The sequence below is a fragment of the Sphingomonas qilianensis genome, from assembly GCF_039614825.1.
In the GTDB taxonomy this organism is placed as follows: domain Bacteria; phylum Pseudomonadota; class Alphaproteobacteria; order Sphingomonadales; family Sphingomonadaceae; genus Sphingomonas; species Sphingomonas qilianensis.
The window spans coordinates 1-113,751 of record NZ_JBDIMF010000003.1 but is presented as its reverse complement, the minus strand read 5'-3'; the positions used below and the strand labels follow the sequence as shown (position 1 = coordinate 113,751).

General features: G+C 64.1%; 104 protein-coding genes, 2 tRNA genes, 2 pseudogenes and 1 riboswitch (1 of these 109 only partly in view). Of the genes and pseudogenes, 46 read left to right on the top strand and 62 right to left on the bottom strand.

What is annotated here, in order from left to right; all coding sequences use genetic code 11:
• The 5 genes in view from ABC969_RS09320 to ABC969_RS09300 are tightly spaced (at most 35 nt apart) and all read right to left on the bottom strand, a layout consistent with a single transcriptional unit that may run on beyond the window.
• Window positions 1-289, bottom strand: partial view of a glutathione S-transferase gene (locus ABC969_RS09320; RefSeq protein ID WP_345864416.1) — the 5' portion only. 332 nt of this gene lie to the left of the window's left edge; 289 of the gene's 621 nt are visible here — the first part of the coding sequence; its start codon is at window positions 287-289; its stop codon lies off the left edge, out of view.
• Window positions 289-642, bottom strand: a complete 354-nt coding sequence (locus ABC969_RS09315; protein WP_345864628.1) for a ribonuclease H family protein — start codon at window positions 640-642, stop codon at window positions 289-291. The genes ABC969_RS09320 and ABC969_RS09315 overlap by 1 nt, the downstream gene beginning before the upstream one ends.
• Window positions 643-674: 32 nt before the next feature.
• Window positions 675-1,235 (bottom strand): DUF1190 domain-containing protein, encoded by a 561-nt coding sequence (locus tag ABC969_RS09310; RefSeq protein ID WP_345864415.1) that lies wholly within the window; start codon window positions 1,233-1,235, stop codon window positions 675-677.
• Between the two features lie 13 nt (window positions 1,236-1,248).
• Complete coding sequence (locus tag ABC969_RS09305) at window positions 1,249-1,662, bottom strand: DUF350 domain-containing protein (protein WP_345864414.1); 414 nt, start codon at window positions 1,660-1,662, stop codon at window positions 1,249-1,251.
• 35 nt (window positions 1,663-1,697) lie between these two features.
• A complete protein-coding gene (locus ABC969_RS09300) occupies window positions 1,698-2,336 on the bottom strand; it encodes a DUF2491 family protein (protein ID WP_345864413.1) in 639 nt (212 codons plus the stop codon).
• 114 nt (window positions 2,337-2,450) lie between these two features.
• Between ABC969_RS09300 and ABC969_RS09295 the strand changes: the two genes are divergently transcribed.
• The 3 genes from ABC969_RS09295 to ABC969_RS09285 are packed head-to-tail and all read left to right on the top strand — an operon-like array spanning window position 2,451 to window position 4,807.
• Window positions 2,451-2,891 (top strand): YjfI family protein, encoded by a 441-nt coding sequence (locus ABC969_RS09295; RefSeq protein WP_345864412.1) that lies wholly within the window; start codon window positions 2,451-2,453, stop codon window positions 2,889-2,891.
• 26 nt (window positions 2,892-2,917) lie between these two features.
• Window positions 2,918-3,640, top strand: coding sequence for a PspA/IM30 family protein (locus ABC969_RS09290; RefSeq protein ID WP_345864411.1), 723 nt, complete (start codon window positions 2,918-2,920; stop codon window positions 3,638-3,640).
• 3 nt (window positions 3,641-3,643) lie between these two features.
• Entirely contained in the window at window positions 3,644-4,807 is a 1,164-nt protein-coding gene (locus tag ABC969_RS09285; RefSeq protein ID WP_345864410.1) for a glutathionylspermidine synthase family protein, read from the top strand.
• Window positions 4,808-4,810: 3 nt separating this feature from the next.
• Here ABC969_RS09285 and ABC969_RS09280 read toward each other — a convergent pair whose 3' ends face one another.
• From ABC969_RS09280 to ABC969_RS09215, 14 genes are all read right to left on the bottom strand, one after another.
• Window positions 4,811-5,491 (bottom strand): carbonic anhydrase, encoded by a 681-nt coding sequence (locus tag ABC969_RS09280; protein ID WP_345864409.1) that lies wholly within the window; start codon window positions 5,489-5,491, stop codon window positions 4,811-4,813.
• Window positions 5,488-7,062, bottom strand: coding sequence for a SulP family inorganic anion transporter (locus ABC969_RS09275; RefSeq protein WP_345864408.1), 1,575 nt, complete (start codon window positions 7,060-7,062; stop codon window positions 5,488-5,490). Before ABC969_RS09275 ends, ABC969_RS09280 begins: the two co-directional genes overlap by 4 nt.
• A 175-nt stretch (window positions 7,063-7,237) precedes the next feature.
• A complete protein-coding gene (locus tag ABC969_RS09270) occupies window positions 7,238-8,185 on the bottom strand; it encodes a DUF808 domain-containing protein (RefSeq protein ID WP_345864407.1) in 948 nt (315 codons plus the stop codon).
• A 100-nt stretch (window positions 8,186-8,285) separates the two neighbouring features.
• Complete coding sequence (locus tag ABC969_RS09265; RefSeq protein WP_345864626.1) at window positions 8,286-8,822, bottom strand: histidine phosphatase family protein; 537 nt, start codon at window positions 8,820-8,822, stop codon at window positions 8,286-8,288.
• Between the two features lie 5 nt (window positions 8,823-8,827).
• Window positions 8,828-9,601: an adenosylcobinamide-GDP ribazoletransferase gene (cobS, locus tag ABC969_RS09260; protein ID WP_345864406.1), complete on the bottom strand. Its 774-nt coding sequence runs from the start codon at window positions 9,599-9,601 to the stop codon at window positions 8,828-8,830.
• The gene (cobT, locus tag ABC969_RS09255; RefSeq protein ID WP_345864405.1) at window positions 9,601-10,620 is read right to left on the bottom strand and encodes a nicotinate-nucleotide--dimethylbenzimidazole phosphoribosyltransferase; all 1,020 of its coding nucleotides are present in this window, start codon (window positions 10,618-10,620) and stop codon (window positions 9,601-9,603) included. The genes cobS and cobT overlap by 1 nt, the downstream gene beginning before the upstream one ends.
• The gene (locus ABC969_RS09250; RefSeq protein ID WP_345864404.1) at window positions 10,617-12,077 is read right to left on the bottom strand and encodes a cobyric acid synthase; all 1,461 of its coding nucleotides are present in this window, start codon (window positions 12,075-12,077) and stop codon (window positions 10,617-10,619) included. Before ABC969_RS09250 ends, cobT begins: the two co-directional genes overlap by 4 nt.
• The gene (gene cbiB / locus ABC969_RS09245) at window positions 12,065-12,973 is read right to left on the bottom strand and encodes an adenosylcobinamide-phosphate synthase CbiB (RefSeq protein ID WP_345864403.1); all 909 of its coding nucleotides are present in this window, start codon (window positions 12,971-12,973) and stop codon (window positions 12,065-12,067) included. The genes ABC969_RS09250 and cbiB overlap by 13 nt, the downstream gene beginning before the upstream one ends.
• Window positions 12,970-13,740, bottom strand: coding sequence for an ABC transporter ATP-binding protein (locus tag ABC969_RS09240; RefSeq protein ID WP_345864402.1), 771 nt, complete (start codon window positions 13,738-13,740; stop codon window positions 12,970-12,972). Before ABC969_RS09240 ends, cbiB begins: the two co-directional genes overlap by 4 nt.
• On the bottom strand, window positions 13,737-14,699 hold the full coding sequence (locus tag ABC969_RS09235) for a FecCD family ABC transporter permease (RefSeq protein WP_345864401.1): 963 nt from the start codon (window positions 14,697-14,699) through the stop codon (window positions 13,737-13,739). The genes ABC969_RS09240 and ABC969_RS09235 overlap by 4 nt, the downstream gene beginning before the upstream one ends.
• Entirely contained in the window at window positions 14,696-15,502 is an 807-nt protein-coding gene (locus ABC969_RS09230) for an ABC transporter substrate-binding protein (RefSeq protein WP_345864400.1), read from the bottom strand. Before ABC969_RS09230 ends, ABC969_RS09235 begins: the two co-directional genes overlap by 4 nt.
• 101 nt (window positions 15,503-15,603) lie before the next feature.
• Entirely contained in the window at window positions 15,604-16,227 is a 624-nt protein-coding gene (cobO, locus tag ABC969_RS09225; RefSeq protein WP_345864399.1) for a cob(I)yrinic acid a,c-diamide adenosyltransferase, read from the bottom strand.
• On the bottom strand, window positions 16,224-17,369 hold the full coding sequence (locus ABC969_RS09220) for an aminotransferase class I/II-fold pyridoxal phosphate-dependent enzyme (RefSeq protein WP_345864398.1): 1,146 nt from the start codon (window positions 17,367-17,369) through the stop codon (window positions 16,224-16,226). Before ABC969_RS09220 ends, cobO begins: the two co-directional genes overlap by 4 nt.
• A complete protein-coding gene (locus ABC969_RS09215) occupies window positions 17,369-19,306 on the bottom strand; it encodes a TonB-dependent receptor plug domain-containing protein (RefSeq protein ID WP_345864397.1) in 1,938 nt (645 codons plus the stop codon). The genes ABC969_RS09220 and ABC969_RS09215 overlap by 1 nt, the downstream gene beginning before the upstream one ends.
• 132 nt (window positions 19,307-19,438) lie before the next feature.
• A riboswitch (cobalamin riboswitch) is annotated at window positions 19,439-19,641 on the bottom strand.
• A 25-nt stretch (window positions 19,642-19,666) separates the two neighbouring features.
• Here ABC969_RS09215 and cobU point away from each other — a divergent pair.
• The 5 genes from cobU (at window position 19,667) to ABC969_RS09190 (ending at window position 24,141) form a co-directional block, all read left to right on the top strand.
• Complete coding sequence (gene cobU, locus ABC969_RS09210; protein ID WP_345864396.1) at window positions 19,667-20,191, top strand: bifunctional adenosylcobinamide kinase/adenosylcobinamide-phosphate guanylyltransferase; 525 nt, start codon at window positions 19,667-19,669, stop codon at window positions 20,189-20,191.
• Between the two features lie 108 nt (window positions 20,192-20,299).
• On the top strand, window positions 20,300-21,436 hold the full coding sequence (locus tag ABC969_RS09205) for a thiolase family protein (protein WP_345864395.1): 1,137 nt from the start codon (window positions 20,300-20,302) through the stop codon (window positions 21,434-21,436).
• Window positions 21,436-23,763, top strand: coding sequence for a 3-hydroxyacyl-CoA dehydrogenase/enoyl-CoA hydratase family protein (locus ABC969_RS09200; protein WP_345864394.1), 2,328 nt, complete (start codon window positions 21,436-21,438; stop codon window positions 23,761-23,763). The genes ABC969_RS09205 and ABC969_RS09200 overlap by 1 nt, the downstream gene beginning before the upstream one ends.
• A 53-nt stretch (window positions 23,764-23,816) precedes the next feature.
• Window positions 23,817-24,011 carry a hypothetical protein gene (locus ABC969_RS09195; RefSeq protein WP_345864393.1) on the top strand — a complete coding sequence of 65 codons (195 nt, stop codon included), beginning with the start codon at window positions 23,817-23,819 and terminating at the stop codon, window positions 24,009-24,011.
• A 53-nt stretch (window positions 24,012-24,064) separates the two neighbouring features.
• Window positions 24,065-24,141 (top strand) — tRNA-Ile (locus tag ABC969_RS09190).
• Window positions 24,142-24,227: 86 nt separating this feature from the next.
• Here the strand turns inward: ABC969_RS09190 and ABC969_RS09185 are convergent.
• On the bottom strand, window positions 24,228-26,075 hold the full coding sequence (locus ABC969_RS09185) for a sensor histidine kinase (RefSeq protein ID WP_345864392.1): 1,848 nt from the start codon (window positions 26,073-26,075) through the stop codon (window positions 24,228-24,230).
• 190 nt (window positions 26,076-26,265) lie between these two features.
• Here ABC969_RS09185 and ABC969_RS09180 point away from each other — a divergent pair, with 190 nt between their 5' ends.
• Entirely contained in the window at window positions 26,266-26,733 is a 468-nt protein-coding gene (locus tag ABC969_RS09180; protein WP_345864391.1) for an Lrp/AsnC family transcriptional regulator, read from the top strand.
• A gap of 449 nt (window positions 26,734-27,182) precedes the next feature.
• On the opposite strand, the gene ABC969_RS09175 is transcribed toward ABC969_RS09180, so the two are convergent.
• Window positions 27,183-28,475 (bottom strand): hypothetical protein, encoded by a 1,293-nt coding sequence (locus ABC969_RS09175; RefSeq protein ID WP_345864390.1) that lies wholly within the window; start codon window positions 28,473-28,475, stop codon window positions 27,183-27,185.
• 160 nt (window positions 28,476-28,635) lie between these two features.
• Between ABC969_RS09175 and yaaA the strand changes: the two genes are divergently transcribed.
• From yaaA to ABC969_RS09155, 4 genes are all read left to right on the top strand, one after another.
• Window positions 28,636-29,391: a peroxide stress protein YaaA gene (gene yaaA / locus ABC969_RS09170; RefSeq protein WP_345864389.1), complete on the top strand. Its 756-nt coding sequence runs from the start codon at window positions 28,636-28,638 to the stop codon at window positions 29,389-29,391.
• The gene (locus ABC969_RS09165; protein ID WP_345864388.1) at window positions 29,388-30,086 is read left to right on the top strand and encodes an SDR family NAD(P)-dependent oxidoreductase; all 699 of its coding nucleotides are present in this window, start codon (window positions 29,388-29,390) and stop codon (window positions 30,084-30,086) included. The genes yaaA and ABC969_RS09165 overlap by 4 nt, the downstream gene beginning before the upstream one ends.
• 238 nt (window positions 30,087-30,324) lie before the next feature.
• Complete coding sequence (gene gyrA, locus ABC969_RS09160; RefSeq protein WP_345864387.1) at window positions 30,325-33,081, top strand: DNA gyrase subunit A; 2,757 nt, start codon at window positions 30,325-30,327, stop codon at window positions 33,079-33,081.
• The gene (locus tag ABC969_RS09155) at window positions 33,078-33,431 is read left to right on the top strand and encodes a DUF952 domain-containing protein (protein ID WP_345864386.1); all 354 of its coding nucleotides are present in this window, start codon (window positions 33,078-33,080) and stop codon (window positions 33,429-33,431) included. The genes gyrA and ABC969_RS09155 overlap by 4 nt, the downstream gene beginning before the upstream one ends.
• A 59-nt stretch (window positions 33,432-33,490) precedes the next feature.
• On the opposite strand, the gene ABC969_RS09150 is transcribed toward ABC969_RS09155, so the two are convergent.
• Window positions 33,491-33,922, bottom strand: coding sequence for a DUF488 domain-containing protein (locus ABC969_RS09150; RefSeq protein ID WP_345864385.1), 432 nt, complete (start codon window positions 33,920-33,922; stop codon window positions 33,491-33,493).
• Between the two features lie 96 nt (window positions 33,923-34,018).
• Here ABC969_RS09150 and trmFO point away from each other — a divergent pair, with 96 nt between their 5' ends.
• Window positions 34,019-35,347 (top strand): methylenetetrahydrofolate--tRNA-(uracil(54)-C(5))-methyltransferase (FADH(2)-oxidizing) TrmFO, encoded by a 1,329-nt coding sequence (trmFO, locus tag ABC969_RS09145; RefSeq protein ID WP_345864384.1) that lies wholly within the window; start codon window positions 34,019-34,021, stop codon window positions 35,345-35,347.
• A 10-nt stretch (window positions 35,348-35,357) separates the two neighbouring features.
• On the opposite strand, the gene ABC969_RS09140 is transcribed toward trmFO, so the two are convergent.
• Entirely contained in the window at window positions 35,358-35,831 is a 474-nt protein-coding gene (locus ABC969_RS09140; protein ID WP_345864383.1) for an EF-hand domain-containing protein, read from the bottom strand.
• 63 nt (window positions 35,832-35,894) lie between these two features.
• The gene (locus tag ABC969_RS09135) at window positions 35,895-36,554 is read right to left on the bottom strand and encodes a squalene/phytoene synthase family protein (protein ID WP_345864382.1); all 660 of its coding nucleotides are present in this window, start codon (window positions 36,552-36,554) and stop codon (window positions 35,895-35,897) included.
• A 33-nt stretch (window positions 36,555-36,587) separates the two neighbouring features.
• Between ABC969_RS09135 and ABC969_RS09130 the strand changes: the two genes are divergently transcribed.
• From ABC969_RS09130 to ABC969_RS09120, 3 genes are read left to right on the top strand one after another with little or no spacing between them, the layout of a single operon-like run.
• A complete protein-coding gene (locus tag ABC969_RS09130; RefSeq protein ID WP_345864381.1) occupies window positions 36,588-38,444 on the top strand; it encodes a TadE/TadG family type IV pilus assembly protein in 1,857 nt (618 codons plus the stop codon).
• Complete coding sequence (locus ABC969_RS09125) at window positions 38,441-39,037, top strand: TadE/TadG family type IV pilus assembly protein (RefSeq protein WP_345864380.1); 597 nt, start codon at window positions 38,441-38,443, stop codon at window positions 39,035-39,037. The genes ABC969_RS09130 and ABC969_RS09125 overlap by 4 nt, the downstream gene beginning before the upstream one ends.
• Entirely contained in the window at window positions 39,034-39,687 is a 654-nt protein-coding gene (locus ABC969_RS09120) for a TadE/TadG family type IV pilus assembly protein (protein ID WP_345864379.1), read from the top strand. The genes ABC969_RS09125 and ABC969_RS09120 overlap by 4 nt, the downstream gene beginning before the upstream one ends.
• Window positions 39,688-39,860: 173 nt before the next feature.
• Here ABC969_RS09120 and ABC969_RS09115 read toward each other — a convergent pair whose 3' ends face one another.
• A complete protein-coding gene (locus tag ABC969_RS09115) occupies window positions 39,861-41,291 on the bottom strand; it encodes a pyruvate dehydrogenase complex E1 component subunit beta (protein ID WP_345864378.1) in 1,431 nt (476 codons plus the stop codon).
• Window positions 41,291-42,355, bottom strand: coding sequence for a pyruvate dehydrogenase (acetyl-transferring) E1 component subunit alpha (gene pdhA / locus ABC969_RS09110; RefSeq protein ID WP_380807755.1), 1,065 nt, complete (start codon window positions 42,353-42,355; stop codon window positions 41,291-41,293). The genes ABC969_RS09115 and pdhA overlap by 1 nt, the downstream gene beginning before the upstream one ends.
• Window positions 42,356-42,501: 146 nt before the next feature.
• On the opposite strand from pdhA, the gene ABC969_RS09105 reads away from it, so the two are divergent.
• The 3 genes from ABC969_RS09105 (at window position 42,502) to ABC969_RS09095 (ending at window position 46,214) form a co-directional block, all read left to right on the top strand.
• On the top strand, window positions 42,502-43,812 hold the full coding sequence (locus ABC969_RS09105; protein ID WP_345864377.1) for an MFS transporter: 1,311 nt from the start codon (window positions 42,502-42,504) through the stop codon (window positions 43,810-43,812).
• Window positions 43,809-44,729, top strand: a complete 921-nt coding sequence (cysK, locus tag ABC969_RS09100) for a cysteine synthase A (RefSeq protein WP_345864376.1) — start codon at window positions 43,809-43,811, stop codon at window positions 44,727-44,729. Before ABC969_RS09105 ends, cysK begins: the two co-directional genes overlap by 4 nt.
• 132 nt (window positions 44,730-44,861) lie before the next feature.
• Window positions 44,862-46,214 carry a cell wall hydrolase gene (locus ABC969_RS09095; RefSeq protein WP_345864375.1) on the top strand — a complete coding sequence of 451 codons (1,353 nt, stop codon included), beginning with the start codon at window positions 44,862-44,864 and terminating at the stop codon, window positions 46,212-46,214.
• 29 nt (window positions 46,215-46,243) lie between these two features.
• Here the strand turns inward: ABC969_RS09095 and ABC969_RS09090 are convergent, their stop codons facing one another.
• From ABC969_RS09090 to ABC969_RS09075, 4 genes are read right to left on the bottom strand one after another with little or no spacing between them, the layout of a single operon-like run.
• Window positions 46,244-48,280: a S9 family peptidase gene (locus tag ABC969_RS09090; protein ID WP_345864374.1), complete on the bottom strand. Its 2,037-nt coding sequence runs from the start codon at window positions 48,278-48,280 to the stop codon at window positions 46,244-46,246.
• Between the two features lie 51 nt (window positions 48,281-48,331).
• Window positions 48,332-48,808 (bottom strand): DUF2497 domain-containing protein, encoded by a 477-nt coding sequence (locus tag ABC969_RS09085; RefSeq protein ID WP_345864373.1) that lies wholly within the window; start codon window positions 48,806-48,808, stop codon window positions 48,332-48,334.
• A 26-nt stretch (window positions 48,809-48,834) separates the two neighbouring features.
• Complete coding sequence (locus tag ABC969_RS09080) at window positions 48,835-50,343, bottom strand: TolC family outer membrane protein (protein WP_345864372.1); 1,509 nt, start codon at window positions 50,341-50,343, stop codon at window positions 48,835-48,837.
• Between the two features lie 9 nt (window positions 50,344-50,352).
• Window positions 50,353-51,015 carry a protein-L-isoaspartate O-methyltransferase family protein gene (locus tag ABC969_RS09075; RefSeq protein WP_345864371.1) on the bottom strand — a complete coding sequence of 221 codons (663 nt, stop codon included), beginning with the start codon at window positions 51,013-51,015 and terminating at the stop codon, window positions 50,353-50,355.
• Window positions 51,016-51,195: 180 nt separating this feature from the next.
• On the opposite strand from ABC969_RS09075, the gene ABC969_RS09070 reads away from it, so the two are divergent.
• Window positions 51,196-51,269: transfer RNA gene (locus tag ABC969_RS09070), tRNA-Cys, on the top strand.
• Between the two features lie 17 nt (window positions 51,270-51,286).
• On the opposite strand, the gene ABC969_RS09065 is transcribed toward ABC969_RS09070, so the two are convergent.
• Window positions 51,287-51,970, bottom strand: coding sequence for a tyrosine-type recombinase/integrase (locus ABC969_RS09065; protein WP_345864370.1), 684 nt, complete (start codon window positions 51,968-51,970; stop codon window positions 51,287-51,289).
• Window positions 51,971-52,397: 427 nt separating this feature from the next.
• Here ABC969_RS09065 and ABC969_RS09060 point away from each other — a divergent pair, with 427 nt between their 5' ends.
• A complete protein-coding gene (locus ABC969_RS09060; RefSeq protein ID WP_345864369.1) occupies window positions 52,398-55,364 on the top strand; it encodes a glycosyl hydrolase 115 family protein in 2,967 nt (988 codons plus the stop codon).
• A 239-nt stretch (window positions 55,365-55,603) separates the two neighbouring features.
• On the opposite strand, the gene ABC969_RS09055 is transcribed toward ABC969_RS09060, so the two are convergent.
• Window positions 55,604-57,286 (bottom strand): DUF5597 domain-containing protein, encoded by a 1,683-nt coding sequence (locus ABC969_RS09055; protein ID WP_345864368.1) that lies wholly within the window; start codon window positions 57,284-57,286, stop codon window positions 55,604-55,606.
• Between the two features lie 1,347 nt (window positions 57,287-58,633).
• On the opposite strand from ABC969_RS09055, the gene ABC969_RS09050 reads away from it, so the two are divergent.
• Window positions 58,634-59,881, top strand: a complete 1,248-nt coding sequence (locus ABC969_RS09050) for a YihY/virulence factor BrkB family protein (RefSeq protein ID WP_345864367.1) — start codon at window positions 58,634-58,636, stop codon at window positions 59,879-59,881.
• A 55-nt stretch (window positions 59,882-59,936) separates the two neighbouring features.
• Here ABC969_RS09050 and ABC969_RS09045 read toward each other — a convergent pair whose 3' ends face one another.
• Window positions 59,937-61,835 carry a putative bifunctional diguanylate cyclase/phosphodiesterase gene (locus ABC969_RS09045; RefSeq protein WP_345864366.1) on the bottom strand — a complete coding sequence of 633 codons (1,899 nt, stop codon included), beginning with the start codon at window positions 61,833-61,835 and terminating at the stop codon, window positions 59,937-59,939.
• Between the two features lie 349 nt (window positions 61,836-62,184).
• Between ABC969_RS09045 and ABC969_RS09040 the strand changes: the two genes are divergently transcribed.
• The 3 genes from ABC969_RS09040 to ABC969_RS09030 are packed head-to-tail and all read left to right on the top strand — an operon-like array spanning window position 62,185 to window position 64,110.
• Window positions 62,185-62,802, top strand: coding sequence for a GAF domain-containing protein (locus ABC969_RS09040; protein WP_345864365.1), 618 nt, complete (start codon window positions 62,185-62,187; stop codon window positions 62,800-62,802).
• Window positions 62,781-63,722, top strand: a complete 942-nt coding sequence (locus ABC969_RS09035) for a sensor histidine kinase (RefSeq protein ID WP_345864364.1) — start codon at window positions 62,781-62,783, stop codon at window positions 63,720-63,722. The genes ABC969_RS09040 and ABC969_RS09035 overlap by 22 nt, the downstream gene beginning before the upstream one ends.
• 40 nt (window positions 63,723-63,762) lie before the next feature.
• Window positions 63,763-64,110, top strand: a complete 348-nt coding sequence (locus ABC969_RS09030; protein WP_345864363.1) for a response regulator — start codon at window positions 63,763-63,765, stop codon at window positions 64,108-64,110.
• Window positions 64,111-64,115: 5 nt separating this feature from the next.
• On the opposite strand, the gene ABC969_RS09025 is transcribed toward ABC969_RS09030, so the two are convergent.
• The 6 genes from ABC969_RS09025 to ABC969_RS09000 all read right to left on the bottom strand — a co-directional run bounded on the left by ABC969_RS09025 (window position 64,116) and on the right by ABC969_RS09000 (window position 69,329).
• Window positions 64,116-64,238, bottom strand: a complete 123-nt coding sequence (locus ABC969_RS09025) for a hypothetical protein (protein ID WP_345864362.1) — start codon at window positions 64,236-64,238, stop codon at window positions 64,116-64,118.
• 114 nt (window positions 64,239-64,352) lie between these two features.
• Window positions 64,353-64,553, bottom strand: a complete 201-nt coding sequence (locus ABC969_RS09020) for a hypothetical protein (RefSeq protein WP_345864361.1) — start codon at window positions 64,551-64,553, stop codon at window positions 64,353-64,355.
• 542 nt (window positions 64,554-65,095) lie between these two features.
• Window positions 65,096-65,416, bottom strand: coding sequence for a hypothetical protein (locus tag ABC969_RS09015; RefSeq protein ID WP_345864360.1), 321 nt, complete (start codon window positions 65,414-65,416; stop codon window positions 65,096-65,098).
• 24 nt (window positions 65,417-65,440) lie between these two features.
• Entirely contained in the window at window positions 65,441-66,733 is a 1,293-nt protein-coding gene (locus ABC969_RS09010; protein ID WP_345864623.1) for a M16 family metallopeptidase, read from the bottom strand.
• 827 nt (window positions 66,734-67,560) lie between these two features.
• Window positions 67,561-68,616 carry a HAMP domain-containing sensor histidine kinase gene (locus tag ABC969_RS09005; protein ID WP_345864359.1) on the bottom strand — a complete coding sequence of 352 codons (1,056 nt, stop codon included), beginning with the start codon at window positions 68,614-68,616 and terminating at the stop codon, window positions 67,561-67,563.
• Window positions 68,613-69,329 carry a response regulator gene (locus tag ABC969_RS09000; protein WP_345864358.1) on the bottom strand — a complete coding sequence of 239 codons (717 nt, stop codon included), beginning with the start codon at window positions 69,327-69,329 and terminating at the stop codon, window positions 68,613-68,615. Before ABC969_RS09000 ends, ABC969_RS09005 begins: the two co-directional genes overlap by 4 nt.
• A gap of 120 nt (window positions 69,330-69,449) precedes the next feature.
• Between ABC969_RS09000 and ABC969_RS08995 the strand changes: the two genes are divergently transcribed.
• The 7 genes and pseudogenes from ABC969_RS08995 to ABC969_RS08970 all read left to right on the top strand — a co-directional run bounded on the left by ABC969_RS08995 (window position 69,450) and on the right by ABC969_RS08970 (window position 77,339).
• Window positions 69,450-70,877: an efflux transporter outer membrane subunit gene (locus tag ABC969_RS08995; protein ID WP_345864357.1), complete on the top strand. Its 1,428-nt coding sequence runs from the start codon at window positions 69,450-69,452 to the stop codon at window positions 70,875-70,877.
• The gene (locus ABC969_RS08990) at window positions 70,874-71,953 is read left to right on the top strand and encodes an efflux RND transporter periplasmic adaptor subunit (protein ID WP_345864356.1); all 1,080 of its coding nucleotides are present in this window, start codon (window positions 70,874-70,876) and stop codon (window positions 71,951-71,953) included. Before ABC969_RS08995 ends, ABC969_RS08990 begins: the two co-directional genes overlap by 4 nt.
• Window positions 71,950-75,021, top strand: a complete 3,072-nt coding sequence (locus ABC969_RS08985; protein ID WP_345864355.1) for an efflux RND transporter permease subunit — start codon at window positions 71,950-71,952, stop codon at window positions 75,019-75,021. Before ABC969_RS08990 ends, ABC969_RS08985 begins: the two co-directional genes overlap by 4 nt.
• A 421-nt stretch (window positions 75,022-75,442) precedes the next feature.
• On the top strand, window positions 75,443-75,805 hold the full coding sequence (locus ABC969_RS08980) for a LysR family transcriptional regulator (RefSeq protein ID WP_345864354.1): 363 nt from the start codon (window positions 75,443-75,445) through the stop codon (window positions 75,803-75,805).
• Between the two features lie 152 nt (window positions 75,806-75,957).
• Window positions 75,958-76,350 (top strand): annotated as a pseudogene (locus ABC969_RS08975) (LysR substrate-binding domain-containing protein); the annotation flags it as partial.
• Between the two features lie 100 nt (window positions 76,351-76,450).
• Window positions 76,451-76,813 carry an SDR family NAD(P)-dependent oxidoreductase gene (locus ABC969_RS16485; protein WP_380807768.1) on the top strand — a complete coding sequence of 121 codons (363 nt, stop codon included), beginning with the start codon at window positions 76,451-76,453 and terminating at the stop codon, window positions 76,811-76,813.
• Window positions 76,695-77,339, top strand: coding sequence for an NAD-dependent epimerase/dehydratase family protein (locus tag ABC969_RS08970; RefSeq protein WP_345864353.1), 645 nt, complete (start codon window positions 76,695-76,697; stop codon window positions 77,337-77,339). Before ABC969_RS16485 ends, ABC969_RS08970 begins: the two co-directional genes overlap by 119 nt.
• A gap of 136 nt (window positions 77,340-77,475) precedes the next feature.
• On the opposite strand, the gene ABC969_RS08965 is transcribed toward ABC969_RS08970, so the two are convergent.
• Window positions 77,476-78,201 carry an SDR family oxidoreductase gene (locus ABC969_RS08965; RefSeq protein ID WP_345864352.1) on the bottom strand — a complete coding sequence of 242 codons (726 nt, stop codon included), beginning with the start codon at window positions 78,199-78,201 and terminating at the stop codon, window positions 77,476-77,478.
• Window positions 78,202-78,353: 152 nt separating this feature from the next.
• Between ABC969_RS08965 and ABC969_RS08960 the strand changes: the two genes are divergently transcribed.
• Window positions 78,354-79,250, top strand: coding sequence for an AraC family transcriptional regulator (locus ABC969_RS08960; protein WP_345864351.1), 897 nt, complete (start codon window positions 78,354-78,356; stop codon window positions 79,248-79,250).
• 205 nt (window positions 79,251-79,455) lie between these two features.
• On the opposite strand, the gene ABC969_RS08955 is transcribed toward ABC969_RS08960, so the two are convergent.
• The 8 genes and pseudogenes from ABC969_RS08955 to ABC969_RS08920 all read right to left on the bottom strand — a co-directional run bounded on the left by ABC969_RS08955 (window position 79,456) and on the right by ABC969_RS08920 (window position 90,585).
• On the bottom strand, window positions 79,456-81,153 hold the full coding sequence (locus ABC969_RS08955; RefSeq protein WP_345864350.1) for a hypothetical protein: 1,698 nt from the start codon (window positions 81,151-81,153) through the stop codon (window positions 79,456-79,458).
• 143 nt (window positions 81,154-81,296) lie between these two features.
• Window positions 81,297-82,304 (bottom strand): PEPxxWA-CTERM sorting domain-containing protein, encoded by a 1,008-nt coding sequence (locus ABC969_RS08950; protein ID WP_345864349.1) that lies wholly within the window; start codon window positions 82,302-82,304, stop codon window positions 81,297-81,299.
• Window positions 82,305-82,473: 169 nt separating this feature from the next.
• Complete coding sequence (locus ABC969_RS08945) at window positions 82,474-84,399, bottom strand: tetratricopeptide repeat protein (RefSeq protein ID WP_345864348.1); 1,926 nt, start codon at window positions 84,397-84,399, stop codon at window positions 82,474-82,476.
• Window positions 84,386-84,907 (bottom strand): FxDxF family PEP-CTERM protein, encoded by a 522-nt coding sequence (locus ABC969_RS08940; RefSeq protein WP_345864347.1) that lies wholly within the window; start codon window positions 84,905-84,907, stop codon window positions 84,386-84,388. Before ABC969_RS08940 ends, ABC969_RS08945 begins: the two co-directional genes overlap by 14 nt.
• A 601-nt stretch (window positions 84,908-85,508) precedes the next feature.
• Window positions 85,509-86,420, bottom strand: a pseudogene (locus ABC969_RS08935) (IS3 family transposase); the annotation flags it as partial.
• Between the two features lie 320 nt (window positions 86,421-86,740).
• Window positions 86,741-88,930, bottom strand: a complete 2,190-nt coding sequence (locus tag ABC969_RS08930; RefSeq protein WP_345864346.1) for a beta-L-arabinofuranosidase domain-containing protein — start codon at window positions 88,928-88,930, stop codon at window positions 86,741-86,743.
• A gap of 264 nt (window positions 88,931-89,194) precedes the next feature.
• A complete protein-coding gene (locus tag ABC969_RS08925; RefSeq protein WP_345864345.1) occupies window positions 89,195-89,785 on the bottom strand; it encodes a hypothetical protein in 591 nt (196 codons plus the stop codon).
• Window positions 89,740-90,585, bottom strand: a complete 846-nt coding sequence (locus tag ABC969_RS08920) for an SMODS domain-containing nucleotidyltransferase (RefSeq protein ID WP_345864344.1) — start codon at window positions 90,583-90,585, stop codon at window positions 89,740-89,742. Before ABC969_RS08920 ends, ABC969_RS08925 begins: the two co-directional genes overlap by 46 nt.
• Before the next feature lie 155 nt (window positions 90,586-90,740).
• On the opposite strand from ABC969_RS08920, the gene ABC969_RS08915 reads away from it, so the two are divergent.
• A complete protein-coding gene (locus ABC969_RS08915; protein ID WP_345864343.1) occupies window positions 90,741-91,649 on the top strand; it encodes a helix-turn-helix transcriptional regulator in 909 nt (302 codons plus the stop codon).
• Window positions 91,650-92,306: 657 nt separating this feature from the next.
• On the opposite strand, the gene ABC969_RS08910 is transcribed toward ABC969_RS08915, so the two are convergent.
• Window positions 92,307-92,726 (bottom strand): (deoxy)nucleoside triphosphate pyrophosphohydrolase, encoded by a 420-nt coding sequence (locus ABC969_RS08910; RefSeq protein ID WP_345864342.1) that lies wholly within the window; start codon window positions 92,724-92,726, stop codon window positions 92,307-92,309.
• 330 nt (window positions 92,727-93,056) lie between these two features.
• Here ABC969_RS08910 and ABC969_RS08905 point away from each other — a divergent pair, with 330 nt between their 5' ends.
• Complete coding sequence (locus ABC969_RS08905) at window positions 93,057-93,224, top strand: Flp family type IVb pilin (RefSeq protein WP_345864341.1); 168 nt, start codon at window positions 93,057-93,059, stop codon at window positions 93,222-93,224.
• A gap of 65 nt (window positions 93,225-93,289) precedes the next feature.
• On the opposite strand, the gene ABC969_RS08900 is transcribed toward ABC969_RS08905, so the two are convergent.
• From ABC969_RS08900 to ABC969_RS08885, 4 genes are read right to left on the bottom strand one after another with little or no spacing between them, the layout of a single operon-like run.
• Window positions 93,290-94,237 carry an acetyl-CoA carboxylase carboxyltransferase subunit alpha gene (locus tag ABC969_RS08900; RefSeq protein ID WP_345864340.1) on the bottom strand — a complete coding sequence of 316 codons (948 nt, stop codon included), beginning with the start codon at window positions 94,235-94,237 and terminating at the stop codon, window positions 93,290-93,292.
• Window positions 94,238-94,247: 10 nt separating this feature from the next.
• The gene (locus ABC969_RS08895; RefSeq protein ID WP_380808128.1) at window positions 94,248-95,135 is read right to left on the bottom strand and encodes a tyrosine-type recombinase/integrase; all 888 of its coding nucleotides are present in this window, start codon (window positions 95,133-95,135) and stop codon (window positions 94,248-94,250) included.
• A gap of 41 nt (window positions 95,136-95,176) precedes the next feature.
• On the bottom strand, window positions 95,177-97,012 hold the full coding sequence (locus tag ABC969_RS08890; protein WP_345864338.1) for a hypothetical protein: 1,836 nt from the start codon (window positions 97,010-97,012) through the stop codon (window positions 95,177-95,179).
• Window positions 96,993-97,130, bottom strand: coding sequence for a hypothetical protein (locus tag ABC969_RS08885; RefSeq protein ID WP_345864337.1), 138 nt, complete (start codon window positions 97,128-97,130; stop codon window positions 96,993-96,995). The genes ABC969_RS08890 and ABC969_RS08885 overlap by 20 nt, the downstream gene beginning before the upstream one ends.
• Before the next feature lie 83 nt (window positions 97,131-97,213).
• Here ABC969_RS08885 and ABC969_RS08880 point away from each other — a divergent pair, with 83 nt between their 5' ends.
• The 4 genes from ABC969_RS08880 (at window position 97,214) to ABC969_RS08865 (ending at window position 99,289) form a co-directional block, all read left to right on the top strand.
• On the top strand, window positions 97,214-97,789 hold the full coding sequence (locus ABC969_RS08880) for a shikimate kinase (protein ID WP_380807778.1): 576 nt from the start codon (window positions 97,214-97,216) through the stop codon (window positions 97,787-97,789).
• Window positions 97,786-98,886, top strand: coding sequence for a 3-dehydroquinate synthase (gene aroB, locus ABC969_RS08875; RefSeq protein WP_345864335.1), 1,101 nt, complete (start codon window positions 97,786-97,788; stop codon window positions 98,884-98,886). The genes ABC969_RS08880 and aroB overlap by 4 nt, the downstream gene beginning before the upstream one ends.
• Window positions 98,886-99,035 carry a DUF2256 domain-containing protein gene (locus ABC969_RS08870; RefSeq protein WP_345864334.1) on the top strand — a complete coding sequence of 50 codons (150 nt, stop codon included), beginning with the start codon at window positions 98,886-98,888 and terminating at the stop codon, window positions 99,033-99,035. The genes aroB and ABC969_RS08870 overlap by 1 nt, the downstream gene beginning before the upstream one ends.
• A gap of 71 nt (window positions 99,036-99,106) precedes the next feature.
• Window positions 99,107-99,289, top strand: coding sequence for a hypothetical protein (locus ABC969_RS08865; protein ID WP_345864333.1), 183 nt, complete (start codon window positions 99,107-99,109; stop codon window positions 99,287-99,289).
• 42 nt (window positions 99,290-99,331) lie between these two features.
• Here the strand turns inward: ABC969_RS08865 and ABC969_RS08860 are convergent, their stop codons facing one another.
• The 5 genes from ABC969_RS08860 to radA form a co-directional block, all read right to left on the bottom strand.
• The gene (locus ABC969_RS08860; protein ID WP_345864332.1) at window positions 99,332-99,664 is read right to left on the bottom strand and encodes a DUF423 domain-containing protein; all 333 of its coding nucleotides are present in this window, start codon (window positions 99,662-99,664) and stop codon (window positions 99,332-99,334) included.
• Window positions 99,661-101,424, bottom strand: a complete 1,764-nt coding sequence (locus ABC969_RS08855) for a cation:proton antiporter domain-containing protein (protein WP_345864331.1) — start codon at window positions 101,422-101,424, stop codon at window positions 99,661-99,663. The genes ABC969_RS08860 and ABC969_RS08855 overlap by 4 nt, the downstream gene beginning before the upstream one ends.
• Window positions 101,424-101,891 carry an iron-sulfur cluster assembly scaffold protein gene (locus ABC969_RS08850; protein WP_345864330.1) on the bottom strand — a complete coding sequence of 156 codons (468 nt, stop codon included), beginning with the start codon at window positions 101,889-101,891 and terminating at the stop codon, window positions 101,424-101,426. Before ABC969_RS08850 ends, ABC969_RS08855 begins: the two co-directional genes overlap by 1 nt.
• On the bottom strand, window positions 101,888-102,445 hold the full coding sequence (locus ABC969_RS08845; protein WP_345864329.1) for a CvpA family protein: 558 nt from the start codon (window positions 102,443-102,445) through the stop codon (window positions 101,888-101,890). Before ABC969_RS08845 ends, ABC969_RS08850 begins: the two co-directional genes overlap by 4 nt.
• Window positions 102,446-102,507: 62 nt before the next feature.
• Window positions 102,508-103,884 (bottom strand): DNA repair protein RadA, encoded by a 1,377-nt coding sequence (radA, locus tag ABC969_RS08840; protein ID WP_345864328.1) that lies wholly within the window; start codon window positions 103,882-103,884, stop codon window positions 102,508-102,510.
• 241 nt (window positions 103,885-104,125) lie between these two features.
• On the opposite strand from radA, the gene ABC969_RS08835 reads away from it, so the two are divergent.
• Window positions 104,126-105,274 (top strand): glycosyltransferase family 4 protein, encoded by a 1,149-nt coding sequence (locus ABC969_RS08835; protein ID WP_345864621.1) that lies wholly within the window; start codon window positions 104,126-104,128, stop codon window positions 105,272-105,274.
• A gap of 154 nt (window positions 105,275-105,428) precedes the next feature.
• Here the strand turns inward: ABC969_RS08835 and ABC969_RS08830 are convergent, their stop codons facing one another.
• Window positions 105,429-106,043, bottom strand: coding sequence for a PadR family transcriptional regulator (locus tag ABC969_RS08830; protein WP_345864619.1), 615 nt, complete (start codon window positions 106,041-106,043; stop codon window positions 105,429-105,431).
• A gap of 262 nt (window positions 106,044-106,305) precedes the next feature.
• Between ABC969_RS08830 and ABC969_RS08825 the strand changes: the two genes are divergently transcribed.
• Window positions 106,306-107,607, top strand: a complete 1,302-nt coding sequence (locus ABC969_RS08825; RefSeq protein ID WP_345864327.1) for a replication-associated recombination protein A — start codon at window positions 106,306-106,308, stop codon at window positions 107,605-107,607.
• On the opposite strand, the gene ABC969_RS08820 is transcribed toward ABC969_RS08825, so the two are convergent.
• Window positions 107,604-107,963, bottom strand: coding sequence for an antibiotic biosynthesis monooxygenase family protein (locus ABC969_RS08820; RefSeq protein WP_345864326.1), 360 nt, complete (start codon window positions 107,961-107,963; stop codon window positions 107,604-107,606). The two genes, ABC969_RS08825 and ABC969_RS08820, sit on opposite strands and share 4 nt — an antisense overlap.
• Complete coding sequence (locus ABC969_RS08815; RefSeq protein WP_345864325.1) at window positions 107,960-108,289, bottom strand: NIPSNAP family protein; 330 nt, start codon at window positions 108,287-108,289, stop codon at window positions 107,960-107,962. The genes ABC969_RS08820 and ABC969_RS08815 overlap by 4 nt, the downstream gene beginning before the upstream one ends.
• A 137-nt stretch (window positions 108,290-108,426) precedes the next feature.
• Between ABC969_RS08815 and ABC969_RS08810 the strand changes: the two genes are divergently transcribed.
• Window positions 108,427-109,149, top strand: coding sequence for an ArsR/SmtB family transcription factor (locus tag ABC969_RS08810; RefSeq protein WP_345864324.1), 723 nt, complete (start codon window positions 108,427-108,429; stop codon window positions 109,147-109,149).
• A 550-nt stretch (window positions 109,150-109,699) separates the two neighbouring features.
• Here the strand turns inward: ABC969_RS08810 and ABC969_RS08805 are convergent.
• Window positions 109,700-110,239: a hypothetical protein gene (locus ABC969_RS08805; RefSeq protein ID WP_345864323.1), complete on the bottom strand. Its 540-nt coding sequence runs from the start codon at window positions 110,237-110,239 to the stop codon at window positions 109,700-109,702.
• 201 nt (window positions 110,240-110,440) lie between these two features.
• Here ABC969_RS08805 and ABC969_RS08800 point away from each other — a divergent pair, with 201 nt between their 5' ends.
• The 3 genes from ABC969_RS08800 to ABC969_RS08790 all read left to right on the top strand — a co-directional run bounded on the left by ABC969_RS08800 (window position 110,441) and on the right by ABC969_RS08790 (window position 113,665).
• Window positions 110,441-111,376 (top strand): D-2-hydroxyacid dehydrogenase, encoded by a 936-nt coding sequence (locus ABC969_RS08800; protein WP_345864322.1) that lies wholly within the window; start codon window positions 110,441-110,443, stop codon window positions 111,374-111,376.
• Window positions 111,377-111,472: 96 nt separating this feature from the next.
• Window positions 111,473-111,964 carry a hypothetical protein gene (locus ABC969_RS08795; protein WP_345864321.1) on the top strand — a complete coding sequence of 164 codons (492 nt, stop codon included), beginning with the start codon at window positions 111,473-111,475 and terminating at the stop codon, window positions 111,962-111,964.
• A gap of 333 nt (window positions 111,965-112,297) precedes the next feature.
• Window positions 112,298-113,665 carry a class II 3-deoxy-7-phosphoheptulonate synthase gene (locus ABC969_RS08790; RefSeq protein WP_345864617.1) on the top strand — a complete coding sequence of 456 codons (1,368 nt, stop codon included), beginning with the start codon at window positions 112,298-112,300 and terminating at the stop codon, window positions 113,663-113,665.
• Window positions 113,666-113,751: the final 86 nt, after the last annotated feature.

Sequence of the window (113,751 nt, the reverse complement as noted above, 5' to 3'; positions counted from 1 at the left end):
TGAACGCGCCATCGTTCACCGCGATCAGCGCGGCATCATCGCCACCCAGCCAATCCTCCGGATCGCCCTGCCCCAGCGCCCACAGCATGATGTCGAGGCTCTGCTCGATCACCCGCCCGTCATCCAGCATCAACACCGGCACGGTGCCCTTGGGCGACACCGCCAGCAGCTCCGCCGGCTTGTCGCGCAACACCACTTCGCGCAATTCGACGGCCACGCCGCTCACCAGCAGCGCCATCCGCGCGCGCATCGCATAGGGGCAGCGCCGGAAGCTGTAGAGCACCGCCATCAGCGGCGCCGCAAGCCCTCCAGCGCGATGCCGGCCAGGTTTTGCGTGCGCTTGATATAGCGCACATGGCTGCCCGCGGGCAGCAACGCGCGGAAACGCTCGAGATAGTCCAGTGCCGCGCCGCGGCACGCACCCTTGCCGATCGCCTGGTTGACCACCGTCGCGGCATCGCCGAGCAACACGCACGGTTCGCCCATGTCCGCCGCCACCGTCGCCGCCTCGATCAGCGCCAGCCATTCGGCATCGAAGCTCGATCCGTAGCCGAGATCATCGCGCAGGTAGGATTTGCCCCGCGCCACCACGGCGACCTCCATGGTGCCCGGATTGGGGCGGCAACCGCCGTCGAAAAACACTTTGAGCAAGAAGAATACCTAAAAAGCGACGATCAGCCGCCGAAACCACGGCTGCCGAAGCCGCCACCAAAACCGGAACGCGAGATCACCGCGCTGCGCGATTGCACGCGTGCCGGCGCGCGCGCCGCCGGATTGAACGCACTCGATCCAACCTGCGTGCGCCCGGTGACGTAATCGCGGTTGATCCGGCTGCCCGCGCCGCCGAAATAATTGCCGTCGCGATCGCGGTACATCGGCGCGCCGCGATAGCCGCCACCGCCGTTCAGCATCTGCCCGATGACGAAGCCGGTGAGCAAAGGCGTGAAGAAGCTGCCACTCCCGCCATTGCCCCGCGCGCATTGCGCCGCGCCGAACTGCGCCTCGCAGGCCTGCTGCGTGTCATAGCGTGGCGCGTTCTGCGCATTGGCCTTTTGCGCCTGGGCATAGGCCGTCTCGCACTGATCCGCCGGGATTTTGCCCGCCGTGCGGCATTCGGCCACGCTGGTATAGCTCAGCGCATCGACCGGCTGGTCGGCCGGGCCGTCGCATGCGCTGAGCGACAGGCCGGTGCCGGCCATCAATGTGGTCAGGACGATGGATTGCGATCGCTTCATCGAAATTGTCCTATCAGGCGCTCATGCAGGCGGCGTTGAGCAGGCCGACGCCGAGCGAGATGCTGGCCATATAGATCGCCGCGGCCAGTTCGCCACGCACGATCCGATCGCTGAAATCGCGCATCACCACCATGCGAACGATGGTAAAGGCGACGATCTGGATCACCCCCGCCAGCAACGCCCAGACGGCGAATTCGAGCAGGCTGACGGTATGTTCGAGCGCCGAGGCAAGCGGCAGGATATAGCCGAGCAACGCCGCCCCCAGTGTGATCGCCGCGGCGACATTGCCCTCGCGGATCAGCGTGCGCTCGTTATAGGGCGTTGCCGCCTGGTAGATGACCTTGAAGGCGATCGTGAACAGCCCCGCCGCGACGAAGGCGAGCAGAAACGCCGTGGCGCTTTCCCAAAAACTATAGCTGTCGATCATCATCATCCCCTTAACCCGCCGTCACGCCAAACGCATCACGCTTTGAATTCGCCCAATTCCAGCGCCATGCCTAGCATGATTTCGAACGAGACCTCGCCCGCTTCGCTTTCCTGGTCGATCGCCAGCAGCAATTCCGCCCCGTCGCCCTCGATATCGCGGCCGAACAGCATGCAGGTCTGGAAGATGCGGCGATCGACGATGCCGTCACGATCGTCATGCAGCTCTTCCCAGAACGTCACTGGCGGCTGCTTCTCCGCCTCGGCGCCAAACCAGGCACGGCTATATTCCGGCAACCCTTCGTCCGTGAAGGTCCGCGCCGACAGGCGATCGCGCCATTTCGGCCGCTCGAACGGCCCGGTCGGATACTTGCTTTCCCACGGCGCGAACAAGGTCACGTCGGTCACATCCTGGCCGGCGCGATCGTTGGTCACTGCCTGAAACATCACGTCGTCATCGGTATAGAAACGGTGGATGAACCCGCCATCGTCCAGCGCGACGAGGCCTTGGGCCACGATCTGCAACGTGTCCGAATCGAATGGGAACAGCAGCGCCCCGCCGAAGCGCCGCCACGCCAGTGGATCGAGCACCACGGTGCGGCCGATCGTCACGTTGCGGATCGCGGACAGACCGGGCTCGCTGGCGAGCGGCTTGCGCCCGAACAGGCGATCGAACATGCAAAAACCCTTCGTACGCTGCTTGGCCGTCCGTTTAGAACAATCGGGCGAGCACCGCTAGCGCCGCATGACGGAAGCCTTATGTAAGCCACAGGAATTTGGGAGAGCCGACCTATGACTGACACCGTCTGGACCGTCCGCACGCTGAAAGCCGCGCTTGATGAGAGCGCCCCCGTCCGCGATGGCGAAATCGGGCTGCGCATCGTCGAGGGTGCCGATCCGGTCTTGCTCGTCACGATGCACCAGCACGGCGATCTCGAGGCGTTCGTTAACGTCAGCGAGGAACAGATCGCTGCCTCTGTATTGCTGTGGCCGTGCGACGAACAACCCGATCGCGCGGCGTTCAACGAATTCCTGCTCAAGGCGCAAAAGCTCGTGCCGCTATCCAATTTTGGCATCGGCACCGTGGATGGTCGCGATTTCTACGAATTGTTCGGCGAACTGGCGACCAATTCGCCGCTGCACACGATCATCACCGAACTGCGCGCGCTGGCCGACAACGCCATCGACGCGGCGACCGAATTGCGGGACAATTTCACCGCACCCGCCGCCTGACCCCCTTCCCGCTGGAGTACTTTTAAATGGCTATCTGGAGCAAACTGTTCACGCTCGGCCGCGCCGGCGCGAACGAAGCGGCCACCGCAGTGGTCGATCGCAACGCGCTGCGCATCCTCGATCAGGAAATCCGCGATGCCGACAAGGCACAGGGCAAAGCGCGCGACGATCTTGCCGGTCTGGTCGCGCGCCGCCGCATCCTTGAAACCGAGGTCGAGAGCTATCGTGCGCAGGCCGCGAAATACGAATCGTCCGCGCGCATGGCGATGGACAAGGGCGATATGGATCTCGCCCGCCAGGTCGCGCAGCGCGTCGCTGATCTCGAACAGGATATCGCCATGAAGGCGCCGCAGATCGAGGACATGCGCGCCGCCGAGGACAATATCCACAAGGCCGTCGCCGCCACCGATCGCAAGATCGAGCAGCTTCGCCGTGAGGTCGAGGTCGTCAAGGTCAACGAATCGGTGCAGCAGGCCCAGTCCACCGTTGCGGCGGCGGGCGCCGGCTCGTCGCTCGGCTCGGCGGCGGAAAGCCTCGCGCGCATCCGCGAGCGCCAGGCGATCCGCGGCGAGAAGATCCGCGCCGCCGGCGAGCTTGAGGATCGCCGCACCGGCGCCGATCTCGACGAGAAACTGCGTCTCGCCGGGATCACGCCGGGCCATAGCTCGGCCGACGACGTGCTTGCCCGCCTCGCCCCGCCCAAGCCGACGCTGCAGATCGAGCAGCGCGACGACACGCGCGACGCCTGAGCCGTGCGCCGCCTCACGCTCCCGCCGCGCGCCGATTGGCGCGCCAAGGCCGATGCCATCGGCTTCGTCTATCATGACACCGATGGCACGGCCTATTGGGACGAGAGCGCGGCCTATGCCTTCACGCTGAAGGAGATTGACGACGATCTGGAGCCCGCCGCTGCCGAATTGCACGCCATGTGCCTCGATCTGGTCGAAGAGGTGGTGCGCGACGCGGCCTTGCTGACCAAGCTGGCGATCCCAACCGAGCAGCACGATTTCGTCGCCGCCAGCTGGCGCACGAAACAGCCATCGCTCTATGGCCGCTTTGATTTCGCTTATGACGGCCAGGGCCCGGCCAAGCTCTACGAATATAATGCCGACACGCCGACGTCGGTATTCGAATGCGCGACATTCCAGTGGCTCTGGCTGGAGGAATTGATCGCCAGCGGCGCGCTGCCCGCCGGGGTCGATCAGTTCAACAGCCTGTTCGATAAGCTCCGCGATCGCTTCAAGGCGATCTTCCCGACCGGCGGCTTCGTCCATTTCGCTGCTGACGGCAGCGCGATCGAGGATCGCCAGACGGTGCGCTTTTTCGAGGATCTCGCGGCGCAGGCCGGGATCGAGCCCAAATATGTCGAGATGAAGGACATTGGGCTCAATGCCGGCGGCCGGTTTGTCGACGCGGAGGATTTCGAGCTACAGGCGGCGTTCAAACTCTATCCATGGGAGATCATGTTCCGCGAGCCTTATGCCGCCAATCTCGCCAAGGCTGGCGTGCGCTGGATCGAACCGGCTTGGAAATCGGTGCTGTCCAACAAGGGGCTTTTGCCGCTGCTGTGGGCGCGGCACGCGGGCCACCCGAATCTGCTTCCCGCCTTCTTCGATGATGATCCTGCCGCCGCGTCGCTCGGCGCCAGCTACGTGCGTAAGCCGCTGTTCTCGCGCGAAGGCGCCAATGTCGCGGTCACGCAGGACGGGGTCACCGCGACCTTGCTGGACGAGGGCTATGGCGCGGAAGGCTTTATCCGCCAGGCCTTTCACCCCGCGCCGCTGTTCGATGGTCGCCACGCCGTGATCGGCGCGTGGATCGTCGGGGACGAACCGGCCGGGATCGGCCTGCGCGAGGATGACGCGTTGGTTACGCGCAACCTCGCGCGGTTCGTGCCGCATTATATCGAGGACTAGGCCTTAGTCGGCGGCGGCGGCGGGCGCGGCCTGGCGTTCGTCCTCGGTCAGCAGCACGCGTTTGGGATGCGGCACGGCCTCCAGCACGGTGTCGCGGTCGATCTCCATCAACGGTTTGATGCGCCCGTCGCGAATATCGTACACCCAGCCGTGCAGCCACAATTCCTGCGTGCCGGCAAATGCCGTCTGCACCGCTTCGGTACGTGCGAGATTGACCAGCTGATCGCGCACGTTGAATTCGACGAAGCGGTTGGCCTTGGCTTCGGGGGTGGGCTGGTTGCCCAGCTCTTCCCAGTGATCGCTGGCCACGTCACGCGCCGTCTGCAGCCACGTATCGACCGACCCGGTCGTGCCACCGTCGAGCGCGGCCTTGACCCCGCCGCAGCCATAATGGCCGCAAACGATAACGTGCTTCACACCCAGCACGGTCACGGCATATTGCAGCACCGACATCAGGTTGAGATCGTCGTGATTGACGAGATTGGCGATGTTGCGATGGATGAACATGCCGCCCGGCGGCGTCATGGTCATCTGCTCTGGGCTGACGCGGCTGTCGGAACAACCGATCCACAGGAATTCCGGCTTCTGGCCATGCATCTGGCGCTCGAAAAAGTCGGACTTTTCTTCCGTCAGTTCGAGCGCCCAGGCACGGTTGGCGAGCAGCAATTGCTTGTAATTCTTCATGCGAAACGAATTCCCGTAACCGGTGCGTTGATCAGTGGCGCGCTGCGCTCGGCGACGTCGCCGCGCACGGTCACGTCGATGCCGCGATACTGGGCGCCCTTGATGAACGCGTTGATGAGATCGACATTGTCGAGATCGACATAGTTGGTCGACGACAGATCGATCAGCAGGTGCGCATTGTCGGGCACCTTGGCCAGCTCCTTCTGCAGCTCATACTTGTGGATGAAATACAGGTTGCGCCGCGCCCGGATCAGGCAGTTGTCATCATCGCACACGAAGGTGATGGCGGAGCGGAAGTTGCGCGCGATCACGAACACGAAGCCGACGACGAGGCCGATGACGATGCCGATCAGCAGATCGGTGAACAGGATCGCGCCGATCGTCACGACGAACGGTACGAACTGCGTCCAGCCCTGCTTGAAGCGCTCGGTGAACAGCTTGGGCTTGGTCAGCTTGTAGCCGGTGGCGATCAGCACCGCGGCCAGCGCGGCAAGCGGGATGAGGTTGAGCAGGAACGGGATCAGCGCGACGCTGAGCAGCAACCACGTGCCGTGCAGGATCGTCGATGCCTTGCTCTGCGCGCCGGCGTCGACATTGGCCGACGACCGCACGATCACCGAGGTGATCGGCAGGCCACCGATCAGGCCGGAGACGATATTGCCGCCGCCCTGCGCCATCATTTCCCAATTCTTGGGGGTGGTGCGGCGTTGCGGATCGAGCTCGTCGACCGCCTTCACACTGAGCAGCGATTCAAGGCTGGCCACGATCGCCAGCGTGATCGCGGTGGTCCACACCGCGCCCGAGCCGATCTGCGAAAAATCCGGAGTCGAGAAGAACGAGGTGAATTCGCCGAAGCTGTTGGCGATCGGCACCTGCACGAGATGCGACGTGCCCAATTGCCAGCGCGGCATGAGCAGCCCGAGCAGCGCGTTGCCACCAACGCCGATCAGCACCACGACGAGCGGCCCCGGCACGAAGCGCAACGGGCCATTCTTGGGTCGTGCCTTGTCCCACCAGAACAGGAACGCCAGGCTGGCCGCCGCGATCAGGATCGCCCCGGCAGACAGATGCTGGCGGATCGCGGTGGTGATCGCCGAGAACGTATTGCTGCCATCGGCTTGCATGAATTCGAAGCTGCCCTCGAAATCGCCGTCGTATCCCAGCGCGTGCGGCACCTGCTTGAGGATCAGGATCAGCCCGATCGCCGCCAGCATGCCGGTGATCACCGATGAGGGTACGAATTCGGCGGCAATCCCGGACCGCGTGGCGGCCAGCGCAACCTGGATCACGCCCCCCAGCATCACCGCCAGCAAGAATGCTTCAAACGACGGCAGCCGCTCGATCGCGGTGAACACGATCACCGTCAGGCCGGCCGCGGGACCGGCCACCGACAATGGCGATTTAGACAGGGCACCGACGACGATGCCGCCAACAATGCCGGCGATCACGCCCGAGAATAACGGCGCACCGGAGGCCAGCGCGACGCCGAGGCACAATGGCAAGGCAACCAGCGCGACGACGATCGACGACGGAAAGTCGGCGCGCAGGGTTTTGAATAACGGTAACGACAAAGGGACCTCGAGACGGTTCCGCGACCTGAATTGGCCGACTTACTCCCATCTTAGACGAGCCTTATGGGGGGCTGTTCCGCTTATTGCGGCGCAGCAATGAAACGTTACACCAGCGTCACGTCATCGCAGCACAGCGCTTCTGCCGGCAACAAACACGCGGTTTATTGCTCTCCGCTCAATGCGCCTTCTTGCCGAACAGGCCAAGGATGCGCGGCACGATCAGCGCCAGCACACCCCCGGCGACCAGCCCGACCAGCGCCGAGGCGATGGCGAAGCCCAGCCAGGCGCCCAGCCCCGGCGCGAACGGCATCAGCCCGGCGATCACATTCTGCACGACATGCGCCGCATGCGGGATCGCTTCCAGATGGAATTCCTCCAACCCGTGGACCAGGATGCCGCCGCCGACCCAGAGCATCGCCACGGTGCCGATCTTGGCGATCGCGCCCAGCACGATCGGCATCGCGCCGACCAGCCCCCGGCCGAGCGAGCGCACCCCGCCCTCCCTTTTGGCCAAATGCAGCCCGATATCGTCCATCTTCACCAGCAACCCGACCACGCCGTACACACCGGCGGTGATCAGCAACGACACGGCGATCAGCGCCGCGGCTTGCGTGCCGATCGATTTGTCGGCCACCTCGGCCAGCGAAATGGCCATGATCTCGCCCGACAGGATCAGATCGGTGCGGATCGCGCCGCTGACCTGACGATCTTCGAGATCCTCCACCGTCTCGCCTTCGGCCAGCACGGCATCGTCGCTATGCGCATGCCCCATCACCGCCGACAGGATCTTTTCCGCGCCCTCGAACGAGAGGTAAAGGCCACCCAGCATCAGGATCGGCGTGATCGCCCAGGGCAGGAAGGCGGCGAGCAACAGCGCGGCCGGGAGCAGGAACAGCAGCTTGTTGCGCAGCGATCCCTTGGCGATCTTCCAGATGATCGGCAGCTCGCGCGCCGGCGACAGGCCGGCAATGTATTTCGGCGTCACCGCGGCATCGTCGACGACCACGCCGATCGCCTTCGATGATGCCTTCATCGAGGCGGCGGCGACATCGTCGGCCGAGGCGGCAGCGAGCCGCGCAATCGCCGCAACGTCGTCGAGCAGCGCAATAAGGCCGGTAGCCATGAAAGAATTCCCCGTTAGTCTAATGGGCGCCGTGCCGCCCGATCGCGACAGCCCGATCGGGGCACCGCCCGATTGGAACAACCGATAGTCCGTGGCGCGCTCAACGCGCAATGCGGACAATCTCTCCACAGGCCGGCACGAAGTCGATCATCCGCTCGAGCGCCGCGCCCGCGCGCCAGCAGCGCAGCGCCGCGATCGGCCCGCCATGCGCCACCACCAGCAAGGTGCCGCGCGACGGCAGCCGCTGCCACGCCGCCTGCGCGCGCGCCGACAGCGCCTCCCCGGTCTCGCCGCCGCCGGGCCGGAAGCCGATCGGGTCGGTCATCATCCGGTCCATCAAATCCCCCGTTTCGCGCCAGATCGCCTGCCAGCGCCGCCCCTCCCAGCTGCCGAAATCACGCTCCAGCCACCCGCCATCCTCCTGTACCGGGGCACCGGTACGCGCGCCGATCATCGCCGCCAGCCGCCGCGTGCGCAGTGCGCCCGAATGCACGATCGCCTCGAGCCGCTGCTCGCCCAGTTGCGCGGCCAGATCTGCTGCCATCGCCGCGCCCGCCCGGCTCCAGCCCATGTCCGAGCGCCCATAGCAGCGCCCTGCCCACGCCTTGGCCACCGGCGGGTGCCGCACGAGCAGCACGTCGCTCAACCCGCCGCCACCGCCAGCAGTAGTATTATTTGCCCGGCATAGGCCGCGAAGCCAAGGCAATCCCCGGTGCTGCCGCCGATCCGCCGCCGCAAAAACGCGGCTAGCCACAGCAGAAAGACCGCCCCTGCAAGCGCGGTGCCGACCATTGCCCAGGGCCGCAGCCAGGCGATCGGCACGATCCCGGGCAACGCGAGCAGCAGCGCCGGGATCACCGTGCCGCGCCGGGCGCCGGCCATGCGCACCGCCATCCCCGCGCCGCTCGCCACCGGCGGCACCAGCGCGGCGAGCATCACCGCGCATAACCGCCCGAACGTCGCCGCGCTTACGATCGCGACGATCGCCAGTGCCGGTGGTAGCGCCGTCATCGCCGCCAGCCGCAGCAGGACCAGCAGCCCCAGCCCCAGCGCGCCATAACTGCCGATGCGGCTGTCGCGCATGATCCGCCGGGCCTCGTCGCCCTGCGCGGTGCCGCCGAACGCATCGCAGAAATCCGCCACCGCATCCTCGTGGAACGCGCCGGTCAGCAGCGCTTCCACCACCAGCGCCAGCACGGCGGCGACCAGCACCGGCCACACCATCCCCGCCGCCACGAACACCCCCGCCGTGACCAGCCCGATGAGCGATCCGACCAGCGGCAGCCACGCCATCGCGCGCGCCAGGCCGTCGCCGGCCTGCGCCGCGCTCAGCCGCGCCAGCGGCGGCACCGGCAACCGCGTGAGGAACTGCAGCGCGAGCAGGGGCGGCGCCCAAAGGGGTGCGCGATCGCTCATCAATCGGGCCGTGTCGCGCCGATCGCGTCGAGCCGCGCGACATCGTTGAGCAGCGCCGCCGCGGCATCGAGCAGCGGCAGCGCCACCAGCGCGCCGCTTCCCTCGCCCAGCCGCATGCCCCAATCGAGCAATGGCTCCAGCCCCAGCGCGGCGAGCGCCGCGGCATGCCCCGGCTCGGCCGAGCGATGCCCGGCGATCATTCCCCGCGCGCTGCCCGGCGCCAGCCGCTCGGCGATCAGCGCGGCGGCGGTGGCGACATAGCCATCGAGCAGCAACGTCGCGCCGCGCGCCGCGCCCTGCGCAAAGAAGCCCGCCATCGCCGCAATCTCATAGCCGCACACCGCGGCGATCGCGCCGCGCGCGTCAGGCTCGAGCTGTGGCATGGCGCGCGCCACGGCCGCGCGCACGATCCGCGTCTTCAGCGCGACCACGTCATCGTCCGCCCCGGCCCCGCGCCCCACCGCCGCCGCCGGATCAAGCCCGGTCAGCAGCGCGGTCAGGCAGGCGGCGGGCGTCGTGTTGCCGATGCCCATCTCGCCCGCGATCAGCAGCGCCGCGCCCGCGTCGATCGCGCGATCGGCTTCCGAGGCGCCGACCTTCCACGCCGCATCGAATTGCGCCACACGCATCGCCGCGCCCTCGGCCAGGCTCGCCGTGCCATCGCCCACCCGCGCATCGCGGAAGAATGCCGGCGCGTCGCTCAACCGCGCCCCGGCCACCCCGACATCCACCAGCCGCAGCGGGCAATCGTTCGCCGCCGCCAGCGCATTGCTCGTCGCGCGCCCGGCCAGGATCGTGCCTATCATCATCCCGGTCACCGCCGCGGGCCAGGCCGATACGCCATCCGCCACGCAGCCATGATCCCCGGCGAACAACACGATCTGTCGTGGCGTGGTGCGCGGATCGATCCGGTCCTGCGTCTGCGCCAGCCGCACGGCGATGTCCTCCAGCCGCCCCAGGCTGCCGCGCGGCTTGGCCAGCGCATCCAGATGCGCGCGTATCGTCAGTTGGTCGATCATGCTGTTTCCCCGGCAATGGCCATGATGGCGTCGATATCGAGCACCTGTTCGAGCGTGGCGGCGATCGCGTCGAGCGTGGCATCGATATCGTCGCGCCGGTCGAGCCCGTCCGATGACGCACCCAATGGCGCGATCACCGCCGCGCGCGCTTCGGCTTTATCGAACAGCCCGTGGACGTAGCAGCCGGCAATCTGACCATCGCGCGCCCGCGCGCCATCCGCGCCGCCATCGGCGAAGCGCAGCATCGGCGGCACGCCGGCATCGATCGTCGTCACCCCGGCGTGAATCTCATAGCCGCCAAAGCGCGCGCCGGTTTCGGCGATATGCCCCTCGACCGGGCGCGTAATCTTGTCCGCGGCGATCACCGTGTCGATCGGCAGCAGCCCCAAGCCCGCCACCGTCCCCGCAATGCCCTCGATCCCGGTCGGATCGGCGATCGTCCGCCCCAGCATCTGGTATCCGCCGCAAATCCCCAGCACGCGCCCGCCGCGCCGCACGTGCGCGGCCAGATCCCCGTCCCAGCCCTGCGCGCGCAGAAAGGCGAGATCGGCGATCGTCGCCTTGGTCCCCGGCAACACGATCAGCGCGGCATCACCGGGCAGCGGCTGGCCCGGCGGGATCATCTGCAGCCGCACGCCGGGCTCTTGCGCCAGCGCATCGAAATCGTCGAAATTGGCGATCCGGCTGAGCATCGGCACCGCGATCAGCGGCCCCGCCCCGCCCGCCGTATCGCGCCCCAGCGCCACCGCGTCCTCCGCCGGCAGGCGCACCGCATCGGCGAGCCACGGCACCACGCCGATGCTGCGCCAGCCGGTGCGCTCGGCGATCGCCACCAGCCCGTCATCGAACAGCGCCGGATCGCCGCGAAACTTGTTGACGATAAAGCCGCGGATCATCGCCGCGTCGGCGGGATCGATCACTGCCTGCGTGCCCACCAGGGATGCGATCACCCCGCCACGATCGATATCGCCGATCAGGATCACCGGCACCTGCGCCGCGCGCGCGAACCCCATATTGGCAATGTCGCTGCGTCGCAGGTTGATCTCCGCCGGCGATCCCGCCCCCTCGATCACCACCATATCCGCTTGGGCCGATAGTCGCTGATACGCGTCCAGCACGTCGCCCAGCAGATCGGGCTTGCGCCGCCAGTAATCCCCCGCCGCCATCGTGCCGCGCGCTCGCCCGCTGACCACCAGTTGCGCGGTACGATCGCTTTGCGGCTTGAGCAGCACCGGGTTCATATCGACATGCGGTTCCACGCGGCAGGCCATCGCCTGCAACGCCTGCGCGCGCCCGATCTCGCCGCCATCGGCGGTCACCGCGGCATTGTTCGACATGTTCTGCGGCTTGAACGGCCGCACGACCAGCCCGCGATTGGCGAACACGCGGCACAATCCGGCGACCAGCACCGATTTGCCGACGTCCGATCCCGTGCCCTGCAGCATCACAGCAGCCATGCGAACATCCCCACCAGCAGCCACAACAGCAGGCATGCCACGCGATACACGCCGAGCGCGCGGGCGAGATCGGCGGCATCGGGCGGCGCGCCCCGGCCCAGCACGGCGCGATGGGCCGGTTCGCCGTCATACCGCACCACCCCGCCCAGCTGCCGGTCCAGCACGCCCGCCATCGCGGCTTCGGGCCAGCCGCCATTCGGCGAGGCGTGCCCCGGTGCATCGCGCGCCATCGTTCGCCACCCGCCGCGACCGGCCAGGCAGAGTAGCGCGCCGGACAAGCGCGCGGGCAGCCAATTCACCACATCGTCGGCGCGCGCCGCCGCCCAGCCGAAATAGGCCAGTCGTTCGGTGCGGTGCCCGATCATCGAATCCGCGGTGTTGATCGCCTTGGCCGCGAACAACCCCGGTAGCCCGGCGAGCAGGAACCAGAAGGCCGGCGCCACCACGCCGTCGCAGAAGCTCTCCGCCAGGCTCTCGATCGCCGCGGTGGCGACCCCGGCCTCATCGAGCTCCGCGGTATCGCGCCCGACGATCATGCCGACCGCGCCGCGCGCCGCCGGCAGATCCCCCGCCGCCAGCGGTCGCAGCACGGCGGCGACATGATCATGCAGGCTGCGTTGTGCCAGCCCCGTCGTGCCGATCACGATCACCGCCAGCACGCCCCAGCCGTGGCCCGCCACGCGCTCGATCGCGCCGCCGATGCCCACCGCCAGCGCCACCAGCACCAGCAACAGCGCGATGCCCGCCATTCGTTGCCGCGTTGCACCGCCGCGGTTCCACCGCCGCTCCGCCGCGTCGATCAGCGCGCCGGCCGCCATCACCGGGTGCCAGCGCCACGGATAGCCGAACGCGGCTTCCACGATCAGCATCGGCAGCAGCAACGCGGCATGGCTCACCGCCCGACCGGCAGGATGAAGCGATGCCCCGCGGGCGTGCGTCCGATCTCGACCTCGACGCCGTACGCCTCGGCGATCAGCGGTGCGGTCAGCACGTCCGCCGCCGCACCCGCCGCCACTACGCGCCCGCCACGCAGCAGCACCACATCGTCCGCCACGCGCGCCGCGAGATGCAGGTCGTGCAGCACCAGGATCACGCCGCTGCCCTGCGCCGCCACGTCGCGCAGCCGCGCCAGCACGTCGAGCTGGTGCGCCGGATCGAGGCTCGCCAGCGGTTCGTCGGCCAGCAGCCAATCGGGCTCCCCCGCCAGCACGCGCGCAAGCAGCGCGCGGCTGCGTTCGCCGCCCGACAGCCGCTCCACGCCGCGCGCCGCCAGCGCGGTCATGTCGGTCGCCGCCAGCGCGCGCGCCACGGCGGCGCGATCCGCGTCGGTCGTGCTCCAGCGCCCGCTGTGCGGCAGCCGCCCCAGCCCCACCAGGGTCGCCACGTCGATATCCCAATGCACGTCGGCGGCCTGCGGCAGCAGCCCGATCGCCCGCGCCCGCGCGCGCCGCTCGAGCGTCTGCACATCCGCGCCATCCAGCGTCGCGGCACCCCGCTCCGGCACGCGCAGTGCCGCGAGGCAGGCGAGCAGGCTGCTTTTCCCCGCGCCATTGGCGCCAAGCAACGTCGTCACGCGCCCCGGGCGAAACGCGAAGCTGACATCGTCGAGCACGATATTGCCGCCCAGCGTCAGCGCGATGCGATCGGCGGCGAGCACGCTCATGCCAGTTTCCGCCGCATGCGCAGCAACAGATAGAGGAAAAACGGCCCGCCCAGCATCGACATGGCGATGCCCAGCCGCAATTCGCTCACCGTCGGCGCGAGCCGCACCAGGCTGTCCGCCAGCGTCAGCAACAGCGCGCCGCCCAGCGCCGAGGGCAGCAGGATCGCCGACGGCCGGTTGCCTGCCAAAGGGCGGACCAGATGCGGAACCATCAGCCCGACAAACCCGATCACCCCCGCCGACGCCACCGCCGCGCCCACGGTCAGCGCAATCCCCGCGATCACCGCCCACTGCAGCCGTCGCGGATCGACTCCCATCGAGCGCGCCGCCTGCTCGCCCAGGGTCAGCGCATCGAGCGACCGGCCCGTGGTTGCCAAGATCACGCTCCCCACAAAGATCAGCGGCAACGCCACCGTTACGTCATCCCAGCTGCGATCGGTCAGCGCCCCCAGCAGCCAGGTGACGATCTGCGACGAGACGAACGGCGTCGGCGCCAGGCTGATGGCGAGCGAGGTGAGCGATCCGGCGATGCTGGTCAGGATCATCCCCGCGAGCGTGAACAGGATCAGGCTGCCCGAACGCCCGGCGATCAGCGCTAGCAGCGCCATCGTGCCCGCCGCGCCGGCCAGCGCGAACGCCGGCAACAACCAGATTTGCGCGGCATATCCGAAATAGAGCGCCAGCACCGCGCCGAAAGCCGCCCCCGACGAAACGCCGAACAGCCCGGGATCGGCCAGCGGGTTGCGCAGATAACCCTGCATCACCGCCCCCGCCAGGCCCAGCGCCGCGCCGACCAGCAGCCCCAGCACGGTGCGCGGCATGCGCAGCTCGACGATGATGATCGAGCGCGGGTCGGCCGCGCTCCACGCATCCAGCGGCACCCACACCTTGCCGGCCGCGACCGACAAGCACGCCGCCAGCAGCAGCGCGACGAGCAGCCCGGCATTCAACCGCGTCATGAACCGAATTCCCCCCGCACCTGCTTCAAGCGCGCCATCGCCGCGATGATCGTCGGCCCGCCGCAATTCATCAGCCGCGCCGGATAGGGCGCGAGCGTGATGCGCCTGCCCAGCCGCCTGACCGCGGGATGCGAGGTCAGCCGATCCTCGCCGACCTCCGCCGCGCTGATCGAGAGCAATACGCGCGGCGGATTGGCGATGAGATATTCGAGCGGCAGCACGTCCCACTTCTTGAGCCCGTAGACCGCGCTCATGTTGCGGAAACCGGCGCGGCGCAGCAGATCGTCGGAGAGCGTGCCCGCCCCCGGCACCAGCCCGCCCGATTGCCAGATCAGCGCGGGCAGCGGCGTCGCGCTCGATGGCCGCGCCGCCGCCTCGATCCGCCCGGCCAGCGCGGCGCCGCGATCGGCATGCCCCGCCAGCGTCGCCATCGCGCGCACCTGCGCAGCGCTTTCGGCAACCGAATCGGGCACCGGATATTGCACCAGCGCGATATGCATGCGCTTGAGCGCCGCGATCGTCGCCGGTTCGACATGCGGCCCGGTGATCACCACATCGGGCGCCAGCGCGACGACTTCTTCCGCCGTGCCCGAGGTCGCGCGAAAGCGTCGCGCCTGCGCCAGCGGGATCGAGCTGCTGCGCGCATCCTGCGAATAATGGCTGATCCCGGCGATCTGCGCAGGATCGGCGATCTGCATCAGCACCGCATCGATGCACGGGTTGAGCGACACGATGCGGGGGGCCCGCGGGGGCGCGGCGGAGACGAGCAGGGGAGCGAGCGCCGCCCAAAAAAGCTGTGTCACCCCGGACTTGGTCCGGGGTCCACTGAGCCGCAAAGATAGCCGCGGCAAGTTATGCGGCCCGGTGGACCCCGGAACAATTCCAGGGTGACGGTTGCGGGATCTCAAAATTCCACGCCCTTCTGCGCCGCGAAGCCGGCATGATACGGATGCTTCACCTCGCCGAAATCGGTCACCAGATCGGCAATCTCAAGCAATTCCGGCTTCGCCCCGCGCCCGGTGATGCAGATATGCTTGGTCAGCGGGCGTTCCTTGAGGAACGCGACGATCTCGGCGATCGGCAGCGTATCGTCGCGCAGCACGATGTTGAGTTCGTCGAGGATCACGAAATCGATTGCCGGATCGAGGATCATCTCCTTCGATCGCTCCCAGGCGGCGCGCGCCGCGGCGATATCCTGTGCGCGGTCCTGCGTGTCCCAGGTAAAGCCCTGCCCCATCACTTCGAACGTCGCGAGATCGGGATAGGCCTCGAAGAAATTGCGCTCCCCCGTCTCCCACTTGCCCTTCACATATTGCAGGATCGCCACCTTCATGCCCCAGCCGATGCTGCGGATCGCCATGCCGAAGGCGGAGGAGGATTTGCCCTTGCCGTTGCCGGTGTGGACGATCAGCAGCCCGCGCTCCAGCGTGCGCCGCGCCTGCATCTTGGCCCGCGCCTCGGCCATGCGCTTCATCCGCGCATTGTGCCGCGCATAATCGTCGCCGGCATCCTGGGGCGTATCGGTCATCGGGCAAAATCCTTGAGAGCGGTGGCAAGACGGTGCAGCGCTGCGGCGCCGCGCGGCAGGCCGAGGCGCAGCCGATCGGGTTGGTCGGCAAACGGGCGGGTGAGGATAGCATGCCGCGCCAGATGCGTGAAAAGTGCGCCTGCGCGCGCGCAGCCGATCAGGCGGAACAGCGGCGCGCGGCCGAGGATCGGCAGCCCGGCATCGCGCAGCAGGTCGTCCAGCAACGCGCCCGCCGTGCCGATCCGCGCGTGCTGCGTCTGGCGCCACGCGGTGTGGCGATAGGCGGCAGTGCCGATCGCCACCGCCGCGCTGGAGACGGGCCAGTCGCCGAGCAGCGCGCGCAACCGCGCTGCCACGCCGTCGCCCGCCACCACGAAGCCCAGCCGCACGCCCGGCAACCCGTAGAATTTGCCAAACGAGCGCAGGACGATGAGCCTGTCGCTGGCATGCGGCGCGAGGCCGGGGGCCGGATCGGCATAGGCTTCGTCAACGATAACGGTAGTGTCTACAGACAGCGCGCAGAGCGTTGCCGGATCGGTCACGCGGCCGTCCGGGTTGGCGGGGCTGGCGAGCACAAGCAGGTCGTAGGTCGCCCCGTCGCCTCCGGCGGAAAGCGCGGAGCCCTTGCCTACGTCGTCCCCCCGGACTTGGTCCGGGGTCCACCGCCCCGCACGATCAAGTGCCTGCGAGTTTGCGGCACGGTGGACCACGGACCAAGTCCGGGGGGACGGTGTGGGTGGTGGTAAGCCACCCTCGCCCGACAGGGGAAGCAAGGAAATCCCGACCGCATCCGGCCATGCCGCGCGGTGCCCGCCATAGCCCGGCACCGCCACCGCCGGCCGCTGCGCCTTCAGCACCAGCGCCAGCAAGCGCAGCGCCAGATCGGTCCCCGGCACCGCCACGACCTCTGCACCGGAGACGCCAAACGCCTGGCCCGCCGCCGCCTCCAGCGCGGCAATCTCGCCGGGCTCGGGCAACCGCGCCCAGCCCATGTCCAGATCGCCGACCGGCCACGCCCAGGGCGCGATTCCGGTCGACAGATCGATCCAGTCGCCCCCGTGCCGGTCGCCCTCGCCAAACACCGCGCGCGCGTCAGCCACGCGGCCGCCATGCGTGCAGAACGTGGCGAGGGCGTCGTCCATCAATAGGTCAACCGGATGCCACCGAACGCCGCACGGCCCGGCTGCCCATAATTATAGATCGTCTGATAGCGCACGTCGAAGGCGTTCTCGATCCGGCCATAGAGCTCGACACGCGCTCCGATGGGCAGCGCCGCACGCACGTCGGTCAGCACATAGCCATCGAGCCGCCGCGCGTTCGAGGCGTTGTCGAAACTATCGCCCACCGCGGTGATCGTGGCCCCCGTCTTGAGCCCGAACGGCCAGCGGTAATCGGCATTCACCGTCACGCTGTCGCCTGGCCGACGCGCCAGATCGCGCCCGTAATTGGCGGTGCCGCGCGACCGATCGGTGGCATCGACATAGGTGTAGCTCGCGCTGAACGACAATGGCTCGACCGGCTTCAACAACAGCGCGAGTTCCAGTCCCTGCGCGCGAGCACGCGCGACATTGTCGTACGTGCCATCGGGGCGACCGGCGCAGATGCCCGTCGTCGCCGTGGCCGGGCATGACACGAACGTGATCAGATCGCGCGTGTCGCGGTGGAACCACGTCGCGCTCGCCTCGATCGCGCCGCCCAGCGCCTTTTGCGTCACGCCGGCATCCCAGCCATGCGAGCGCTCCGGGGTCAGCCCCGCATTGCCGTATTCGCTCTGCAACTGATACAAGGTCGGCGCCTTGAAGCCTTCGGAATAGCTCGCGCGGAACGCGGTCGATCCGCCATTGGGCGAATAGACGCCGCTGCCCGAGAACGTTGTTTCGCCGCCGAACACATTGTGATCGTCATGCCGCACGCCGCCGGTCGCGGTCAGCCCGGTGATCGGCGTCACCGCCAACTGCCCATAGACGCTGAACAGCCGCGCGCGGCCCTTGGTCGCGGCGCCGCCATAGCTCGAACTCGAAAAGCGCGACACTTCGCGCTCCGCGCCGAACGTCGCGAACACCGCCTGGCTCAGATCGACCACGCCCTGATATTCCAGTCGGTTGTTGCGCCCGATGCCGCGGAACGTCTCGGTCGGCGTGCCATCGGGATCGATGTTGCGGCGATCGGTATCGGTGTGGGCAAAGCCGATGCGGTTACGGAACTTGCCGTCAAACAGCGCCGCGTTCAGCCCGGCATAACCGGTCCACTGCTCGCTCTCGCCATATTCGCGGGTATCGCCGAAGCTATAGGTCGGGGCCGGATAGCCATCGATGTCGGTGCGGCCGTTGGTGTAGAAACCACGCAGATCGATCGAGATATTTTGCGTCAACGCGATTCCGAGACTGCCGTTCGCGCCATAATTGCGGAACCCGTCCTTCTCCCTGCCCAGCGCGAAAGCCGAGATGCCGTCGGTGGTGTAATAGCCGCCGCCGACGCTGGCTGAAACCGGACCGACCTTGCCCGAGACATTGGCAAAGCCCTGCCCGGTGCCAAACGAACCGCCTTCGGCGCGCGCATTCACCGCAAGCTGCTCGGTCGGCTGGCGCGTGATCAGATTGACCACGCCGCCGATCGCCTGGCTGCCCCACAGCACCGATTGCGCGCCGCGCAGCACTTCGATGCGCGCGATATTGCCGATCAGCAGGCTGCCGAAATTGAACCCGCCGCCCGGCGACGAGGGATCGTTGAGCTTGATGCCGTCGATCAGCGCCACGGTCTGGTCGCTGTCCGCGCCGCGGATGTTGACCGAAGTGGTGGTGCCGACGCCGCCATTGCGCGTCACGGTGACGCCCGGCGTCTGGCGCAGCAGATCGGAGACGACCACCGCCTGGCGATCGGTGATCGTCTGCGTATCCAGCACGGTGACCGATTGGCCGACCGTATCGGCCGGGCGCGCATCGCGATTGGCGGTGACGATAATGTCGCTGCCCGCTTGCGCCGCTTGCGTCAGCCCGCCGGTGGATTGCGCAGTCTGGGCAAAAGCGGGGGTGGCGGCCGCAATGCACGGCAGCAGGATAAGAGATGCATAATTCTTCACATGGTTTCCCCTTGGCAGTAACCAGGGACGCACGTGATGACTCGCCACGGAAAACAGCTTTCCATCGCGCACGACCCCAACGACGTCGTCACGCGAGGAAAACCTCGATCGCCCGGAACACCCCGTCCGCACGAAGGACAACCGCGACAGGCAGGTCTCCTGGCTCCCGGTTCATCGCCTTGCCCGGCCTTCCCGGATCCCAGGGGATCCAGTGGCGCACGAGGAGCAAGGCTCACCGGTCACAGTTGCGGGGACAGCCCCGGATGACGAACAGATGCTCGCTTCCGGGTTCCCTTTTCATTCCATCTCTGGAAACCTGACGCAACCGCGCCCATAAGGCCCGCCGACGGCGAGGGCAAGATGGCGACGACAACGATGTTTCTGGGGGGCGCGCGCTCGGGCAAGAGCCGGCTCGCCCAAGCGGCGGCGGAGGCCTGCCCTGGGCCGCTGATCTATCTCGCCACCGCGCAGCCGTTTGACGCCGAAATGGCCACGCGCATCGCGCATCACCGCGCCGATCGCGGGCCACGCTGGGCCACTGTCGAATGTCCGCTCGCCTTGCCCGAGGCAATCGGCGCGGTGACCGAGGGCGCAATCCTGATCGATTGCCTCACGCTGTGGCTCTCCAACCTGATGCTTGGGGAGCACGATATCGCCGCGCGCAGCGCCGATCTGATCGGCGCGCTGGACCGCGCCACGCTGCCGCTCTTTGTCGTCTCGAACGAAGTCGGGCTGGGCATCGTCCCCGAATATCCGCTCGGCCGCGCGTTTCGCGATGCCGCCGGGCGGCTCAATCAGGCCGTCGCGGCGCAGGCGCACCGGGTGTTTTTCGTCGCCGCCGGCATGGTCCTGCCGCTGCAGCACTTTTCAAACGCGCCGCTCTAACCGGCGACGCGCATATTGCGCACTGCTTCCCCTTGACGTAAACGTGAACCAACCCACCTTGGTCTGCCCAGACCGCCCGGTGCGCCGGGTGCCCAAATGGAGATTCTCGTGACCGATGTCGTGATCGCCGGCTATGCCCGCTCGCCGTTCCACCTCGCAGGCAAGGGCGACCTCGCCCGCGTCCGCCCTGACGATCTCGCCGCGCAGACGATTCGCGGGCTGCTCGACAAGACCGGCGTCAATCCGGCCGAGATCGAGGACATCATCCTCGGCTGCGCCTTCCCCGAGGGCGAGCAGGGCCTCAACGTCGCGCGCATGATCGGGCTGCTAGCGGACCTGCCGCTGTCGGTTGGCGGCATGACGGTAAACCGCTTCTGCGGCTCGTCGATGAGCGCGATCCACATCGCGGTCGGCCAGATCAACATCGGCGCGGGCGACGCGTTCATCTGCGCCGGTCTCGAATCGATGAGCCGCGTCCCGATGGGCGGCTATAACCCCCTCCCCAACCCCGATCTCTTCAAGATGAACGCCGGCGCCTATATGGGCATGGGCGAGACCGCCGAGAACGTCGCGCGGGATTACCAGATCACGCGCGCCGAGCAGGATGCGTTCGCGGTCAAGAGCCAGGACAAGGCCGCCGCCGCGCGCGCCGATGGCCGCCTGTCCGACGAGATCGTGACGATCCAGACCAAGGCCGGCCCGGTCAGCCAGGACGGCACGATCCGCGCCGGCACCACCACCGAAGCGCTCGCCGGGCTCAAGCCCGCGTTCAGCGCCGATGGTTCGGTCACCGCCGGCACCTCGTCGCCGCTCACCGATGGCGCCTCCGCCGTCCTCGTCACCTCGGAAGAGTTCGCGACCAAGCACGGCCTGACCATCCTCGCCCGAATCAAGTCGGTCGCGGTCTCGGGCAACGAACCGTCGACGATGGGCCTCGGCCCGATCTACGCCTCGCAAAAGGCGCTGGAGCGCGCCGGGATCACCGTCGCCGATCTCGATGTGGTCGAGATCAACGAGGCGTTCGCGAGCCAGGCGATCGCCTGCATCCGCGACCTCGGTCTCAAGGACGAGACGATCAACCTCGATGGCGGCGCGATCGCGCTCGGTCACCCGCTCGGCGCGACCGGCGCGCGCATCGTCGGCAAGGCGGCGGCGCTCTTGGCCCGCGAGGGCGGCCGCTACGCGCTCGCCACCCAGTGCATCGGCGGCGGTCAGGGCATCGCAACGGTGCTGGAGCGCGCATAATGGTCGATGCTGTGAAAAAGGTCTGCGTCATCGGCGCGGGCGTGATGGGTGCGGGCATCGCGGCGCAGGTCGCCAATGCCGGCATCCCCGTGCTGCTGCTCGATATCGTGCCACGCGATTTGCCCGAAGGCGGCGACCGTGATGCGGTCGCCAAGGGCGCGGTCGCCAAGATGCTCAAGACTGATCCCGCGCCGTTCATGTCGAAACGCGCGGCCAAGCTGGTCGAGACGGGCAACATCGACGATCATCTGGGTCGCGTCGCCGAGTGCGACTGGATCGTCGAGGCGATCGTCGAGCGGCTCGATATCAAACAGTCGCTCTATGCCAAGCTCGAAACGCTCAAGCGCCCCGGCACGGCGGTGTCGTCCAACACCTCGACGATCCCGCTCGGCCATCTGGTCGAAGGCCGCACCGATCAGTTCAAGGCCGATTTCCTGATCACGCACTTCTTCAACCCGCCGCGCTACATGCGGCTGGTCGAGATCGTGCGCGGCGTGGCAACCGACGTCACGGTGGCCGAAAAGGTCGAGAATTTCGTTGATCGCTTCATGGGCAAGCGCATCGTCCGCGCGAAGGACACGCCGGGCTTCATCGCCAACCGCATCGGCACCTATTGGCTGGCGGTCGCGATCAACGCGGCGATGGACCGGGGGCTCACCGTCGAGGAAGCCGACCAGATCGGCGGCCGCCCTATGGGCGTGCCCAAGACCGGCATCTTCGGGCTCGTCGATCTCGTCGGCGTCGATCTGATGCCGCTGCTGTCGAAAAGCCTGTCGTCGACGCTCCCCGCCGGTGATCCCTATTTCGATACCGTGCGGCCGATGCCGCTGGTCGACAAGATGATCGCCGAGGGCTTTACCGGCCGCAAGGGCAAGGGCGGCTTCTACCGCTTCGACAAGGCGACGCGGACCAAGCTGTCGCTCGATCTCGCCACCGGCGATTATCGCGCTGAGCAGAAGCCCGCCGATCTCCCCGGCAAGACCGCCAAGGACCTCGCTGCGCTCATCGCCGAGCCCGGCAAGATCGGCACCTATGCCTGGACGATCCTCGGCAGCGTGCTTTCCTACGCCGCGATGCTCGTCGGCGAGGCGGCGGACGATGTGGTCGCGATCGATGACGCGATGAAGCTCGGTTATAATTGGAAGTTCGGCCCGTTCGAGCTGATCGACAGCATCGGCCCCGGCAGGCTCGCCGAGCGCCTCGCCGCCGAAGGCCGCGACGTGCCCGCGATCCTGACGCTCGCGGGCGATCGCCCGTTCTACCGCGTCGAAAACGGCAAGCGCCAGTATCTCACCAGCGCCGGCGATTATGTCGATGTGCCGCGGGGCGAGGGCGTCGAACTACTCGAGGATATCAAGCTGCGCACGCAGCCGATCCTGACCAACGCGTCGGCCTCGCTGTGGGATGTGGGTGACGGCGTCGCTGCGCTCGAATTCCACACCAAGATGAACGCGCTGGACGATCAGGTCATCGCGCTGATCGAGGAAGCGATCCCGGTCGTGCAGGAGCGCTTCAAGGCGCTGGTCGTCTATAACGAAGCCAGCAACTTCTCGGCCGGTGCCAATCTCGGGGCCGCGATGTTCGCGGTCGGCGCCAAGCTGTGGGACATGGTCGAGGCCAGCGTCGCCAAGGGGCAGCAGGCCTATAAGGCGCTCAAATACGCGCCCTTCCCCGTGGTCAGCGCGCCGGCGGGCCTGGCGCTCGGCGGCGGCTGTGAGATCCTGCTCCATTCGGACGCCATCCAGGCGCATGCCGAAACCTATGCCGGTCTGGTCGAATGCGGCGTCGGCCTCGTTCCCGGCTGGGGCGGCAATGGCGAGATGATGGATCGCTGGACCAGATCGGGCGCGCTGCCCAACGGCCCGATGCCGGTGCTGAGCCAGGTGTTCCAGATGATCTCCACCGCGCAGGTCGCCAAATCGGCCGCCGAAGCGCGCGAGATGATGATCCTGCGCAAGAACGACGGCATCACCATGAACCGCGATCGCCTGCTCGCCGATGCCAAGGCCAAGGCGCTGGCGCTGGTCGATGGCTATGCCGCTCCCGAAAAGCCCAGCTTCCGCCTGGCCGGGGCCAGCGGCCGCACCGGGCTGACGATGGCGGTGGCCGATTTCCGCAAGAAGGGCATGGCCACCGACTATGACGTGGTCGTGTCCGATCGCCTGGCGGTGGTACTCACCGGCGGTGAGGCCGATCTGGTCGATACGGTAACCGAGCAGGAAATGCTCGATCTCGAGCGCGCCGCGTTCATGGACAGCGTCAAGGATGAGCGCACGCAAGCGCGCATCGTGGCGATGCTGACCACGGGCAAGCCGCTGCGCAACTAGTCAGGGGCGGTGCCGGTCCGCCGGCACCGCGCCCGTCCCCCACGGAACAGCCGATGCGCACCATTTCCCACGACGTCGCCGTCCGCCTCTATCATCTCGGCGACGACGGCACCGCAGCGACCCTGATTTACGGCACGCTGGCCGAAGCGCTCGCGCTCGCGGCACAACAGACAGATGACGTACAGGATGGCCTGTTCCTGCAGACCAGCAACGATGTCGTCGCCTATCTCGATTACGTCGATGGTTGATGCGCTTGCCGCGTTGACCCGGGCGGCGGCGTTCCGCTAACGCAACCCGGCGTGGGCCTGTAGCTCAACTGGTTAGAGCTGGCCGCTCATAACGGCTAGGTTGCGGGTTCAAGTCCTGCCGGGCCCACCACCGCGCCGGGGCGCCGCCTCGCGAAGCCGGCGGGGCAGCGCGCAGCGGCACGTGATAGCAAGCGCGGGCGACAGACGCACCCTCGCTCAATTGGCCGATGCGTGGTCCATCGCGCCGCGCGTGGCAGCGGGCAGCATCAGGGTCAGATGGCGCGCATCGATGGTCAGCGCCCCATCCAGCTCACGCGCGAGATTGCGCGCCAGCCGCAACGCGAAGCCCGTGCCGAGCAACGGCGCGCCCTCCGCATCCGCCGCGGCCTCGGCATCGATGCTCAGAATGGCGTCGGTGCCGAACGACGCCAATGCGCGCGGCCGATCGAATATCAGCGAAACCATCGCGTCCGCGCCGAGCGATGCCACCACGCCGATCTGCTCGCCCGCCCCGCCGGACGCCACCAGCGTCGCCATCAATCGCCCGATCAACCGCTCCACGGCGCGTTCATCCCCGGCAATAGCCAGCCCCTTAGCCCCCGCATCGACGCGCACCGATGTCCCGCGCAGCGTGGTCAGCGGCGCCAGATCGCCCGCCACGCGCGCCAGCAACGGCGCCAGCGCCACCTGCTCGGCGCGCAACTCCAGCGCGTGCGATTCGAGCCGGGCAGCAAGATCGATATCGTCGATCGCGGTGAGCAATCCGGCCGCCTGTGCGCGGATCGTCGCCGCCTGCTCACGGTACGAATGCGGCACCGGCCCGAGCAATTGCATCTCGATCATTTCGGCAAACCCGGCGATCGCGTTGGTCGGGGTGCGCAATTCGTGCACCAGCTGGCGCAAGGCATCGGCGCTTGCTCCGTGCAGCGGATGCGCCGGTGCCGCGCTCTCGTCGATGCGCGGTCGCCGCGCAGTGCCACGATAGCCGGTAAACCGCCCGCTCTCAGCGTCGAATACCGGCGTGCCGGTGATGCGCCACTCGCCTGCGGCATTTGATGTGCCGCCGACCACCAGCCGCGCGCCGCTGAAGTCCGCGCGGCGGCGGAACGCGCCGCCGGCAATGCCATCGACCCGCGCTGCGCCGGGCATATCGGCCAGCTCGATCGACAGCCCGATCAACGGCGCACGCGCCGCCCCTTCGATCCAGCGCATTACGCCCCGCGCATCGGTTTCGAACAAAAATGTCTGCGCAAGCGGGCCGGCCAGATCGGAGGACGCCGGCTGGTCCGCTGGCAGGCCGATCGGCGGCCCTGTCGTCTCGAGCCGGCGCTGATAGGCGTCGATTCGCGCGACCAGCTCGGCAATCTGGAACGGGCCTTCGGCCACGCCCTCCGCTATCTCCGGGGCGGGGGCGGCGGGGGCGGGGGCCGGCGCATCGGTATGCCGCAACGCTTCCGCCACCACCGGTAGCCCGCGCGTGATCGATCCTACCGATAGAAACGGGCTCGCGGCACTGGGGGTATCTGCGGCCGCCGCGGGCCCCACCGCCGCCGCGCGGTCCGGGGCAGGCGCCGGCACGGCCTGATGCCCGCGGGTCGATCCGTCGCCGTGCGGCTCCGGTGCCGCGACCGCGTCAGACGCCGCCAGAATGAAATCGTCCGATCCGAAGGCGGCCAGCGCGCGACGCACCGCAGGATCGAGATCGCGCCGATGCCGCAGGATCGATCGCCCCGTCGGCGTCAGGCCCGGCAGCACCGCCAGCCATTCCGCACTGGTTAGCATGGCCACCCGCAGCACCGGCGCCGCGATCGCCAGTTCCTCATCGAAAAACAACCGCGCCAGCGCGGCGGGCGGCCGCGTAAAGGCCAGCGCGCGCGCCGTCGCCGCGCGCACCGATTGCGGCACCAGCGGGCGCAGCGCGGCCAGCCGCGCCATCGCCACGTCATCAGGAGCCACGCGCCCGCGCCCGATCAGGTCGACCAGTTGCCGCCAGGCCGACTGCGCACCGAACGGCGACGACATTTCTGCCGCAAGCACCGTGTCGAGACTGTCGTCAAACCGCACATCGTTTCCTTAAGGTCGCGCGCCGCGTTGCGGCTCTGCGTCGCCTGGATACCTAACCGTGCAAGCCCGCCACTGGAAGCGCCTGATTTCGGCCCGTCGCATTGTGGGACAATTGCGTTCCCTCGCAATATTATTATGCTTAGAGGGACCGCGCCAGTCGTAAATGGGCGCGGCGCAGGAGCACGAAGTAATGGCCTTTGATCACATCGACCGACAGATTCTCTCCTTGCTGCAGGTCGATGGGCGGATGACCAATGTCGATCTTGCGGAGCGTGTCGGCCTCACCGCTCCGCCCTGCCTCCGCCGCGTCCGCGCGCTGGAAGACGCCGGCGCGATTCGCGGCTATCATGCCGAACTCGACGCCGCGATTCTCGGCTATCCGATCACCGTCTTCGCCATGGTCTCGCTGCGCAGCCAGGCCGAGCATGATCTGCATGCGTTCGAGGAGCATGTGCACGGCATTCCCGAAATCCGCGAATGCCATATGCTCAACGGCGAGATCGATTTCATCCTCAAGATCGTCGCGGCGGATCTGAAAAGCTTCCAGGATATCCTCACCACGCATCTCACGCCCGCCCCCAACGTCGCCAGCGTCAAGACCTCGCTGACCATTCGCACAGCCAAGGCCGTGCCGGGAATTCCAGTGCGCACCGAGTAAGCTTGCAATGTTGGATTTCCTCTGAAATCATCGTGGCGGTCTTTGAAATCGTCAGCTAGATCAGCGCATGGCCGCCCGACTGCTCGGCGCGGCGCCAGTTATAGCGACGTGTCCTAAGGCAATCGCCGCGCTTCGCTGTCGCAGGCGTATTGCCTCGTGCCGAATGTAGCACGCCACTGTCGCGTCGCCGTCGCTGCGGCGAGGCTTTGGTGGTGCACTGATGGTGCGTCGCAGAGCGGTGCCGTGGCGTCGTCGTCGCGTCACCGGCGCATAAAGCGCGTTACCGGGTCAACATTGTCAACATTCGCCGATCGCCGGCGGCATTAGTCGAGTCGCCACGTCCGACCGCGATTAACCTTCGGGCAGGTCCCAACGCATCTCAGCGCAGACAGCCCAAAAAAAAGGGCGGCATCGCTGCCGCCCTTCTTCGCTTGCCTTGAAGGGGTCGTTTACCCAGCGGCGGGGGTCGGCGCGCCCGGCGCATCCGCCCACACGTTCCACAGCGTGGCGATCTGGCCGCGCAGCCCGGTCGTCACCTGCGCGAACGCCGCCTTGGCCGAAGCCTTGTCGCCGGTCTGCAGATAAGCGATGCCGAGATGCGTGTTGATCTCGTCCTTGTTGAGCTTGGCGCCGCCCTTGCTCAGCGCGAGCTTGTACATCTCGACGGCCTTGGCCGCGTTGCCCGTGCCGAGCGCGTAATCGCCCACGCCATTGGCTTCCAGGCCATCCGCCGCGGCCATTGCGCGCTTTTCCTGCACGGCCAGCGAGCCCTCGCGGGCCAGCTGCGTGTTGGCCTCGCCCAACGTCATCTTGGCCGACGAATTTGCCGCGGCAATCTTGCCCGATGCGGTGCCTTCGGCAAGCACGGCCTTGGCTTCGGCGGCATTGGCGGTCTGCACCGCGAGATCGGCATATTCGATATATTCACGCTCACCGGCCAGCGACTTGGTCGCGCGCAGCAGGCGGAACAGATCGATGCGCTCGCGCTTGGTGATCTGCTTGTCGTTCTCGCCCTGGAAGCCGAACACGTAGATCGCCGTGTGCCAGTTGGGCTGCGTGTTGTAGGCATACAGCCATTCACGCGTCCACCGCATCGTGCCCGCGGTATCGCGCGACTTCTGTAGCGCGACGATGGCATATTTGTAGAGATCCTCGTCGACCGGCTTGCCCGCGGCCTTGTCGGCGGCGATCTGCTTCTCGATCCCGGCCACCCCGCCGGCCACGTCGCCTGCCTGGATCTTGGTGCGCGCGATCTGCAATTCCATGTTCGGCGCGGTGAAGCCGGACTGCGTGGCGCGATCGAAGAAGGCCAGCGCCTGCGGATATTGCTTGGCGTTATAGGCGATGTTGGCGCGCATATAGGCGTAACGGCCGACTTCGGTGGCGGGCGTCTTGGGGTTGGCGATCAGCGCGTCGAGCGGGCCGGCCAGCACGGCGGGGTTGCCGGTGTTGCCGATCTTGTTCGCTTCCAGCTGCAGGCGGAAGGCCTGCGCCAGATAGCGCTCGTCATCGGTCTTGGCGCCGCTTTCCATCAGCGCGACATTGGTCTCCGCGGTGGCGAAGTCCTTGGCGGTCAGCGCGGCGGTCGCGGCGGCGCTCGCCACGCGGATCGGCTCGCTGACGACCAGGCCACCCTTGCCCTCGTCCTTCTTCTTGGCGGCGGCGGCGGGCGCGACAATGGCGACGCTGCTGGTGCCGGCGATCAGCATGGCGGTCAGCGCGGCTTTGGCAAATGTCTTCACGAACGAACTCTCCTCTTGGCGGTGCGGGGCACCGTTGTCGTCTTGCCTGCTGTAACCTGCGCCCGGAACGGGTCAAGCGAAGCGGCATATCGGGCAGCGAATGCCACCCTGCCCCTGAACAACGATTGAATGCGCGGGTGGCTCCCGCTACCCGATGGGCATGATCGCCATCCTCTCCCCCGCCAAGACGCTGGATTACGACAGCCCGCTGCCATCGCTCAAACCCACCGCCCCGCGCTTCGACGCCGAAGCGATCAGGCTGGCCGCCGCCGCGGCCAATCTCAGCCAGAAAAAGCTGTCCGAATTGATGCACATCTCGCCCGCTTTGGCCAAGCTCAATGCCGATCGCTTCGATGGCTTTGTCGATCAGCCCGAGCGTCCGGCGCTGTTCGCCTTTGCCGGCGACGTCTATACCGGGTTCGAGGCCAAGACGCTCGATGCGCCGGGCGTGGATTTCGCGCAGGATCATGTCCGTATGCTCTCCGGCCTGTACGGCCTGCTCCGCCCGCTGGATAAGATGCGCCCCTATCGTCTGGAAATGGGCACGCGCTGGGCGCCGCGGCGCAAGAGCCTGTACGATTTCTGGGGCGACCGCATCGCCGATCTGCTCGCTAAGGATGTCGCCGCGGAAGGCTCGGGCGTCATCCTCAATCTCGCCAGCCAGGAATATTGGCGCGCGGTCGATGGTCGCTTGCCCAAGGATGTCCGGGTGATCGAAATAGAATTTCGCGAACCCGGCCCCAAGGGCCCGCGCTTCGTCAGCTTCAATGCCAAGCGCGCGCGCGGCATGGTGGCGCGCTATCTGTGCGAGCACCGCATCACCGATACCGAAGCGATGAAGGGCTTCGACACCGACGGGTATCGCTTCGACGCCGACGAAAGCGACGACACGCGCTGGCGGTTCCTGCGGCCATGAGCGGTTCGGCCGTCATCATCGGCGCCTCGGGCGGCATCGGCGCCGCGCTCGAGGAAGCGCTGGCCGACGAAGGCGCGTTCGACACGGTCCACGGCTTCGCCCGCTCGCGCAGCGGCGACCAGCATCTCGATCTCGAAGACGAAGCCAGCATCGCCAGCGCTGCGGCCGTGGTGGCGAAAGGCCCAGCCCCCCGCCTGATCATCGTCGCCACCGGCTTGCTGCAAGAGGATGGCCACGGCCCGGAAAAATCGATGCGCGAGTTCGACCCCGCCTGGCTCGCCCGCAATTTCACCATCAACACGATCGGCCCCGCGCTGGTCGCCAAGCATTTCCTGCCGTTGATGACGAAGGGCCAGCGCGGCGTGTTCGCTGCGCTCTCGGCGCGCGTCGGCAGTATCACCGATAACAAGCTCGGCGGCTGGTATGGCTACCGCGCCTCCAAGGCCGCGCTCAACATGATGCTGCGCACGCTGGCGATCGAGGAACGCCGCCGCAACGAGCGCAGCATCGTCGTCGGCCTGCACCCGGGCACGGTCGACACCGCGCTGTCCAAGCCGTTCCAGGGCAACGTCCAGCCCGGCCACCTGTTCGATCCCGGCCGCGCCGCGGTGCAGCTGCTCGACGTGATCGACGGATTGAAGGTCCCCGACAGCGGCAAGGTCTTCGCCTGGGATGGCACGGAAGTCCCGGCGTGATTTAACCCTCTCCCGCTTTCGCGGGAGAGGGTTGGGTGAGGGTCTTCTTCTGCTCGGCAGTCGAATACGGGATGACCCGTGCCGATGCGGCTAGGCCCGCCGGACGCAGTCGGACCAGTCTCGCCGCTCTCGCGCAAGGGAGAAGGGACCCGTCACGATCACCCCCCACCCTTGGCATTTTCGGCCGCCTCGGCTAGAGCCGTCACACGATTGAAACCAACCCGAAAGCACCAGAAATTTGACCGACGAGACCATCCTCGCCGACCCTTCCGATATCTCGCCGATCTCGATCGTGGACGAGATGCGCTCGAGCTATCTCGACTATGCGATGAGCGTCATCGTCAGCCGTGCGCTGCCCGACGTGCGCGACGGCCTCAAGCCGGTCCACCGCCGCATTCTGTTCGCCAGCCAGGAAGGTGGTTTCGTCCCCGGGCGCCCGTATCGCAAATGCGCCAAGATCGTCGGCGACGTAATGGGCAATTACCATCCGCACGGCGACAGCTCGATCTATATGGCGCTCGCCCGCCTTGCCCAGGATTGGGCGATGCGCGTGATGCTGATGGACGGTCAGGGCAATTTCGGCTCGATGGATCCGGATATGCCGGCCTCGATGCGCTATACCGAGGCGCGGCTGACCAAGGCGGCGATGGCGCTACTGTCGGACATCGACAAAGACACGGTCGATTTCGCGCCCAACTATGATGGGTCGCGCGAAGAGCCCACCGTGCTGCCGGCGCGCTTCCCTAACATTTTGGTCAACGGCGCAGGCGGCATCGCCGTCGGCATGGCGACCAACATCCCGCCGCACAATCTCGGCGAAGTCGTCGATGCTTGCCTCGCTTATATCGAGAATGGCGGCATTACTATCGATGAACTGATGGAGATTGTCCCCGGCCCCGATTTCCCGACCGGCGGCATCATCCTCGGCCGGGCCGGCTGCAAGGCCGCCTATACCGAGGGCCGCGGCTCGATCATCGTGCGCTCGCGCCACATTGTCGAGGAAGGCCGCGGCGATCGGCGCTCGATCGTGCTCACCGAAATTCCGTACCAGAGCGGCAAGAACAACCTCGTCGAGAAGATCGCCGAAGCCGCCAAGGACAAGCGCATCGAAGGCGTCAGCGACATTCGCGACGAATCGAACCGCCACGGCGTGCGCATCGTCATCGATCTGAAGCGCGATGCGACGGCCGATGTCGTGCTCAACCAATTGTGGCGCCATACCCCGGCGCAGGGCTCGTTCCCGGCCAACATGCTGGCGATCCGCGGCGGCCGCCCCGAAACGCTCAACCTGCGCGACATCATCGAAGCGTTCGTCAAGTTCCGCGAAGAGGTGATCACCAGGCGCTCGAAGTTCGAGCTCGCCAAGGCACGCGAGCGCGCGCATCTGTTGCTCGGCCTGGTCATCGCCGTCACCAATCTCGATGAAGTGGTGAAGATGATCCGCGGCTCGTCGAGCCCGGCCGTCGCCCGTGCGCGATTGCTCGAGAAGAGCTGGCCGATCGCCGAGATCGCGCCGTACATCCGCCTGGTCGAGGCGGTCGAGGACAAGCAGGAAGGCGATGTCTATCGTCTGTCCGAAGCGCAGGTCCGCGCGATCCTCGATCTGCGGCTGCATCGCCTGACCGCGCTGGGTCGCGACGAAATCGGCAACGAGCTTCAGGGCCTGGCGGATTCGATCACGGAATTGCTCGAAATCCTCGCCAACCGTGCGAAGCTCTATGAGGTGATGAAGGAAGAGCTCGCCGCCGTGCGCGCCGAATTCGCCACCCCGCGCCGCACCGAGATCGCCGCCGCTGCCGATGGCATTGACGATGAGGATCTGATCGAGCGCGAGGACATGGTCGTCACGGTGACGATGCAGGGCTATATCAAGCGCACCACGCTCGATACGTTCCGCGCCCAGGCACGCGGCGGCAAGGGCCGCTCGGGCATGAGCACCAAGGACGAGGACGTCGTCACCGAATTGTTCGTGACCTCGACGCACACGCCGGTGCTGTTCTTCTCCACACACGGCAAGGTCTACCGCAAGAAGGTCTGGCGTCTGCCCGAGGGTGGCGCCGCCACGCGCGGCCGGCCGATGATCAACCTGCTGCCGCTGGCCGAAGGCGAGACCATCTCCACCGTGCTGGCGCTGCCCGAGGACGAGGCGGAATGGGGCAATCTCCACGTCATGTTCGCCACCGCCAAGGGCAATGTGCGCCGCAATTCGATGGATGCCTTCACCAGCATTCCGACCAACGGCAAGATCGCGATGAAGTTCGAGGGCGAGGACGAGGATGATTGCCTGATCGGCGTCGCCCTGCTCAGCGAAGGCGACGATGTGCTGCTCGCCACCCGTGCGGGCAAGGCGATCCGCTTTGCCAGCACCGACGTGCGCGAATTCCAGAGCCGCAACTCGACCGGCGTTCGCGGCATGGCCCTGAAGGGCGACGACAAGGTCATCTCGCTGTCGATCCTGCACCGTGTCGACGCCAGCCCGCAGGAGCGCGAGAATTATCTCAAATTCGCGCCGTGGAAATCGGAGCGGGAGGGCGCGCCGGACGATCAGGAATTGTTCGATCAGATGGTCAAGGCGGAGCAGTTCATCCTCACCGTCTGCGCCAATGGCTATGGCAAGCTCTCCAGCGCCTATGATTATCGCCGCACCAATCGCGGCGGCCAGGGCATCACCAATATCGACAATATCGCGCGCAACGGCCCCGTCGTGGCGAGCTTCGCCGCCGCCAAGGGCCACCAGCTGATGCTGGTCACCGATCAGGCGAAGCTGATCCGCACCACGCTGGGTTCGCTGCGCGTGATCAGCCGCAATTCGGCCGGCGTGAAATTGTTCGATGTCGGCAAGAACGAGCATGTCGTCTCGGCGGCGCGGATCGAGGAGACGGTAGAGGATGCCGAGGCGGATGTCCGCGGCCCCGACGACGCGCCCGAGATCGCCCCGAACGATGACGGCGACACGCGCGACGATCTCGCCGCCGGCCCGGAAGACGGTGCATGAGCGATCTGCCGACCACGGCGTACAAGGTGCTCACCGCCGACCAGATGACGGCGCTGGAGACGGACGGCACTTTCGCCGGCGCGCCGGTCGATCTGGCCGACGGCTATATCCACCTCTCGACCTGCGAGCAGCTGACTGAAACGGTCGACAAGCATTTTGCCCGGCAGAGCGATCTGCACGTCGCGGCGGTCGATCTCGGCAGCTTCGGCAACTCGCTCAAATGGGAAGAGTCGCGCGGCGGCCAGCTCTTCCCGCATCTCTACGGCCCGTTATTGTTGGAAACGGTGATTGCTTACGGCCCGCTCGAGCGGCTGGCGGACGGCACGGTCAAGCTGCCCGTCGCCGGCTGAGCGCCATCGCGTCACCCCGGCAAAAGCGGGTGTCCCCGGCACCGCATCCCAGGCTACGCTTAGGTATACAGGTCCACCACGTCCGCCCCCTGCCCCACCGCCTTTAGCAGCAACGTCCGGTGGCAATGGCAGGGATCGCGCTCGAAACACAGCAGCGCCGAGGGCATTTCCGCTGCCAGATCGAGCATCTGCTCCGCCTGCGCCTGCGCCTCGGGCAAGTCCAGTTGCTCGGCATAGACCGCGGTCAGCGTCGCCACATCGCCTTTCTTGGCGGCATCGCGCCCGCGCTTGGGCGTGCCCAGCGCCTTCAGATGGACGTAGCCGATCCCCGCCTCAAACAGCGACGCCGCCAGGGAGGTTTTGGAGAAGCCCGGCCGCCGCGACAGCGGCAACGCGCGCACGTCGATCACCCGCTTCACGCCCGCTTTGGCCAAAGCCGCCAGAAAGTCGGCCATCGTCGTGGCCTCATAGCCAATCGTAAATATCTTCATGCGGCAAACATGGTGCCCCCGCCGCGCCGCCGCAACGCGACAGGCCCGCGCCGCGAAGGGTTGGCCAAGTCGCCGCGGAGGCGCTAACGCAACGCCATGACACATGACATCCACATCATCGGCGGCGGGCTCGCCGGATCCGAGGCGGCGTGGCAGCTCGCCGAGGCTGGCTTCAAGGTCAAGCTCTCGGAAATGCGTGGCACTGGCGAAATGACGCCGGCGCATCACACCGATGGCCTTGCCGAACTGGTCTGCTCGAACAGCTTCCGCTCCGATGACGCGACGAGCAATGCGGTGGGGCTGATCCACCAGGAAATGCGCACGATGGGATCACTCATCATGCGCGAGGGCGATGTGCACAAGGTGCCCGCCGGATCGGCGCTGGCGGTCGACCGTGATGGCTTTTCGCAAGGCGTGACGCAGGCGATCGAAAACCACGCCAACATCACCGTGGTGCGCGAGCGGATCGACACAATCCCGACCGACGGCCCGGTGATCATCGCCACTGGCCCGCTCACCGCCGCGCCGCTTGCCGCCAGCATCGGTGCGGCGACCGGCGCCGATGCGCTGGCCTTCTTCGATGCCATCGCGCCGATCGTCCATTTCGACAGCATCAACATGGAGACAGCCTGGTTCCAATCGCGCTGGAACAAGGGCGCCGACGAGAATGGGGGCAAGGATTACATCAACTGCGCGATGACCCAGGAACAGTATCTCGCCTTCCACACCGGGCTGATCGAGGGCGAGAAGACCGAATTCCGCGAATGGGAAAAGGACACGCCCTATTTCGAGGGCTGCATGCCGATCGAGGTCGCCGCCTCACGCGGCGTCGATACGTTGCGCTACGGCCCGATGAAGCCCGTCGGGCTCGATCACCCGGTCACCGGGCGCTGGCCTTATGCGGTCGTGCAACTGCGCCAGGATAATGCCTCCGGCACGCTGTGGAACATCGTCGGCTTCCAGACCAAGTTGAAGCATGCCGAGCAGGTGCGCCTGTTCCGGACCATCCCGGGCCTCGAAAATGCCGAGTTCGCGCGGCTGGGCGGGCTGCATCGCAACACTTTCATCCGCTCGCCCGAATTGCTCGACCCCACGCTACGGCTCAAATCCATGCCCAACGTGCGTTTCGCGGGGCAGATCACCGGCTGCGAAGGCTATATCGAGAGCGCGGCGATCGGCCTGATCGCCGGGCGCTTTGCCGCCGCCGAGCTGCGCGGTGAAACGCTCGCCCCGCCGCCGGTGGCCACCGCGCTCGGCGCGCTGCTGCACCACATCACCGGGGCCGCGGAAGCCGAGACGTACCAGCCGATGAACGTCAATTTTGGGCTGTTCCCGCCGATCCCGGGCAAGACCAAGAAGGCGGATCGCAAGAAGATGTACACCGATCGTGCACGCACTGCGCTGGGGGAGTGGCTGGCGGCCTGACGGCCGACGGTCAGCCCTCATCCTCCTCCCGTGCAGCGCCGGCGGCCGCCGGTGGGCACGTCACCCGCACCGCTGCCTTGCGCTTGGGCGCGGTCGCCACGAACTCGGTGGCGGTCATCGTCCCGGATTTATCGGCGTCCGCCAGCGTAAACTTGTCTGTCGATTTCACTGCCCATTCGGGGAACGACAGCCGCCCATCCTTGTCAACGTCCAGCCGGGCATAGGCCTTGCGCCGGCTGGCCAGATATTCCTCGCGCGTGATCAGCGCGTTGCGATCCTTGTCGTAGCGGTTGAAGCGTTTTTGCTCGCGCGTCTTTGGGCTCGCCTCGGGCACCGTGTCCGGCAGTGGCTCCATCCCGGCGATCTGATCCGCTGCTGGCGCCGCACGCAATGGTGAAACCGATCGCGCCGGCATCCTCACCAGCAGCACCCCCGCCGCAATCACTAGCAAAATCGCGATTCCACCCGCCAGATACCGCCACATATCCCGTCTCCCCCACGCCCAAATTATCGTCTTTTGCGCGCCAGGAAAAGGGTTAACGCCCCGTCACCCGCCGGTCAGCCGATGGCGCAGCAAACGCCATACGCGCGCCGGCGACGCCGGCCGGATCGGCGCGCCAAGCGGCACTGCCAGATCCATCCGCGCCAGATGTGCCAGCGCTCCCAGCGTCCGTGCCGGCCGGCTCCACCGCGCGCCGGTCGCCGCCGCCAGCGGCCCCGCCGCCAGCCCCCGCGCGCGCGTCGCCACCGTCGCATCGCTGGCATGCCGCGCCAGATCCGCCAGCGCCCAGCCGCGCCCCGCCGGCGCCACCGGATCGCCTGGCGCGGCACCCAGCACGGTGCCTGCCGCGCCGAACAAAATCACCCCGCGCTGCGCATATGTCGTCATCACGCTATCGTCAGGCCTGTCGCCGTCGAGCAATGCCTCCCACGCATCGATCATCCCGGCCAGGCGCGCCCCGCTCACGCCGCGCGGCAGTGCCTCCGCCGCCAGCGCCTGCAACACCGGCTCGGCCGGCGCAGCGCCACCGTCGAGACGCTCCAGCGCCTCGAACCACCAGGTCAGCCGCATCTGCCCCACCACCGGCTCGCGCGTGGTGCGCAGGATCCGGCCCAGCGTGTCGTCCAACGCAAACAATGCTGCCACTGCGGGGCGCGCCGCGACGGCCGCATAGGACAGCGCGAGCAGCCGCTCGGGATCGTTCATCGTGATACGCCTGGAAAAGCCTGGTTACGAGGCATGAATCTTAAGCTCGCTTTTACCGCCACAGGATATTGGTCCTTACGGCTTGATCGCACTGCGACAACACCGACGGGGATTGCTTTGACCATAACGCTAACAGTTTTGCGAACATTGCGAGCCGCTAGCCGACGCATTCCCGCGGGGTTAGGGCAGCGTCGCCGGTCGGGTAAGGATACTTTTACCACTACGCAGGGTCTGGTCTCTTTTCTCCGCCTCCTGCGCAGCGACAAACGCGGCAACACCCTTTTGCTCGTCGCCTTCGCCATCATCCCGCTACTGGCGATGATCGGCTCTGGCCTCGACATGGCGCGCGCCTATGTCGCCCGAGACCGACTGCAACAAGCCTGCGATGCAGCCTCGCTGGCATCCCGCCGATTACTGTCCGGCGCCGTGCTAACTCCGGCGGTGAGCGCCGAAGCGACGAACTATTTCAACTTCAACTTTCCCCAGGGATCGTTCCAGACCGCGGCGTTTACGCCCACGGTCAGCGTTCCTGCAGTGGGCACCGTCAGCATCACCGCCGCCACGACGATCCCCACCACGATCATGAAATTGTTCGGCTTTAGCCGGCTGCCTATTTCTTCGACATGCTCAGCCACGCAGGATTTCGTCGGAACGGATATCGTGCTGGTGCTCGATATGTCGGGGTCGATGAACTGCGCGCCGGGCGTTGCCGGAAGTTGCAACGAAGTCGAACAATCAGGGTCGAAAATGAAGGCTCTGCGCGACGCATCGAAGTCGCTCTATGACACGCTGAAGAGCGCGCAGGATCAATTGCATGCCAATAATCTGCGGCTTCGCTACGGCTTCGTCCCCTACAATCATACGGTCAATGTCGGCTATCAGGTTAACGCGTCGCATATCCGCAATAGCGCCCCATATCAAAGTCGGGAGCGGACTGCTGGGCCGGCTACAAGCGACGAGAATACCTGTAATGCCTTCGAAGGTTCGTGGAGTCGCTTGGATCGGAGGGGGAACGGCACCTGTACCAATTACTTTACGTACAAGCAGTTGACGCTGAATACATCGGATTTCAAAACCGGCGCGTCGGTCTTCACGCCCGGCGCCTCTTCGAGCAACTCCAAGTCAACCTGGGCAGGCTGCATCGAGGAGCGGCAAACAAACAATATTTTGATCGACGGCGGAACAACTGTTAAGACCGCGCCGGCCGATGCCTGGGATCTGGATGTCAACATGATCCCTTCGAGCGACGCCAGTCGCTGGGCGCCCATGTGGCCTGAGGTTGAGTATGATCCAGATACGCGATCGCTCTACCCTGCCGCTCGTTACTGTGCGAGCCAAGCCAGCCGCCTGAAAGAATACTATAATAATGAATCGGGCTTTGATAGCTATGTAGACAGGCTTGACCCTGTCGGTGGTACCTATCACGATATCGGCGTCATCTGGGGCGCCCGTTTTATATCGCCGGACGGCATCTTTGCATCGGCGACCCCCGAAACGAACGACCCAGCCGATCCCGATAATCCGCAAAAGCTGCGTGGTTTTTCAATTCGAAAATACATGATTTTCATGACAGACGGAGACATGTCGCCTTATCTCAACATCTATACTACGTACGGCACAGAAGAACGCGATAAGCGCGTATTGGGATCTGCCAATGGAGCGACTGCTCAACTAGCGCGGCATTTGCAACGGTTTCGGATGGCTTGCAATGCTGCCAAGAGCCAGAATATCAAACTTTACGTCATCGCCTTCTCCACCACGCTGACCGACGACATGAAAAACTGCGCCAGCGATCCTTCGATGGCGTCGGGCATCAGCACATCGGCCGCGCTGATCACGAAATTCCAGGAGATCGGAAGCAAAATCGGGTCGCTGAGGATTAGCCGGTGACGATCGCGTTTGGCATGATGCCGCGGCTCAGCAGGGACACCCGTGGGGCGTCAGTGGTCGAGTTCGCCATCATCGTGCCGGTCTTGATTGGGCTGATATTGGCAATTCTTGAGGTCGGGTATCAGGGCTATATTAATGCGGTAGTGCAAGGCGCGTTGTCGAAAGCCGGCCGGCGGGTCACGGTCGGCAACATGACGCAGGCAGACGTCATCGCATTGATTAAGTCGGAAGTGCGGGATGTTGTTCCGGCACAATATGTGGCTATTTCCACCCGGCGCTATTTCAATTTCTCAAATGTCGGCAAGCCTGAGAAGATTACGTCGGATATCGACCCCAAGGGAACCTATAATCTCGGCGATTGCTTTGAAGACGCGAACAATAACAAGATTTACGATGCCACGCCCGGCGATGATGGCGTCGGCACGGCGGATGATATCGTCTATTATACCGTCCGCGTCGTGTATCCAAATCTGACCCCGATCGGCGGGCTATTATCTTGGTCGCCCACCCGCACGGTGTCCGCGACAACAGTCCTCCGCAACCAGCCTTTTACATCCCGGGCGGAGCCCACCACCGTATGTACGAAAGCATGATCAGCCACGTTAGCGCGCGGGCGAAGAAATTCTGCGCGGATAATCGCGGGCTTGCCCTGGTGGAATTTGCTCTTGCGGCGCCCGTCCTGATAACGCTCGGCTTGGCAGGCGCTGAAGTGACGAATATGGCGGTGTCGGTTATGCGGGTGAACCAAATTTCCACGGCGATCTCTGACAACGTCGCGCGCGTTCGCGATTCGATCGACGAAGCTGACGTCAATGAGGCGTTGCTGAGCGCCAAGACAATCGGCGCGAGCCTGAATTTTACCGCTCGTGGCCGGGTGATCGTTTCCAGCGTGGAACCCAATGCCGCGACCGATGCCACGGGTCAATACATCCGCTGGCAGCGCTGCACCGGCACATTAAATGTTCCCGCATCGCAGCCGCAATACGGCGCCCAGGGCAAAGGCCAGAACGACGCCACGCTACCTTATATGGGACCCACCGGTCGGAGGATCGTCGCTGGCCAGGGCTCCGCATTGATCTTCGTCGAAGTCACCTATCGGTACCAACCGCTGGTTACGGCGGAATTATTTGGAACGCCGATCATCCGTTCCGAATCGGTGTACAATGTTAGAGAGCGTAGTAGCCAGGTTCTGGGCACTGCCCCCGGCACGACGGCCAGCTTGTGCTCAACGTACGCTGCGTGACATGCCGGCTGGGACAGTTCCCAACAGGCGAAACTAATCCGAGGCGAAGCCCATCGCGCCGCGCCCTCAGCTGTGATTCAGGGTATTCACAGCGCGCCAACTTCTAATCCCGTGGGTGCACCACGTTCGCGGGATAGCCGCCCCCTCCCCACCAGCGGGGAGGGGCGGCATCCTCACAAAATCTTCTGCACCGTCGCGACGATCTTGGCCGAGCTCAGCAACGCCAGCTTCTCCAGGTTCGCCGCATATGGCAGCGGCACGTCCTCATTTGCCACGCGCAGCACCGGCGCGTCGAGATCGTCAAAGCCTTCTTCCATGCAGATCGAGACGATCTCCGACGCGATCGAGCAGGTCGCCCAGCCCTCTTCCGCCACGACCAGCCGGTTGGTCTTCTTAAGGCTCGTGAGCACGGCCTGCTTGTCCAGCGGGCGCAACGTGCGCAGATCGATCACTTCGGCCTCAACGCCCTGCTTGGCCAGTTCCTCGGCCGCTTCGAGCGCGAGCCCGACGCCGATCGAATAGCTCACGATGGTCACGTCCGTGCCCTCGCGCATGATCCGCGCCTTGCCGATCGGCAGCACGTAATCGTCGAGCTTGGGCACCTCGAACGTGCGGCCATAGAGCAGCTCGTTTTCGAGGAACACGACCGGATCCTCGGTGCGGATCGCCGCCTTGAGCAGTCCCTTGGCATCCGCCGCGTCATAAGGCGCGATCACGATCAGCCCGGGGACGCTCGCATACCACGGGCCGTAATTCTGGCTGTGCTGCGCGCCGACGCGGCTCGCTGCACCGTTGGGGCCGCGGAACACGATCGGGCAGCGCATCTGCCCGCCCGACATGTAATTGGTCTTGGCGGCAGAGTTCACGATGTGATCGATCGCCTGCATCGCGAAGTTGAATGTCATGAATTCGACAATGGGCCGGAGGCCGCCCATCGCCGCGCCAGTACCGACGCCGGCAAAGCCATATTCGGTGATCGGCGTATCGATCACGCGCTTGGCGCCGAATTCCTCCAGCAGCCCCTGCGTCACCTTGTACGCGCCCTGATATTCGGCGACTTCCTCGCCCATCACGAACACGCGGTCGTCCGTCCGCATTTCCTCGGCCATGGCATCGCGCAGCGCCTCGCGCAGCGTGATCTTGACCATTTCGGTGCCGGCAGGAAGCGCCGGATCGGACACTTCGGCGCCGTGCTTGGAGGCGGCAAACAGCTGCTGCGCGCCGCTTTCCGTCTTGGTCGGCGTGGTGCCTTCCGCCTGGTTCGGTGCCTGGTCGGCGGGCTGCGCCTCCTTGGGCTGCGCGTTCGCCGAATCGCCGGCGCGCTCTTCGCGCTTGGCGGGGGCTTCGGCGGATGCGTCTTCGCCCTCGGCCAGCAACGTCGCGATGACGGTGCCGACCTTCACGTTATCCGCGCCCTCGGCGACCAGGATCCGACCGATCGTGCCTTCGTCGACTGCTTCGAATTCCATCGTCGCCTTGTCGGTTTCGATTTCGGCCATGATGTCGCCCGATTTGACGACATCGCCTTCCTTGACCAGCCATTTGGCCAGCGTGCCTTCCTCCATCGTCGGGGAAAGCGCGGGCATTTTGATTTCGATCGCCATCAGTAGGTTTCCACCAGCACGTCGGTATAAAGTTCGGCTGCGTCCGGCTCGGGCGCGGTCTCGGCAAAGTCGGCGGCGTCGTTCACCTGGCGGCGAATCTCCTGCTCGATGACCTTGAGATCGGCCTCGGTCACGCCCTCCACTTCGAGCAGTTTCTTGCAATGCTCGATCGGATCGGACTTGTCGCGCACCGCCTGAACCTCTTCGCGGCTGCGATATTTGGCCGGATCGGACATCGAATGCCCGCGATAGCGATAGGTCTTCATCTCGAGGATGATCGGCCCCTTGCCCGCGCGCACCCAGGCGAGTGCTTCCTCGGCGGCACCACGGCACGCCAGCACGTCCATGCCGTCGACCTGGATGCCGGGAATGCGGAACGATTCGCCGCGGCGATACAGCTGGTCTTCGGCCGACGAGCGGTTGACGCTCGTGCCCATGGCGTACTGGTTGTTCTCGATCACATAGATCACCGGCAGCTTCCACAGCTCGGCCATGTTGAAGCTCTCGTAGACCTGCCCCTGGTTCGACGCGCCATCACCGAAATAGGCCAGGCAAACGCCGCCATCGCCCTTATATTTATGGCTGAAGCCGAGGCCCGTGCCGAGCGACACCTGCGCACCGACGATGCCGTGCCCGCCATAGAATTTATGCTCGACGCTGAACATGTGCATCGAGCCGCCCTTGCCCTTGGAAATGCCGGCTTGGCGCCCGGTCAGCTCAGCCATCACGTCGCGCGGCGGGATCCCGCACAGCAGCATATGGCCGTGATCGCGATAGCCGGTGATCACGCTGTCCTTGTCGGACAGCGCCGACTGCAAGCCGACGGCAACCGCTTCCTGCCCGATATAAAGATGGCAGAAGCCGCCGATCAGGCCGAGTCCGTACAGCTGGCCGGCCTTCTCCTCGAAACGCCGGATCATCAGCATCTGCTTGTAGAAATCGAGCAATTCGTCTTTCGACGCCTTGTACGGCTGCGGCTCGGCGGGGCGCTCGCGATTGGGCGCGGGCGGCTCGGCGATGCGATCGTTGGGCCGATCGGTGGGGCGGGCGGGGGCTTTGGCCACGTGTTGGAACCTCGTTTCCTTGGGGAGGAGCGCGCGTATAAGCGCGTTTCGCTCAGGACTTCAATCGTTGGCCCTCATCAGAAGTTTCATCGCCACAAGCAATCCCTGATTGCCCCGCGCCGCCACGCCCGCGTAAGTCCAGGCTAATGGATATTGCTCTCCACCCGCCCGCCCACCCTCTGCGTATCGCCAATTTTCGTGCTTATTGGGTAGCCCGTCTCGCCATGACGGTCGCGCAGAACGCGATGATCATCGTCATCGGCTGGCAGACCTATACCATCGCGCGCACCACGATGAGCCCGAGCGGCGCGGCGGCGCAGCTTGGCCTGATCGGCCTGCTGCAGTTCCTCCCCTTGTTCCTCACCACCCCGATCACCGGCTGGGTGGCGGATCGCTTCGATCGGCGCTGGATCACCCGCATCACGGTATCGCTGCAACTGACCTGCGCGCTGATTCTCGCGCTGGCCACGTATGAGGGCTGGATGTCGCTGCCCGTGCTGTTCTCGGTCGCGGTATTGCTTGGGCTCGGCCGCGCCTTTGCCGGCCCGGCATTCGGCGCGCTCGCCCCCAATCTGGTGCCCCGCGCCGTATTGCCCACCGCGATCGCCTTGAGCTCGATCTCGTGGCAGGTTGGGACGATCATCGGCCCGGCGATCGGCGGCTTTGCCTACGCGCATGCGCAAAGCGGCGCCTATTGGCTGTCGGTCGTGCTGTTCGGCCTGGCGCTGATCGCTCTGATGTTCATCGGCAAAGTGCCCAGCCCGCCGCGCTCGACCGCACATCCGCTGCGCCAGATCGTCCAGGGCCTGGCGTATGTCGGGCATAACAAGCTCGTGCTCGGCGCGATCACGCTCGATCTGTTCGCCGTATTTCTGGCGGGAACCAGCGCGTTACTGCCAATCTTCGCACATGATATTTTCAAGGTTGGCCCGACCGGGCTGAGCCTGCTCGCCGCCGCCCCCGCGGTCGGCGCAGCGGTCATCGCGGTGCTCTTCTCGTTCCGCCCGCTCAAGCACAATGTCGGCCCGCGCATGCTCGTTTCGGTGCTGATCTATGGCACCGCGACGATCGTGTTTGGCATCGCGCATCTGATCATTCCCGCCTACGCGTTCGAGGTGGCGGTGGGGGCGCTGGCGGTGGCGGGGGCCGCGGACATGTTCTCGGTGTATATCCGTCAGTCGCTGATCCAGTTGCACACGCCCGATGAGATGCGCGGCCGCGTCGGCGCCGTTTCGCAGCTGACCATTTCCGCCTCCAATGAGCTGGGCGAAGCCGAGTCGGGCTTCCTCGCCGCCGCGCTCGGCCCGGTCGGCGCGGTGCTGGTCGGCGGTGGCGGGGCGATTGTAGTCACCATCCTGTGGACCTATCTGTTCCCCAGCTTACGGCGCGCCAAGACGTTCGATCCGCCCACCAGCCGGCAGGACGCCGCGGACAAAGAGATGGAGTCAGTAGCATGAAGGCCAACACGATCCTCGAGACGATCGGCAACACCCCGCACATTCGCGTGCAGCGGCTGTTTCCGGGTACCGAAGTGTGGATCAAATCCGAACGCGCCAACCCTGGCGGCTCGATCAAGGATCGCATCGCGCTGGCCATGGTCGAGGCGGCCGAAGCGTCGGGCGAGCTCAAGCCCGGCGGCACGATCATCGAGCCGACCTCGGGCAATACCGGCGTCGGCCTGGCCATGGTCGCGGCGGTGAAGGGCTACAAACTGGTGCTGGTCATGCCCGAGAGCATGTCGATCGAGCGCCGCCGGCTGATGCTGGCCTACGGCGCTACCTTCGATCTCACGCCGCGCGAAAAGGGCATGAAGGGCGCGATCGAGCGCGCGCTGGAGCTGATCGCACAGACGCCCAACAGCTGGATGCCACAGCAGTTCGAAAACCCCGCCAATATCGACGTGCATGTGCGCACCACCGCGATGGAAATCCTCGCCGATTTCGCTGATGCGCCGATCGATGTGATCATCACCGGCGTGGGTACGGGCGGGCACATTACCGGCGTGGCGGAGACGCTCAAGAAGAGCTGGCCCAACCTCAAAGTCTATGCCGTCGAGCCCGCCGCCTCGCCGGTCATTGCCGGCGGCCAGCCGGGGCCGCACCCGATCCAGGGCATCGGCGCGGGCTTCGTCCCCGCCAATCTGCACACGCAGTCGATCGATGGCACGATCCAGGTCGATGCCGCCGTCGCCAAGGATATGGCGCGCCGCGCGGCCAGCGAAGAGGGCATGCTGGTCGGCATCAGCTCGGGCGCGACGCTCGCAGCGATCCTGCAGAAGCTGCCCGATCTGCCCGATAACGTCCGTGTGCTCGGCTTCAATTACGATACCGGCGAACGCTATCTCTCGGTGCCCGATTTCCTGCCGGAAAGCTGATCGTGTCCCCGGCCGAGGCCGGGGACGTTTCTCCTTGCGCGCATTTTAGGCTAAGGCCCGCCGCTCGCCGTGGCATGAATCGTCATGCCCCCATGTCCGCTCGCCCGCGAGCCGTGCCGAAGTTAGTCCCAGATGCCCCTCGCCCCGCACAAGATTTCCCTCCCCCGCGCCGCCGGGATCGCGCCGATCTATCGCGCGCTCCTGCTGCTGATCGCGCTGCTGGCGATCGCCGTTCCGCTGCTCGTCGTGCGCTTCGCCCCCCCTGTGGTGCCGCAGCATCGGATCAAGCAGCGCGCGCAGCGTGTGGTGCCGCAGGCCGAGCTGCCCCCGGTTGAGCCGGTCACCTACCGCCAGCTTGCCCCACAGGATGCACAGACGTTCAACGCCGCCGTGCCCTTCTCGACCGATCCCAACCCCGCCGCGCGCCCGTTCCGGCTCGATGGGGCGGCTGATGACCGCGCGCGTGCGATCGACTGCATGGCCGCCGCGATGCTGTACGAAGCGGGCGACGATACCTTGGGCCAGCGCTCGGTCGGTCAGGTGATCATCAACCGCACACGCCACCCTGCATTTCCCAAGACGATCTGCGGTGTCGTGTTCCAGGGGCAGGAACGCAGCACCGGTTGCCAGTTTACCTTCACCTGCGATGGCGCGCTGCTGCGCAACCGCTGGTCCGAGACGGCGTGGAAGCGTGCGCGCGAAACCGCCACGCTGGCGCTCACCGGCCAGGTCTACAAGCCGGTCGGCTATGCCACGCATTATCATACCGACTGGGTGGTGCCGTATTGGCAGGCCAGCCTCGACAAGGTTGCCAAGGTGCGCACGCATCTGTTCTTCCGCTGGACCGGCTGGTGGGGCACGCCGCCCGCCTTCCGCCGGGCCGTTTCGTCGAGCGAACCCGTCATTCCGCAACTCGCTTCCTATTCGGAGGCGCATCGCATGGGCGCGGCATTGCTCGACCCGTCCAATCCGGCACTCGACGGCATCACCTCGGTGGGCACGCTGCCCACGCCCGTGGCGCAGGACAACAACAGCTTCCTGGTGTCGCTCGATCCCGAAATGTCGGCCGATACGTTTCCGCTGCTCGCCACGCGCGCGTGCGGCACGCGTGATTATTGCAAGTTCATGGGCTGGCTCGATTCGTCGCACACGCCCTCCACCGTGCCGATCGCGCCGCAGCAGATCGCCACCATGTCGTTCAGCTATCTGCGTGACCGCTCACGCGGCTATGACAAGGCGCTGTGGAATTGCGCGCAGCTCAAGCGCCCCGATCCCGGCCAGTGCATGAAGCTTCAGGTCCTGGCGCCAGTCGCGCGCCAAACCGAGGCGTTTCGCCTGGAAACCATGCCTGGCTCGCGCGTCACCGTGCCCGTCAGCAGCGGTGCCAAGCCGACGGAGGAGTTGACCGGCGTGCGCCGCCGTGTGGAGATCACCGCCGTCCCGCCGAGGCCGGCGCCGACGCCGGCCGCGCCACCGGCTCGTTGACGCTCAATTGCTTCCGGGCTCGGGGGCAATCACTTGGCGGTATATGTCCCCATCCAGCCGAGCACTTCACGATACCACTGCCGCGAATTGTTGGGCTTCAACACCCAGTGATTCTCGTTGGGGTTGACCAACAGACGTGATGGCACGCCGCGCCGTTGCAACGCCGTGAACGCCGCAATCCCTTGCGTGTAGGGAATGCGAAAATCCTTCTCGCCGGTGATCACCAGCATCGGCGTCTTCCATTTATCGACGAAATTCACCGGGTTCCATTTCTCGAACGCGGCGGGGTCTTCATAATAGGCTTTGCCACCATGCTCCCACTCGTCGAACCACAATTCTTCGGTCTCATAAGCCATGGCGCGCGAATCAAACACGCCGTCATGCTGCACGATGCATTTGAAGCGATCCGGCCACTGCCCCTCGAACCAGTTCATCATATAGCCGCCATACGACGCGCCGAGCGCGCAGGCATTATCGCCATCCAGCCAGCCGAACGTGTCCGTCGCCGCCTTCAGGCCCTTCTGCAGATCCTCGAGCGGCCAGCCGCCCCAATTGTTGCTGATCGCATCGGTGAAGGCCTGGCCGTAGCCGGTGGAGCCGTGGAAATCGACCGCCACCGGACCATAGCCCGCCCCGGCAAACACCGCCGGGTTCCAGCGATACGACCAGCTGTTGTTGCTCGATCCCTGCGGCCCGCCATGCACCATATAGGCGATCGGCACCTTACCCGTGCTGCCCGCCGGCTTCACCGCATAACCCCACACCGTATCGTTATTGGCGCCGGTAAAGCTGAACCGCGTCACCACCGGCATATCAATATCCGCCAGTTTGGCCGCGTTGACCGAGGTTAGCCGGACGGGCTTCTCGCCTGTCAGACGATAGAAATCGTCCGGCGCGGTCAGGCTGTTCATGGCGAACACCAGCCCCTTGGGCGTCGGCACCACGCCCGACACATGGCCCTGCTGCGTCAGTCGCGTAACCTTGCCGCTCGCCGCGTCGACCGCGAAGACCGGTGTTTCCTGCGTATCATCGGCGGTAACATACAGCGTCTTGCCGTTTGCCGCCCAGGCGATCGAGGCCACCGAGCGATCCCAGCCTTGCGTCAGCGCACGCGTCTGCCCGCTGGCCAGATCGCGCACCATCAGCACTTGTCGATCCGCCTCGAACCCGGCGCGCGCCATGGCGAAATAGGCAAGAAAGCGGCCGTCGGGCGACACCGTCGGCAGATTGTCGGTGCCATCATTGGCGTCCGTCAGATTTACCGGCGCCGTCGATCCATCGGCCGCCGCGGCAAAAATATCGAGGTTGGTCGATAGCGGCTCGATCCGCCCTGCCTCGCGTAAAGCGAAGTAGACAGTCTTGCCGTCGCGGCTCCAATCGACTTCCTCCGCACCACCGAACGGCTTGGACGGCGCATCGCCGATCAGCGCCCCGCCGATCGCCACGCCGTTGCCTGTCGCGCCCTCGGGGCCCAGCGGCAAGACGAACAATTGCGAGCGATCGCCGTTCGACCAGCTATCCCAGTGCCGGACGAACAACTGCTCATAAGTCCGGCCCTCCCCCGCCCCCGCATCCTTCTCAACCATAATAGGCTCGAGGCTGGGAGCGCCTGGCTTGCGGTCCGCCCAGACGAGCATCTTGTCGTCCGTTGGCGCGACCTTGAACCCGCCAAACCCGCCGCGAAATGCGGTCAGCTTCTTGGGTGCGCTACCATCCACGCCGATCGACCAGACGGCATCGTCCCCGCCCTTGTCCGACTGGTAATAGACCGTGCGGCCATCGGCCGATATCTGCGGCGCGGTTTCGTTGACCGCCGCCTCGGCCGCCAGCTTCTCGGGCGTGGCGCCCTTCGTCGCCAGATCGAGCCGCCACAAATCGAACCGCCCTTTATTGGCATCGAGATCGGCTTCGCGCTGCTGCCACACCAGCCAGCGGCCATCGGGCGAGGCCACGGGCGACGAAACGCGCGACAACGCAATCACGTCGTCGATGGTCAGTTGGCGGGCAGCGGCCGGGGCAGCGGCAGCGGTGAGCGCGAGGACACTCGCGGAGAGGATCATCTTCATGCGCGCCGGTGTAGAGCAGATCGCGCTGCCTCGGCAACGCCCCGGCGCCAGTCAGCGCTGGCTGGTGATCCGGGCGATCTCCTGCGCCACCATCTGCTCCACCATGCCAGGCAGATGGGTGTCCATCCAGTCACGCAGCATGGGGCGGATCATCTCGCGCACCAGGCCTTCCAGCGTGTCGGCGCCCGACACTTCTGGTTTGACCACCAGGCGGGACAGCGCATCCAGCGGCCCGCGCGTCGCCTGCGTCGCGCGCGCAGACAGAATTGGCTCGGCCTCCGGCGTGGCGGAGGCCGGTGCGTGGATGTAAGACTGCCGCACATCAGTATCCTCGTCTCGGACGGGATCGCTCAGTTCGAGAATCTCTTCATAAACGAAGTCGTCGAGATCGGGCCGGGGCGACTGCGTCAGGCGCGACGCCTTGCGCGCGCGCGTCGCGGTCGCTGCGGCATCGCCCTCCTCGGCAATGATCCGTTTGATCGACGAGAGGATATCCTCCATCGACGGTTCAGCGCTGATATCCCCCATCGACACTTCCCATCCGCCGCAGCGCATTATTTGGGTACGCTTGCGGGATTAACCACGTCTCTGTCAACCGGCGTATCGAGGATCGGATCCAGCGGCCGCGTCACCTCGGATCCCTGCGCCCGGGTCCCCGCCGTACGCGTCGCCACCGGTTGCGGATCGACGTCGCCGCCGCGATCCGACCAGCGATTTTTCACCCGGTCATAATTCACGACGGGGTTGTAGAGCGGCCCGCCCTCCAATCCGAGATCATTGGCCTCGGCGCGGCCCATTGCTGCCTGCAAGGCAAAGCGCGCCACGTAGGAATCGCGCCGCGCGGTAACCAAAGTCACTTGCGAATTGAGCAATTCCTGCTCGGCATTGAGAATATCGAGGATCGTGCGATTGCCCACGCTATTCTCCGCACGGACCCCCTCCAGCGACAAGCGGTTGGCGGCGACCGCCGTCTCCGCCGAGGCGATCACCTCTTCGGACGATTTCCACACGGCATAAGCGGCGCGCGTATTGGCGATCACCGCGCGTTCCGCCTCGGTCACCTGCTCGATCGATTGGCTGCGCCGCGCTTGCGCCTGCCGCACCTGCGCCGCCGGGCGCCCGCCCTGGAACAGCGGCAGCGTCAGCGACAGGCCGGCGCTCCCCGTCGTGCCCGCCTGGTTGCCGACCGCCAGCCCGGATCCCGCGCCCAGCGATCCGAGATAATTGAAATAATTGGCGCCCAGCACCACGCCCACGCGCGGCGAGCGGCTGGCGCGCGCGACATTGATATCGAATTCGGTCGCGTCGCGCGTTCGTTGCGCGGCAAGCAGGCTGGGATTGTCCTGCAGCGCGATCTCCACTGCCTGATCGACGCCAGCCGGCGCGCCCGGCACCGCGGGCGGCGTTTCCAGCACGCCCGGCGCATCACCGACCAGCCGGATATAATTTTCGCGGCTGGAAATCAGCCGGGCCTGCGCGGTCTGCAGCTGCGCGCGCGCCAACGACAGCCGCGCCTGCGATTGCGCCACGTCGGTGCGCGTCAGATCGCCGACCTGGAAGCGATCGTTGCTGGCCTGCAGGTTGACGTCGAGCACGCGCACATTCTGCGTGTTGAGCCCGACGATCGCTTCGTCGCGGATCACATCCATATACGCGCCGACCACCGCGGTGAACAAATCCGCCTCCGTGCCGCGCAAGCCCAGCCGGCCGGCATCCACCCGCGTCTCGGCGGCGCGGATCGAATTGCGCACCGCGCCGCCGTTGAAGATCGGCACGGACAATTGCGTCGAGGCGGTGGCCGATCGATCGGGCGAATTGAAGCCGTTAGCCCCCGGCCCCTGCAGCACCGCTTCGCTATAGCCGCCGGTCAAATCGAGCGCCGGCCGCCCGGCGGCACGCGCGATCGGCACATTCTCGTCGATCGCGCGGACATTGGCGCGCTGGGCAGTCAGCGTGGGATTGGTGTTATACGCTTTGACCAGCGCTTCCTTGAGCGTGTCCGCCCCCGCCGGGGTAGCAACGAGCATCAGCGCCGTTCCAGCTAGCAAGCACGTCCGGCGCATCGGCATCTCTCAGAAAGTGAACGATTTGGTGCGGGCAAAGCCCGGCAGCGGCACGCAATCGATGTCGGCGAACGGCAGCAGCGCAAAGCCGCCCGCGCTGCGCCGGCCGGCCGCCAGCCGCGACACGCCGCGATCGGCAATCCCGCCAACCACGCGCCCGCCCGGCTTGACCTGCGCCAGCAGCGCCTCGGGCAAATGCTCGGTCGCGCCATCGATCACCAGCAGATCATACGGCCCGGCGTCCGCCGCCCCCGCCTCCAACGGCCCCTCGACGACGGTCACGTTGGCATGATCGGCAAGCGCGGTGCGCGCCAGCGCGGCCAGCGCAGCATCGCTTTCCACGGCCGTCACCGACGCGACGATCTCGGCCAGCACGGCAGCGGTGTAACCGCCCGCTGCGCCGATCAGCAACACGCGGTCGGTTGCCTGCAGCACCGCCTCGGTCAACAGCCGCCCGGTGGCGATCGGCACGTTCTGAAAGCGTCCACGGCCCAGCGGCAGTGCGGTATCGCGATACGCCATCGCCTGCGCCTCGACCGGCAGATACTTTTCGCGCGGCACGCGCGCCATCACGGCGACGAGCCGCGGATCGCTCACCGCATTGGTGCGCAATTGGCTTGCCACCATCGCGTGCCGCATCGTTTCACTCGAATCGGTTGTTTCTACTGTCATCACGCTATCCTCATTACACGGCTGTTTTAGCCGTGCAACACACCAATTGATCCGACCGGCTTGTACCGCGCCGCGCCGCCCGCGCCAAGCGACCGATAAAGACGCGCGCAATTGCGGCATTTGTGCGCTAAAGGTTGACACCGGCTCGCCCCCGCCGCATCTCGCCGCCTCGCTCATCGAGGCCCGATGGCGGAGTGGTGACGTAGAGGACTGCAAATCCTCGCACCCGGGTTCGATTCCCGGTCGGGCCTCCAGCCTTGCGAAATTATGTTTATATTTCATCATCTTGTGCCTGCGATGTGTCTCTCGCTTGGGAAAGGTGAGACACTTCCCATTCTGAAATCTGCTTGAGCGCGCTGTCTGCGAGACGCCGCTGACTCGCGCTGGCGGTGTAAAGCGCGACCTCTGCGTCCTCGGTGTGGCCCGAAATCGACTTGAGCGATTGGTTGCCGAGCTCCAATTCTGCCGCCCGCCGCATGATCGCTTTGCGAAGGCCGTGCGCGGTGCAGTGCGGAAGGCCGGCATCGTCGCAGCACTCGCGAAACCAGTTGCCAAACCCGGCGCTGGTATAGGGCCTGCCCCAATCCGTGAGCAGGAACGCGGTGGCTTCGGGCAGGCGCGGCGGCATAGCCTCAATAGCAGCGCGAAGCTGAGGCATGATGAGCAAGCCCAATTGCTTGCCGCCCTTTTTCTGCTTCAACTCGATTCGGCAGTCTACAATATGCTGATCGCCGAACAGATAGGCATCGCCGCGGCGTTGGCCCGACCAGAGCAGGATCTCCAACGCGAGGCGCGGCCTCGTGCCTAGCGCGTGAAAGGCGCGATACTGCGCGATCTCGGCCTCGCTCCATGCGTGATAGCCGGTCGACTTCTCGCCAGCCGCAACCTTGATGCGGTCGGACGATTCGACTGGATTATCTGCCCGCATCCGCGCCTTGACGGCAAAAGCGAACATGCGGACCAGTTCCTTGCGGAGTTTGCGCGCCGCCTCGACGCCGCAAGAAGCCTATGATCGCGCGTTGCACCGTCGAACGGCTGGTGCATGAGATGGGCTTGCTAGTGGTGATCCGGGGCAAACCGGTGCGCACCACGATCATCGACAAGGCGGCGCCGTGCCCGTGCGAACCCCGCCTCCAAGGTTGTCGCGCATTTTCTCAATCCGACAGGGCATCTCGCACAATAGTGCGAACATAAAGCACGTGCGCCACCGCGCACGCCACAATTCTCCAGAATTCGCGGTGTGCTGCGTCGCCAAACATGTGTTTTCCGACAATGGGCGGCGCCGTTGTTTCGCTGAAGGTTGCCAATCGGGAATGGCGGATCGGCGTAGATGAAACGGCACTCAACAGATAAAGACCGCCACAACGACGGGGTAGACGGATATGAACCTGGCACTGGGCATGACGCGCCGTAATATGATGGGTAACGCGGTGGCCGCAGGGCTGATGGCCTCGCCATTGGCCGCTGCTGTGCGGTTCGATCGGCGCAAGCGTGGGTTCGATATCACGCGAGACGACGGCGGCGTGGTGCCCGTGTTCGTAGATGCGGAGGACTTGCCCGGCGTCCGTCGCGCCTCGGGCGATCTGGCCGCCGATATCGGTCGTGTGACGGGCACCGCGGCGCAGATCGTCGGCGACCGCTTGCGACTGCCGGCGCGGATCATCATGGTCGGGTCGATCGGCCATAGTCCTTTGATCGACCAGTTGATCGCTGGCGGCAAACTCGACGTCGCCGGCATTCGCGGCAAATGGGAGTCGTTCGTCGTTGAGACAATCGCCAACCCGCTACCGGGCGTTACCGAGGCGCTGGTGATCGTCGGCAGCGACAAGCGCGGCGCGATCTACGGCGCCTACGAGCTCTCGCGGATGATCGGCGTGTCGCCCTGGTATTGGTGGGCGGACGTGCCCGTCATCCGCCAGGCGCATCTGAGCGTCGCGCGCGGCCGCTATGTCCAGGGTTCGCCCGCGGTCAAATATCGCGGCATCTTCCTCAACGACGAGGCGCCGTGCCTGTCGGGCTGGACCACCGAAAAATTCGGCGGGATGAACGCGCAATTCTACGGCCGCCTGTTCGAACTGCTGTTGCGGCTGCGCGCCAATTATCTGTGGCCGGCGATGTGGAACAACGCGTTCGCGATCGACGATCCGGCCAACGCGCCGATGGCCGAGGAATACGGCATCGTGATGGGCACGTCGCATCACGAGCCCATGATGCGCGCGCACAAGGAATGGACCGACAACCGCAAGGATTACGGCAACGGCGCGTGGAATTACGCGACCAACGGGCCGGCGGTCGCCAAATTCTTCCGCGAGGGGATCGTCCGCAATCGCAGCAACGAGGTCGTCGTCACGATCGGGATGCGCGGCGACGGCGATGTCGCGCTCGAAAGCACCGGCGGCCTCCAGTCCGACGTTAAATTGCTCGAAGGCGTCATCACCGACCAGCGGCGCATCATCGCCGAGGGCATGGGCAAGCCAGCCGATCAGGTGCCGCAGGTGTGGGTGCTGTTCACCGAGGTCTATAAATATTACGATGCCGGGCTGAAGATTCCCGACGACGTGACGCTGATGCTAGCCGACGACAATGTCGGCAATCTGCGGCGCCTGCCGACGGCGGCGGAGCGCGGTCGCAAGGGCGGCTTCGGCGTCTATTTCCACATGGACATGCACGGCGGCCCGTTCGCCTATCAGTGGATCAACTCGAACCCGCTGCCCAAGATCTGGGAGCAGATGAACCTCGCCAACCAATATGGCGCGAACGAGATGTGGATCGCCAATGTCGGCGACCTCAAGCCGCTCGAACTGCCGATCGAGTTCTTCCTCGCGATGGCGTGGAACCCCGCCGACGTTGCCAAGGACAAGATCGCCGACTGGACGCGCACCTGGGCGGAACGCCAGTTCGGGCCGGAACATGCCACCGAGATCGCGTTTCTCGCGGCGCGCTATGCGAAATACAACGGGATGCGCAAACCGGAGCAGCTTCGGCCCGGTACGTACAGTCTCGAACATTACCGCGAGGCCGAGCGCATGTGCGAGGCTTGGAGCGATCTCGTCCGTCGCGCCGAGGGGGTCGACGCCGCGCTGCGTCCCGACCAGCGCGATGCGTTCTATCAGCTTGTGCTCTACCCGGTGCGCGCCTGCGCCAATCTGACGCTGATGTATGCCGCGGCCGCGCGCAATGCGCGGTTCGCCGAGCAGGCGCGCGCGAGCACAAAGGCCGAGGCGGACGAGGTCCGGCGGCGTTTCAAATACGACCACGAACTGCGCGACACTTACAATCACGTCCTCGCCGGCGGCAAATGGAACCACATGATGGACCAGATGCACATCGGCTATTTCGACTGGTATCCACCCGAGTCCGACATCATGCCCGCAGTCACCGACCTAAACCTGGACGGCGTGACCGGATTCGGCATCAGCGTAGACGGGGACAGCCGCGGGTGGCCGGGCTACTACCTGCCGCCGACGCTGCCGACGCTCGACAGCATAACGCGGCTGTTGACCTATCTCGACGTGTTCCCGCGCGGGTTGGCCGAAGCGCCGGTGACGGTCACTGCGGATCAGCCATGGGTGATGATCCGCGAAGGCAAGGCGTTCAGCGCGTCGCCGCGTGACAAGCGGTTCTGGATCGATGTCGACTGGGCAAAGGCTCCGGTAGGCAAGGCCAAGGCGACGATCGCGGTCAAGGGTGAGACGACGATCACCGTGCGGCTGAATGCGGTTCGCGCGACGCCGCAGCAGGAGAAGGACGCGCGCGGCGCATTCGGTGGGCTTGCCGGAGCCTTTGCGGTGCCGGTTGCCGAGTTTACGCGGTCGGTCCCCGTCGGCAACGTACGCTGGGACGCGATCCCCGATTTCGGCCGCGTCGAGACGGCGATGTCGATCTTCCCCGTCGATGCGCCCTCCTTCGCGGACCCCACGCGCGCGCCGCGTCTGGAGTATCTGATCTTCCTGGCGGCAGCGGGCAAGTATCGCGTCGATCTGGTGACCGGCCCGACGCTGGAAGTCATCCCCGGGCGAAAACTGAGCGTCGCGGTCTGGCTCGACGGCCAGCGGCCGGAGATCGGTACGGTCTTCACGCCCGAAGACGGTGCGTCGCAGGACTTTCTCGGCGCCAAGCACGCGGTCAACACCGCCGACAACGCGCGGACGATGCGGTTCACGATCGACGCGGATCGACCTGGCCGTCACGTACTGACCATTGCGATGATCGATCCGACGATGGTGGTGCAGGCCATCGCGATTGCGAACGGCGATCCCAAGGCGTCGTATTTCGGACCACCGATAATCGACACGCGCCCTGCGAAACTTGGCCGACCGGTATCGCCCTGGGCGACCGTTAGGTCATGATGCCCATCCGCGCGCGCTTATTCATAGGTGCCGCCGCCTCGTGTCGGTTAGCGCCGTCAGCCTTCCCTTAAGCCGGCTGTCCGTTTCCCTCTCGCCAACCCGGACATTCCCGAAATTTAGTCGATTCTGGAAACGCCGATGCCGTCTCGCCCGCTGTTTACAATCTGGAAAGCCACCGCTTCGATTTACCAACCACCTCAGCATACAGGCAGAGCTTCAAGGCCCGCTGCCAATGTAGGCTAATAGCTCGCCAGCTTGATCTTCAGCACCTGCGGCAATGTCGTGAGGTTGAGGCCGCTACCGGTCTGATCGCCGTTCCAGACGCGGTCGAAGATCCATCGACCATCCTGAAAATGCCCTTCCTCGACCCTGGCGAGCATGAACCGTTCGTCCTTTGCCGAGCCGAACCGGACGCGCACGCGGTGCCCGACGAGGAGGAACTCGTTCGCCGACAATTGCGCGATCACCGCGCCGCCATCCGGGACTGCGCGATCGGGTACCGGATCGGCCTTGCCCAGCCAGCTGTCACCGACCGTTCCCATCTGCCACTCGCCATAGGTGAATGTCGCCGTCCAGCGACCGCCCAGCTGCAACGTTTCGGGTCTGCGATCATCGGCCTCGCCCGCCCCCCAGACCTTGTTCTCAAACGATATTCTAGCCCATTCTCGCGCCATCGGGGCAAATTGACGGTAATGGACCGCAAAGTTGTCGACGGTTTGGGCATTCACGACCCTTGCCCCTAGCGGGTAGTTCGAGAACCCTGAGTAATCCAAGCCGAACGGCGCAAAGCCGATGCCCTGCCGGCCAAGGACATCGTAAAAATGCCGTGCATAGCCCTTGTCACTGCCAATTTCGGGAACAAACAAGGCATTATCCGCACGTCCGTATTGGTCCAGCGTCTTGCGAACCCTTGCACTATCGCGGTCATAAATGTCCGGCGCGATGGCATCGATAGAGGGCGCCGCGGTCTTCCAGACGTCCAGAACGTTCCATGTCGGACCACCGGAGGAGTAAGTAAACGGATCCTGGTATTTGAAAGGATCGCGCAATGCGGCGTTGACGTACATCGGTAGCGCAAGCGCGCGCTTGCCGGCGGCTGCGACCTCGTCGACGTACCGGGCAATATGCCAAGCGTGGAAATATTCGTCGGCTTCCTTGCCGAATGCTTCACGCCAGGTCCCGGGCTTGGCGCGCATCGCCTTGACCAACTCGGCCGGCGCTGGCTGGTTGAACAGCCGCTGCGCCGTGGGCGAAAAATCCCGCACCGCGCTGTACGTGCCGGTCTCATTCTCGACCTGGACCATGATGACACTATGGTCCTGATCAACGGCCTTAAGGTGCTGCAAGAGGGCAACGAACGCGCGCTTATCCGCTTCCAGCGTCGCCCGGAAATGCGGCGAGAGCGAGTTCTTCATCTCGCCCTTCGCATTGATGACACGCGGAAAGCGTGCGTTGTTCAGCTTCACCCATTCCGGGGCGTAGTCCGGGTTGTTGTTCTTCCACGTACCAAACCACAGGAGGACCAACCTGACGTCGTTCGCCCGCGCCTGCTTCAACAACTCGTCGACGAAGGAGAAATCGAATTCCCCCTCGATCGGCTCAATCTGCTCCCAAGCGACCGGCATTTCCAACGTGTTGGCGTGGGCAGCCTTTATGGCGGGCCACACCGTCGGGAGTTGAGACGGGTAGTTTGCCGAATTGTTGGCCTGAACGCCAAGGATGAGGAACGGTGCACCGTCGACCATCAGCGCGTGCCGGCCTTCCTTCTCAACGAGTTGCGGAAGATCACGCGCCCACGCGGCGCTACTCATTGCGATGGTCGCGAACAGCGCCAAGGGTGAAATCAGCTTCATGCTACCCAGCATTGTCATCTCCGCGTTGACCCCGTTACCCATACGACCTTGCCGCACGATATCATTCATCTAGGGCGACTGTCGGTAACGAGCCATAGGCAGGTGTTGGCGATAGATCCTCTTGATGGGATTTATCGGGAGGACGCCCACCTTCTTGATTGTCGATCCTAATCGGGAATGCCTCCCCGATCGCAGCCCGTGCTATGCGATCCTTGAATGTGCGACAAATAGGTGTTTTTCGACACGGCAAGTCTCAGGCTTTGGCCTGTGGCTGCGGAATGACTGACATGTGCGCCTTGCTGCAGTGCAGTTGTCGCGCCAGCGAATGACTGGTTCGGGCGCGAGCGGACCTTCACCGTGGTGCAACGGAACGGCGTGAGTTGGGGATTGCGGCGGTGGAGGCAGACCTTTTCGGTGTGAGCCCCGTTTGAAAGCTGTGCGCGCTAAATGTCGCCGTTCAGCGCGTTGATCGGTGTCCCTAAAGCCCTCTCGTTCACGCAAGCCCGCCGTCGCGCGCTACAAAGGTCCGGAGCTGGGACAAAGCTGCCGTTCCCGACGGCGGCGGCGAACGGCAGCTTCCGGCCGCTAGCTGTCGATCCGCTCCAGAGCAAAGGTGCCTTCGCTCTTGTCGAGTTCAGTCACACTCATCTTCAAGTTCGGATGAGGAAAGCTGCGCTCGATCGACCGGGGGCTCGCCGGCCTTCCGCTGCCTCGTCACTCGCGTTCACGACGGTGGCGGCCCTGTCTGGTGCCAGAACGGCATCAAGGTCCGCCTTGCTGGCGTGCAAGCGCCCGACTTCGAGAGCGCCGAGCCGTGCCGTCAAGGGAAGCCTGCCTATGTCTGTTTGGACGTCCAGGCGGCGCGCAGCCAGCGTCGTCGAGAAGCTGACACTCAACCGATCATGATCAGCCAGCCCGTCGTGAAGTCGTATCAGCGCGTTGGCGCCCGCTGCACGCTAGAAGACGGTCGTAGCCTATCCTGCGCGGTGATCGCTGCCGGCGCTGCGACGCGGTGGGATAGCTACTGGCGAAAGTATCGGATGGGAGGGTGCTTGTAGCGCCAAGCCGGAGCAACAATGGAATTATCATAGGTTACCAAATCCGCGGGGCGATCGCGATAGAGATGTCGATGGTAGCGGGCATTTCTCCAAGCCATGCGCGCTATCGCATAACGGGCGGCCCGTCTGACGCCCGCCCTCGATCGGCCGGGCCGTCCTATACTTTTTCTATTCACCGCGCCGAGATGGGGCGGGGCAATTCGCGCGTTACCGGCGGTAGGCTCAGTGCGGCACCAGTTCTTGCCCACACCGGCGAGCAGTTTGTATATCGTGGGAACATTCGGCGGCGTGATCCTTTCGGTCCAAACAGCGCCATATCGCATCCGCATGCGAAGCGGCCCCATCACGGAATAGTATATTGGACGATCAGGGACGCGACGCGACCAACCCGTGGCAAATGCCCGTCCCTGCGTGGATCGCAGTCGCAAAGCGGACATGGGCGGAGACCAGTGGGGATAACATTGGGCTGATCGCAGCCGGTGTTGCATTCTACGGATTTCTAGCACTGGTGCCGCTCTTGGGCGCAATAGTTCTCGTGTATGGGATCGCGGCCGAACCGACGACAGTGATGCGCGACATGACGCAATTGACCTCCGTGATGCCAGCCGATGTAGCGAAGCTCGTCGGCGAACAGCTGATGAACGTGGTCGAGACTTCGGACGGCAAGAAGGGCCTAGGGCTACTGCTGGCGCTCGGACTGGCGTTGTTCGGCGCTCGGAACGGTGCCGGTGCGGTAATCACCGCGCTTAATGTCGCTTACGAGGAAGAGGAAAAGCGCGGTTTCGTGCACGTAAACCTCCTGGCGCTGGGGATGACGGCGGCGGCTGTCGGCGTAGCGATGCTGGCCTTGGTGGCGATTGCGGCGCTCGGACATCTTGAGAGCCTTATCCCCAACGCTCCCCAATTTGTGCTGATCGTGGGCAAGATCGCGGCATACGCAGCTCTCGCCTCGGCGGGTGCTGGCGGTGCAGCGACGCTCTATCGCTATGGCCCTTCGCGGGCGCGAGCACGCTGGGTCTGGCTTACGCCAGGCTCACTCTTTGCCGCTCTGATGTGGCTCATTCTTACGATCGGCTTCGGCATCTACGTCGCCAACTTCGGCAACTATAATGCAACCTACGGCTCGCTCGGTGCCGTCGTGGTGACGCTCACCTGGCTTTATTTATCGAGCTACATCTTGCTATTTGGGGCCGAGCTCAACTCCGAGCTCGAGCATCAGACCGCTCAAGACAGCACAAGGTCAGCAGCGCCGCTAGGTGAACGAGGGGCTTGGGCCGCCGATCACGTCGCCGGTGATCCGCAATCCTCGGCGTCCGAAGCAGCGGCTCCGATCACGGCGCCAGTGCAAGTACTCAACACCCGAAATGATAGTTCAGGGTTAGCAAGCATGGTTGCAAGCCGGGTGGTCGATCAGGGCGTGAGCCTGGGTGGATCGCCGAAAATAGGGTGGATGGCGTCAGCGATGGCTACGCTTGGGTTATCCTTGCTCCGCCGTGGGCAGGGCACGCCCGGCATCGCGTTGCTGTGTGGCACCGCCGCTGTCGTCTGGCTGAGGCGCAAGCATCCCGGATCGCCTGACTATGACAGCAAAACGATGCACCGTTGACCGAGCAGCCGTTGGCTTACTTGCGGCGTGGGGGGCGAGTTGAGGCCACCCCACCCTAAGCTGAATAGCAATTCGGGCCCTCACAATCTTGTCCGCGTTCGACAAGCAATTGCGTTGTGGCGTTTCGATCAACCGCACGGGAGAAGAGATAGCCTTGACCAAGAACGCAACCGGCGCCCCGTAAAAGGTCGGCTTGATTTTCTGTCTCGACACCTTCTGCGATGACGCGGATGTCCAGCTTCCGCGCTATTTGAAGCAAGCCTTCCACGATGGCCATACTGGCGTTGCCGACAGCGAGGCGATCGACGAAGCTCTTGTCGATTTTAATGATGTCCACCGGCACGGTCAGCAGGTGCGTCAGCGAGGCGTACCCTGTCCCGAAATCGTCGAGCGCAACCCGCAGGCCTTTAGCGCGCAGCGCCTCGACTGCACTTTGCACCGAGCCATCGTCGTCGCCCATGTAGACGGTTTCCGTAACCTCAATGATAACGTGCTTCAAAGGCACACCTGCGTGTTCGAATGCGGTCGCGAGCATCGTGTCAAATGTGCCGCCATGCATGTCCGCGGACGAGACGTTGATGCCAACGTGCTGAAATGGGATGCCCATTTCGAGCCAGGCGCGGACGTCTGCCGCGACAAGCTTTACCATTCGCTCTGTCAGAGCCCTTGCGACATGCAGGTCCTTCATCGCTTCCTGAAAGTCGCCCGCCGAGATAATCTGTTTTCCCAGCCGCATCCTGCACAATGCTTCAAGCCCAACGATCTCGCGGGTATCCAGCCGAACGACAGGTTGATAAAAGGCCTCGATCCGGTCCTCGCGCAGCGCTGCGTCCACCTCGCGAATATGGTCAAGGCGGCGGGTAATGTTTGTTCCGAGCCCCGGCCAATACCGCACAAAGCCACCGCGTTCGTTTTCTTTGGCGTGGTAAAGTGCAAAGTCCGCATTCTGGCGGACCCGTTCCGCGACACGGTCGCCCGCCGACAGCAGTGCACCACCGATCGTAGCACGCGGGACGACGATATGGCCGCCGCACTCCGCAGGTTCCGCCAGCGCTTTCAAGACCCGTTCCGCAGTCTGCTCCAAATTATGTAGCTCTTCCGGCGCTTGTAGCAGGATAGCGAACTCGTCGCCCCCGACACGAAAAGCGTGTCGGGTTGCGGCCTCTGACGCTAACCGAGCGCCGGCAGTCTGCAGAAGGCAGTCACCCGCCTGATGACCAAAGGTATCGTTCACATACTTAAGGTTATCGAGATCGAGGACCAGCAGCGCCCAATGCCCTGGCTCATCGCAATTGAGCGCCGCTAAGGCGACGTCAAACGCTGCCCTATTGGCCAGGCCAGTGAGTGCGTCAGTGTAGGCGCGTCGCTCATGTTCGATGACGCGCTGGTGCCGCTCAAGAGCGATGACGCATAGGTGCACACAGCGCCGAACGATCCTCCTTTCCAGCGCCGTCGGGCCTCGACACTCGCGATAGTAAAAGGCAAAGGTGCCGATGGCTTCGTCGGCCGCATTAAGGATGGGCCTGGACCAGCATGCGCGTAGTCCCAAGGGAAGAGCCAACTGCTTAAAGGCTGCCCATCTGGGATCGTTTGCGATGTCGGTGACCGTTACCTCTTCGCCAAGAAAGGCTGCCGTCCCGCAAGACCCGGTGTTGGGACCGACGGGTAACCCGTCCAGTGCCGCCGAATACTCCGGTGCGAGGCTCGGCCCGGCCAAGGGATGGAGCAAGCCCGCCCGATCGACCGTAAGCACTGAGCACATCGCGCCAGGTGAGAGCTTTTCGGCTTCCAGACACATGCGCTCCACGGTGTCCACCAACGGCTCGCCCGTCGCAATCATCTCAAGAATGGCATTTTGAAGCTTTAACACGGTCTTCGACCTGACGTCGGCTAAGGGCATTGTCGTTGAATAGGGCCCGCCGGGTAAATAGGCAGAAATTCTTAACAACTTCATCCACTATTCTACATGCTGAGGCGAGCTGCTTATACTGATGCTCTAACCATATTGCGGCCGTTCGGGCTTATACCTGTTGGTGTGAAAGAGCGCGGTCAGCGCTGAAAAAAGCGCCACCGTCCAGCCACGTCGAGGCCACCCGCATCCCACCGCGAGCAGGGTCATAGTAATCTGGTCATGCGAACGGCGAGCAGTGGTGTCTTGCGATCGAAAGCATGAACTAAGATCAGACCGAAAGTGGCCGAAACACGCTTTACCGTTCTGAATAAAGTATGATGTAGGTTAATAGCTGCGGCAATCTGGTCGGTATATTAAGGTAATACTTGAATCCACTTTCGACTTCATAGGGTTGCAATATGGACTGGCCGACTGTGACGAGGTAGAAAAATTACTTAGACAGCAAGCGACGCTTGCGACGTTTGGTGAACTCGCATTGTGTTCGGAAAATATCGACCAAATTTTGCATGAGGCTTGCCGTCTCGTGGGCGAGGCACTTGGGACCGATCTGGCAGCGGTGATGGAGCTGCAGGACGATGGATCGTCTCTTCTCGTTAGGGCAGGTGTCGGCTGGAACCCCGGTGTCGTAGGACACACCTCGCTGAAGACGGAAAAGGGCTCTTCGGAAGGGCACGCGCTTGCCACGGGCGTCCCCGTCATTTCGGAAGACATCCGTTGCGAGATGCGCTTCAAGTTTGCTGACTTCCTGACGGACAATGGCGTAGTTGCGTTGGTTAACGTGATCATCATCGGAGGGCCTGGCAAACCGCCCTTTGGTGTACTTCAGGTCGATAGTCGAGCCATCCGCAAATTCGATCAGAACGACATACCGTTCCTTCGTACATACGCTAATCTTCTGGCTGCCGCGATCGACCGGCTGCAGATTTTGAGCAGCGACGGCTTGAACAGCATACGCTGGAGGCCAGCGAGGCCCGCTATCGTTCCCTCGTGGAGGGTATTCCGCAACTGATCTGGCGGGCGACGGATAAAGGTGACTGGACTTGGTGCAGCGCCCAATGGATGGCGTATACGGGCCAGTCGCAAAATGAAAGCCATGCAGCGGGTTGGCTCGAGGCATTGCATCCAGAGGACCGCGCGGCCGCCCAAGATTCCTGGAAGGAAGCCGTTTCCAGCAACAGCTTTGAAATAGAGTATCGGATCTACAATGTCGGTCGGGACAGCTACCGCTGGTTCCAAACCAGGGCGACCTCCGTGTTTGGAAATAACGGGCAGATCATCGAATGGCTCGGCACCTCGACAGACATTCACCATTTGCGTCAGCTTCAGGCTCAACAGAAAATTCTCGTCGCAGAACTGCAGCACAGGACGCGCAATCTTCTGTACGTCGTCCAGGAGATTGCAGGGCAGCTTATCGGAATGAGCACTTCGCTCAGTGATTTCGAGACCCGCTTCCAAGACCGACTGGCCGCTTTATCGCGCGTTCAAGGGCTCATATCGCGTGCTGAGCACGAGCCAATCACCATCGGCCGGCTGATCCAGATGGAGTTGGAGGCGCTCGGTGCTACGCTGGCAAGTGACCGGATAGCGTTGAACGGCCCAGAGGTGCAGATGGATAGCGCTGTCGTCCAGACAATGGCATTGGCGATCCATGAGTTGGCGACAAATGCGCGCAAATATGGGGCACTTGCAACTCCACATGGCTTTTTGTTCGTCACCTGGCGGGTTCACGAAGGAGCTCCGAGGAACCTTTGGCTAGAATGGATCGAACGTGGCATTATGGGCAACCGGGGTTCATCGACTGGGCAACATCGGGGATTCGGCCGACAGCTGATCGAAGATGCTTTGCCCTACCAGTTTGGGGCAAGCACTAGCCTCACAATATCGCAAGATGAGGTCGTATGTATCGTCAACCTCCCGCTGGATAGTTAAAAGGGATATTGTCATCAAGCTGTCGGCAGACATCCGCGACTTGCATGTCCTCATTGTCGAGGACGAGTATTTCTTGGCCAAGAAGTTGACCGACGCGCTTGGCCAGCTAGGTGCTCACGTCGTCGGCCCATTTGGGAGTGTCAAAGACGCCTTGAAGTGCGTGGCGGCCAAGGGGCGTATCGATGCGGCCGTGCTGGATCTAAACCTTGCTGGCGAGATGACCTACGGCATCGCGGATGCCCTTCGCGCGAGAGGTGTCCCGTTTGTTCTGACGACGGGCTACGACGAATGGAGTATATTGGAGTCGTATCGAGACATTCCTCGATGCACGAAGCCGTTCACGTTGCCTCAGTTGCTTAACGCGCTTAGCCTGCCTAATGAGCCCTAGGGAGATCAAAATTCGCTGACGTGGATCCAGTTCGTGGGGTGGGCAGCTTGTTGCTGTAGCTCCTCGGCCAACAAGTACTCGTCTTCCACGACGAGGATATGGCGTCCTGCAAGGCTGTGTTCCGGCATGCGCCGTCTCCCTTGTGCTCGCCGATACCGGCATCGAAATCGTACAATGAACGCCATCGGACTCGAAGACGTACGATGTCGTTGCGCGCAACTGATGCGGCAGCGCCTTCTCGATCAGTTCGCGTCCCTGACCGGTGTACGCGGCGCTGACCCGACGGGTGGCATCTCGACGCCACGTTCTCGCCAATCGATGTGCAGCCACGGCTTACGGCCTTCGCCGAATTCCTCCATCGACCATGTGATGTCCAGATGCCCTGCCGGCTGCCCGAGCGCGCCATATATGACCGCATTGGTCGCCAGCTCATGCAATGCCATGGCTAGGGTCTGCACCGTCGACGAGGCTTCCGGTCGGTGTGAGATAAACCGAAATCTGCTTCTGACACTGCCAACGCCTAAGGCTGACCAGCGACAACCCGACCCATTGCGGCCGGTCAAAGCGAAGTTGGCCGGCGGCCACAGCCCGTTAGCGAATGACGGCTATTGTGGCTCAGCAAGAGAGCAAAGCACGGCCAGGAAGAGGGCGCTTTGCCGATGGTCGGCTTGGAGGGAGACAAACGTCCACTTCTGGTAGAAGCTGCCGTCTAGGAATGGCCTCGGGATCGTCTGCAAGTGGTCGACTGTCGTTGCCGCCCGGAAGACCCAATGCCGGACACTCAGCCCCGCCCGGTCAGCTCTCGAAAGCGGACGTTCGTTAATCTTGACCGTACGACGGCTTGGCAACGCACCAATCGCGCCGACGCCTGCTGGCAGACGCGCTCGCCTTACGTTCTGTACCAACACGGCAGCGGAGACTAGCGGCACTATGCTGGTCACCTGCCAATCGGATGTCTCTCGGCTAACGCGAATGGCCGTTATCACTAGAAATGCCATTTCAGCGTAACGGCCGCGGCAGGCACCGTCGCGACCGGGGTCTCATGTTGGATCACGTGCACAACCGTTTCCGTGTTGAGCGGTCCCGTGAAGCTGGCGCGCAAGGGTATCGCCTCGAACCCGCTGCTATCGGCAACCCAGATCTGCATATTTTTTGGCGCGCACACGACGACGTCGTCCGATTGGCCACGATCCGCACAGCTTGCCTCGCGGACCGTCACATTTGCCAAATCGAATCCCTCGATACCCGCAAGGATGGGGGCAGGATCACCCGCAACGGCCAAGGCGGCGACCAGGGCAGCAATCATCCGTTTTCCCCTCCAAATCGGCGATCACCAGCGAATCTTGCAGCCGCCGTCTTGGACGGCAGCGTCGGCGGCAAGACGTATCGCGGCTGCAGGGTCCTTGATCTGGGCAAGTTCCGGCAATTCGACGCGAATATGCTCACGCCCAGCGTGCCACTGCCGCCGCCACCAGCGGTTACCACCGCGCGTATCGACAGATGGCAGCCAAATTCGGGCACGGCGCAGCAACTCATCAGGCGGGATCAAGTCTTCTCCCGCGGCAAGCGCATGCGACAGGTCCTTGGCCAGATCGACATTGGGGACTGCGGCCATGCCGCTTGCGCGCTGTTCGAGCTCCTGGATTACCCCCTGCTTGGCCGCGCTCCATTCCTGGTCGGAGAAACCGATCGTCGCGAGATCGCAGGTCATTTTCCGCAATCCGGCAACCGCCGGCCGCCACGCATCGCCAGCAAAATTGTCCCACACCATGATCTGCCGGTGGCCCTGCTCGCCATTCTCGACAAACACCCCGACCTTGCCTGTCGGCCCCGCCGGTTGCACGAGCGCTAGGCGATCGTTGACCGCGCGCGTCGCCAGTAGGTCCATCAGCATTCTCGCCGCCTGCTCATCTCGTGAGGCGGGCGGCGACGGGGTCGGCGTTACCACAGTGATCAGCGCAGTCCTGCGCCCCTGTGGCAACGCCGAAAAGCTGATCGGCTGGATGCGGTCGGCTTGGAAAACGGGTGCCGGTGATGCGGCAGTCGCCGCTTCGCCCCGCCAGTTACCAAACCGCTGTTCAATAAGCATCTTCACCTGGGTGACATCGACGTTCCCCACGACGACGATCATCATCTTTTCCGGCCGATACAGCCGACGATAGAGGCCACGAATGGTCTCGACGCTCGCGGTCGGCACATCGTCGGAATTCTGCGCATCGATCATGTCGTTTGGCGACCGCGGCGCAACCGCCGCGATGTAACTGGCATAAATGTCGTTGCCGGGCTTCCGCCCGGCCATTTCGCGCATCACGTCCGCCCGCTGATCGTCGACCGCGTCAGCCCGGAAGGTCAGGTCCGTAGCAGCCTCGCGGAACAGGTCTAGCAGCGTTCCGAGATCGGCCGCCTTCGTGGTTCGCGTCGACAGGAAGTAGTTCGTCTCGCGCCAGGAGGTCGTGCCGGCCGAGGGCGCCGGAAAGGTCAGCGGCAGGCCAATCCGGATGAAATGCCGCAGTTCGTCCGGCGCGCGGGTCGTCGGGCTGACCAGAAACAGATGCTCGATCAAATGTGCCAGCCCGCGCTCGCCCGGCCGCCGCTCGGCAATGAACCCGCCCTCGTTGCGCATCAGCAAACCTAGCCCGGGCTCGTTGCCGGTGCGCGGCAGGATCGCGAACCGCATACCGTTCTCGAGCCGCCCCGCCACCACGGCCCGCCAGTTGCCATGCGGTATTGACGCCTCATGCGCTTGCGACGCCGCCTTATCGGCGGTTTTTGTCTCGTTTGCGTGGGCGGAGGGCATGAGAGCGCTCATGGCCAGGAGGGTCGGGCGCAGTGAACGCCAAGAATTTTGCAGCATCTGTTAAAGTTGCCCTCGGTTACGAACGTGGGTCCGAGGATGAGCGATGTTTACGGCGATAAGGTGGCTAGTTTAAGGTTTCCGATGCGCAGCCTTGCTCCTACTCTGACCACACTATTTGGTGTGTCCATGCCCATGTCAGTTCCACGCAATCGAAAGGCGACCTGACTGAACACGCGCGGTGAAGATAGTTTGCGCGGCACGCCAACGTCGTTGCAGGTCGGTAAGGTGGCGCGTCGACCCAATCCCCGCCATTCACGGCGCCTATCCGCCTCAACTTCCGACGTTCCCTCATCTGTGCGTCATCGCTCGTGACGCCGCCGGAAAGGCGACAATTGGGACTTTTCGGCCATTCCTGCAGCCAGGGTCGAATGGCAGCCTCAGCCGGAAGCCGACATTCACGATTTTGGCCATTGAACGGCACTAAAAGAGCAGGAAAGGCCGATAGGCGACCTGCAGGTTTCGGGAAGTGCTCGCAGTCTAACTGCAGTTCGCGCGGTCCTGGCGAGGATCGACGTGCCGGCGTGCAAATCCTGACGAGCCAAGCGTTTGGCCAAATTGGAGGCACTCCTAACCCGGGAAGTTTATCGTTGCGCTTACACTCGGCGCGGCAAGGCGATCTCCACCATCAGTCCGCCTGTCGCGGCGGGTATAGCCTGAATAGATCCGCCATGCCGCTCGACGGCATATTTGGCGATCGCCAGCCCTAGACCAAAGCCGGCAATGTCAATGCCATCGGCATCGACCCGCTTGAACGGCTCGAAGATGTCCGCCAGCATTTCGGTGGGAACGCCGCTTCCGTGATCGCTGATACGCACCACTGCCTGGCGATCGCTGACCTCGGCGGCAATATCCACGTACGCGTTCACCGGTGAGAATTTGACGGCGTTGCGGATGACGTTCTCGATGGCGCGGTACAGCAGATCCCCATTGCCGATCGTTACGAACGGCGCGACCGGCGCATACCGTATTACGCACCCTTTCGCCTGGCCTTCAAAATTGGCGTCGTCGACGATCGCGCTAAGCAGATCCATCAGGTCGACCGGACTGACGGGGAATTCGGCCGCACTGGATTTAAGTCGTGCCAGCGTGAGCAATTCCTCGATCAGTCGGTTGAGCCGGTCCGCTTCGCGCTCGATACGCAAGAGCATGTCGGGAACCTTGTCCGGAGACTGGCGCAGCAAACCGATCGCCATCTGCAAACGCGTCAGCGGGGAGCGCAACTCGTGCGACACGTCATGGAACAGCCGTTCCTGCGCCGCCAACACCTGCTGAAGCTGCGCGGCCATGCCATCGAACTCACGCGTGAGATCGGCTATTTCGTCCCGACGAGTGCCGACCAGCGGATTAACGCGCGTCGCCAGATGTCCTGCTGCGATGGCACGAAAGCCGCGGCTGAGATGCGTGATCGGGCGCGCCAGATACCAGGCAAGCCCGGCGCTGAAAATCAGGCTGACGACGGTTCCGATCAGCAGCGGCATTGTGCGGTTAAACGGAAGCGCGTCGAACATCGCACGCTCGGCCACATCCGGTCGAGCGAACGCGAACAAGCTGGCGCCGATCAGGAACGACGTGCCGCTCGCCAGCAGGAAGGCAATGAACAACTTCCAGAACAGTCGGCCAGGGCGCCGCGGCGCAAAACGCGGCATCATTCGCACGCCAATTGGTAGCCTTGGCCCCGAATGCCGAGGATCCAGGGCTGGCCATCGCTGCGAGGCCCGAGCTTCTGGCGGATGCTGCTGATGTGCACGTCGATGCTGCGATCATAAGCAGTGAGCGCGCGGCCGAGCGCGTTCAGCGACAATTGCTGCTTGCCGACGATATGCCCGGCATTACGCGCCAGCTCCTCGAGCAGGCTGAACTCGGTGCCCGTCAGATCGAGCACGGCGCCATGCCATTCCGCGCGGCGCTTGCCCGGCATCAAGGTCAGCGGGCCGGCCACGATCGGATCGCCCGGGTAGTTGTCGCGATTGCTGGAGACGCGGCGTAGGATTGCGCGCATCCGCGCCACGAGTTCGCCGGCGGAACAGGGTTTGGGGACATAATCGTCGGCGCCCAGATCGAGTCCAGAAATGCGATCGATATCGTCGCCGCGTGCCGTCAGCAGCAGTACCGGCACGTCGCTCGCGCGGCGGATGCGGCGCAATACCTCGATACCCGACAAGCGCGGCAGCATCACGTCGAGGACCACCAAATCGTATTTGCCCGAAAGCGCTTCGGTCTCGCCGGTCTGCCCGTCATGCACGGCAAACGCACCCAGGCCTTCCCCGGCGAGAAATTCGGTCAGCATCGCGGTCAGTTCGCGATCGTCGTCGATCAGCAGGATTTCGGGCATTCGTTCGAGCAAAGCCTTTTTGTTTTTCATCGTCATGCACCCACACGAGCGCATCGTAGGTGCACCTTTACATACCTGAACACACCATTTTCCTAACTTTACACGAGGCGCGAACAACCAGACATGCGACTGGGCTAAGCGGCAGGAATCATGACCAGCCCGCCCTCCGCCTCCCGCAACTTCCGCTCTCTTTGCTGGCCGGCGCTGCTCGCTACGGCGGTGCTGGCGGGCTGTACCGTCGGCCCGGATTACCGACGTCCGCAGGTTGGCATGCCAGCCGCGTGGGTGGCCCCTGTGCCGCACGGCGCAACCGTGAGCGCGCTCGGCGGCTGGTGGCGGCGGTTCGACGATCCCGTCATGCTGACGTTGCAGGATCAGGCCGAGGCGTCCAGCCCGACGCTCGACCAGGCCGTCGCCCGCATCCTGCAGGCGCGCGCGACGCTGGACACCAATCGCGCGCAGGGCGCCCCGACGGCGAACGTCGGCGCATCCTATACCGAAAGCGGCCAGCGGAGCAGCTCCGGCACGCAAAGCGTGCAATTCTCGTCAGGCGGTTTCCAGCCGAGCGCCGACGCCAGTTGGACGTTGGATCTGTTCGGCAAGATCCGCCGTAACAGCGAGGCCGCCCGCGCGCGGATCGAGGCGCGCGGCGACGATCTGGCCAATGCTCGTATCGCACTCGCCGCAGAAGTGGCGGATCATTATGTGCAGTATCGCGGCTGCGAGCAACTCGCCGATCTCTACGATCAGCAAGCGAAATCGCAGAACGAGACCGCTCGGCTGACTCGCATCACGGAGCGCGCGGGCTTCACGTCGCCCGCCGATGCCGAGCTCACCGATGCCAGCGCCGCCACCGTTCGCGCGAGCTACACCGACCAACGCGCGCAGTGCGATCTGCTGGTGAAGAGCCTGACCTCGCTCACCGGATCGCCCGAAGCCAAGCTGCGCGCGACGCTAGCGCCCGGCACGGGCCATTTGCCGATGCCGACGATACTGAACGTCGCCACACTGCCCGCCGATCTGGTGCGCCAGCGCCCCGACATCGCGGCGAGCGAGCGCGAGCTCGCCGCGTCGAGCGCCGAGATCGGCGCTGCGACCGCCGATCTATATCCCAGCCTGTCGCTCTCGGGATCGATCTCCGCCGGCGGCGGACTGACGCAATGGTCGTTCGGGCCATCGGTCAGCTTGCCGATCCTCGATGGCGGCAAGGCGCGCGCTGGCGTGCGCAGTGCACGCGCCGCCTACAAACTCCAGTTCGCGACCTATCGCGAGAGCGTCCGCGCCGGCATTCTCGAGGTCGAACAGGCGCTGGTCCGACTACAGTCGACGCGCGCGCGCGACGCCGACCTCGCGCGCTCGGCACGAGGCTATGCCGCCAGTTTCGCCGCGATCGACCGACAGCGCCAAGTCGGCTCGGTCAGCATGATCGAGCGCGAAAGCGCGCGGCGCAACGCGCTCGAGGCGCAGCGGACGTTGGTCGACCTGCGGCAGACGCAGGTGCGCGCGTTGATCGCGCTCTACAAGGCACTGGGCGGCGGCTGGGAAGCCGGCGTCATCTCGATTGGAATCCTGAAATGATGCGCTTTTCATCCCATGCGGCGCTGGTCGCTTGCGCGCTGGTGCTGACCGGCTGCAGCGGCAGCAAGGACGCCGCCGCGACCAAGGATACGCCGGCGAGCCTGACCGTGACGGTGGTCCGCCCGCAGCAGCTTTCGTGGCCGCGCCTGCTGGGCGCGAACGGCAATTTGCAGCCGTGGCAGGAAGTCGTGATCAGCGCCGAGACCGGCCCCTATCGCATCGCATCCTTGAACGCCGATGTCGGCGGCCGCGTGCGCAAGGGGCAGGTGCTGGCGACACTCGCGCGCGAAACGCTGCTCGCCGATCGCGCCCGCCTGCAAGCCGCAGTGGCCGAGGCGCAGGCCAATCTCGACAAGGCCGACAGCGATGTCGCGCGCGCGCGGCAGATCGGCGACAGCGGCGCTTTGTCGGCGCAGCAAATCCAGGGCTACCGCGTCACGCAGCAGACCTCGCAAGCATCGCTCGCGGCGGCACGCGCGCAAGTCCGCGCTGCCGATGTGCAACTCGGACAGGCCAATGTGCGCGCGGCCGACGATGGCGTGGTGTCGTCGCGTACCGCCTTGCTCGGCAAGGTCGTCAATGCCGGCGACGAGCTGTTCCGCCTGGTTCGCCAGGGCATCATCGAATGGCAGGCCGAACTCGACGCGCGGCAGATCGGGGCGGTGCGCGCCGGCCAGAGCGCGCAGGTAACCTTGCCCGATGGCCAAAAGGTGACCGGCATCGTCCGCCTCGTCTCGCCCACCCTCACCAGCACCACCAGCCGCGGGATCGTCTATGTTCGGCTCGCCGCGAATTCGCCGGCGCGCGCGGGCATGTATGGCAGCGGCGTGATCGACGTCGGCTCGGGGCCGGTGCTGACCGTGCCCGACGGGGCGGTCGTGCTGCGCAACGGCAAATCCTCCGTCTATCTTCTGGGCAAGAACAACAAGGTCAAAGAAACAGCCGTGACCACCGGTCAGCGGCGCGACGGACGCACCGAGGTGAGCGGCATCGCGACCGATGCGCAGGTCGTCGCCTCGGGCGGCGCGTTCCTCAGCGACGGCGTCTCGGTCCGCGTGGTGAGTGCCGCCAAGTGAACATTTCCGCGCTGTCGATCCGGCATCCGGTGCCGGCCGTCTTGTTGTTCATCATGCTCACGATCTTCGGGATCGTCGGCTTCACCGGCCTGCAAGTCCAGAATTTTCCCGACATGGACTTGCCGACTGTCACCATCACCGCCTCGCTGGAAGGTGCGGCGCCCGAACAGCTCGAAACCGAAGTCGCGCGCAAGATCGAGGACAGGCTGACCTCGCTGCGCAAGCTCGATCACGTCACCACGACGATTACCGAGGGCACGGTCAGTATCGCGGTCTCCTTCACCATCGACAAGGATGGCAACGAGGCGGTGCAGGAGGTGCGCAACGCGGTTGATGGCGCGAAGCAGGATCTGCCCTCGGCGCTGCAGACCCCCACCGTGTCGAAGCAGACCGCCAACGGCTCGTCGATGCTGACCTACATCCTCCAGGCCAGGAACATGGACGAGCAAACGCTGTCCTGGTTCGTCGACAACGACGTGACCAAGGCGCTGCAGGCGGTGCAGGGCGTGGCCAGCGTCGCGCGTGTCGGCGGAGTCTCGCGCGCGGTCAACGTCGATCTCGATCCCGCCGCGATGGCGGGTCTCGGCGTCGCCACGGCCGACGTCAGCGCCAAGCTCAAGGCGATGCAGACCGATCAGTCGGGCGGGCGCGGCGACATCGGCACCCAGCGCCAGTCGCTGCGCACGCTGGCGGCGGTGCACGATCCGGACGAACTCGCCGCGATCAGCATCCCCACGAGCACCGGCCATCGCATAACGCTCGGCCAGATCGCGAAGATCGACGACGGGCACGCCGAACGCAGCACGCTTGCCTATCGCGACGGCAAGCCGGTGGTCGGCTTCACCGTCACCCGCTCTCTCGGCTTCGGTGACGCGGCGATTGCCGCAAAGGTGCGTGCGGCGGTGAAGAGCTTCTCCGCCCAACATCCCGAGGTCGAGATCGTCGAGGCGAGCAACACCGTCACGCCCATCATCGACAATTACGAAGGCTCGATGCATCTGCTGATCGAAGGCGCGCTGCTCGCGGTGCTGGTGGTGTGGCTGTTCCTGCGCGACTGGCGCGCGACTCTGATCTCGGCGACCGCGCTGCCACTGTCGATCATCCCGACCTTCGGCGTGATGTACCTGTTCGGCTTCACGCTCAACATGGTCTCGCTGTTGTCGATCGCGCTGGTGATCGGTATCCTCGTCGACGACGCGATTGTCGAGGTCGAGAATATCGAGCGCCACATGCGCATGCGCAAAGGGCCGGTCCAGGCGGCGACCGACGCCGCGGCCGAAATCGGTCTGGCGGTCGTCGCCACCAGCTTCACCCTGGTCGCCGTGTTCCTGCCGACCGCTTTCATGGGTGGGATTCCGGGCAAGATCTTCCGCGAATTCGGAGTGACGGCATCGGTCGCGGTGCTGTTCTCGCTGCTCGTCGCGAGGCTACTGACGCCGATGATGGCGGCCTATTTCCTACGTCCGGGCACGAAAGAGGAAAGAGACGGCACGGTCATGAAGCGCTATCTGCGCGCGATTAAGACCTCGCTCAAGCGACGGCGGATCACCGTGATCCTCGCGGCGGTGTTCCTTGCCGTTTCCTGTTCGATGATCCCGCTGCTGCCCTCGGGCTTCATTCCGGCGCAAGACAATGCGCAGTCGAGCGTGTCACTCGAACTGCCGCCTGGCAGCACGCTCAAGGAAACCGCGGCGATCACGCGCCAGGCGAGCGCGATCCTGCAGAAGATTCCGGCGGTGACGCATGTCTTCGCCTCGGTCGGCACCGCCACCAGTGGCGGCGGTCCCGATTCGTCCTCGACCGCCGCCGTCGGCAGCGCGACGCTGACCGTCGATCTGGTCGATCGCGGCGACCGGCACGACAAGCAGGCGGGCGTCGAGGCAACCATGCGCGCGGCACTAAAGGTGTTGCCGGGAACACGCGTCAGCGTCGGCGGATCGGGCAATGGCGAAGTGCTGCAGATCGTGCTCGGCGGCGACGATGGGGACTTGCTGGAACGCACCGCCGGCATCGTCGAGGCCGAGCTGCGCAGCGATGTTTCCGGCATAGGAAACGTCACCTCCAGCGCGGCACAGCAGCGTCCCGAAATCCAGCTGCGGCCTGATTACGCCCGTTCCGCTGCGCTCGGCGTGACCAGCCAGGACATTGGCGACACCGTCCGCATCGCCACCTCGGGCGACTATTCCGCCGCGCTGCCCAAGCTCAACCTGTCCGACCGGCAAGTCGATATCGTCGTCCGCATGGACCCGGCCATGCGGACCGATCCGCAAGCCTTCGGCCAATTGCGCGTCAACGGCGCCAATGGCCAAGTGGCGCTTGGCTCGATCGCCGAGATCGGCTTCGGCAGCAGCCCCTCGCAGATCGACCGGCTCGACCGCCACCGCAATGTGACGCTCTCGGTCGAGCTCAACGGTCGTCCGCTCAGCGAAGTGATGGCGGAGGCGAAGCTGTTGCCGTCGCTGAAGAACCTTCCCGCCGGCGTGAGCCTTGTCGAACAAGGCGAGTTGCAGCGCACCTCCGAGATGCTTGGCAGCTTTGGGCTGGCGATGGGGATCGGCATCTTCTGCATCTGGGCGGTGCTGGTGCTGCTGTTCCATGATTTCTTGCAACCCGCGACGATCCTGTCGGCGCTGCCGCTGTCGCTCGGCGGCGCGCTGTTCGCCTTGCTGATCTGTAACATGAGCTTTTCGATGCCGTCGGTCATCGGGCTGCTCATGCTGATGGGCGTGGTCACCAAGAATTCGATCCTGCTGGTCGAATATGCCATCATGGCGCGGCGCGATCATGGCATGTCGCGCTACGACGCGCTGATCGATGCCTGCCATAAGCGCGTCCGCCCGATCATCATGACGACGATCGCGATGGCGGCCGGCATGGCGCCGACCGCGCTCGGCTTCGGTGCCGATCCCAGCTTCCGCCAGCCGATGGCGGTGGTGGTGATCGGGGGGCTCGTCACCTCGACCGTGCTGAGCGTGCTCGTGGTGCCGGTGATCTTCACCTATGTCGACGATTTTGAGCATTGGTTGCGTAGCCGTGCCCAACGCTTTGGTAAGCGGGTTACCCTGTGAGTATAAAGAGGCAACGCTGGCTGATATCCTCGATCAGCCCCGCTCCTCGCCCTCCCGAAGCCGCCTTTGGCGCGTCCGAAAACGTTCAGTAATAGTCCCAGAATGGCTGCCACTGCCGGTGCAGGTCGTTCTCTTCGATCCGTCTGCCGGCAGCTTCTGTCAGGACCGGACATTAACGTCGGGGAATTGAACGACCGGGTCTGGTCGACACCCGCCGATGGCCTTGGCGTCGCGAGGACCCATTTGTGGACTTTCGTGAGCTATTCGCGGCCGCCCAATTTCGGCCGTTCGTTCATATCGTTGCAAACGCAGCAAAGGGGGCGGACCTCCGCCCCCAGCAGGCCATTTTCTCAGGAAGGGCGGAGCTAATAGTATCCCTCGATCGCTTTCCCGGCTGCCCTCATTCTTCTATGGCTGTCCGATGGATGTAGCGGGCTTCGACCTAAACTTGTTGAAGGCGTTCGATGCCCTGTACGCGGAGCACCACGTCACACGTGCTGGCCAGCGCATCGGTCTGAGCCAGTCCGCTATTAGCGGTGCGCTTACCCGCCTGCGCGAGGTGTTCGACGACGAATTGTTCGTACGGTCGCCGACGGGGATGCAGCCGACACCGCGGGCCGACGATCTCGCAGGCCCGATATCGTCTTCGCTCCACCTCATGCGATCGGTCCTGCAAGACGATGGCTTCGATCCGGCGTTGGCCGATCACATCGTCACGATCGCGATGACCGATTACGCTGCGTTCGTCCTTCTGCCCCCCCCTGTTGGCACGACTAGCAATTGAGGCGCCTCGTCTCGAGGTGCGGGTCCGCGGCATTTTCGGTAAGGACGAAGTCGTCGACCTCCTCGACAGTGGCGAGGCAAGCCTTGCACTCAGCGTTCCCGTCGAAACTTCGGCACGCATCGTGACACGCCCGCTGCTTAGAAGATTTCGCCTGCATCGCGCGGCCCGGACATCCAGCCTTTGAAAAAAATGCCGACGTAGAGGCGTTCGCGGCTGCCCCCCATCTCCTAGTACCGCCAGAGGGGGATCGCACAGGGCTGGTGGACCGTAAGCTCGCCGCGCTCGGGCTGACACGCCGCGTAGTGCTGAGCCTGCCGCAGTTTCTGGTCGCCCCGTTCGTCGTTGCCGATACCGATCTGATCGCGACGCTCGCCTCGCGGGTCGCCCAGCGGTTCGCTGCGGCTAATTTCGGCATCGTCGTCCATGAGCCGCCGATCGCGATGTCCGACTTTTCGCTGGCGATGATGTGGCATCGTCGGGTGGATGATCATCCGGCCACGGTATGGCTGCGCGACTGTATTGCCGGGATCGCCGTGTCGGCCTGACGTCATCGGCGAAACCGATGAGGCCGTATCATTTCTCGCGATTTCACGCAGGCCCGCCGTTCCGCTCTACGTCTTGGCACAGAGGTAATGAGGTGCCGACATGCGTGTATTGGTAACGGGTGCTACGGGATTGATCGGCGGCGCGGTCGCACGTCGATTGGCGGCGGCGGGGCATGACGTAGTAGGGCTTGCGCGTTCGGAAGCGAGCGCGGTCAAGCTGACCGACATGGGCTATCAGGCGGCTTACGGTGATCTGGAGGATGCAGACAGCATTGCCAACGCGGTCCAGAGCGTGGACGCCGTCGTTCACGCCGCATCACCGAATGACCAGAACAGCGCGGCTTATGACGAAGTCGCGACCCGCGATCATCGATGCGCTGCGCGGCACGTCCAAGCGATTTCTCTATACGAGCGGCTGTTTTCTGTATGGCGCTACCGGCGATACGCCCGCAACCGAGGATAGCCCGCTGCATCCGCTGGAAATGGTGCGGTTTCGCCAAGCGCTTGAAGAGGAAATTTTCGGCGCTGCGGCCGATGGCGTTCACGGCATCATTCTCCGTCCCGCCTGGGTCTACGGCAATCACGCGTGGACCACGATGATGATGTACGGCTCGGCGCAGGGAGATGGTGCTGCGCGTTATGTCGGAAACGGGCAGAACCGCTGGACGTGCGTGCATGTCGATGACCTGGCCAACCTCTATCTGCTCGCGCTCGAAATGGCGCCGGCAGCCTCAGTCTTCAACGACGCTCACGGCGCCGCTACGCCGCTGATCGATATTGCACGCGCCGCCAGCGAGGGCGCAGGCACCGAGGGCCGGGTGGCGGCATGGCCGCTGGAGGAGGCACGGCAGGCGTTGGGCGGCTTCGCCGACGCGATTGCGTGCGATCAGCTGGTCTCGGGCGAACATGCCGAACGTGTGCTTGGTTGGCGCCCGTCGCGGCATTCGATCCTCGATGAACTGCGCTCCTGCGCGCCGCCAGCCGCCTGACCGCAAGTCGTCTCGATGACCGGGATCCGGGTCTGCTGAACGCGGTCGATACATTAGCCGAAAACAGACGGACGCGCCCTCGACAACCAGTCCGGGCAGACGAAAGGCATGCCCGGACCGAGTTTCGCCATGCCGCCTACATGCCGGCTGCGGTAGGGCGCACGATGACCTCGTTGATGTCTACTCCCTCGGGCTGCTCCAGTGCGTAGCGGATCGCACGCGCGATCGCGTCGGGGGTCAAGGACTTCTGCCGCCACGTAGTCAGCGCCGAGGCGATATCCGGGTCGGTGATATCATTGCCCAGTTCGGTTGCCACGACCCCGGGTGAAATGATCGTCGTGCGGATATCATCATGCTCCTGGCGCAACCCTTCCGTGATCGCCCAGACCGCGTATTTGGTGGCGCAGTAGACGGCCGCGCTCGGCATCACGAAATGCGCCGCTATCGATGCGAGGTTCACGACGTGGCCGGCCTTCTGCGCAATGAATCCAGGCAGTACGGCAGCGATCCCGTTCAGCACGCCATGAACGTTCACGTCGATCATCCGCGTCCACTCGTCCTGCTTCAGCGCGGCCAGAGGCGACAGCGGCATCACACCGGCATTGTTGATCAGCACGTCCACGCGCCCGAACCGGGCTTCCGCTGCATCGGCGAACGTCGCGAAGCTTGCCGCGTCGGTCACATCCAACCCGTGCCACCCGACATTTGCGCCGAGCTCTGCCGCAAGCGCTTCGAGGCGATCGGTCCTGCGCGCACCGATGAAGAGGCGCGCGCCTCTACCCGCCAGTTCACGCACGGTGGCCTCGCCAATACCGCTGGAGGCGCCGCTGATCAGCACTGTCTTGTCGATGACGTCGTTCATGAGCTTTCCTTTTCTTTCGCCATAAGGGCCGACGACAGATGGAACCGAACTGTCGGCGGGCGTAAGACCGATCGCCCGCAATCCTTGCACGATCCTCCGAAACGGCATCATCCACGCTTGTGAGAATGGGTGAGAGCGGACACAGTCCCTTTATGAGCACGATCGCAGACCTCGCCACGCGGGTTGCACGCCATGTCCCGAGAACCGGCATGTTCGGCACGCCGATCGATCGACTGTCACTTTTCAGGGCCGACGAGCCGACCGTGCCCCTCCCGGCTGTGTATGACGCATCGCTTTGCATAATTGTCCAAGGTGCCAAGCGTGTTTCGCTCGGCGGACAGAGCCTGCTCTACGATGCCGCGCATTACCTGCTGGTATCAGTTGACCTGCCGCTCGTTGGGCATGTCATCCAGGCGGATCGCGATGCTCCGTACCTCTGCTGCAAGATCGATATCGACCAAGCGGTGTTGGCGGACCTTATCCTGGCGGAAGGCGCCCGGGCGCCAAAGGCCGACCTGCCGGCTCTCGCGGTATATCGCAGCGACGATGATCTGGTCGATGCAGCGTGCCGGCTGGTGCGTTTGCTGGACCAACCCGACAGCATCGCAGCGCTGGCACCGCTGATCGAGCGGGAGATTCTGTATCGTTTGCTCAAAGGCCCCCACGGCCCCGCCCTTCGCTACATGGCTGTCGCCGACAGTCACCTTAATCAGGTGAGCCGAGCTATCGCGACGATCCGCACGGCGTTCGACCGGCCTTTGCGCATTGACGACATCGCCAACGCCGCGGGTATGAGCACATCGTCCCTGCACGAACATTTTAAGGCGGTGACGAAGATGACGCCGTTGGAGTATCAAAAGCAACTGCGATTACAGGAGGCTCGACGCCTGATGCTGTCAGCGGGCGCGACCGCAAGCGGCGCGGGTTTTGCCGTGGGCTATGAAAGCCCATCGCAGTTCAACCGCGAGTATGCCCGCCTATTTGGTGCTCCTCCACGTCGTGACATCGAACAGTTGCAGCGCAGCGGCAATTTACTGACGCCAGTGTAACCTCTGACGACGAGTTGAAACGACGGAACGGGCTCGGTGAAAGCGCCCTCGATTTTCGGCTCATCCACACCCGCTAGCAGCGGTCCGATGCCGCTGCCGCTGCCACATTGGTCTGACAAAGCCGGTTGACCAGATGGGAAGTCGATGCCCCGTAGCTTTGACAGTGCCCCTCACCCGTTCGCAGAGGCGCCGGCCGCGCCGGCCATCAAACAAACTGTAACGTGCGAAGATTATAGGCACGACGCCACTCGGCCACGTCTGACAACATCGTGGCGGCGGCGGCTTCGGCAAGGTCGGTCTGGCGAGCGAGGCTGTTTGCCGGGTTGTCCAGCGCCTTGGCAATTCGGGTCAGATCGTCGGCTGTAATAAGCGAACGTTCAGCCGTGCTGCAAAAATCACCTTGCATACGAATGCCAAAGATTGCCGCGCCAATGGTCGGTAGTCCTGCCGATGCAACGATAAACATGAGATGTACCTCATGGCTGGCGTGCGAAATCAGGTTAACCACCACAGATAAAATGCAGCTCAAGATTGTCAGACAAAAGAGCATAATGCCGACTTGATGCAGTCGGTGGTCAAGAACATGCATCTGGTGACCACTGCCGTGATTATACCGGATTTGAGGTTCGAGTTCTTCCCGCACGATCGCTTGAGTCAATCCGGTTGCGTCGGTCAGACGGCCGGTGGGACAACCAGCCGCGCGCCATTGTGCTCGCGCATACCACTCGATCCAACTTGCCGTTGAGCCTTCGCCCTGCCGCCCGGCGATCGGCGGCGATGCCACGCCAAGTAGCTTCAGGCTGCGCATGGGTCGAACCCGTTCAGCCAGCTGCCGATATTCAAGCCACCTCCGGTGCCATTGCTGCCTTGATCCGATCAACGTGTTCGCCACGAACGTGGCGATGACCGAAGCTTCGGCAATCGCTAGCGGGAAAGCAAATCGCGGCAGAAACAATCCGGTCAATGCAATAAGCACCGCACTTGCAGCGAGGGTAAAGTTTAAGGCGTGGCCCGATCGATAAATTTGGCCAAAATGCTGCGCCAGCTGATCTGCCCAGGCGAATGATCGTTCGAGGTCCGTCAAGGTAACGTCTACCCCGAAGCGCTCCGGCCCACACGAGTTGCGAAAGTTTAGCCACTCGACGCACGTCGCCTCTTCATACCGCTCCGATGCAAATGCAGATCGCCGTAAAGGTTTGATACCGAACAGAGCAAGCAGAAGCGGATATTCGATGCGGGGCCGGGCACGTCGCTGGCGCTCACCCAGATAATGTTCAAGATCGTCCAGCGTCGGCGGATGCGTCGGCGGACCGATTACTGCATGCGCGAGGGCATGCAACGTTGCCGGCTCGACGAGCCGAAAAGGCATGCTTTCGAGGTCTGTGGAATCGACAAATTCTTCATATCCCGTCCATAGGATGCGAGAGGTGACGCCCGTTTGCATCGCCAGGTGGATGACAGGCACACCCCGCCTAAGCGCCATCGAAACCACGTCGGCAGTGCCGCCCGTCCCGCGCGCGGGCTCCCCGTCCCATAAGGCGATTAAGATATCGCAATGCGCAATAATGGCCCGTCCGGCGAGCGTGTAACTTTCTTCCCGGCCGCTATGTTGCGGCGGCAACTCAAGAATGCGATCGGCCTGGCCTCGTAGCGCGTCGAATTTGCGCGCGCCGACCGCATCAAAATCCTGCCGATAGTCCTCTTGAGGCAGAGGAAGAATTGCTTGAAGCCGGTATCCGAGCTCGATCGCGGCCATCGCTCCGTATTGATCGGCGCCCTCGGCCAATGCCGATACCAGCTGAGGCACGAAAGGAACGTCCTCGAAAATCTTTGGGTGCATGGGTTTCAGCGCTGCCGTCGCCTCGGCAAGCTCCCTCAATACGCTGGTAAGATGTGGTGCCACGCATCTTTCGGCGTCGGCATCCATCAGCGGCGGGCGGTGCCCCGTTATGCCCACCGAGAGCCCGAGCCTCGGGCGAGGCGGAGCGTTAGCGCGCATACCAATATCTCATGCATCGGGCCGAACGGGTCATGGATGATCGTCGATCAGGCCAACGCTGCCCGACCCACCCGACGTCGCCGCAATACGCCCCCCGTCATTGCAAGGCCAGCCAGCATCATCGCCCAGCTGCCTGGCTCCGGCACTGTAGGTACGATTTCGACGTCCAACTTAAGCTTAGCCATATCAAATCCACGATCGAGTACGAAACCGACCGGTTGCGTCGCGCCCAATGACTCTAGTTGGCCAGCGGGCACGGCACTGATGACCCCGCCCCGGTTGCGTGGATCGCCGAATGCGACCTGCACGCCATCACACCGCGCTACGTTCGTGCACAGGCCATAGGCACTTAGATAGGTCACCGACCTGTAGGTCACGATCGTTGTCTCGCCCGGCGCAAGCGGCCTGAGCAATGCACTGAGTTCAGTTTCCTGCCAGTCCAAACCGATCTGCGCAGGATCCTGATAGGAGGTCAGCGCGTTGAAAACCGAGCCATCGGACGTAGCAATCGAGGCCCCCGACGACGACACCTGACCCATGGCATTGTAAAGCTGATAGTCGTTGCTGCCCCTTGTCTCGAATATGCCGAACTGGAAAACGCCCGCCGATGGCGTCGACGCGTTTTGAACGATGCCGAGGTGGCCAGCGGTGATATTTGAATTGAGCCGCACGTTTACCGTATCGGAACCTGTGTTCGTTACAATATTTGTTAACGTTGTGAATACGCCAATAGAGCAATATCCCTTGCATTGAATATTATGCAGGAAGAAGAAGCTCGCATCCGGCGCTGTTAGAGACGTATAGTTGACCTTTATATCTGTTGCCCGTCCCGGAACGCTTCCCGGAATATTAAATATATTCGTGCTTCCGGTTCCGCCATTTAAACCAGGAAGCCCAGGTGAAAAATCATAGCTATAGTTGCTTGTGGTGGCCAAGCTTTCGACAATGGCCGCTTGGGCCTCAACAGACAGGGCCAAGCTTAGGTGCACCGCAGCAATCATTATCCAGATTTGTCTTATGACGATTTGCAGGGATTTCTGTATCAGGATCGTCATCTCTGGCCTTCCTTTAGCTGCAGCATGCGAGCCTAGATATACCTTACAAATGTCGCCAACATATCACGACCTACCAAATTATACATTATCGTTTTCTTAAATAAATGAACTATTATTTTTCCTGTCAGGACATCAGTTCCGTTTCATACATGAACAAAAGTCAATTATATCATACCGACGTGGGCCGTGTCTGCATTTCGGCACAAGCTTGACGAAGAGCATTCTGGACCGATCGCGCAGGGTTGATCTTTGTTTGCAATATCTCTGCGGCGGAGCAGTCCCGCCTTGACTCGGGTTGTCGTCCGGACCTTGCGAATATTCGCGCTCTTGCCAAAAGGAGTTCGACCTGGTCGGGATCATCAGGTCCATAACTGCGATCGTAAATCTCTTTCGTTTGATTTAGCATTCCCAAAGCCTTGTCGGCATCGCCCCCGATTGAGGCGGCTTCCGCTGCATAAAAGTCCACATCCCCCACTGCAGGGTTTCGGCTCCCGTAAAGCCCGGCATAGATCGCCCGCGCCCTTGCAAACGCGCTGAGCGCACCGGCGCTGTCGGCACGCGCCGTGCGGATTCGCCCCAATAGAAGGTTGGCCGCAGCCACCTTGGGGTGGTCCTTCTCCAGAACCGTGTCGTAAATTGCTACAGCGCGGCCAATTCGCGCCTCAGCACGCGTAAAGCGGGCGCTTTCGAAGTCATTCAACGCCTGGTTCTGCACGGCGGTCGCTGTAAGCACGTTATTCGTGCCCAATTTTGCGGCATAAAGGCGCACAGCCTCCCCCAGCAACGCATTGGCCTCCGTGAAACGCTTCAACGCGCCAAGTGCTTGCGCCTGGTTCATCAGCGCTTGGCCGATCTCCTCGCGATAGTCGCCCTTGAGATTCCGATATGAGGTTGCGGAGGCTCCAAATAGTGTCGCGGCCTCCGCATAACGCCCTGTCAAATACGCGATCGCGCCCCGCGATTTTGCGACCAGCGCATCCAGCGGCGGTGCATAGCTCGCATTACGATCATAGGCGCGCTCCGCTCGATCGACCCAGGCGGCACTGACATTAGCGTCACCGCGACTGAATGCGAGCGCGGCCAGACGCAACAAGAGACGGGCTCGCCGCTCTCCCCTCATCGGCGTCAGACGCAGCGACGCGCGCAGATCCCGTTGGGATTCCTTGGGAAGACCAAGATTGAAATAGATTTCACCCGTCGTCTCCAGCAGGCGGGAAGTCGCGGCGGGCTCATCGCGGAGCTCGCTTTTTGCCCGCCGGCTGGCTCGATCGAGAATTGTAATGGCAGTAATGGTCCGCGGATTTTCAGTCGCTGGGTTAGCGATCGCAAAGGTTTCGACGAGAAACGCGAGACTTTTGTCCGCTAAGCGTCGCTGGGCGTCCGCCAGGCGGCGCTGGGATTCCGCATAGATGGCAAGCCCAATGGTTATAATGCTGATTGCCATCGATGTTGCAGCAATAACCGCGAGCCGCCGCTGCCGACGCGCCACGTCGCGTCGCACGAGCGCGTCGAGCTTGACGCCAAGGAGCCCGCTAATCAGTTTTAACAGCGCGAGGCGTCGGCCGTCCTTTCCAGGTCGGATGTCAGCCGCAATAGGTTCAGCCGGCAGGTCCGAAAGCGTGCCGTCCTGGCCCAGGCGAAACCGCAACGCTGCCGGGAAGCATTCGCGCTCGTCGCCTGCATAGGGCTCCCCCCCCACGATAAGCGCCAGGGTTCGGGTCTCCCCGTGCATTCGCTTGAACGACAGAATTTCTTCATTGACCCATTTGGATCGCGCAGCAAGCCTGCTGCAGATGACGATCTGAAAGCGTGAATGTTGGAGCGCCGCGCGCAGCTCTTCTCCAAGGTCGCCGCCCGCAGGAAGCTCGTCACGATCACGAAAAGCCGGCGGCAGCCGCGCGGGCACCGGGCCGAAAGGGGAATGTGTGCCAACCAACACCTTGGGCACGCGATATGTTTCCAGCGCACGATGAAGCCAGCGTGCGCAGCGCTGATCGGCATGACTATAGCTGATGAATGTGGAATATTCTTTCGGTGCAGGAGTGCCTGCAGGTAGGCAAACTTCGCCGCTGCTCCAACTTTCAGTACGCAGCATATAATGCACGGCGGCGGCGACGCAGTGCACCCCCTATCGCACCGAACCCGATGGTCATCATCGCCCAGGCGGCAGGTTCCGGCACCGCAGCAACATCAAGCCTCAAACCAAAATCTGCCGGCGCACCGCCAGCGCCGTCTCCCGTCACGGAGAAGCTATAGCTTCCCGGGGTAAGCCAGATAGAAAGCTTGCCATATAATGCGTCCGTCCAATAGCTGCCGTAGATCCCGCTCGCTTGTATCGCTTGAGATGACCCAGCGTAGAAGCTTGTTTGGCCCACTACGTCGCCGTTAAGCGAGTAAGCGTCTCCCGGGATGAACAAGTCAGTTATGCTAAGCGTGCTGGGTGCGGCTATAGTAAACGTCCATGCCGAATTCTGACTTGGCACACCGATGACGGGAATCCTGTCGGACTGCCATCCAGACCCGCTGACCAGAACGGTCGCCTTTGCTGGGGCGACGTGCATTGCCGCGAACGCCACGACGAGCGCGACAAGTCGGATGAACATGCCAGTTTCCCTATGCACAGCGCATCAGAAAGATCAAAATAGAAATCGGATTATCATAACACGCATAATATGGAATGCAAAACTGATAATGTTACAATTTCTAGGAAAAACTATAAAATATCAGGTCTACATATATGGCATCTCAGAATTCGAATACATCAATGACGTACTTTCGAGAATCCCTCGTTAACTATTTGTATTACAAAATACATTATGACTACTATTGCATAATACAACGGTCTTTGGGGATCAGGACGGCTCTGTCAAACCAAATGTACCGCCGATTTCCTATTTGGTTAGGGCCGCACGTTGAGCAGCTTACCGTCGACTTGTTCCGCTAAAAGGCCTCCTATGTTCTCGTTGTACAACAGCGCTGCGATCGCTTCGAGCAAGTTTGATTGGAAGAACGGAACGCTTAGCTTGCACGTGCAGAACATTTTGCCGCCTACCCATACCTAGTTCCCAGACGGTGCATTGGCTGAATAGCGCCCTAGTCACGAAAAGAATGGTCCGTCGCAATACGAAAGGTGCCTTTGCCGCTTCGCTTTGCGTCATAAAGCGCAGCGTCGGCACCTCCCATCAATCTGTCCAGGTCCCATCTGTCGGCCATCAGTCGCTGAAACTGCTCGCTGGTATATTGGCTGCCCTGGTCCGAGTGATGCAGCAGTGCATCGGGCTTGCCGCGTCGCCAGATCGCCATGACCAGCGCATCGGTGACGAGCTGCGCCGTCATCGTGTCGCTCATCGACCAGCCCACGACGCGCCTCGAGAACAGGTCGATCACCGCGGCCGCGTACAGCCATCCTTCGGCAGTCCAGATGTAGGTGAAGTCGGCCACCCACTTCTGGTTCGGCGCCTCCGCGCTGAACTGTCGATCGAGCACGTTGCTTGCGATCACCGAGCGTTCGCCATGATCCTTGGGCAGACCGCGACGCCGCGGTCGCGCCATCAGACCGTGCACACGCATCAACCGTTCGACACGATGCAGGGCCACATGAAAGGCCTTCGGCCAAGAGATCGTGCCAGACGCGACGCGCGCCATAGGTTCGGTAGCTGGAGATGAAGCTGGCGCGGATCTTCCCTGCATACACTTCGTCGCTGCGCGACCGGGCACTTGGCGCCCGCACAAGCCAGGCGTGGAAACCACTGCGCGAGACATCGAGCGCCCCGCAAAGCCACGATACCGGCCAGATCCCTCGATGCTTTGCGATGAACCCGAACTTCATATCGAGTCCCTGGCAAAGTAGGCCGCGGCTTTTTTTAATATGTCACGTTCGGCCTTCATCCTGGCCAACTCGCGGCGCAGCCGCTCAATCTCCTGCTGCTCGGGCTTCATCTGACCGTTGCCCGGGAATGCCGACTGGGGATCAGCTTCCGCTTCGCGGACCCATTTGCGCAGCACGTTCTCGTGCAGGTCCAGGTCCCGCGCGGCCTGCGCTACCGCCACGCCCCGATCTCGGACCAACTTCACCGCCTCGAGCTTGAACTCTCGGCTGAACTTCCGTCGTTGCATTTACACCCTCCGGTTCCGAAAACACCTTATCTTGGTGTCCACGAAACCGGCAGCAGCTCAATCTGTGGCGCGCTTAGGCGCAGGATCCGCTGTGAAACGGGTTTGAACAATAGGGTCGTTCGCATACGCTGGCGCCTGCAATCCAAAAGCGTAGAGAGACGCAGTCGCAGCTTTCAACAATACTTTGCTCATACAAGTTCCTGTCTTTCTGGCTGTTCCAAGCTGGTTTTCAGATCTGCTGCGAAACCTAATTGACATAAGCTTGCGCGATACGAGTGCTGACGCACCAGTGCTTCATTTGGTGACGCAGTCCTCAGCGGTCAGATCGACTTTGTTCGCATTGTGCGGGCCGTATAAACCTCGACCCCCTGCCATTCGTCGGATTCGAAGCGAACGCGAATTTTGGCTTTCTCGCGCGTCATCTCGGGCGGCAGCGGGTAGGTCTGGACGTTGCGGGCGGCGGTTACCTCGCCGGTCAGCCGTTCCCGCACCAACTGCTCGCCGTCGATCAAAATACGAAAATCCTTGTTTCGCTGCCCACCGCTATAGGCGACCGTCAGCATCAATGGTCCGGGCGCGACGGCCAGATCGAACTCGAAATAACCGGTGTTCACGTTGCGGCTGCGTTCGGCAATATGTGAAACCGCAGCCGATTGACCGCTGTCCGCAAAGTTGTGATCGACCTCGGGCTGCTGCTCACCCAGCCGGATCATGTCGATCGTCCGCGCGGCCAGATCGGCCCGCTTGCTCGCAGCGCGCGCCCAGGCAACTTGTGCGGTCGGCCACTCAGCGGGGTCGAACCGGCGAAAATAGACGGCGGTGCGGTTGTCATGCTGGGAAAAGAACGGCCGCAGCGTCAGATCACCCGGCTTACCCTGTCCGCCCAGTCGATATTGGTGCAATCCGCCGGCCGGCACCAACGCCGGTTGCGCCCGATCAGTCACGAGCGCCGGGTCCATCCCCTCGGATGGACTATTATCCGCTCCCATGTCGGCAGCGAGCACCAAGGGCCCGCTGAGAAAAGCGACCAGCTTGGCATCATCAGGCATCGATTCAACGTGCAACGGCATCGGAAGGAACAGCTCGATCCGGTCGCCAGCTTTCAACCCGGCGAGCATCAAATAGCTTCCGTCGCGTATACCGCCCGCTTTTCCGTTCACCTGCAATCGTGGCGCGGCGCACCAACCCGGCACGCGAAGCGCCAGCTTCCTTGGCGCTTTTGCCACCGTTATTCGCACCGTGTCGCTCAGGGGAAACTGAGTCCGCATGTCGAGCTGCGCCTCGGGTGCGTCGAGCGTCGAGGCATAATAAAGGTTGATCGCCACCGCGTCGCCGCGCTTCCAGTAAATGCTTTCGCCATGCTTCGAATGGCTTTCCATGCCCGACCCTACGCAGCACCAGAAATCCTCGGTAGGGTTCGAATGAACTCGCCCCATCCCAGGCGCTAACGCCGTGAAATATGTGAACATCCCGGTCTTGGGGTTTTGCTGGCTCATGATGTGATTGAGATGCGCGCGCTCGTAGAAGTCGAAATAGCGCGCATCGCCGTTCCAGCCATACAGATGCCGGGTCAATCGTAGCATGTTGTAGCTGTTGCACGCCTCGCAGGTCTGCTGGTCAAGCCGTTGCGCTAGCTGCCGCGGCAACCCGAAATGCTCGTGATCGGAATTGCCCCCGATCACATAGCTGTGGTCGCGCGTGACGGTGGTCCAGAAGAATTGCGCAATTTTTGCCTGGTCGGTGTTGCCGGTAAGCTCATGCAAGCGGGCTTCGCCTACGATTTTTGGGATCTGGGTATTAGCGTGATTGCCCGCCAGTTCGTCGCGCCCTGCCTGAAGGGGGTCGATGATCGCGTGATGCCGAATCCGTTCTGCCAGGGTCAGCCAACGGCGGTTGCCAGTGCGCTTGTAGAGCTCGGCATAGGATTCGGTCAGGCCGCCATGCTCAGTCCGCAGAATTTCCTGCACCTCGGCATCGCTTAGCCCTTCTAGAATGTTCCCGAGATAGTCACCCAAGCCGACTGCTACGGTCAGGCCATCTGCGATTCCCGCATGCTGATGCGCGTCTAATGCGCCAGCTACAACCTTGTGGTAGGTATAAAAAGGCACCCACCCTTCGTTCAAGCTGAAGCCAGTCGACCGAATCTTACCCTTTCGGAGTTCCTCGTAAACTACCTTGCCATCAACGGTCTTGCCGTTGCGCTCCACTGTGGTGCCGCCGGCATAGCCATCGCCTTGCTGCGCCTGGATCGCCTTGAGTTCGCCGACGATATAGGCTGCGCGGTCGCGGAATTGCGGGTCTCCAGTCTGCGCGTAGATAAGCGATAAAGCGCTGAGATAATGGCCGAGGGAATGACCCGCGATACCGCGAGATTCCCATCCTCCGTACACCTCGCCCTTTGTTGCAAGCCCCGCGCCAGCGTAAAAATTGTGCAGCAGGCGATTTGCATCAAGAGACAGCAGATAACGCTGATTTGCTTGAACCGACGTAAGAAAGATCGATGGCGTCAAGCGGACGTGCGATAGGGGAAAGGGCGTCGCTATCGACGGCGTAGCCGGTGCAGCCCAGACAAATGGGGGCAGCGACCCCAAGGCAATGCCCGCGCCTAGCGCGCCGCGACGTGTCCAACCCATGTCACTCTCCCGGTCAGGTCGTTTGGCGCACCCTACTAGTTCGTTTTGTCTGAGTAAAATCTATCGGCGGCGGGGGCCTTTTGTTGAGCCATCTTCAGGGTAAAATTGCTTAGTGACGCGATGGCCGAATAGGAATGCTGGCTACCGCCTCGCTACCATTGGAACGAGACCATCTTCCGCAGCGTCTCGCAGGTTCATGTCGACGGAGAAGTCGTAGGTGCCGCCCTTTATCTTCGCCTGGGCGGCCTCGAAGTGCTTCTGCGGGACGACGATCGACTTGGATCGGACGGCGTCGAGGCGATCCATGAGCTCGCTCATTCGGGCTTCGGCCGCGGTAACGTCGCCGTACACAAGTATGTTGGCGAGTTGGCGAAAGCGGTCCTGCAGGCTCTTGTACTCGCCGGCCGCGTCCTTGAGTTCCTTCACGTGCGTTTCGAAGTCGAGCGCCTTCGCCAGTGACGGGATCAGCGTTGAGAGGAGACCGGCAAGCGCCACGACCCAGGCCGGTATCAGATCCCTGACGTAGCTGAACGCCGCGAGGGCGGTGAGGATGACCGGCGCAAGGACGACGACGCCGTGCTGAAACTTGACCGTCGCGAGCCAGCCATACATCGCGGTGGAGGTGTAGAGGCAGTTCTCCTCCTGCCTCAGCGCCTCGACACGGATCTCGGCGATCCGGCGAGACGTCACCTCGCGTGTATCGGGGTCCTCGTTCCGAATATCTTCTGCCATTCCTGCCCCGCTGTGACGTCGTAGTCGTGATACTCCCAGTGGCATGCCGCGACCGCGATGTCGCGCGCGGCCTGCGCTTTCTGGAGCCAGTCGCTTCCAAGCCAGTAGACTTCACCGGTTCCCGGGATGGCCACGTAGGTGTCGGCGCGTCCGCACAGATATTGGAGGAAGTCGCGGACATAGTAGTCGTACCAAAACGTGCTCTGGTCGCCCCAGCCCCGTGCGGGAAGAAACTCGGTCACGAGCAACTCGATCGCGAACGACTTCAGCGGCACGTTCTTCTCGTTGCGCCAATGTTTCATGGTCTGGCAAAGCGCGCGGATATTGCCATTCATCGCGCGGTCGGTTCGATCGACCTGGGCGAGCTGGGACCAAGGATCGACATTCTTCCATCGGCCGCCCGTATTCGTGTCGGGCATGATGAACGAGCCGCCGTAGGCTTGGAAGACGGGCACGATCTCCAGCGTCACCGTGTTGAAGGCCACGACAACGACCTGCCCGTCACCACGCACGCGCGTCTGCGGATAGGTGGCCTCCAGCACACCCTTCACCTCCTGGAGTAGTTGGGACTGCACGTTCCCGGAGCGCTGGTCGAACCGGCCCTTCACATCAGCAGGCAGGAAGAAGAACGAGTCGACGTCGAGCGGCCGAAGTGCACGACGGCCCGCATGCCGGCGCCGACCAGATCGTCGCCGTGCCGGGAGACGAGTGTCTGGCCACTCGCCGCGTCGTCGCTGCCGAGCCTGCAGCAGTTCTGCCTCGGCACCATCCTCGCGGGGCCTCAAGTCGCCGACTTCCATCAGCCGCAGGTCGAGCGTGGTCGCCGTGTCGACAGCCCTTGAACCGCATCAGGTCGGAGGCCGAAAGCCTCGTGGCGCCGTCGATCCTGCGCATACTTATTCCCCTTTCCTACGAAATAGCACATGTGGGTGACAAAAGCTGTCAGGGTTATTGGATGTCGTTCGCGAAGGGTCAGGAACTGCTCAAGCTCGCGATGATGGCGACCGGCCGCAGCGGCGTGTCGCTCGAGGACATCGTGGCGGAGTGGGGATGCTCGCACCGCACGGCACAGGGGATGACGGACGCGCTCCAGGCGGCGTTTCCGCAGACCGAACCCGAGGACGGGGAAGATCGCAAGCGCCGGTGGCGGATCCACGCGAAGGTGATCGCGCCCTTGCTAACCCCGTCGGCCGAGGAGCTCGCGGCGCTTGCGACCGCCATCATCGAACTCGAGGCGGCGCAGATGACGACCGAGGCCGCGACGCTCCGGCAGCTGCAGTCCAAAGTCCGCGCGCTCCTTCCGCCGGGAACCGGCACCCGGCTCGCCGTCGACGAGGAGGTGCCGCTGGAGGCGCTGGGGCACGCGGCGCGACCGGGCCCTCGCCCGGCCATAAGCGGCGAGGTCGACGCTGCCATCTCCGAGGCTCTGAAGGGGCCGTTTCTCTTGCGCATCTCCTACCGCAGGCGGCAGCAGGACAGGCCGAGCGAGCGGGTCGTCGCACCGCACGGACTGCTTCTCGGCGTGAGGCGCTACCTCGTCGCGCGTGACACGGCCAAAAAGGCGGGCGCGCCGCTTCAGCACTACCGCGTCGAAGAGATTTACGCGGCCGAAGTGCTCGGGGAGAGCTTCGACATCGACCCCGCCTTCAACATCCGCGACCACGCCGCAAAGGGCTTCGGCTCCCACGAGAGCGCCCAGCATGGTGACGTCGTGTGGCGCTTCTCACCCGACGCGGCCGACCACGCCCGCCGGTTCGTCTTCCATCCGACGCAGACCGTCGAGGATGAGGCGGATGGATCGCTGCTCGTGCGGTTCCGGGCTTCGGGACATCGAGATGTGCTGGCATCTCTATTCATGTGGTAGGTCGTTGGAGGTCCTGCAGCCCGCCGCCCTGCGCGAACTGGTGCAGGGCCATCGACGCGACTTTGACGTACTGCCTTAAGCTGTCGACCGCAGATACGCCCACTGTCGCATCGTGCATTCGAAGCCCTGGTGCAGGCACCAATGGTTTTTCTGCATCACCACGCTCCGCGCACCTGAAGGCTTCGGGGGGTGATGAGCAACACCGCTGAACGAATGGCGGGAAAAGCAATCCCGCGCTCCAAAGCGGCCGGGCCGTTCTCCACCCGATCCTCCCTCCCGTTCAGCACGCTGTTCGCACCTAAACGCATATGTGGACCGTCCGTCGGTGCATGGCAATTTTTCCGCCATTAAACTGCTAACCCAACCGGCATGCCCCTCATTGGGATGAGCGCGTTGGGCTGTTGGCGATAGGGGATGGCGCGGCGCGGATGGTGTTCACTTGCGCCCACCAAGCGTGAGACACTTGGTTCGGGACTCGGCGGGACTGCGTTGGGTGGTTTTGGTAGGTGAGACAAAATTATCGGCGGAAATCAGCGAATGTGCGACCCCCGGTCGGGCCTCCAGCGCACTGCTGAAAATGGCAGCCCCGAGCCGCTTGGCGCGTTCCGGCTAGCGCGCGTTTCGATCGTATCCTCGTGACCGATCGAACGAGCGGGCCTATTCTTTCATGTGCCGCTCCAGCACCGCGATAAACGGCGCGTCCGCGGGGGGCATGGCAAGCTCGCGCAGTTGGGCCGGCGTCGCCCATTGCAGCGCGACCGCATCCAGCAATTGCGGCGTCCCTACCCATTGCCGGCAGAGATAGAGCAGCAGCAGGAGATGCTTGCCCGCCAACGCCTGACTCGCGAACGACACGGGCGTCTGGTCCGATTCGGCAACATCGATCGCTAACTCCTCAGCCAGTTCGCGCACCAGGGCCGCCTCCGGCGCTTCGCCCGACTCGATCTTGCCACCGGGGAATTCCCACAGGCCCGCCATTTGTTTGTCCGGCGGACGCTGCTGCACCAGCACGCGCCCCGCCCCATCGATCAAGGCGGCGGCCACCACGGGGAATAACGGACACGCGGGATTGGGCATTTCACTCTCGACGGCTGGCTCGGCGGACGCTCACCGGATGGTGCGCAATACCACATTCCTCCAACCACTGCAGCGAGACAGGCCATCAGGCGGATCGGCCGTCGCCTGATGATCGCTTACCGCGCTGGCGCAAACCAGCCGTCTTGGCCCCTGCCACACCCTCCTTGCGGTCCGCTTTCGCGACGGCCAGTAGAGCGCCAGCAACATCGCTGGATGCCCGCCCGCGAGGCTGGCCCTTAAACAATTATCAACCTGCGCTTGATACGGCGATCCTGTCGTACCGGTTCTCCGGTCCGGCCGGGTACTGAAGACGGCCATTGGAGACCGCAAATGCATAAGATTCGTAACTTCATCAAGAACAGCCAGGGTGCAACCGCGATCGAATACGGCCTGATCGCCGCACTGATCGCCGTCGCCGCCATTGTCGGCATGGGCGCGCTGGGTAATAAGCTCAATACGACCTTCTCGAACATATCGACCAAGATCAGCGTCAGCTGATCGTCAAATAAAGGGTGGCAGGACTATGTCGCGGCCACCCTTTATTTTGATTGCCAGAACCGCCGCTACAGCCGTCCCATCGCCAGAAACTTCTCGCGCCGATCGCGTCGCAACGCCGCCGCATCCAGCCCGGCCAGCCCCCCCAGAGCCTCCTCAACCGCATCGCCCAGCGCGCTGATCGCCTGCGCAGGATCGCGATGTGCGCCGCCCAGCGGCTCCGCCACGATCGTGTCGATCACGCCCAGCCCTTTGAGATCCTGCGCCGTCACCTTCATCGCCTCGGCCGCATCCGGCGCTTTGTCCGCGGTGCGCCACAGGATCGAGGCGCAGCCCTCGGGTGAGATCACCGAATAGACGGCATGTTCGAACATCAGCACACGGTTCGCCGCGGCCAGCGCAATCGCGCCGCCCGAGCCGCCCTCGCCGACCACCGCCGCGATCATCGGCACGCCCAGGGACAGGCACGTCTCGGTCGAGCGCGCGATGGCCTCGGCTTGGCCGCGCTCCTCCGCCTGCACGCCGGGAAAAGCGCCCGACGTATCGACCAAGGTGACCACCGGCAGCCCGAACCGATCGGCCAGCTGCATCAGCCGGATCGCCTTGCGATAGCCCTCGGGCTTGCCCATGCCGAAATTGTGCCGGAGCCGGCTGGCGGTGTCATCTCCCTTCTCATGCCCGATGACCATCACGCGCTGCCCACGGAAACGCGCAAAGCCGCCCAGGATCGCCTGATCATCGCCAAACGCACGGTCACCGGCGAGCAGCGTGAAATCGTCGAACAGCCCGGTGACATAATGGTTGAAATGCGGTCGCTCGCCATGCCGCGCGACCTGCGTCTTCTGCCACGGGGTCAGCCGGGCATAAGTGTCGCGCAACGCCTTGTCGGATTTGGCCTGCAGCTTGGCCACCTCCGCGTCGATATCCAGCGTGCCATCGGCCGCGGTGTCGCGCAATTCATTGATCCGCGCCTGCAGTTCGGCGATGGGTTTTTCGAAATCGAGGAAACTTGCCATGGGCGCGCGGTTAAGCCCCCCGCCGCGTGCCGTCAATTGACGCGGTGCCCGGCGGCCGATCGGTCAGCGGATGCCGGCGGTTGACCAGCTCGACCAGCCGCGCGCTATCGACATGCGTATAGATTTCGGTCGTCGCGATATCGGCATGGCCGAGCATCGATTGCAACGCGCGCAGATCGGCCCCGCCCTCCAGCAAATGCGTGGCAAAAGCGTGGCGCAACACGTGCGGGCTGACGCGTTCGGGCGGGATCCCCGCTGCTGCCGCCAGCGCCTTCAACAATTGGTACAGCCGGATGCGCGACAGATGCGTCTTGCCCGAGGGAAAAAGCCAGGCGCGGTCCGTCGCCACCAGCGCGCGCCACGCCGCCACGGCGGCGCGCGCGCGATCGGAGATCGGCACCAGCCGCTCGCGCCCGCCCTTGCCGCGCAGGATCAGATAAGGCCGGTCCGGCGCGATCGCGTTGCGCGGCAGCGAGACCAGTTCGGTCGCGCGCAACCCCGATCCATAAAGCAGTTCGACCAGCGCCGAGAGCCTGAGATCATTGGGATCGGCCGGATCGCGCGCGATGCGCTCCGCGATCGCGGCGAACAGCCGATCGACATCCTGATGATCCAGCGTCTTGGGCAAGGCCCGCTGCGCGCCCGGCCGCGGCAACGCAGCGCCCGGATCATCCGCGCGCAGGCCCTCATCGGCGAGGAAGGCGAAGAACCGCCTGAGCGCCGCCGATTTGCGCGCCACGCTGGAACGCGACAGCGCCTGCCAATGCTCCCCCAACAGTGACAATTCCACCGCCGACGCCGCGGCGAGCCGGTGATCGAGAAAGTCCGAGGCCAGCGACAGATCGCTGCGATACGCCGCCAGCGTATTCTTCGCCGCCCCCGCTTCCGCCGCCATCATCTCGATGAAGCGCTCGATCAGGATGCGGTCGGCAAGGTCGCTCAAAGCCGCGCGATCGCCTCGCTGGCGATCATCCGTGCCTGCCCGCCCAGCCCGACCAGCCGCAGCGCGTTGCACACGCGGTACAATACTTCCGGCGGCACGCCGCGCCAGTCGCTGGTCTGCATGCCCACCGCCGCCAGCAGGATCACCAGCCCCGGCTGATTGCCGCGCGCGGCGCGATCGATCGCCCGCGTCCAGCCATTCTCGGTGCCGACCGGCACATCCACCGCACCTAGCGCGCTCGATGCCTCGTTTGCGCTCATCCGCCCCAGCCCGGCCATCCCGGCCACGAACAATTTGCTTTTCAGCGCGGCATTGTCGCCCGCCGGGGCATAATCGTTGACCTCTCCCGCGCGGTAGCGCCGCGACGCTTCGGGATCGGCTAAGGCCAGCATTGCCCAGGCATCGCTGCCAGGCTTGACGCGTGACTGCCAGCGGAGCGCGGTGCGATCCAGCCCGGCGCTCAGCATCGCAGCGACCAGCCGGTCCATGTCGACGTCCTGCGAGTCCGTCGGCAAACGTGCCGCTGCGCGAGCGGTCAGGATCAGCCGCGCATAGCGCGCATCGGCCGTCTTGGCGTCGTCCCACAACCCGGTCAGCGCGGTTACGCGTTCGGCGCGTGTGCCGGCGGTATAAGCGGTGCGCAGATCGCGCCCCACGGCATAATCGGCCCGCGCCTGATCGTCCTCGCCATCGAGCGCGCCGTACAGATCGACCAGCGCCGCATTGGATAACACGCCGCGCGCCGCGGCATAGTCGGCCGGCGCGATACGCTGCCGTGCATCGAGCATCGGCGACAGCGCGCGCCACGATCGCACCTGCGGCCCCGCGCTGTCCAAAAGCGTATCGGGGATTTCGGTGCCGCTGGCGGTGGCCAGGCCATAGCGCCACGCGGTCAACTGATCGACGCCGTCCCATTCGATCGTCACCGCCTGCCGACCGCGCGCGCCCATGCCGGCGATCTTGCGGGTGAGCAGCAGATCCACGCCCCGCGCCACGCCTTGCCGGTCGAGCGCCTTGAGCATCGGCGCTGCCGCCTCGCCCGCCAGCGCAGCGCAGATCGCTCGCGCCATCGCCCAGCCGCGCTCTTGCGCCGCCGCCGGGCCATCCTCGATCAACGGACATAATTGCCCGGGATCCCCCGTCGCCAGCGCGGTCTGCATCGCCACTTGATACAATTTGGGGGTATAATTGTCCGGGTCGACCGCCTGCACCACCGCGCGCGCCGCCACCGACTCGCCCATCCGCACCAGCAGCCAGGCGCGCTCGGCGGCAAAGTCGGCGCCATTGACGCGCGCGGGCGTATCGAGCCGCGACACCAGCGCGCGGCGCAGCGCGATCGACAGCCAGCGCGACGCGATCGGCGCATTGAGCCGCCGCATCAGCGTTTCGAGATAGATGCCATCCGCGCCGCGAAATGCATCCGACCCGAGCGCGCCGTCCGTCGGCCCGGCGACGCCGACCATGTCGAGCGAACGGCGGGCATATTCCGGCAGATTATAGCGCTGCGCCTCGGCCGCCTGCGCCGCGGCCAGCGCCGCTGCGGCGGCGGGGTCGAGCGGCGTCGGGCTTGGGCTCGGCATGGGCTCCGGGACCGCCCCGGCGGTGGCCGGCGCGCCGAGCGTCGACGGATCGAGCGTCAGCCCCCCTGGAGCGCCCGGCACTGGCGTCGCGCGCGGGCGCGGCGGTGCATTCGGCGCCGCGGCGGGCGCGACCGGCTCGTTAAAGCCCGGCGGCAGCAGCGATTCGGGGCTATCCTGTCCCAGCGCCATGCCGGCGCCGAACAGGCAGGCAGCAATCGCGCCGAGCGCGACCTTAGTTCGAGAGATTCGCAAGCGGCACCGCTTTCTCGACGCGGACCGGGGGCTTTTCCTGCGCCGAGCCGGCAAGCAGGAACAGCCCACCCACCACGATGACCAGGACGACGATAAGCGTAACCACCAGACGAGACATGAATAACCCTGTGCGAACAAATGTGGATGCGGCGTCACGCGCCTTTTGCCGCAGACGCAGGGTCGCTGTATAGCCCGGCCGCCATGTTGCAAAGCCACCATCCCGACGATCCATCGCAGGATCCGCCCAAGGCCCCGGTTTCGCCCGTTTATACCGGGCAGCCGATCGTACTGATCGGGCTGATGGGCGCGGGCAAATCCACGGTTGGGCGGCGTCTTGCCGCGCGACTGCAACTGCCCTTTGTCGATGCCGATACCGAGATCGAGTCCGCCGCGGGCATGTCGATCACCGATATTTTCGAGCGCTTTGGCGAGGCGCATTTCCGCGATGGGGAGCGTCGCGTGATCGCGCGGCTGATCGATGGCACGCCCAAGGTCATCGCCACCGGCGGCGGCGCGTTCATCAATGAAGAGACGCGCGCGCTGATCCTCGATCAGGCTTTGGCCATCTGGCTCGATGCCGATACTGCGATCCTCGCCGATCGCGTCAAGCGCCGCGACACCCGCCCGTTGCTGCGCGGCAAGAATCCAAAGGCGGTGCTGGCCGAGCTCGCGCGCGTGCGCAACCCGATCTACGCGCTGGCCCCGGTCCGCGTGCCGAGCCATCACGCACCGCACGAACATACCGTCCTGCAGATCATGAAAGCGCTTGGCCTATGACCGTCATTCCCGTGTCTCTGGGGACGCGCAGCTATGACGTAATCGTCGAGAACGGGCTGCTCGCCCGCGCCGGCACGCATCTGGCGCCGCTGTCGCGCGGCCGCACGATGGCCATCGTCACCGATAACAATGTCGCGCCGCATCTCGCGACGCTGCAGGCGTCGCTTGCCGCCACGGGCGTGCAGAGCGAAGCGATCGTGCTGCCGCCCGGAGAAAGCAGCAAGAGCTGGGCGATGCTGGAAACGCTCACCGACCGCCTTCTCGAGTTGGGCGTGGAGCGCGGCGATCATGTCATTGCGCTGGGCGGCGGGGTGATCGGCGATCTCGTCGGCTTCGCCTGCGCCATCCTCAAGCGCGGCTGCGGCTTCGTGCAAGTGCCCACCACCTTGCTCGCGCAAGTCGATAGCTCGGTCGGCGGCAAGACCGCGATCAATAGCCGCGCCGGCAAGAATCTGATCGGCGCGTTTCATCAGCCAGCCCTTGTGCTGGTCGATCCCACGGCGCTGGATACGCTGCCCGAGCGCCAGGTCCGCGCCGGTTATGCCGAGGTCGTCAAATACGGGCTGATCGACGATCCCGCCTTCTTCGCCTGGTGCGAGGCGAACGCAGCGGCGCTGATCGCCGGCGACGCGGACGCGCGCACTTTCGCCATCGGCCACAGCATCGCCGCCAAGGCGCGCATCGTCGGCGAGGATGAATTCGAGACCAAGGGCCGCCGTGCCTTGCTCAATCTCGGGCACACGTTTGGCCATGCGCTGGAAGCCGAAGCCGGCTTCTCCGATCGCTTGTTGCACGGCGAAGGCGTTGCCGCCGGCATGGCGCTGGCTTATGGTTTCTCCGCCGCGCAAGACATCGCCCCACCCGCCGACGCCGAACGCGTCAGCGCGCATCTCGCCGCGATCGGGCTGCCCAACGGCCTTGCCGCGGCGCGCAGCACACAAAGCGGCGCGGAGCTCGTTGCCCACATGCTGCACGACAAGAAGATGGACGCCGGCACCCTTCCCTTCCTCCTCGCCCGCGGCATCGGCCAGACCTATGTCGACAAGACGGTGGATCTGGCGAAAGTCAGCGCCTTCCTAGATGCGCAACCCCGCTAATGCCTGCCGGCATCGCTAAATCCAATCTCCCCACCAAGATCTGCCCGGTCTGCCAGCGCCCCTTCGCCTGGCGCAAGAAGTGGGAACGCGATTGGGAAAGCGTGGTCTACTGCTCCGAACGCTGCCGCCGCACCAAGCAGGAGAAATAAGCCCGTGCGTCCCCGGAAACGCGCGTCGCCTGATGCGTTGAGGTCCCCTCTGCGCATTTGAAGGATTTCCTATGGCCAAAGCACTGTCCCGCTTCACCATCCAGCCCGCCGACGACGGCTATACGCTGCATATCGAAGACGATAGCGGCGAAACGCTGGAGCTCACCGCGACCGCCGATCAGCTCGATATCATCGCCGAGGCGATCGAGGATCAACTCGACGAAGACATCGAGGAAATCGACGTCGTGAACTGACCAATAGCGCCCTGGCCCCGGCCGGGGCGCTTTTTGCGGCGGTCAGCCGCGTGCTGCAATCCATGCCAGCCACAGCCATCCGCCGATCAGCAGCGCCCCCCCGATCGGCGTTACCACCCCCAGCCAGCGCGGCAGCCCCAGCGCCATCAGATACAGCGTCCCGGCAAAGATCAGCCCGCCGATCACGAACAACCAGGCCGGCCCCCGCGCATCGAGGCGCAACACCGCGAGCGCCGCCACGACATGCAACAGCTGATATTGCGCGCCCGTCTTGAGCCACTCAACAGCAGCGCCGCTTGCGCCGTGCGCCCCGAATGCCCCCGCGGCCACCGCCAGCGCGCCCGAAAGACCGGCAATCAATACGATCCAGTTCATGTCGCCTGCTCCAGATCGGGCCGTTTGTCTTGCGTGATGATCTGGTCGCGCCCGGTGCGCAAATCGCCCGCCTCGTGCTGCAGTTTGAGCCGTTCCTTATCGCGCGCGCGATAATGGTCTTCGCTGCGGTTGATCTCGATTTCTGGAATGCCGATACTCAGCATCGCCAGCCGCGCCATCTTCACCGCCGATTCCAATACCTCACGCACCACGCCTTGAGCCTTGGAATCGCGTAATTTGAGTAGTGACCGCCGATCAAATGCGCGGACAAATATCTTGGCCTGCGGAAATGCCTCATGCACACCATCGATAAGCTCGGCGCTCAGCTGATCGCCATCGATGCAGAACATGATCAGCTCGGCGTCCGCTGCCCCGGCTTGGCGCAGCAGGTCCATGCGCGTGCCGTCGCCATAATAGACTTTGGCGCCGAACCCGCCGGCGATATCGATCATCTCGATATCCATATCGATCAGCGTGACCGGCACACCCTGCGCGATCAGCATCTGCGCCACGGTCTGGCCGAAGCGACCATAGCCAACGATTAGCGCGTTGGCGCCGTCCGCCATCGGCCCTTCGCGATCGCTGGTGTCGATCGGCTCGGCGCGGATCTTGCGCGTGATGCTCATCAAAAACGGCGTCGTCGCCATTGAGAGCGTGACAATCGCGCCGAACAGGCTCGCCGCCTGCGGTTCGATCAGCAGCGCATTCTGCGCCTGCGCGAACAGCACGAAGCCGAATTCGCCGCCCTGGCTGAGCAGCAACCCCAGCGCCAGCGCGCCGCGCCAGGTCATCTTGAACGCCAGGCCGATGGCGAAGATGATCAGCGCCTTGGTTGCGATCAGCGCCAGCGCCATGCCGGCGACGAACAGCGGCCGCTCGGCGATCGCGCCGAGATCCAGCATCATGCCCACCGCCAAAAAAAACAATCCGAGCAGGATCGAACGGAACGGCTCTACATCTGCTTCCAGCTCATGCCGATACGGGCTGTCCGCCAACATCACACCGGCGACGAACGCGCCAAGCGCGGTCGACAGGCCAAGCGCCTCCATCACTGCGGCGCTGGCGATGACCGTGAATAACCCGGCAAACACGAACATCTCGCGCTCGCCCATATTGCCGATGATGCGAAACATCGGTCGCAGGATGAAGCGCCCCGCCAGGATCAGCCCGACGATGGCGATCACCGTATAGATAAACAGCAACCAGCCCGGCGGGCCAGCGGCGTCCGCCGGATTGCGCGACATCACCGCGATGATCGTGATCAGCGGCACGATCGACAGATCCTGGAACAACAGGATCGAAAACGCCCGCTCGCCGAACGGCGTGCGCATGCGCCCGGCCGATTGCAGCATCGGCAGCACCTGCGCGGTCGAGGACAGCGCCAGCGGCAGCCCTAGCGCCAGCGCCGCCGCAATCGTCGACTGCGTCGCCGCCCACACCACCAGCGAGATCGCCACGCCGCACAACACCACCTGCAGCGCGCCAAGCCCGAAGATTTCGTGCTTCATCTTCCACAGCCGGCTCGGATTAAGCTCCAACCCGACGATGAACAACAGCAGGGTGATGCCCAGTTCGGCCACGCCGATCTTGGCTTCGGCATCGCCGACCAGTCCGAGCACATGCGGCCCCACCACCGCGCCGGCGACGAGATAGCCCAGGGTCGCACCAAGCCCCAGCCGGCGGAAGATCAACACGAATACCAGCCCGAATCCGAGCAGCATCACCGCGTCGCGCAATAGCGACGTCGTTGCGTGGTCCATCAGCCTGCCCCCCGTAATTCCTCTGTCTGTGGCGAAGGGGCGCGTCGCAATTGCGCCTGTTCCGCCGCCTCCGCCGCCGCCTCGAACGCCAGCCGGATCGAGGCGTGGCGCGCGCTATGCGGCAGCGCCGGCTGGAACAGTTCGAACCCCGCCCATTCAGGTAACGTACCCTCGCCCGCAAGCCATGCGGTCAGCGCATCGCGCGCCGCCGCCAGTTCCTCGGGCGACTTGCCGATCACATCGGCGGACAGCAACGAGGATGAAGCCTGCCCCAGCGCACAGGCGCGCACCAGCATACCGACGTCGCTCACCCGTCCGTCATCACCCAGATTGACGTCCACCGTTACGCGGCTGCCGCAGATCGGCGAGCGTTTTTCCGACGACCCCATCGGCGCGTCCAACCGCGCCTGATGCGGGATCGTCGCCGCCAGCCGCAGAATTTCCGTGTTGTACAGCGGTGCGTTCATGGCCGGTCCGTGGCGTTCGCACGCAGCGCGGCGCGGTGGCCGAATACGGGCTGCCCCTTGCGGCGACGATCAACGAAATCCGCAATGCTCGCGCTGGTTGCATTGAGCAGAGGATAGCTACGCGACTGCGTGAGCCAGGTCGGCCGCCGCGACGGCCCGCCGCTCATCGTGTCGGTCACCAGCGCGATGAGCAGGAACGCCAGACTGCACAGGATCAGCCCCTTGATCGCGCCAAAACCGAAGCCCAAGGCGCGATCAATCGGCCCCAGCACCGAAGTCCGCGTGCGATCGCCAATCGCGTTGGCCACCAACCGCCCGGCAAAATAGGTGATCCCGGCGATCAACACGAATGCCATCACGGCCGCGCCCGATACGGTGCCGACCACGCCCGACAAGGCTGCGGCGAGCGGGACATGGAACAGCTTGATCGCAAACACGATCGCCACCCAGGCAAATAGCGCCAGCACCTCGGTAACGAAGCCGCGTTTGAGCCCGAGCCCCGCCGCGCCCAGCACGACGACCAAGACGATGATGTCGAGTGCGGATAATCCCATGCGCGTACCAGTCCCCAATTCCCACCGTTCATCCGGTAGATAGAGGCGAGACGGGAGCGGCGCTACCCACGCCCCAGCATATGATCGACGAAAGCGCCGAGCGTTCTGAACCCGGTGAGGCTGAGCGGTGTCTTCTCATCCACCAATGCCGAGGGCACCAGCGCGCGCTCGAAGCCGAGTTTGCCCGCTTCCTTCAAGCGCAGCGCGCCATGCGCCACCGGCCGCAGCTCGCCCGACAAGGCAATCTCGCCAAACGCCACCGCATCCACCGGCACCGGTCGCTCGGACAACGCCGAGACGAGCGCCGCCGCCACCGCCAGATCCGCCGCCGGATCCTGCACGCGGTATCCGCCGGCGATGTTGAGATATACTTCCGAGGTCGAGAAGCTGAGGCCACAGCGCGCCTCCAGCACCGCCAGCACCATTGCCAGCCGGCCTGAGTCCCAGCCGACCACCGCGCGCCTTGGGGTGGCGCCGCTGGCCAGTCGCACCACCAGCGCCTGAATCTCCACCAGCACCGGGCGCGTGCCTTCCAGCGCGGGGAACACCGTCGTCCCCGTCACGCTTTCATCGCGCTGCGTCAGGAACAGCGCGCTCGGATTGGCGATCTCGGCCAGCCCCTCCGCGACCATCGCGAACACGCCGATCTCATCGGTGCCGCCGAAGCGGTTCTTGATCGCGCGCAGGATACGATATTGGTGGCTGCGCTCGCCCTCGAAGCTCAGCACGGTATCCACCATATGCTCGAGCACACGCGGCCCGGCGATCGAGCCGTCCTTGGTAACGTGCCCGACCAGCACCACGGCGGTGCCGCGTTCCTTGGCGAAGCGGATCAATTCCTGCGCCGAGGCACGCACCTGGCTCACCGTCCCCGGCGCGCCTTCGATCAGGTCACTGTGCATCGTTTGGATCGAATCGATCACCAGCAGATCGGGGGGCGTACTTTGCCCCAAGGTGGTCAGGATATCGCGCGTCGATGTCGCCGCCGCCAGTTGCACCGGCGCATTGCCCAGCCCCAGCCGCCGCGCGCGCAGCCGCACCTGGTCCGCCGCTTCCTCGCCCGAGACATAGGCGACCGCGCGCCCGGCCAGCGCCATCTTCGCCGCCGCCTGCAGCAGCAGCGTCGATTTGCCGATCCCCGGATCGCCGCCGATCAGCGTCGCGGATCCTTCGACGAAGCCGCCGCCCAGCGCGCGATCGAGCTCGGCAATGCCGCTCGCCATGCGCTCGGGCAGCGCGATCTCGGCATCCAGCCCGACCAGCTGAAACGATCGCCCGCCCGATTGCAGATTATGCTTGGCCTGAAACGGCGTGACGGTCCCGCCGCCCACCTCTTCGACCAGCGTGTTCCACTCGGAGCAATCGGCGCACTGCCCGGCCCAGCGATGCGATACCGAACCACATGATTGGCAGACATAGCGTTTCTGGGGTTTGGCCATGATGATCGCATAACAGCATGAGAACGATAGGGGAACAGTATCGCCGCGCATTCATTGATCCCGCTTCCTGGAAGGAAGAGGAGGGCGGCGAGCGCAGCGAGCGTGGGAGCGCCAGGAGTCTCGCCCCCCGCGGCACCCCCAGCACGACCGTCACGCGCGCGAAATGCGAAAAATCGCCACGCGCCACACGGCAGCGCGGAGATAGTCACATCGCATGGCATTCGCTATGCACCCCCGCACCATGCAGCCGACGGACCTCCGTGTCGCCATTTTCAGCGGCAATTATAATTATACGCGCGATGGCGCCAATCAGGCGCTGAACCTGCTCGTGCGCCATCTGCTGGCGCGCGGCGTGCAGGTGCGCGTCTATTCGCCGACCAGCCGCCGCCCCGCCTTCGCGCCCGCCGGCGATCTGGTCAGCGTGCCGGCGATCAAGCTGCCGGGGCGCGCCGAATATAAGATGGCGCGTGGCGTTCCCGCCGCGATCCGCCGTGACATCGCCGCGTTCGCGCCAAACATCATCCATGTCGCCGCGCCCGAGCTGCTCGGCCACCGCGCGGTCAGTTATGCGCGCCGCCACGGCATCGCGTCGATCGCCTCGCTGCACACACGCTTCGAAACCTATCCTGCCTATTACCATCTCGGCTTCGTCGTGCCGCTGATGATCCACCTGCTGACGCGCTTCTACAACCGCGTCGATCAGGTGGTGGTGCCCAGCCCCAGCATCGCCACGTTGCTGCGGGAATGGGGGGTGACCACGCCGATCGGCATCTGGTCACGCGGTATCGATCACGATCGCTTCAACCCCGCGCGCCGCGATCTCGGCTGGCGCCGTGCGCTTGGCATCGCGGATCAGGATCGGGTCGTCGGTTTCCTTGGCCGGCTGGTCAAGGAAAAGGGCCTCGACGTGTTCGCCGACGTCGTCACCGAACTCAAGCGCCGCGGCGTCGCGCACAAGGTGTTGATCGTCGGCAAAGGCCCGGCGCAGGAATGGTTCGCCGAGCGCGTGCCCGAGGCGATCTTCGCCGGCTTCCTTTCCGGTGACGATCTTGGCCGCGCGGTTGCCTCAATGGATGTATTCTTCAATCCCAGCGTCACCGAGACGTTCGGCAACGTGACGACCGAGGCGATGGCGTGCGGCGTGCCCGTGGTCGCGGCGCGCGCCACCGGTGCGGTCGATCTGATCGACGATGGCGTGGACGGCTATCTCGTCCCCCCGCGCGACGTGGGCGCCTATGCCGATGCCATCACCAAGCTGGTCGATAACGATGACGCCCGCCGCGCGGCCGGCGCGGCGGGCCATGCCAAGGCGGCGGGCTATCAATGGGACAAGGCCAATGAGAGCGTGATCGAGGCCTATCTCGAGGTGCTTAAGCGGCAGGCTGGCTGACCAGTCACCATGTCATCCCAGCGAAAGCTGGGATCTCAAGCGGCGAGGGCGCACCGTGAGCGGCACGAGACCCCAGCTTTCGCTGGGGTGACGTGATCTGGTGGCGACGGCCGCCATCACCGCGTCGGCACCGACGCGGTGGCGGTGACCGCGCTCATTTCAGCCGCTCGATCTTCTGCGCCACCTCGTCGAGCAACGCCGCCACGTCATGCAACCGATCGGCATCGAGCTCGCCCGCCATCAGCCGCTGCTGCAGCACGTGGCGCAGATTGCCCATCGCGCGCCGGATCGGCCCGCCATCGGTGCGCTGCCGCTCCGCGCCAAGCTCGGCCAGGCGTGCGAACAATGCCTCGACCTCCGCCTCCCGCTCGGTCAGCAAGGCCTGCCCCTCGGTCGTGATGGCGAACTGCTTCTTGGCGCCATCGGCCTTCTGTTCGTCGATCAGGCCCATATCGTCGAGCATCGTGATCGTGGGATAGATCACACCCGGGCTCGGCGCATAGGCGCCGCCGCTGCGCTGCTCGATCTCGCGGATCAGGTCGTAACCGTGGCGCGGCTGCTCCTGGATCAGCTTGAGCAGAACCAGGCGAAGCTCGCCCGAATCGAACATCCGCCGCCCGCGCCCGGGGCCACGCCCGCCGCCACGACCGTCGTCACCCCAGCGCACGCTGAACCCGCCGCTGCCACCAAAGCCGCGCCCGCCAAATCCGCCGCCATGGCGCATCCCATGTTTGCCATGGCACCCATGGCCACCCCGCTGAAAAATCATCATTAGAAATATCCTCATACCGATTCGATATGCTCAAGATATATCTTAGATGCTTTTACGCAAGAGCTGCCGCCATATCTTGTCCGAGATAGAGTCGGCATGGCGGGTGGTGAGGCGGCGTCCGCGGGCCTATCTTCGTCACAATGCCCGATCTCAGCCCCCTTCGATCGCCCTGCCGATCTGACAACGCAGTCAGACGCGCCTTGCGCCGCTCCCCCTCGGCAAAGCCCGTTGGACCGTTCCGGCTGGGAGCGCGGCCGCGTTGACCGCCTCGCTATTCTCCAACACTACGCGTCGTCCGTTGGCGGATGAGTTGCGCCCGCAGCATATATCCGAGGTCATCGGCCAAGAGCACCTGCTGGGCCCCGCCGCGCCGCTGGGTATCATGTTGGCCAACCAGCAGCTGTCGTCCTTTATCCTGTGGGGCCCGCCAGGGGTCGGCAAGACGACGATCTCGCGGCTCATCGCCCTGGATGCCGGTTATGAGTTCATCCAGCTCTCCGCCGTCTCGACCGGGATCGTCGATCTCCGCCGAACCTTGGCCAAAGCGTCCGATCTCCGCGCCTCCGCCGGCAAGGCCACCGTCGCGTTCATCGACGAGTTACACCGCTTTTCGCGCCCCGTGCAGGATGCGCTGTTGCCCGCGGTCGAAGATGGCACGATCGTGCTTATCGGCGCCACCACGGAAAACCCCAGTTTCAGCCTCGTCTCGGCGCTTCTCTCACGCGCCAAGGTGTTCACGCTTAATCGGCTGAGCAATGCGCAGCTTGGCACAGTGGTCGAGCGGGCCGAGCGCCACATCGGAAAGTCGCTCCCGTTGACCGCCGACGCGCATCAGGCCTTGCTGGCCATGGCGGACGGCGACGCGCGCTACCTGCTCGGCCTGTGCGAAACGCTGTTCCTGCTCGACGAGTCCGCACTGCTCGATGTCCCGGCCTTGTCAGCCGTCGTCCAGACCCGGGCGCCGCTCTATGACAAAGGCCAAGAAGAGCATTTCAATCTGCTTAGCTGCTTCCACAAGAGTTTGCGCGGCAGCGATGTCGACGCATCGATGTATTGGGCGGCCCGGATGCTGCAGGGGGGCGAGGACCCTGCGGTGATCTTTCGTCGGCTATCCTGCGCCGCCAGCGAAGATGTCGGTATGGCCGACCCCAATGCAATGGTCCAGGTCGTAACCGCGTGGCAGGCGTTCGAACGAGTCGGTCTTCCCGAAGGGCGACTGTTTCTGGCCCAGGCGATCAGCTATGTCGCCACCGCGCCCAAATCCAACGCATCGTATCTGGCGTTTGATCGCGCTGCGGCGCTGGCCCGCAAGACCGGCTCGCTCCCGCCCCCGAAGCATATTCTGAACGCGCCGACGAAATTGATGAAGGAGCTCGGCTATCACGTCGGCTACCAATATGATCATGATCGGCCCGACGCCTTTTCGGGGCAAGAATTCTATCCCGATGACATTGCCCAGAGCAGCCCCGATCCGCTATATGTTCCTAACGAGCGAGGCTTCGAGCGCGATATAAAGAATCGCCTCGCCTTTTGGGCATCTCGCCGGCAATCAAAGCGCTAGATTCCATTTCGATTGCCGTGGGTGATGAGGCTATCCGCCGGGGCCTCGGCGCGATCCTCCATGCCATAATCGCGGAGGACGCTGGCAACACGAAGCCTGTAGTTTGCGAAAATGCCCGCTCGCCCCCGCGCCTGTGTTGCGCGATGGGAGGTCGTATTTCGCCACTGTTGGACAGCCTGTTCATCGCGGAAGAATGACAGCGACACTATCCGGCTCGGCGTGGACATGCTCTGGAAGCGTTCGACCGACAGGAAGCCGTCAATCGCCTCCAGTTCGCTGCGCAGGGCGGCAGCGAGGGCCAGATAGTGTTCCATCCGGCCGTCGGCCAGATCGACCTCGAATATTACCGCAATCATGGTTTCACCTGGAGGCCATGGGGCGCAGACGCCAGACGAAGGAACGTCCGGTCTTCGCGGCGTATGAAGCGCTCGCGTTTGGCAAACTGGTAATTTTCCCGGCCGAGGGGATCGGCTGCAAGACGCTGGCGATAGCCCTCATAGGCCGCTAGATTCTCAACGGAATAAACCCCGTAGGCCGTCGTGGCCGACCCTTCGTGTGGCGCAAAATAGCCAATGAGATCCGCGCCGCAACGCGGTATCGTCTGGCCCCATCTGCGCGCATATTCTTCGAAGGCTTCGACACGAAAGGGATCGATCTCGTAGCGGATGAAACATGTGATCATGAGCGGCATTCCTCTTGTTTGTTCTCCGCTCGTTCATAGGACACGCAACCCCGACAATGCTTCGGCCGCGGCCGAAGCATGAGCGGGATCTTTCATGCGATGGCGTCTGTGCCGTCACCCATCTGCCTGGATGCCCCATGCTGACCACAACCGGGATTGCCCAAATCGCAGCGCTGGTCGGCGATCCGACCCGCACGGCGATGCTGATTGCCCTGATGGATGGGCGTGCGCTAACCTCGACCGAGTTGGCGCATGTCGCCGGCATCACGCCGCAAACCGCAAGCGGCCATCTCGCCCGATTGACGGACGCCCGGCTGCTGACCGTAGAGCGGCAGGGGCGGCATCGGTATCACCGGCTTGCGTCCGCAACAGTCGCCACGATGATCGAGGGAATCATGGCCGTAGCGGCAGAGCCGATAAACCGCCCGAGTCGCGCGGTACGGACGGGGCCGCGCGATGCCGCGATGCGGCGGGCACGCTCGTGCTATGATCACCTGGCGGGCGAGATCGCGGTAACGATTGCCGATCGCATGATCGAACGTGGTCATATCGGGCACTTAGCCCGCGGCAGCGAATTGACTATCGAGGGTGCTGCATTCCTGCGATCGATCGGGGTCGATGTGGATGTCGCGCTGCTACGCGTTAGCCGGCGACGGCTCTTCTGCCGTCCCTGTCTCGACTGGAGCGAGCGCCGTCCGCATATCGCCGGCACGGTCGGTGCCGCCTTGTTGACCGCCTGTTTCGAGCATGGCTGGATGCGCCCGACCGCCGGATGCCGGACGCTTGCGATAACGCGGGCGGGTATCCACGCGCTTGATGCCCACTTCAGCATCAGGGGCGAATGGCCGATATCTGGTTGAGGGCGCTGATCGTCCGAGGACGGGCTTTGAGCGGCTGCAACGGCTACGCACGGCAACAGTGTCGATCTGGGCAACTTTATCAATCGGTCTTGCCAACCGAGCATCGCCGAGAGCAGCTCCACTCTCGTAGCATCGCCGCGCATGCTCAAAATTGCCTGCTTCGGCTGCGTCGTAGGCAATGCGGAGAAGCGCGTCGGTGTCAGTCATCGCCTCCGACTGGCATACTTTTTACCGCTGGGCCAATGTCCGCAATTGGGCGCTTTCCAGCCTGACCGCTTTCGGGGTCCGATTTGCCGATCGCGAACGGCGACCTTGGGGTGCCGAAGGGACGGGCAGCTTTTGGCGCGATGGAGCACCTTCTGTTGACCTTAGAACGCAGATATTAGCAACGTTTCCAGTTTCAGCACTAGGTCAGCGACGTCAAATTGCCGCTCGGCCGCGCGCCGCCGCCCAGTTATCAGGACCGACTCACGTCAAACCTATAGCTTTCGTGATTCGTTGAATGTCGCCATGAGCGGAATTGATCTGCGTATCTGAGTTATCCAAATAACTATTTAGCGGCAGACGGCCTTGCAACATCATTTCGCGCCTCAGGAACGACAAGCGCCAGTAGAATACTATCGCAGACGTTTATATTTACAATTGTAGTTTTAGTATCTTCTGGGTCTGTATCACTTGCCGTTGTAAGCTCAAGTCCATTAAATTGACATGGGCCATCCCAGTTATCGTATGTAGAAAAATTGTTATACGAAAATGCTGTATTGATTATCTTTTTATTGAAATTCACTACTTCATATCTTTGTGGATCGCCTCGCATTTTTGCTCGAAAACCGCGCGTATATAAGTCTTTCCTTACGTGACGTGGCGAGCGGTTCGGATCACGTAGGCTGACCACTCTTCTACTCGAGCAATTGACTAAAAGTAGGACACCACTGTCATTCGGCTGATCCAACGTATGTATAGGAACGACTGTGAAATACTGACCTCGCTCGACGGGAAGATGTTGCCTGCACACCTTCTCCCTAACGGTTTCGCCGCGAGAGGGTTGGTTATCTTGAGCATGTATCGCCGCCGCAAGCAGCAGAAGCATATCTGTCAGCATAGGCGAAGGATGCCACCGACACGGGGCCAACGCAATCGAACACTTACATTTATTGCCGCGACCTATGGTCGCCATTAAGCGGCTTTAAATCAATGCTGAACGATGACAATTAGGCGACAGCGGAATGACAGCTTCAGTTGCCAGACTTATCTCTCCCCGGCACAGGGATGATTTGCTAGGACTCCTCTCATGAAGCTGCTCCTCCCGGCCCTCGCCCGCCCGATCCTCGAACCGCGCCTGCCCGCGGGCCTCGACATCTCCTGGTTCACCAACCACGGCGAGGCCAACGCCATGGTCGCCGACGCAGACATCGCCTGGATCGATCAAATGCGGCCCGAATGGACCTCGGAAACCGTCGGCAAGGGCGCCAAGCTCAAATGGCTGAGCACGATCTATGCGGGCATTGACAGCTTCCCAGTCGCACAGCTCAAGAGGCAAGGCACGATCCTCACCAACGGCACCGGCATCAATGCCATCGCCGTTGCCGAATACACCGTCCTCGGCATCCTCGCCGCCGCCAAACGCTATGACGAGGTGGTCCGGCTCGCCGATCGCCACGAATGGCCAGGTGACGCCCCGGGCAAGGTGGAATTGTACGACACCAGCGCGCTGATCATCGGCATGGGCGCGATCGGCCAATTGATCGCCGACCGGCTGGCGGCGTTTGGCGTCTGCGTCACCGGCGTGACGCGCTCGGGGCGGGATGGCACGCTCCTGCCCGATCAGTGGCAGGCCAGGCTAGGCGATTTCGACTGGATCATCCTCGCTGCCCCCTCCACCAACGCGACCAAGGCGATGATCGGCGCGGACGAGCTGGCCGCGATGAAGCCCAGCGCCTGGCTGATCAACATCGCCCGCGGCGACATGATCGATCAGGAGGCCTTGCTCGCCGCGCTGCAGGCCAGGGCGCTGGCCGGTGCTTTTCTCGACACGGTCCATCCCGAGCCGCTGCCCGCCGACCATCCGCTCTGGACCGCGCCCAACGTGCTGCACTCGATGCACCTCTCCGGCCGCAGCCAGAGCAAGATGTTCCACCGCGCCGCCGCCTTGTTTCTCGACAATCTCGACGCCTATCTGGCGGGCAAGCCGATGCGCAACCTGGTCGATCTCGACGCCGGCTATTGATCACCGCTCCAACAATCGACCACCAAAAGCGGAACTATCCATATCGGTTACAAATATAGCTGTCCTACAACCGCAATGATATGTTTCACTCTGCTTATGACAGAGTCGCAAACCCCGCCCGCCTATCTGTTCACCCCCGTCCGGCCGACGCGCGCGCACGCCAATGGCTGGACCGCCGATGCGCAAGTCGCGTTCATCGCCGCTCTGGCGCGCACCGGCGTCGTCGCGGTGGCAGCGCGCAGCGTCGGCAAATCGCCGCGCTCGGCCTATCAGCTGCGCGGGCGGCCCGGCGCCGAGAGCTTTGCCGATGCGTGGGATCGCGCGCTCGATGAGGGGCAGACCCGCACGATCGATCTCGGCCTGTCGCGCGCGCTCGCGCCGACGATCGTGCCGATCTTCCGCCACGGGCATCAGATCGGCAGGCGCGAAAAATTCGATCACGGCCTCGCCATCGCCGCGCTGCGCGCGCTGGACGGCGCCAATGGCCGCTGGTTCCGGCGTCCGTCTGAACAACCAACGGCGTCACTGCAACAGGACAGGGCCGAAAATTATCTCGCGCGCTTCCTCGGCGAGCAGCCATCACCGTGACGCCTCGGCAGCAACAATATTTCACGATCACCGTGAAATGTGTGAAGCTAAGCGCGCAATTACCCTAACAGGGAAATTCCTGTTGCGACACTTACCCCATCCGGGTAAAGCGCCCTCATGACCACGCTCGCCGGCACCAAGATCAAGCGTTTCCGCGAATCCCGCAGCCTCAGCCGCGCCGCATTTGGCGCTTGGTATGATGCGCCGGGCAGCACGGTGCAGGGCTGGGAGGAAGACGGCAAGCGCGCCAGCCAGCCGGTGGTCAATCAGATCGCCGCCAACGGCATTGCCACCCATGCCGACTGGTACATCACGATTCGCACGGAGAATGACATGAGCACCTGGGCCCCCGACAGCTGGACGAAAGCCGAAGCGCGTCAGCTGCCTAATTATCCCGACGCTGCCGCGCTCGATGCCGCGACGGACACGTTGGGCAAATTCCCCCCGCTCGTCTTCGCCGGCGAAGCGCGCAATCTCACCGCCGATCTGGCCAAGGTGTCGCGCGGCGAGGCCTTCCTGCTGCAGGGCGGCGATTGCGCCGAGAGCTTTGCGGAGCATAGCGCGAACAATATCCGCGATACGTTCCGCGTGCTGCTGCAGATGGCGGTGGTGCTGACCTTCGCCTCCAAGCTGCCGGTGGTGAAGCTCGGGCGCATGGCGGGCCAGTTCGCCAAGCCCCGCTCGACCGATCTGGAGACGGTCGGCGGCGTCGAGTTGCCCAGCTATCGCGGCGATATCGTCAACGATATCGATTTCACGGCCGAGTCGCGCATTCCCGATCCGCAGCGCATGATCCGCGCCTACAGCCAGTCCGCCGCCACACTCAATCTGCTGCGCGCCTTTGCCAGCGGCGGCTATGCCAATCTGCATCAGGTGCATCGCTGGACGCACGATTTCATGGGGCGCAGCCCCTGGGCGCAGAAATATACCGAGACCGCCAATCGCATCGGCGAAGCGCTCGATTTCATGGAAGCATGCGGGATCAACCCGGAAACGGTGCCGCAGCTTGCCCAAACGCAATTCTACACCAGCCACGAGGCGCTGCTGCTGCGCTACGAACAGGCGCTGACGCGGCAGGATTCGCTGACCGGCGACTGGTATGACACGTCGGCGCACATGCTGTGGATCGGCGATCGCACGCGCTTTGAGGGCAGCGCACACGTCGAATATCTGCGCGGCATCGGCAATCCGATCGGGATGAAATGCGGCCCCACGCTGGAGCCGGATGCGCTGCTGCGGCTGCTCGACACGCTCAATCCCGGGCGCATCCCCGGCCGCATGACGCTGATCACGCGCTACGGGCATGACAAGATCGAGGCCGGGCTGCCCAAATTGGTCCGCGCGGTGCTGCGCGAGGGGCATCCCGTGGTGTGGAGCTGCGATCCGATGCACGGCAACACGATCAAGGCGGCGACCGGCTACAAGACGCGCCCGTTCGATCGTATCCTCGCCGAAGTGCGCGGCTTCTTCGCGGTGCACCGCGCCGAGGGCTCGATTGCGGGGGGCATCCATGCCGAGATGACCGGGCAGAACGTCACCGAATGCACCGGCGGCGCGGTCGACGTGACCGAACAGAGCCTGGCCGATCGCTATCACACGCATTGCGACCCGCGGCTCAATGCCGGGCAGAGCCTGGAGCTGGCCTTCCTGCTGGCCGAAATGCTCAACGTGGAGATGACCGAGCGGCGCAAGGCTGCTTGAGCGGTCGGCGGGGGGGTCGGGGGCGCGCGCAAGCCGGAACAAGCAACACAGAGAAGAGGAGAAAAGACCATTGGGGGAACAAACCA

What these genes read in the sequence shown, in the direction of transcription:
- ABC969_RS09310 (WP_345864415.1), bottom strand. Translation starts at nt 1,235, where the DNA reads ATGAAGCGATCGCAATCCATCGTCCTGACCACATTGATGGCCGGCACC.
- ABC969_RS09305 (WP_345864414.1), bottom strand. Translation starts at nt 1,662, where the DNA reads ATGATCGACAGCTATAGTTTTTGGGAAAGCGCCACGGCGTTTCTGCTC.
- ABC969_RS09300 (WP_345864413.1), bottom strand. Translation starts at nt 2,336, where the DNA reads ATGTTCGATCGCCTGTTCGGGCGCAAGCCGCTCGCCAGCGAGCCCGGT.
- ABC969_RS09295 (WP_345864412.1), top strand. Translation starts at nt 2,451, where the DNA reads ATGACTGACACCGTCTGGACCGTCCGCACGCTGAAAGCCGCGCTTGAT.
- ABC969_RS09290 (WP_345864411.1), top strand. Translation starts at nt 2,918, where the DNA reads ATGGCTATCTGGAGCAAACTGTTCACGCTCGGCCGCGCCGGCGCGAAC.
- ABC969_RS09280 (WP_345864409.1), bottom strand. Translation starts at nt 5,491, where the DNA reads ATGAAGAATTACAAGCAATTGCTGCTCGCCAACCGTGCCTGGGCGCTC.
- ABC969_RS09270 (WP_345864407.1), bottom strand. Translation starts at nt 8,185, where the DNA reads ATGGCTACCGGCCTTATTGCGCTGCTCGACGACGTTGCGGCGATTGCG.
- cobS (WP_345864406.1), bottom strand. Translation starts at nt 9,601, where the DNA reads ATGAGCGATCGCGCACCCCTTTGGGCGCCGCCCCTGCTCGCGCTGCAG.
- cobT (WP_345864405.1), bottom strand. Translation starts at nt 10,620, where the DNA reads ATGATCGACCAACTGACGATACGCGCGCATCTGGATGCGCTGGCCAAG.
- ABC969_RS09250 (WP_345864404.1), bottom strand. Translation starts at nt 12,077, where the DNA reads ATGGCTGCTGTGATGCTGCAGGGCACGGGATCGGACGTCGGCAAATCG.
- ABC969_RS09240 (WP_345864402.1), bottom strand. Translation starts at nt 13,740, where the DNA reads ATGAGCGTGCTCGCCGCCGATCGCATCGCGCTGACGCTGGGCGGCAAT.
- ABC969_RS09235 (WP_345864401.1), bottom strand. Translation starts at nt 14,699, where the DNA reads ATGACGCGGTTGAATGCCGGGCTGCTCGTCGCGCTGCTGCTGGCGGCG.
- cobO (WP_345864399.1), bottom strand. Translation starts at nt 16,227, where the DNA reads ATGACCGATACGCCCCAGGATGCCGGCGACGATTATGCGCGGCACAAT.
- ABC969_RS09220 (WP_345864398.1), bottom strand. Translation starts at nt 17,369, where the DNA reads ATGGACGACGCCCTCGCCACGTTCTGCACGCATGGCGGCCGCGTGGCT.
- cobU (WP_345864396.1), top strand. Translation starts at nt 19,667, where the DNA reads ATGGCGACGACAACGATGTTTCTGGGGGGCGCGCGCTCGGGCAAGAGC.
- ABC969_RS09200 (WP_345864394.1), top strand. Translation starts at nt 21,436, where the DNA reads ATGGTCGATGCTGTGAAAAAGGTCTGCGTCATCGGCGCGGGCGTGATG.
- ABC969_RS09195 (WP_345864393.1), top strand. Translation starts at nt 23,817, where the DNA reads ATGCGCACCATTTCCCACGACGTCGCCGTCCGCCTCTATCATCTCGGC.
- ABC969_RS09180 (WP_345864391.1), top strand. Translation starts at nt 26,266, where the DNA reads ATGGCCTTTGATCACATCGACCGACAGATTCTCTCCTTGCTGCAGGTC.
- yaaA (WP_345864389.1), top strand. Translation starts at nt 28,636, where the DNA reads ATGATCGCCATCCTCTCCCCCGCCAAGACGCTGGATTACGACAGCCCG.
- ABC969_RS09165 (WP_345864388.1), top strand. Translation starts at nt 29,388, where the DNA reads ATGAGCGGTTCGGCCGTCATCATCGGCGCCTCGGGCGGCATCGGCGCC.
- ABC969_RS09155 (WP_345864386.1), top strand. Translation starts at nt 33,078, where the DNA reads ATGAGCGATCTGCCGACCACGGCGTACAAGGTGCTCACCGCCGACCAG.
- ABC969_RS09150 (WP_345864385.1), bottom strand. Translation starts at nt 33,922, where the DNA reads ATGAAGATATTTACGATTGGCTATGAGGCCACGACGATGGCCGACTTT.
- trmFO (WP_345864384.1), top strand. Translation starts at nt 34,019, where the DNA reads ATGACACATGACATCCACATCATCGGCGGCGGGCTCGCCGGATCCGAG.
- ABC969_RS09140 (WP_345864383.1), bottom strand. Translation starts at nt 35,831, where the DNA reads ATGTGGCGGTATCTGGCGGGTGGAATCGCGATTTTGCTAGTGATTGCG.
- ABC969_RS09135 (WP_345864382.1), bottom strand. Translation starts at nt 36,554, where the DNA reads ATGAACGATCCCGAGCGGCTGCTCGCGCTGTCCTATGCGGCCGTCGCG.
- ABC969_RS09130 (WP_345864381.1), top strand. Translation starts at nt 36,588, where the DNA reads ATGAATCTTAAGCTCGCTTTTACCGCCACAGGATATTGGTCCTTACGG.
- ABC969_RS09120 (WP_345864379.1), top strand. Translation starts at nt 39,034, where the DNA reads ATGATCAGCCACGTTAGCGCGCGGGCGAAGAAATTCTGCGCGGATAAT.
- ABC969_RS09115 (WP_345864378.1), bottom strand. Translation starts at nt 41,291, where the DNA reads ATGGCGATCGAAATCAAAATGCCCGCGCTTTCCCCGACGATGGAGGAA.
- ABC969_RS09105 (WP_345864377.1), top strand. Translation starts at nt 42,502, where the DNA reads ATGGATATTGCTCTCCACCCGCCCGCCCACCCTCTGCGTATCGCCAAT.
- cysK (WP_345864376.1), top strand. Translation starts at nt 43,809, where the DNA reads ATGAAGGCCAACACGATCCTCGAGACGATCGGCAACACCCCGCACATT.
- ABC969_RS09095 (WP_345864375.1), top strand. Translation starts at nt 44,862, where the DNA reads ATGCCCCTCGCCCCGCACAAGATTTCCCTCCCCCGCGCCGCCGGGATC.
- ABC969_RS09090 (WP_345864374.1), bottom strand. Translation starts at nt 48,280, where the DNA reads ATGAAGATGATCCTCTCCGCGAGTGTCCTCGCGCTCACCGCTGCCGCT.
- ABC969_RS09085 (WP_345864373.1), bottom strand. Translation starts at nt 48,808, where the DNA reads ATGGGGGATATCAGCGCTGAACCGTCGATGGAGGATATCCTCTCGTCG.
- ABC969_RS09080 (WP_345864372.1), bottom strand. Translation starts at nt 50,343, where the DNA reads ATGCGCCGGACGTGCTTGCTAGCTGGAACGGCGCTGATGCTCGTTGCT.
- ABC969_RS09075 (WP_345864371.1), bottom strand. Translation starts at nt 51,015, where the DNA reads ATGACAGTAGAAACAACCGATTCGAGTGAAACGATGCGGCACGCGATG.
- ABC969_RS09065 (WP_345864370.1), bottom strand. Translation starts at nt 51,970, where the DNA reads ATGTTCGCTTTTGCCGTCAAGGCGCGGATGCGGGCAGATAATCCAGTC.
- ABC969_RS09060 (WP_345864369.1), top strand. Translation starts at nt 52,398, where the DNA reads ATGAACCTGGCACTGGGCATGACGCGCCGTAATATGATGGGTAACGCG.
- ABC969_RS09055 (WP_345864368.1), bottom strand. Translation starts at nt 57,286, where the DNA reads ATGAATGATATCGTGCGGCAAGGTCGTATGGGTAACGGGGTCAACGCG.
- ABC969_RS09045 (WP_345864366.1), bottom strand. Translation starts at nt 61,835, where the DNA reads ATGAAGTTGTTAAGAATTTCTGCCTATTTACCCGGCGGGCCCTATTCA.
- ABC969_RS09025 (WP_345864362.1), bottom strand. Translation starts at nt 64,238, where the DNA reads ATGCCGGAACACAGCCTTGCAGGACGCCATATCCTCGTCGTGGAAGAC.
- ABC969_RS09020 (WP_345864361.1), bottom strand. Translation starts at nt 64,553, where the DNA reads ATGGCATTGCATGAGCTGGCGACCAATGCGGTCATATATGGCGCGCTC.
- ABC969_RS09015 (WP_345864360.1), bottom strand. Translation starts at nt 65,416, where the DNA reads ATGATTGCTGCCCTGGTCGCCGCCTTGGCCGTTGCGGGTGATCCTGCC.
- ABC969_RS09010 (WP_345864623.1), bottom strand. Translation starts at nt 66,733, where the DNA reads ATGCGCAACGAGGGCGGGTTCATTGCCGAGCGGCGGCCGGGCGAGCGC.
- ABC969_RS09005 (WP_345864359.1), bottom strand. Translation starts at nt 68,616, where the DNA reads ATGATGCCGCGTTTTGCGCCGCGGCGCCCTGGCCGACTGTTCTGGAAG.
- ABC969_RS09000 (WP_345864358.1), bottom strand. Translation starts at nt 69,329, where the DNA reads ATGAAAAACAAAAAGGCTTTGCTCGAACGAATGCCCGAAATCCTGCTG.
- ABC969_RS08995 (WP_345864357.1), top strand. Translation starts at nt 69,450, where the DNA reads ATGACCAGCCCGCCCTCCGCCTCCCGCAACTTCCGCTCTCTTTGCTGG.
- ABC969_RS08990 (WP_345864356.1), top strand. Translation starts at nt 70,874, where the DNA reads ATGATGCGCTTTTCATCCCATGCGGCGCTGGTCGCTTGCGCGCTGGTG.
- ABC969_RS08980 (WP_345864354.1), top strand. Translation starts at nt 75,443, where the DNA reads ATGGATGTAGCGGGCTTCGACCTAAACTTGTTGAAGGCGTTCGATGCC.
- ABC969_RS16485 (WP_380807768.1), top strand. Translation starts at nt 76,451, where the DNA reads ATGCGTGTATTGGTAACGGGTGCTACGGGATTGATCGGCGGCGCGGTC.
- ABC969_RS08970 (WP_345864353.1), top strand. Translation starts at nt 76,695, where the DNA reads ATGACGAAGTCGCGACCCGCGATCATCGATGCGCTGCGCGGCACGTCC.
- ABC969_RS08965 (WP_345864352.1), bottom strand. Translation starts at nt 78,201, where the DNA reads ATGAACGACGTCATCGACAAGACAGTGCTGATCAGCGGCGCCTCCAGC.
- ABC969_RS08960 (WP_345864351.1), top strand. Translation starts at nt 78,354, where the DNA reads ATGAGCACGATCGCAGACCTCGCCACGCGGGTTGCACGCCATGTCCCG.
- ABC969_RS08950 (WP_345864349.1), bottom strand. Translation starts at nt 82,304, where the DNA reads ATGACGATCCTGATACAGAAATCCCTGCAAATCGTCATAAGACAAATC.
- ABC969_RS08945 (WP_345864348.1), bottom strand. Translation starts at nt 84,399, where the DNA reads ATGCTGCGTACTGAAAGTTGGAGCAGCGGCGAAGTTTGCCTACCTGCA.
- ABC969_RS08940 (WP_345864347.1), bottom strand. Translation starts at nt 84,907, where the DNA reads ATGTTCATCCGACTTGTCGCGCTCGTCGTGGCGTTCGCGGCAATGCAC.
- ABC969_RS08925 (WP_345864345.1), bottom strand. Translation starts at nt 89,785, where the DNA reads ATGGCAGAAGATATTCGGAACGAGGACCCCGATACACGCGAGGTGACG.
- ABC969_RS08920 (WP_345864344.1), bottom strand. Translation starts at nt 90,585, where the DNA reads ATGGAAGTCGGCGACTTGAGGCCCCGCGAGGATGGTGCCGAGGCAGAA.
- ABC969_RS08915 (WP_345864343.1), top strand. Translation starts at nt 90,741, where the DNA reads ATGTCGTTCGCGAAGGGTCAGGAACTGCTCAAGCTCGCGATGATGGCG.
- ABC969_RS08910 (WP_345864342.1), bottom strand. Translation starts at nt 92,726, where the DNA reads ATGCCCAATCCCGCGTGTCCGTTATTCCCCGTGGTGGCCGCCGCCTTG.
- ABC969_RS08905 (WP_345864341.1), top strand. Translation starts at nt 93,057, where the DNA reads ATGCATAAGATTCGTAACTTCATCAAGAACAGCCAGGGTGCAACCGCG.
- ABC969_RS08900 (WP_345864340.1), bottom strand. Translation starts at nt 94,237, where the DNA reads ATGGCAAGTTTCCTCGATTTCGAAAAACCCATCGCCGAACTGCAGGCG.
- ABC969_RS08895 (WP_380808128.1), bottom strand. Translation starts at nt 95,135, where the DNA reads ATGATGGCGGCGGAAGCGGGGGCGGCGAAGAATACGCTGGCGGCGTAT.
- ABC969_RS08885 (WP_345864337.1), bottom strand. Translation starts at nt 97,130, where the DNA reads ATGTCTCGTCTGGTGGTTACGCTTATCGTCGTCCTGGTCATCGTGGTG.
- ABC969_RS08880 (WP_380807778.1), top strand. Translation starts at nt 97,214, where the DNA reads ATGTTGCAAAGCCACCATCCCGACGATCCATCGCAGGATCCGCCCAAG.
- aroB (WP_345864335.1), top strand. Translation starts at nt 97,786, where the DNA reads ATGACCGTCATTCCCGTGTCTCTGGGGACGCGCAGCTATGACGTAATC.
- ABC969_RS08870 (WP_345864334.1), top strand. Translation starts at nt 98,886, where the DNA reads ATGCCTGCCGGCATCGCTAAATCCAATCTCCCCACCAAGATCTGCCCG.
- ABC969_RS08865 (WP_345864333.1), top strand. Translation starts at nt 99,107, where the DNA reads ATGGCCAAAGCACTGTCCCGCTTCACCATCCAGCCCGCCGACGACGGC.
- ABC969_RS08860 (WP_345864332.1), bottom strand. Translation starts at nt 99,664, where the DNA reads ATGAACTGGATCGTATTGATTGCCGGTCTTTCGGGCGCGCTGGCGGTG.
- ABC969_RS08855 (WP_345864331.1), bottom strand. Translation starts at nt 101,424, where the DNA reads ATGGACCACGCAACGACGTCGCTATTGCGCGACGCGGTGATGCTGCTC.
- ABC969_RS08850 (WP_345864330.1), bottom strand. Translation starts at nt 101,891, where the DNA reads ATGAACGCACCGCTGTACAACACGGAAATTCTGCGGCTGGCGGCGACG.
- ABC969_RS08845 (WP_345864329.1), bottom strand. Translation starts at nt 102,445, where the DNA reads ATGGGATTATCCGCACTCGACATCATCGTCTTGGTCGTCGTGCTGGGC.
- radA (WP_345864328.1), bottom strand. Translation starts at nt 103,884, where the DNA reads ATGGCCAAACCCCAGAAACGCTATGTCTGCCAATCATGTGGTTCGGTA.
- ABC969_RS08835 (WP_345864621.1), top strand. Translation starts at nt 104,126, where the DNA reads ATGCAGCCGACGGACCTCCGTGTCGCCATTTTCAGCGGCAATTATAAT.
- ABC969_RS08830 (WP_345864619.1), bottom strand. Translation starts at nt 106,043, where the DNA reads ATGATTTTTCAGCGGGGTGGCCATGGGTGCCATGGCAAACATGGGATG.
- ABC969_RS08820 (WP_345864326.1), bottom strand. Translation starts at nt 107,963, where the DNA reads ATGATTGCGGTAATATTCGAGGTCGATCTGGCCGACGGCCGGATGGAA.
- ABC969_RS08815 (WP_345864325.1), bottom strand. Translation starts at nt 108,289, where the DNA reads ATGATCACATGTTTCATCCGCTACGAGATCGATCCCTTTCGTGTCGAA.
- ABC969_RS08810 (WP_345864324.1), top strand. Translation starts at nt 108,427, where the DNA reads ATGCTGACCACAACCGGGATTGCCCAAATCGCAGCGCTGGTCGGCGAT.
- ABC969_RS08805 (WP_345864323.1), bottom strand. Translation starts at nt 110,239, where the DNA reads ATGCTTCTGCTGCTTGCGGCGGCGATACATGCTCAAGATAACCAACCC.
- ABC969_RS08800 (WP_345864322.1), top strand. Translation starts at nt 110,441, where the DNA reads ATGAAGCTGCTCCTCCCGGCCCTCGCCCGCCCGATCCTCGAACCGCGC.
- ABC969_RS08795 (WP_345864321.1), top strand. Translation starts at nt 111,473, where the DNA reads ATGACAGAGTCGCAAACCCCGCCCGCCTATCTGTTCACCCCCGTCCGG.
- ABC969_RS08790 (WP_345864617.1), top strand. Translation starts at nt 112,298, where the DNA reads ATGAGCACCTGGGCCCCCGACAGCTGGACGAAAGCCGAAGCGCGTCAG.